General features: G+C 71.5%; 101 protein-coding genes, 1 tRNA gene and 7 pseudogenes (1 of these 109 running past the window's edge). 61 read left to right on the forward strand and 48 right to left on the reverse strand.

The features are described 5' to 3' along the window. Positions 1-221: 221 nt before the first annotated feature. The 3 genes and pseudogenes from ACWD0A_RS09980 to ACWD0A_RS09990 form a co-directional block, all read right to left on the reverse strand. Positions 222-410 (reverse strand): DUF6381 family protein, encoded by a 189-nt coding sequence (locus ACWD0A_RS09980; RefSeq protein WP_451296406.1) that lies wholly within the window; start codon positions 408-410, stop codon positions 222-224. Positions 411-673: 263 nt separating this feature from the next. Continuing rightward, on the reverse strand, positions 674-1,513 hold the full coding sequence (gene fdhD / locus ACWD0A_RS09985) for a formate dehydrogenase accessory sulfurtransferase FdhD (RefSeq protein WP_451296408.1): 840 nt from the start codon (positions 1,511-1,513) through the stop codon (positions 674-676). 4 nt (positions 1,514-1,517) lie between these two features. Then, positions 1,518-2,056 (reverse strand): annotated as a pseudogene (locus ACWD0A_RS09990) (4Fe-4S dicluster domain-containing protein); the annotation flags it as partial. 217 nt (positions 2,057-2,273) lie between these two features. Between ACWD0A_RS09990 and ACWD0A_RS09995 the strand changes: the two are divergent. The 3 genes from ACWD0A_RS09995 to ACWD0A_RS10005 all read left to right on the forward strand — a co-directional run bounded on the left by ACWD0A_RS09995 (position 2,274) and on the right by ACWD0A_RS10005 (position 4,516). Then, the gene (locus ACWD0A_RS09995) at positions 2,274-3,221 is read left to right on the forward strand and encodes a beta-ketoacyl-ACP synthase III (RefSeq protein WP_451296410.1); all 948 of its coding nucleotides are present in this window, start codon (positions 2,274-2,276) and stop codon (positions 3,219-3,221) included. A gap of 24 nt (positions 3,222-3,245) precedes the next feature. Beyond that, on the forward strand, positions 3,246-3,707 hold the full coding sequence (locus tag ACWD0A_RS10000; protein ID WP_451296412.1) for an NUDIX domain-containing protein: 462 nt from the start codon (positions 3,246-3,248) through the stop codon (positions 3,705-3,707). Positions 3,708-3,838: 131 nt separating this feature from the next. Further along, on the forward strand, positions 3,839-4,516 hold the full coding sequence (locus tag ACWD0A_RS10005; protein ID WP_451296414.1) for a GntR family transcriptional regulator: 678 nt from the start codon (positions 3,839-3,841) through the stop codon (positions 4,514-4,516). Between the two features lie 54 nt (positions 4,517-4,570). Here the strand turns inward: ACWD0A_RS10005 and ACWD0A_RS10010 are convergent, their stop codons facing one another. Then, positions 4,571-5,119: a DUF1062 domain-containing protein gene (locus tag ACWD0A_RS10010; protein WP_451296416.1), complete on the reverse strand. Its 549-nt coding sequence runs from the start codon at positions 5,117-5,119 to the stop codon at positions 4,571-4,573. Positions 5,120-5,477: 358 nt separating this feature from the next. Here ACWD0A_RS10010 and ACWD0A_RS10015 point away from each other — a divergent pair, with 358 nt between their 5' ends. Further along, the gene (locus tag ACWD0A_RS10015; RefSeq protein ID WP_451296418.1) at positions 5,478-6,329 is read left to right on the forward strand and encodes a HEAT repeat domain-containing protein; all 852 of its coding nucleotides are present in this window, start codon (positions 5,478-5,480) and stop codon (positions 6,327-6,329) included. Between the two features lie 87 nt (positions 6,330-6,416). Here the strand turns inward: ACWD0A_RS10015 and melC2 are convergent, their stop codons facing one another. Beyond that, a complete protein-coding gene (melC2, locus tag ACWD0A_RS10020) occupies positions 6,417-7,256 on the reverse strand; it encodes a tyrosinase MelC2 (RefSeq protein WP_451296420.1) in 840 nt (279 codons plus the stop codon). A gap of 24 nt (positions 7,257-7,280) precedes the next feature. Further along, positions 7,281-7,685: an apotyrosinase chaperone MelC1 gene (gene melC1 / locus ACWD0A_RS10025; protein ID WP_451296422.1), complete on the reverse strand. Its 405-nt coding sequence runs from the start codon at positions 7,683-7,685 to the stop codon at positions 7,281-7,283. A 585-nt stretch (positions 7,686-8,270) separates the two neighbouring features. On the opposite strand from melC1, the gene ACWD0A_RS10030 reads away from it, so the two are divergent. The 3 genes from ACWD0A_RS10030 (at position 8,271) to ACWD0A_RS10040 (ending at position 9,669) form a co-directional block, all read left to right on the forward strand. Next, positions 8,271-8,699, forward strand: a complete 429-nt coding sequence (locus tag ACWD0A_RS10030) for a subtilase-type protease inhibitor (protein ID WP_451296424.1) — start codon at positions 8,271-8,273, stop codon at positions 8,697-8,699. Between the two features lie 60 nt (positions 8,700-8,759). Beyond that, positions 8,760-9,068, forward strand: a complete 309-nt coding sequence (locus ACWD0A_RS10035; protein ID WP_451296426.1) for a hypothetical protein — start codon at positions 8,760-8,762, stop codon at positions 9,066-9,068. Positions 9,069-9,312: 244 nt separating this feature from the next. After that, on the forward strand, positions 9,313-9,669 hold the full coding sequence (locus tag ACWD0A_RS10040; RefSeq protein ID WP_451296791.1) for a VOC family protein: 357 nt from the start codon (positions 9,313-9,315) through the stop codon (positions 9,667-9,669). Positions 9,670-9,675: 6 nt separating this feature from the next. On the opposite strand, the pseudogene ACWD0A_RS10045 reads toward ACWD0A_RS10040, so the two are convergent. Continuing rightward, positions 9,676-10,133 (reverse strand): annotated as a pseudogene (locus ACWD0A_RS10045) (IS630 family transposase); the annotation flags it as partial. Between the two features lie 188 nt (positions 10,134-10,321). On the opposite strand from ACWD0A_RS10045, the gene ACWD0A_RS10050 reads away from it, so the two are divergent. The 16 genes from ACWD0A_RS10050 to ACWD0A_RS10125 all read left to right on the forward strand — a co-directional run bounded on the left by ACWD0A_RS10050 (position 10,322) and on the right by ACWD0A_RS10125 (position 31,723). Beyond that, positions 10,322-11,503, forward strand: coding sequence for an ROK family protein (locus tag ACWD0A_RS10050; RefSeq protein WP_451296428.1), 1,182 nt, complete (start codon positions 10,322-10,324; stop codon positions 11,501-11,503). A gap of 381 nt (positions 11,504-11,884) precedes the next feature. Then, entirely contained in the window at positions 11,885-13,408 is a 1,524-nt protein-coding gene (locus tag ACWD0A_RS10055) for a sugar ABC transporter ATP-binding protein (protein ID WP_451296430.1), read from the forward strand. Then, positions 13,405-14,436 (forward strand): ABC transporter permease, encoded by a 1,032-nt coding sequence (locus ACWD0A_RS10060; RefSeq protein WP_451296432.1) that lies wholly within the window; start codon positions 13,405-13,407, stop codon positions 14,434-14,436. Before ACWD0A_RS10055 ends, ACWD0A_RS10060 begins: the two co-directional genes overlap by 4 nt. Positions 14,437-14,505: 69 nt before the next feature. Then, positions 14,506-15,552 (forward strand): substrate-binding domain-containing protein, encoded by a 1,047-nt coding sequence (locus ACWD0A_RS10065; protein WP_451296434.1) that lies wholly within the window; start codon positions 14,506-14,508, stop codon positions 15,550-15,552. A gap of 44 nt (positions 15,553-15,596) precedes the next feature. Next, positions 15,597-16,847 carry a Gfo/Idh/MocA family protein gene (locus ACWD0A_RS10070; protein ID WP_451296436.1) on the forward strand — a complete coding sequence of 417 codons (1,251 nt, stop codon included), beginning with the start codon at positions 15,597-15,599 and terminating at the stop codon, positions 16,845-16,847. A 12-nt stretch (positions 16,848-16,859) separates the two neighbouring features. Further along, a complete protein-coding gene (locus tag ACWD0A_RS10075; RefSeq protein ID WP_451296438.1) occupies positions 16,860-17,867 on the forward strand; it encodes a sugar phosphate isomerase/epimerase family protein in 1,008 nt (335 codons plus the stop codon). Between the two features lie 345 nt (positions 17,868-18,212). Beyond that, positions 18,213-21,902 carry a ThuA domain-containing protein gene (locus ACWD0A_RS10080; RefSeq protein ID WP_451296440.1) on the forward strand — a complete coding sequence of 1,230 codons (3,690 nt, stop codon included), beginning with the start codon at positions 18,213-18,215 and terminating at the stop codon, positions 21,900-21,902. Between the two features lie 122 nt (positions 21,903-22,024). Further along, the gene (locus tag ACWD0A_RS10085; protein ID WP_451296442.1) at positions 22,025-23,176 is read left to right on the forward strand and encodes an inositol-3-phosphate synthase; all 1,152 of its coding nucleotides are present in this window, start codon (positions 22,025-22,027) and stop codon (positions 23,174-23,176) included. Then, positions 23,173-24,606, forward strand: a complete 1,434-nt coding sequence (locus ACWD0A_RS10090) for a UbiA family prenyltransferase (protein WP_451296444.1) — start codon at positions 23,173-23,175, stop codon at positions 24,604-24,606. The genes ACWD0A_RS10085 and ACWD0A_RS10090 overlap by 4 nt, the downstream gene beginning before the upstream one ends. Then, a complete protein-coding gene (locus ACWD0A_RS10095; RefSeq protein WP_451296446.1) occupies positions 24,603-25,565 on the forward strand; it encodes a sugar phosphate isomerase/epimerase family protein in 963 nt (320 codons plus the stop codon). The genes ACWD0A_RS10090 and ACWD0A_RS10095 overlap by 4 nt, the downstream gene beginning before the upstream one ends. After that, positions 25,562-26,242, forward strand: coding sequence for an EboA domain-containing protein (locus ACWD0A_RS10100; protein WP_451296448.1), 681 nt, complete (start codon positions 25,562-25,564; stop codon positions 26,240-26,242). Before ACWD0A_RS10095 ends, ACWD0A_RS10100 begins: the two co-directional genes overlap by 4 nt. Next, entirely contained in the window at positions 26,242-27,090 is an 849-nt protein-coding gene (locus tag ACWD0A_RS10105) for a TatD family hydrolase (protein ID WP_451296450.1), read from the forward strand. Before ACWD0A_RS10100 ends, ACWD0A_RS10105 begins: the two co-directional genes overlap by 1 nt. Before the next feature lie 15 nt (positions 27,091-27,105). Beyond that, positions 27,106-28,278, forward strand: a complete 1,173-nt coding sequence (gene eboE / locus ACWD0A_RS10110; RefSeq protein ID WP_451296452.1) for a metabolite traffic protein EboE — start codon at positions 27,106-27,108, stop codon at positions 28,276-28,278. Further along, positions 28,275-29,702: an alkaline phosphatase family protein gene (locus ACWD0A_RS10115; protein ID WP_451296454.1), complete on the forward strand. Its 1,428-nt coding sequence runs from the start codon at positions 28,275-28,277 to the stop codon at positions 29,700-29,702. The genes eboE and ACWD0A_RS10115 overlap by 4 nt, the downstream gene beginning before the upstream one ends. Before the next feature lie 13 nt (positions 29,703-29,715). Further along, positions 29,716-30,879 carry a sugar phosphate isomerase/epimerase family protein gene (locus ACWD0A_RS10120; protein ID WP_451296456.1) on the forward strand — a complete coding sequence of 388 codons (1,164 nt, stop codon included), beginning with the start codon at positions 29,716-29,718 and terminating at the stop codon, positions 30,877-30,879. A 199-nt stretch (positions 30,880-31,078) separates the two neighbouring features. After that, positions 31,079-31,723: an HAD family acid phosphatase gene (locus tag ACWD0A_RS10125; protein WP_451296458.1), complete on the forward strand. Its 645-nt coding sequence runs from the start codon at positions 31,079-31,081 to the stop codon at positions 31,721-31,723. A gap of 161 nt (positions 31,724-31,884) precedes the next feature. Here the strand turns inward: ACWD0A_RS10125 and ACWD0A_RS10130 are convergent, their stop codons facing one another. Then, positions 31,885-33,195 carry a DUF2254 domain-containing protein gene (locus tag ACWD0A_RS10130; protein WP_451296460.1) on the reverse strand — a complete coding sequence of 437 codons (1,311 nt, stop codon included), beginning with the start codon at positions 33,193-33,195 and terminating at the stop codon, positions 31,885-31,887. 165 nt (positions 33,196-33,360) lie between these two features. Between ACWD0A_RS10130 and ACWD0A_RS10135 the strand changes: the two genes are divergently transcribed. From ACWD0A_RS10135 to ACWD0A_RS10145, 3 genes are all read left to right on the forward strand, one after another. Next, positions 33,361-33,448 (forward strand) — tRNA-Leu (locus tag ACWD0A_RS10135). A gap of 182 nt (positions 33,449-33,630) precedes the next feature. Then, entirely contained in the window at positions 33,631-34,692 is a 1,062-nt protein-coding gene (locus ACWD0A_RS10140; protein ID WP_451296462.1) for an alpha/beta hydrolase, read from the forward strand. A 574-nt stretch (positions 34,693-35,266) separates the two neighbouring features. Further along, a complete protein-coding gene (locus tag ACWD0A_RS10145) occupies positions 35,267-35,896 on the forward strand; it encodes a hypothetical protein (protein ID WP_451296464.1) in 630 nt (209 codons plus the stop codon). A 76-nt stretch (positions 35,897-35,972) separates the two neighbouring features. On the opposite strand, the gene ACWD0A_RS10150 is transcribed toward ACWD0A_RS10145, so the two are convergent. The 5 genes from ACWD0A_RS10150 to ACWD0A_RS10170 all read right to left on the reverse strand — a co-directional run bounded on the left by ACWD0A_RS10150 (position 35,973) and on the right by ACWD0A_RS10170 (position 43,469). Next, the gene (locus ACWD0A_RS10150) at positions 35,973-38,924 is read right to left on the reverse strand and encodes a hypothetical protein (RefSeq protein ID WP_451296466.1); all 2,952 of its coding nucleotides are present in this window, start codon (positions 38,922-38,924) and stop codon (positions 35,973-35,975) included. Continuing rightward, positions 38,921-40,042: an ATP-binding protein gene (locus ACWD0A_RS10155; protein WP_451296468.1), complete on the reverse strand. Its 1,122-nt coding sequence runs from the start codon at positions 40,040-40,042 to the stop codon at positions 38,921-38,923. The genes ACWD0A_RS10150 and ACWD0A_RS10155 overlap by 4 nt, the downstream gene beginning before the upstream one ends. Positions 40,043-40,117: 75 nt before the next feature. Then, complete coding sequence (locus tag ACWD0A_RS10160; protein ID WP_451296470.1) at positions 40,118-41,551, reverse strand: VWA domain-containing protein; 1,434 nt, start codon at positions 41,549-41,551, stop codon at positions 40,118-40,120. Beyond that, entirely contained in the window at positions 41,548-42,981 is a 1,434-nt protein-coding gene (locus tag ACWD0A_RS10165; RefSeq protein ID WP_451296472.1) for a hypothetical protein, read from the reverse strand. The genes ACWD0A_RS10160 and ACWD0A_RS10165 overlap by 4 nt, the downstream gene beginning before the upstream one ends. Continuing rightward, entirely contained in the window at positions 42,951-43,469 is a 519-nt protein-coding gene (locus ACWD0A_RS10170; protein ID WP_451296474.1) for a hypothetical protein, read from the reverse strand. The genes ACWD0A_RS10165 and ACWD0A_RS10170 overlap by 31 nt, the downstream gene beginning before the upstream one ends. A 199-nt stretch (positions 43,470-43,668) precedes the next feature. On the opposite strand from ACWD0A_RS10170, the gene ACWD0A_RS10175 reads away from it, so the two are divergent. Together ACWD0A_RS10175 and ACWD0A_RS10180 are read left to right on the forward strand one after the other, a co-directional pair. Continuing rightward, complete coding sequence (locus tag ACWD0A_RS10175; protein WP_451296476.1) at positions 43,669-44,106, forward strand: ribosomal maturation YjgA family protein; 438 nt, start codon at positions 43,669-43,671, stop codon at positions 44,104-44,106. Between the two features lie 54 nt (positions 44,107-44,160). Continuing rightward, a pseudogene (locus ACWD0A_RS10180) lies at positions 44,161-44,322 on the forward strand (ribokinase); the annotation flags it as partial. 32 nt (positions 44,323-44,354) lie between these two features. Here ACWD0A_RS10180 and ACWD0A_RS10185 read toward each other — a convergent pair. The 3 genes from ACWD0A_RS10185 to ACWD0A_RS10195 all read right to left on the reverse strand — a co-directional run bounded on the left by ACWD0A_RS10185 (position 44,355) and on the right by ACWD0A_RS10195 (position 46,436). Next, the gene (locus ACWD0A_RS10185) at positions 44,355-45,077 is read right to left on the reverse strand and encodes an SMI1/KNR4 family protein (RefSeq protein WP_451296478.1); all 723 of its coding nucleotides are present in this window, start codon (positions 45,075-45,077) and stop codon (positions 44,355-44,357) included. Then, complete coding sequence (locus tag ACWD0A_RS10190; protein WP_451296480.1) at positions 45,074-45,730, reverse strand: hypothetical protein; 657 nt, start codon at positions 45,728-45,730, stop codon at positions 45,074-45,076. The genes ACWD0A_RS10185 and ACWD0A_RS10190 overlap by 4 nt, the downstream gene beginning before the upstream one ends. A 157-nt stretch (positions 45,731-45,887) precedes the next feature. Further along, positions 45,888-46,436, reverse strand: coding sequence for a nucleotide triphosphate diphosphatase NUDT15 (locus ACWD0A_RS10195; protein WP_451296482.1), 549 nt, complete (start codon positions 46,434-46,436; stop codon positions 45,888-45,890). Positions 46,437-46,620: 184 nt separating this feature from the next. Here ACWD0A_RS10195 and ACWD0A_RS10200 point away from each other — a divergent pair, with 184 nt between their 5' ends. Then, the gene (locus ACWD0A_RS10200) at positions 46,621-47,175 is read left to right on the forward strand and encodes a M23 family metallopeptidase (protein WP_451296484.1); all 555 of its coding nucleotides are present in this window, start codon (positions 46,621-46,623) and stop codon (positions 47,173-47,175) included. A gap of 33 nt (positions 47,176-47,208) precedes the next feature. Here the strand turns inward: ACWD0A_RS10200 and ACWD0A_RS10205 are convergent, their stop codons facing one another. Next, positions 47,209-48,015: an N-formylglutamate amidohydrolase gene (locus ACWD0A_RS10205; protein ID WP_451296486.1), complete on the reverse strand. Its 807-nt coding sequence runs from the start codon at positions 48,013-48,015 to the stop codon at positions 47,209-47,211. 211 nt (positions 48,016-48,226) lie between these two features. Here ACWD0A_RS10205 and ACWD0A_RS10210 point away from each other — a divergent pair, with 211 nt between their 5' ends. Next, entirely contained in the window at positions 48,227-48,676 is a 450-nt protein-coding gene (locus ACWD0A_RS10210; RefSeq protein WP_451296488.1) for a DUF6336 family protein, read from the forward strand. 159 nt (positions 48,677-48,835) lie between these two features. Here the strand turns inward: ACWD0A_RS10210 and ACWD0A_RS10215 are convergent, their stop codons facing one another. After that, positions 48,836-48,970, reverse strand: coding sequence for a hypothetical protein (locus ACWD0A_RS10215; RefSeq protein WP_451296490.1), 135 nt, complete (start codon positions 48,968-48,970; stop codon positions 48,836-48,838). A 297-nt stretch (positions 48,971-49,267) separates the two neighbouring features. On the opposite strand from ACWD0A_RS10215, the gene ACWD0A_RS10220 reads away from it, so the two are divergent. Further along, complete coding sequence (locus ACWD0A_RS10220; RefSeq protein WP_451296492.1) at positions 49,268-49,972, forward strand: DUF4190 domain-containing protein; 705 nt, start codon at positions 49,268-49,270, stop codon at positions 49,970-49,972. A 111-nt stretch (positions 49,973-50,083) separates the two neighbouring features. Here the strand turns inward: ACWD0A_RS10220 and ACWD0A_RS10225 are convergent, their stop codons facing one another. Both ACWD0A_RS10225 and ACWD0A_RS10230 read right to left on the reverse strand, forming a co-directional pair. After that, on the reverse strand, positions 50,084-50,371 hold the full coding sequence (locus ACWD0A_RS10225) for a DUF397 domain-containing protein (RefSeq protein ID WP_451296494.1): 288 nt from the start codon (positions 50,369-50,371) through the stop codon (positions 50,084-50,086). Beyond that, entirely contained in the window at positions 50,368-50,736 is a 369-nt protein-coding gene (locus tag ACWD0A_RS10230) for a helix-turn-helix domain-containing protein (protein ID WP_451296496.1), read from the reverse strand. Before ACWD0A_RS10230 ends, ACWD0A_RS10225 begins: the two co-directional genes overlap by 4 nt. A gap of 213 nt (positions 50,737-50,949) precedes the next feature. Between ACWD0A_RS10230 and ACWD0A_RS10235 the strand changes: the two genes are divergently transcribed. Continuing rightward, a complete protein-coding gene (locus tag ACWD0A_RS10235) occupies positions 50,950-51,372 on the forward strand; it encodes an ATP-binding protein (RefSeq protein ID WP_451296793.1) in 423 nt (140 codons plus the stop codon). A gap of 286 nt (positions 51,373-51,658) precedes the next feature. Continuing rightward, complete coding sequence (locus ACWD0A_RS10240; RefSeq protein ID WP_451296498.1) at positions 51,659-52,021, forward strand: hypothetical protein; 363 nt, start codon at positions 51,659-51,661, stop codon at positions 52,019-52,021. On the opposite strand, the pseudogene ACWD0A_RS10245 reads toward ACWD0A_RS10240, so the two are convergent. After that, positions 51,993-52,201: pseudogene (locus tag ACWD0A_RS10245) on the reverse strand (transposase); the annotation flags it as partial. The gene ACWD0A_RS10240 and the pseudogene ACWD0A_RS10245 sit on opposite strands and share 29 nt — an antisense overlap. 415 nt (positions 52,202-52,616) lie before the next feature. Here ACWD0A_RS10245 and ACWD0A_RS10250 point away from each other — a divergent pair. From ACWD0A_RS10250 to ACWD0A_RS10260, 3 genes are read left to right on the forward strand one after another with little or no spacing between them, the layout of a single operon-like run. Further along, positions 52,617-54,086, forward strand: coding sequence for an aldehyde dehydrogenase family protein (locus ACWD0A_RS10250; protein WP_451296500.1), 1,470 nt, complete (start codon positions 52,617-52,619; stop codon positions 54,084-54,086). Further along, entirely contained in the window at positions 54,074-55,621 is a 1,548-nt protein-coding gene (locus tag ACWD0A_RS10255; RefSeq protein ID WP_451296502.1) for an APC family permease, read from the forward strand. The genes ACWD0A_RS10250 and ACWD0A_RS10255 overlap by 13 nt, the downstream gene beginning before the upstream one ends. Positions 55,622-55,656: 35 nt before the next feature. After that, on the forward strand, positions 55,657-57,219 hold the full coding sequence (locus tag ACWD0A_RS10260; RefSeq protein WP_451296504.1) for a GMC family oxidoreductase: 1,563 nt from the start codon (positions 55,657-55,659) through the stop codon (positions 57,217-57,219). Between the two features lie 32 nt (positions 57,220-57,251). Here the strand turns inward: ACWD0A_RS10260 and ACWD0A_RS10265 are convergent, their stop codons facing one another. Continuing rightward, complete coding sequence (locus ACWD0A_RS10265; RefSeq protein ID WP_451296506.1) at positions 57,252-57,740, reverse strand: flavin reductase family protein; 489 nt, start codon at positions 57,738-57,740, stop codon at positions 57,252-57,254. 434 nt (positions 57,741-58,174) lie between these two features. On the opposite strand from ACWD0A_RS10265, the pseudogene ACWD0A_RS10270 reads away from it, so the two are divergent. Continuing rightward, positions 58,175-58,323, forward strand: a pseudogene (locus ACWD0A_RS10270) (NADP-dependent oxidoreductase); the annotation flags it as partial. A 16-nt stretch (positions 58,324-58,339) separates the two neighbouring features. Here the strand turns inward: ACWD0A_RS10270 and ACWD0A_RS10275 are convergent. From ACWD0A_RS10275 to ACWD0A_RS10285, 3 genes and pseudogenes are all read right to left on the reverse strand, one after another. Next, positions 58,340-58,511, reverse strand: a pseudogene (locus ACWD0A_RS10275) (RNA polymerase subunit sigma-24); the annotation flags it as partial. A gap of 205 nt (positions 58,512-58,716) precedes the next feature. Continuing rightward, positions 58,717-58,929, reverse strand: a complete 213-nt coding sequence (locus ACWD0A_RS10280; RefSeq protein WP_451296508.1) for a hypothetical protein — start codon at positions 58,927-58,929, stop codon at positions 58,717-58,719. A 164-nt stretch (positions 58,930-59,093) separates the two neighbouring features. After that, entirely contained in the window at positions 59,094-60,365 is a 1,272-nt protein-coding gene (locus tag ACWD0A_RS10285; RefSeq protein ID WP_451296510.1) for an SGNH/GDSL hydrolase family protein, read from the reverse strand. A gap of 207 nt (positions 60,366-60,572) precedes the next feature. Here ACWD0A_RS10285 and ACWD0A_RS10290 point away from each other — a divergent pair, with 207 nt between their 5' ends. The 3 genes from ACWD0A_RS10290 (at position 60,573) to ACWD0A_RS10300 (ending at position 63,055) form a co-directional block, all read left to right on the forward strand. After that, on the forward strand, positions 60,573-61,394 hold the full coding sequence (locus tag ACWD0A_RS10290; RefSeq protein ID WP_451296512.1) for an SAM-dependent methyltransferase: 822 nt from the start codon (positions 60,573-60,575) through the stop codon (positions 61,392-61,394). Positions 61,395-61,487: 93 nt separating this feature from the next. Beyond that, positions 61,488-62,393 (forward strand): LysR substrate-binding domain-containing protein, encoded by a 906-nt coding sequence (locus ACWD0A_RS10295; RefSeq protein ID WP_451296514.1) that lies wholly within the window; start codon positions 61,488-61,490, stop codon positions 62,391-62,393. 89 nt (positions 62,394-62,482) lie between these two features. Further along, positions 62,483-63,055, forward strand: a complete 573-nt coding sequence (locus tag ACWD0A_RS10300; protein ID WP_451296516.1) for a cysteine dioxygenase — start codon at positions 62,483-62,485, stop codon at positions 63,053-63,055. A 769-nt stretch (positions 63,056-63,824) separates the two neighbouring features. On the opposite strand, the gene ACWD0A_RS10305 is transcribed toward ACWD0A_RS10300, so the two are convergent. Further along, on the reverse strand, positions 63,825-66,695 hold the full coding sequence (locus tag ACWD0A_RS10305; protein WP_451296518.1) for a LuxR C-terminal-related transcriptional regulator: 2,871 nt from the start codon (positions 66,693-66,695) through the stop codon (positions 63,825-63,827). Between the two features lie 209 nt (positions 66,696-66,904). On the opposite strand from ACWD0A_RS10305, the gene ACWD0A_RS10310 reads away from it, so the two are divergent. Then, positions 66,905-67,540 (forward strand): ATP-binding protein, encoded by a 636-nt coding sequence (locus tag ACWD0A_RS10310; protein WP_451296520.1) that lies wholly within the window; start codon positions 66,905-66,907, stop codon positions 67,538-67,540. Between the two features lie 30 nt (positions 67,541-67,570). On the opposite strand, the gene xylB is transcribed toward ACWD0A_RS10310, so the two are convergent. After that, complete coding sequence (gene xylB, locus ACWD0A_RS10315; RefSeq protein WP_451296522.1) at positions 67,571-69,052, reverse strand: xylulokinase; 1,482 nt, start codon at positions 69,050-69,052, stop codon at positions 67,571-67,573. 167 nt (positions 69,053-69,219) lie between these two features. On the opposite strand from xylB, the gene xylA reads away from it, so the two are divergent. After that, positions 69,220-70,389 carry a xylose isomerase gene (gene xylA / locus ACWD0A_RS10320; RefSeq protein WP_451296524.1) on the forward strand — a complete coding sequence of 390 codons (1,170 nt, stop codon included), beginning with the start codon at positions 69,220-69,222 and terminating at the stop codon, positions 70,387-70,389. A 187-nt stretch (positions 70,390-70,576) separates the two neighbouring features. Further along, positions 70,577-71,560: an APC family permease gene (locus ACWD0A_RS10325; RefSeq protein WP_451296526.1), complete on the forward strand. Its 984-nt coding sequence runs from the start codon at positions 70,577-70,579 to the stop codon at positions 71,558-71,560. 34 nt (positions 71,561-71,594) lie between these two features. On the opposite strand, the gene ACWD0A_RS10330 is transcribed toward ACWD0A_RS10325, so the two are convergent. Beyond that, a complete protein-coding gene (locus tag ACWD0A_RS10330) occupies positions 71,595-73,265 on the reverse strand; it encodes a PucR family transcriptional regulator (protein ID WP_451296528.1) in 1,671 nt (556 codons plus the stop codon). A 92-nt stretch (positions 73,266-73,357) separates the two neighbouring features. Here ACWD0A_RS10330 and lysA point away from each other — a divergent pair, with 92 nt between their 5' ends. The 5 genes from lysA to ACWD0A_RS10355 all read left to right on the forward strand — a co-directional run bounded on the left by lysA (position 73,358) and on the right by ACWD0A_RS10355 (position 78,363). Next, positions 73,358-74,665, forward strand: coding sequence for a diaminopimelate decarboxylase (gene lysA / locus ACWD0A_RS10335; protein ID WP_451296530.1), 1,308 nt, complete (start codon positions 73,358-73,360; stop codon positions 74,663-74,665). Positions 74,666-74,898: 233 nt separating this feature from the next. Further along, positions 74,899-75,237 (forward strand): antibiotic biosynthesis monooxygenase family protein, encoded by a 339-nt coding sequence (locus ACWD0A_RS10340; RefSeq protein WP_307712477.1) that lies wholly within the window; start codon positions 74,899-74,901, stop codon positions 75,235-75,237. Next, the gene (locus ACWD0A_RS10345; protein WP_451296533.1) at positions 75,234-76,139 is read left to right on the forward strand and encodes an NAD(P)-dependent oxidoreductase; all 906 of its coding nucleotides are present in this window, start codon (positions 75,234-75,236) and stop codon (positions 76,137-76,139) included. The genes ACWD0A_RS10340 and ACWD0A_RS10345 overlap by 4 nt, the downstream gene beginning before the upstream one ends. Continuing rightward, positions 76,136-77,125, forward strand: a complete 990-nt coding sequence (locus ACWD0A_RS10350; RefSeq protein ID WP_451296535.1) for an amidohydrolase family protein — start codon at positions 76,136-76,138, stop codon at positions 77,123-77,125. Before ACWD0A_RS10345 ends, ACWD0A_RS10350 begins: the two co-directional genes overlap by 4 nt. Continuing rightward, positions 77,122-78,363, forward strand: a complete 1,242-nt coding sequence (locus ACWD0A_RS10355; protein ID WP_451296537.1) for a cytochrome P450 family protein — start codon at positions 77,122-77,124, stop codon at positions 78,361-78,363. Before ACWD0A_RS10350 ends, ACWD0A_RS10355 begins: the two co-directional genes overlap by 4 nt. A 144-nt stretch (positions 78,364-78,507) precedes the next feature. On the opposite strand, the gene ACWD0A_RS10360 is transcribed toward ACWD0A_RS10355, so the two are convergent. The 5 genes from ACWD0A_RS10360 to ACWD0A_RS10380 form a co-directional block, all read right to left on the reverse strand. Continuing rightward, positions 78,508-79,803, reverse strand: coding sequence for an ROK family protein (locus ACWD0A_RS10360; RefSeq protein ID WP_451296539.1), 1,296 nt, complete (start codon positions 79,801-79,803; stop codon positions 78,508-78,510). Between the two features lie 203 nt (positions 79,804-80,006). After that, on the reverse strand, positions 80,007-81,449 hold the full coding sequence (locus tag ACWD0A_RS10365) for an FAD-dependent monooxygenase (protein WP_451296541.1): 1,443 nt from the start codon (positions 81,447-81,449) through the stop codon (positions 80,007-80,009). Beyond that, the gene (locus tag ACWD0A_RS10370) at positions 81,446-82,633 is read right to left on the reverse strand and encodes an MAB_1171c family putative transporter (protein ID WP_451296543.1); all 1,188 of its coding nucleotides are present in this window, start codon (positions 82,631-82,633) and stop codon (positions 81,446-81,448) included. Before ACWD0A_RS10370 ends, ACWD0A_RS10365 begins: the two co-directional genes overlap by 4 nt. A gap of 3 nt (positions 82,634-82,636) precedes the next feature. Beyond that, positions 82,637-83,167, reverse strand: a complete 531-nt coding sequence (locus tag ACWD0A_RS10375; RefSeq protein ID WP_451296795.1) for a toxin-antitoxin system, toxin component — start codon at positions 83,165-83,167, stop codon at positions 82,637-82,639. 79 nt (positions 83,168-83,246) lie between these two features. Beyond that, positions 83,247-83,882, reverse strand: coding sequence for a helix-turn-helix domain-containing protein (locus tag ACWD0A_RS10380; RefSeq protein ID WP_451296545.1), 636 nt, complete (start codon positions 83,880-83,882; stop codon positions 83,247-83,249). A gap of 255 nt (positions 83,883-84,137) precedes the next feature. Between ACWD0A_RS10380 and ACWD0A_RS10385 the strand changes: the two genes are divergently transcribed. Next, positions 84,138-85,055: an MmyB family transcriptional regulator gene (locus ACWD0A_RS10385; RefSeq protein WP_451296547.1), complete on the forward strand. Its 918-nt coding sequence runs from the start codon at positions 84,138-84,140 to the stop codon at positions 85,053-85,055. Between the two features lie 53 nt (positions 85,056-85,108). Here the strand turns inward: ACWD0A_RS10385 and ACWD0A_RS10390 are convergent, their stop codons facing one another. Genes ACWD0A_RS10390 through ACWD0A_RS10400 form a run of 3 tightly spaced genes read right to left on the reverse strand, consistent with a single transcriptional unit; the run spans position 85,109 to position 86,389 of the window. After that, complete coding sequence (locus ACWD0A_RS10390; protein ID WP_256356307.1) at positions 85,109-85,402, reverse strand: hypothetical protein; 294 nt, start codon at positions 85,400-85,402, stop codon at positions 85,109-85,111. 43 nt (positions 85,403-85,445) lie between these two features. Then, positions 85,446-85,931: a hypothetical protein gene (locus ACWD0A_RS10395; RefSeq protein WP_451296797.1), complete on the reverse strand. Its 486-nt coding sequence runs from the start codon at positions 85,929-85,931 to the stop codon at positions 85,446-85,448. Continuing rightward, positions 85,919-86,389, reverse strand: a complete 471-nt coding sequence (locus ACWD0A_RS10400; protein ID WP_451296549.1) for an ATP-binding protein — start codon at positions 86,387-86,389, stop codon at positions 85,919-85,921. Before ACWD0A_RS10400 ends, ACWD0A_RS10395 begins: the two co-directional genes overlap by 13 nt. 126 nt (positions 86,390-86,515) lie before the next feature. Here ACWD0A_RS10400 and ACWD0A_RS10405 point away from each other — a divergent pair, with 126 nt between their 5' ends. Beyond that, positions 86,516-87,376: a helix-turn-helix domain-containing protein gene (locus tag ACWD0A_RS10405; protein ID WP_451296551.1), complete on the forward strand. Its 861-nt coding sequence runs from the start codon at positions 86,516-86,518 to the stop codon at positions 87,374-87,376. Further along, positions 87,377-87,613 (forward strand): DUF397 domain-containing protein, encoded by a 237-nt coding sequence (locus ACWD0A_RS10410; RefSeq protein WP_451296553.1) that lies wholly within the window; start codon positions 87,377-87,379, stop codon positions 87,611-87,613. Here the strand turns inward: ACWD0A_RS10410 and ACWD0A_RS10415 are convergent. The 4 genes from ACWD0A_RS10415 to ACWD0A_RS10430 all read right to left on the reverse strand — a co-directional run bounded on the left by ACWD0A_RS10415 (position 87,606) and on the right by ACWD0A_RS10430 (position 92,760). Continuing rightward, entirely contained in the window at positions 87,606-89,525 is a 1,920-nt protein-coding gene (locus ACWD0A_RS10415) for a M64 family metallopeptidase (RefSeq protein WP_451296555.1), read from the reverse strand. The genes ACWD0A_RS10410 and ACWD0A_RS10415 overlap by 8 nt on opposite strands. Positions 89,526-89,548: 23 nt before the next feature. After that, positions 89,549-90,721 (reverse strand): anhydro-N-acetylmuramic acid kinase, encoded by a 1,173-nt coding sequence (locus tag ACWD0A_RS10420; protein ID WP_451296557.1) that lies wholly within the window; start codon positions 90,719-90,721, stop codon positions 89,549-89,551. Beyond that, complete coding sequence (locus tag ACWD0A_RS10425) at positions 90,718-92,010, reverse strand: MFS transporter (RefSeq protein WP_451296559.1); 1,293 nt, start codon at positions 92,008-92,010, stop codon at positions 90,718-90,720. The genes ACWD0A_RS10420 and ACWD0A_RS10425 overlap by 4 nt, the downstream gene beginning before the upstream one ends. A 147-nt stretch (positions 92,011-92,157) precedes the next feature. Next, the gene (locus ACWD0A_RS10430; protein ID WP_451296561.1) at positions 92,158-92,760 is read right to left on the reverse strand and encodes an NADPH-dependent FMN reductase; all 603 of its coding nucleotides are present in this window, start codon (positions 92,758-92,760) and stop codon (positions 92,158-92,160) included. 145 nt (positions 92,761-92,905) lie between these two features. Between ACWD0A_RS10430 and ACWD0A_RS10435 the strand changes: the two genes are divergently transcribed. After that, positions 92,906-93,766 (forward strand): helix-turn-helix domain-containing protein, encoded by an 861-nt coding sequence (locus tag ACWD0A_RS10435; protein WP_451296563.1) that lies wholly within the window; start codon positions 92,906-92,908, stop codon positions 93,764-93,766. Between the two features lie 107 nt (positions 93,767-93,873). Beyond that, positions 93,874-94,089 (forward strand): hypothetical protein, encoded by a 216-nt coding sequence (locus ACWD0A_RS10440; RefSeq protein ID WP_451296565.1) that lies wholly within the window; start codon positions 93,874-93,876, stop codon positions 94,087-94,089. A gap of 101 nt (positions 94,090-94,190) precedes the next feature. Here the strand turns inward: ACWD0A_RS10440 and ACWD0A_RS10445 are convergent, their stop codons facing one another. Next, positions 94,191-95,546, reverse strand: a complete 1,356-nt coding sequence (locus ACWD0A_RS10445; protein WP_451296567.1) for a 6-phospho-beta-glucosidase — start codon at positions 95,544-95,546, stop codon at positions 94,191-94,193. 207 nt (positions 95,547-95,753) lie between these two features. On the opposite strand from ACWD0A_RS10445, the gene ACWD0A_RS10450 reads away from it, so the two are divergent. Further along, complete coding sequence (locus tag ACWD0A_RS10450) at positions 95,754-97,118, forward strand: MFS transporter (RefSeq protein ID WP_177151849.1); 1,365 nt, start codon at positions 95,754-95,756, stop codon at positions 97,116-97,118. A gap of 211 nt (positions 97,119-97,329) precedes the next feature. Next, a complete protein-coding gene (locus tag ACWD0A_RS10455; protein ID WP_451296799.1) occupies positions 97,330-98,280 on the forward strand; it encodes an ATP-grasp domain-containing protein in 951 nt (316 codons plus the stop codon). 3 nt (positions 98,281-98,283) lie between these two features. On the opposite strand, the gene ACWD0A_RS10460 is transcribed toward ACWD0A_RS10455, so the two are convergent. After that, positions 98,284-100,065, reverse strand: coding sequence for a hydroxysqualene dehydroxylase (locus tag ACWD0A_RS10460; RefSeq protein ID WP_451296570.1), 1,782 nt, complete (start codon positions 100,063-100,065; stop codon positions 98,284-98,286). 114 nt (positions 100,066-100,179) lie between these two features. Here ACWD0A_RS10460 and ACWD0A_RS10465 point away from each other — a divergent pair, with 114 nt between their 5' ends. Further along, entirely contained in the window at positions 100,180-100,614 is a 435-nt protein-coding gene (locus tag ACWD0A_RS10465) for a YchJ family protein (RefSeq protein ID WP_451296572.1), read from the forward strand. Between the two features lie 161 nt (positions 100,615-100,775). On the opposite strand, the gene ACWD0A_RS10470 is transcribed toward ACWD0A_RS10465, so the two are convergent. Continuing rightward, on the reverse strand, positions 100,776-101,033 hold the full coding sequence (locus ACWD0A_RS10470; protein ID WP_307712457.1) for a hypothetical protein: 258 nt from the start codon (positions 101,031-101,033) through the stop codon (positions 100,776-100,778). 235 nt (positions 101,034-101,268) lie between these two features. On the opposite strand from ACWD0A_RS10470, the gene ACWD0A_RS10475 reads away from it, so the two are divergent. Beyond that, entirely contained in the window at positions 101,269-103,185 is a 1,917-nt protein-coding gene (locus ACWD0A_RS10475) for an AMP-dependent synthetase/ligase (protein ID WP_451296574.1), read from the forward strand. Positions 103,186-103,206: 21 nt separating this feature from the next. Here ACWD0A_RS10475 and ACWD0A_RS10480 read toward each other — a convergent pair whose 3' ends face one another. After that, a complete protein-coding gene (locus tag ACWD0A_RS10480; protein WP_451296576.1) occupies positions 103,207-104,277 on the reverse strand; it encodes an ATP-dependent DNA ligase in 1,071 nt (356 codons plus the stop codon). 52 nt (positions 104,278-104,329) lie between these two features. Here ACWD0A_RS10480 and ligD point away from each other — a divergent pair, with 52 nt between their 5' ends. Next, entirely contained in the window at positions 104,330-105,343 is a 1,014-nt protein-coding gene (gene ligD, locus ACWD0A_RS10485) for a non-homologous end-joining DNA ligase (RefSeq protein WP_451296578.1), read from the forward strand. A gap of 78 nt (positions 105,344-105,421) precedes the next feature. Here the strand turns inward: ligD and ACWD0A_RS10490 are convergent, their stop codons facing one another. Continuing rightward, positions 105,422-107,575, reverse strand: a complete 2,154-nt coding sequence (locus ACWD0A_RS10490; RefSeq protein WP_451296801.1) for an OmpL47-type beta-barrel domain-containing protein — start codon at positions 107,573-107,575, stop codon at positions 105,422-105,424. A 53-nt stretch (positions 107,576-107,628) separates the two neighbouring features. After that, entirely contained in the window at positions 107,629-110,109 is a 2,481-nt protein-coding gene (locus ACWD0A_RS10495; RefSeq protein ID WP_451296580.1) for a ThuA domain-containing protein, read from the reverse strand. A 199-nt stretch (positions 110,110-110,308) separates the two neighbouring features. On the opposite strand from ACWD0A_RS10495, the gene ACWD0A_RS10500 reads away from it, so the two are divergent. Both ACWD0A_RS10500 and ACWD0A_RS10505 read left to right on the forward strand, forming a co-directional pair. Further along, positions 110,309-111,295 (forward strand): multicopper oxidase domain-containing protein, encoded by a 987-nt coding sequence (locus ACWD0A_RS10500; protein ID WP_451296582.1) that lies wholly within the window; start codon positions 110,309-110,311, stop codon positions 111,293-111,295. 435 nt (positions 111,296-111,730) lie between these two features. Further along, a complete protein-coding gene (locus ACWD0A_RS10505) occupies positions 111,731-112,165 on the forward strand; it encodes a VOC family protein (protein WP_307712451.1) in 435 nt (144 codons plus the stop codon). 79 nt (positions 112,166-112,244) lie between these two features. Here ACWD0A_RS10505 and ACWD0A_RS10510 read toward each other — a convergent pair. Both ACWD0A_RS10510 and ACWD0A_RS10515 read right to left on the reverse strand, forming a co-directional pair. After that, positions 112,245-112,677 (reverse strand): annotated as a pseudogene (locus tag ACWD0A_RS10510) (transposase family protein). Positions 112,678-112,732: 55 nt separating this feature from the next. Next, on the reverse strand, positions 112,733-112,861 hold the full coding sequence (locus ACWD0A_RS10515; RefSeq protein ID WP_259670628.1) for a hypothetical protein: 129 nt from the start codon (positions 112,859-112,861) through the stop codon (positions 112,733-112,735). 5 nt (positions 112,862-112,866) lie between these two features. Here ACWD0A_RS10515 and ACWD0A_RS10520 point away from each other — a divergent pair, with 5 nt between their 5' ends. Continuing rightward, positions 112,867-113,342 carry the 5' portion of a DinB family protein gene (locus tag ACWD0A_RS10520; RefSeq protein ID WP_451296584.1) on the forward strand. Its footprint extends 109 nt past the window's final position, so only the first 476 of its 585 coding nucleotides appear in the window; it begins with the start codon at positions 112,867-112,869; its stop codon lies beyond the right edge, outside the window.

Raw genomic sequence — 113,342 nt, forward strand, 5'->3', positions numbered from 1 at the left:
TCTTCCCCCCCCCCCCCCTTGTCCTCCGGGGGGGGGGGGGGGCGCCCGCGTTGCCCGGGCCGGCCGCCGCGGCCCCCCCCCTCCCCGGCCGGGGAGGAGGGCCGCCGTTGCCACGGTCGGTCGCGGGCGGGTGCAGCCTGCGCGGTCCGCACCGTGGTCGGACGACCGGCGGTCCCGAGAGGTGCGCGTGGACGCCAGGGACCTGCCGCCGGTTCGCGTTGTCACATGGGGTCGATGTCCTCGTCGCCCCGGAGGTTGGCCTGCTTGCTCTGCGCGCGGAGCCTGCGGGCCTGGTCCTGCAGCCGGCGGCGCTCGTCCGGGTCGGTCGCGCGCTCCGCGGCCTCTTGCAGGTCCTGCACCTTCTGGCGCATCTGCTCGGAACGGCGGCCGGGGTCACCTGAAACGCTCATGATCGCTCCTTGATCTGAGGGAGAGCGGACCACCTCAGCGAAGCAACGCCCCCGGGCCTGCGCATCCGGAGCGGTCACCCACCGCTATTCCCGCAGATCGGCAGCGGTCGTATCGTCGGTCGTTTCATTGATCGTTTCGTGGGCGGCGGCCGGAAACGCCCGGAGGTCTGTCCGTACAGCCGTCGCCGCCCGGGACGGAAGGACCCGGCCGGCGCAGGGGGCGCTCCCCGCCGGCCGGGTCGCTGTCCCGTGCCGCGGGGCGCTCAGACCTCGGTGCCCAGGGCGATGCGCTCGTCGCCCGCGTACACGTTCATGCTGGCGCCGCGCAGGAAGCCGACCAGTGTCAGGCCCGTCTCGGCCGCCAGGTCCACCGCGAGCGACGACGGCGCGGAGACGGCCGCGAGCATGGGGATGCCCGCCATCACCGCCTTCTGCGCCAGCTCGAACGACGCCCGCCCGGACACGAGGAGGATCGACCGGGACAGCGGCAGCCGGTCGTCCCGGAGGGCGCGGCCGACGAGCTTGTCGACGGCGTTGTGCCGGCCCACGTCCTCCCGTATGTCCAGCAGTTCGCCCTCGGGCGAGAACAGTGCCGCCGCGTGCAGGCCCCCCGTCCGGTCGAAGACCTGCTGCGCAGCGCGCAGCCGGTCGGGGAGGCCGGCGAGCAAGGAGGGCTCGACGCGGACCGGGGGAGTGTCGGCGATCGGGAACCGGGCGGTCGTCCGGACGGCGTCCAGGCTCGCCTTGCCGCACAGCCCGCAGGACGACGTCGTGTAGACGTTGCGCTCCAGCGTGATGTCGGGAACGGCGACGCCGGGCGCGAGTTCCACGTCCACCACGTTGTAGGTGTTCGAACCGTCGGCCTGCGCCCCCGCGCAGTACACGATCGACTGGAGCTCCTCCGCCGCCCCGAGCACCCCCTCGCTGACCAGGAACCCGGCCGCCAGCGCGAAGTCGTCGCCCGGGGTGCGCATGGTGATCGCCAGGGGCCTGCCGTTGAGCCGGATCTCCAGCGGCTCCTCCGCCACCAGCGTGTCGGGGCGCGAGGACACAACCCCGTCCCGGATGCGGATGGTGCGGCGGCGCTCGGTGACCCGTCCCATGAGATCAGACCCGATTCTGTACGTGTTGGTAGCCGAAACGGCCCTTGATGCAGAGATTGCCGTGGGTCACCGGGTTGTCGTGCGGCGAGGTGACCTTGACGATCTCATTGTCCTGCACGTGCAGCGTCAGGTTGCAGCCGACGCCGCAGTACGCGCACACCGTGGTGGTCCGCGTCTGCGCCGACTCGTCCCAGGTGCCGGCGGCCCGCATGTCGAATCGGACGTGAGGGACAGCGCCCCTGTCGGGCAAACCTCGATGCAGTTGCCGCAGTACACGCACGCCGAGTCCGTGAGGGGTGCGTCGTGCTCCGTCGAGATGCGGGCGTCGAAGCCGCGGCCCGCGACGGCGATCGCGAACGTGTTCTGCCACTGCTCGCCGCAGGCGTCGACGCACTTGTAGCACAGGATGCACTTGTCGTAGTCGCGCACGTAGAGGTCGCTGTCGATCTTCGGCTCCTCGTCGACGCGGGCCGCGTCCGGGCCGAAGCGGTCCGGCCTCGCCTCGTATTCCTTGATCCACTCGGCCGCCGGGAGCGGCGTCGACTCCGTTGGGCGGACGGTGATGAGGGTGAGTCGACAGAATATTGTCTACAGTATTCCTTTGAGGGGGTGGCAGGGTCCGTGCCCGGCAATCGCGGGGTTCCGTGGGAGAAGCTCCAAAGTCCGGCCGGTGAAGCTTGTCGGATCAGCTGCCGTCGTACCGGTGGGTAGCCGCCAACACTGGGGATGCACCTGGCATCGTCCCGAGGGGGAACCATCCATGACCGGCTCACGTGTCGTCGCCGTCGGGCACTACCAGCCCCCGAAGGTGCTCACCAACGACGACCTGGCGGCCCTCGTCGACACCAGCGACGAGTGGATCCGCAGCCGCGTGGGCATCGAGACCCGGCACGTCGCGGGCCCCGACGAGCCCGTCGACGAGCTGGCCGCGCACGCCGGCGCCAAGGCCCTGGCCTCGGCCGGTCTCACCCCGGCCGACATCGACCTCGTGCTGGTCGCCACCTCCACGGCCGTCGACCGCTCGCCCAACACGGCCGCACGCGTGGCGGCGCGGCTGGGCATGGGCTCGCCCGCGGTGATGGACCTCAACGTCGTCTGCGCGGGCTTCACCCACGCGCTCGCCACCGCGGACCACACGGTGCGCGCGGGAGCGGCCACCCGGGCCCTGGTCATCGGCGCCGACAAGATGGCCGACATCACCGACTGGACCGACCGCACCACCTGCGTGCTCGTGGGAGACGGCGCCGGCGCCGCGGTCGTCGAAGCCGTCCGTCCCGGCCAGGACGCAGGAATAGGCCCGGTCCTGTGGGGCTCGGTCCCCGAGATGGGGCATGCCGTACGCATCGAGGGCACCCCGCCGCGCTTCGCGCAGGAGGGGCAGGCCGTCTACCGGTGGGCCACCACGCAGCTCCCGCCCATCGCCCGCAAGGTCTGCGAGCGGGCCGGTGTCGCGCCCGAGGAACTGGCCGCCGTCGTCCTGCACCAGGCCAACCTGCGGATCATCGAGCCCGTCGCCCAGCGGATCGGCGCGGTCAACGCGGTCGTCGCCCGCGACGTCGTGGAGTCGGGCAACACCTCCGCGGCCTCCATCCCGATGGCCCTGTCCAAGCTCGTCGAGCGCGGCGAGATCACCTCCGGCGACCCGGTCCTCCTCTTCGGTTTCGGCGGAAACCTGTCGTACGCGGGCCAGGTCATCCGCTGCCCCTGAGCGCGTGCCGTCACACTGGGCGGCATGGCGACGAAGCGAAGTGCCGGACTCCTGCTCTACCGGCGGCGGGACGCCCGGGTCCAGGTCCTGCTCGGGCACATGGGCGGCCCGTTCTGGGCGTCCCGCGACGACGCGGCCTGGTCGATCCCCAAGGGCGAGTACACCCCGGACGAGGACCCGATGGCCGCTGCGCGACGGGAGTTCGAGGAGGAACTGGGGCTCCAGCCGCCCGTCGGCGACTGGATTCCCCTCGGCGAGACACGGCAGTCGAACGGCAAGGTCGTCACGGTGTGGGCGATGGAGGGCGACCTCGACACGTCCCTCGTCGTGCCGGGCACCTTCACCATGGAATGGCCGCGGGGATCGGGCGTCCAGCAGGAGTTCCCCGAGATCGACCGGGCCGAGTGGTTCGGCGTCGGGACCGCACGCGAGAAGCTGGTCGCATCGCAGCGGGTCTTCCTGGACCGCCTCGAACCGTTCCTGTGAGCCGGCGGCTCTGGTGACGGAGTGCGGTGGAGTGACGCGAATCTCGGTGCGGGCGTCGTTGCTCGGTAGACTGTAGACGATAACCAATCCGCGTCGCTTCGCCGTTGCTGTCGGCCTCGAGGGGGACCGTGATGTTGTCCGCAGGACTGCCCCAGGGGACCGTGCCCAAGCTGGAACGACCGGGCCCGCTGCGCGAGCGCGTGTACGAGGCACTTCTCGAACTGATCACGACCCGGGCCCTGCGCCCCGGCCAGCACCTGGTCGAGAGCGAACTCGCCGGCCACCTCGGCGTCTCCCGCCAGCCCGTGCGCGAGGCGCTCCAGCGTCTCAACACCGAGGGCTGGGTCGACCTGCGTCCGGCCCAGGGCGCGTTCGTCCACGAGCCGACCGAGGCCGAGGCCGACCAGTTGCTGTCGGTGCGCACCCTGCTGGAGGCCGAGGCCGCCCGCCTCGCCGCGGCCAACTCCGCTACCGCGGGCATCGAAGCGCTCGAAGCCCTGTGCGCCGAGGGAGAGCAGGCCGTCGCGGACGACGACGTCGACCAGGCGGTCGCCACCAACGCGGCGTTCCACGCCAAGGTGATGGAGCTCGCGGGCAACAGCGTCCTCGCCGAGCTGGCCGCCCAGGTCGACCGCCGTGTCCGCTGGTACTACACGCCCGTGGCGCGCCAGCGCGGCCGCCAGTCGTGGATCGAGCACCGCAACCTGATCGCGGCCATCTCGGCGCGAGACGAGCAGCGCGCCACGGAGATCATGCGGGAGCGCACGGAGCACACCCGCACGACCTACCACCAGCGGGAACAGTCCTAGACCAAGGCCTGTCCGGCGGATCATGCCGGACAGGCCCGTGGTCCCGAGGAGGGCTCAGCGCTTGAGCGTGAAGGTGAAGTCGCCGGAGAGCTTGCCGCTCAGCCGGACTGCCGAAACGAGTTTCCCCTTCGTGATCAGTCTCTCGACCTCGGCCCGCGAAAGACCGCAACCCTCAGCGATCAGTCGCACCGGCCCGACAGGGATCCGCGCCGCGAAGCGGACCGAGACGTCGATCACCTCGAGGTCCAGGTGATCCGATCCGCCGGTGTCGAGGCGCCAGGCGTTGTCCCAGTCGAGGGCGATGCGATTGCGGCGCTGCACGACCGGGTCCTGGAGCAACTCAGCTGCCAGGCCAGGGTCGTTGTCATGCAGCCGGTCCAGCAGCTCAGCTCGTACGGAGCGCACATTCATCCGCTCCAGGACCGTGAGCTTTAAAGTTTCCCCGCAAGCGGTACAGAGCGCGAGGAGCCAGGCGTCGATGAGCTTGTGGTTGGCGTTGACACGAAATTTACCGCTTGCCCGGAAGCGCTCGGACGCGCACGCGCGGCAACGGCGGCGAACGAGGGGCAGGCAGGTGGGCACGACCACCCAGTTTTCGAGCACAGAAGTACACCGGTTTCAGTGAGAAGTCCGCAGCAAAAAGGAGCGCGGCGCACATGCGCGACGCGCGACACATCAGCGCTCGGGAGGTCTCACAGGGTGTACAACGGCACGTCCTTGACTCGACGACTTGGCTCGGCAGCACGGTAATGGCGCACAGCGGCGCTGCTCCACTGGTTTTCGAGCGCCTCACCGCCAGGTTCCAACCGGCGGATCACGTAGGCCCGCTTGTCGTACCTCGTGGCCACGGCCCGGAAGTTCTTCAGCCTGTTGGCGCGGCGCCCGATGTCGGCGGGGTCATGAACTGACGAACTGCCAAAACGTGACGGGGGCGCACATGGGCGGGAGCACTGGTGCAGGTGTGAGCGGCGAGGTGGACTCCGAGCTCTTCCTGATATCTGCGGTACGGGCCGGGGACGCCGACGCTGTGGAAAGCCTGCTCCTGGCGGGCACCGACCCCGACGTGCGTGACGGACGCGGAACACCCGCACTGTGCCTGGCGATCGAGTTGTACGCCGGAACCGCCGCCCATCTGCTGGCCGAGCACGGCGCTGACCCCGAGCAGTGTGGACCGGACGGTGTGCCGCCGCTGCGCAAGGCGGACGCCGCTGCGGCCCTGCGCGCCCACCCGGATCCGGTCCACCGGCTGTTCGGCGCCGAGGTGTTGCGGCTGACTCATCTGTTCGACACCAGCGACGAGGAATCGTTCGCGGGCCCTGCCCTGGAACTCTTCGCCGATCGGTCGGGCCGGGAGAGGGACGCAGCCGTGCTCACCGAGGTGCTGGTCGGCCTCTCCGAGCACGTCGACCCGCGTGCCGACGCGGCCCTCCTTCCATACGCCGACCATCCCGACGTCCGGGTGCGGCGCGCGGTGGCCTCCGGCTTCAGCACGTGGCCAACGGCCTTTTCCCCCGCCGTCCAAGACGCGTTGCTGGACCTGATGACCGACCCGGACGCAGAGGTACGGCAGCGAGCCTGCCGCACGGTCGCAGACGGCGAGGACCGCGATCCCGCCCTCGCCGACGCCATGGCCACGCTGCTGGACGATGTGATCCGCCAGGTCCGGGTCGCCGCCGTGTACGCGCTCGCCCGTCACGACGACGAGCGGTGTGTGGAAGGGGCACGCCGTCTTCCCCCGCCGCCACCCGGCACCCCACATGAGTACGACCTCGACGAGGTGTGGCGGTACAGGTTGCGCCGCGACGGCCGCTGACACTCCGGCCGGGCCGTCAGGGCTGGAAGAGCACTAGGACGCGTCCTGCGGGTCCCGCCACCACGGACCGGACACGGTCGCCCCGCATCACGGCACACGGCTGGGCTCCGTGTCGAACGTGTAGAACTGGGTGTGGTCCAGCATGTCGCGCGGCGTGACGTCGTTCCAGGGGCGCATCGTGGAGTCCAGGTCCACCACGTTCACGGTCGGGGTGTCGGGCAGATAGCGTGAGGCGGGATGCCGTGTCTGCCAGTCGGCCCACAGCTTGTCTATGAAGGAGTGGTGGAGCCAGAAGACGGGATCGTTCGGGGACGCGCCCGTTGCCATGTGGCCTCCCACCCAGACGTGCACGCGGTTGTGCAGGTTCACGCCACGCCAGCCCTCGAGGAGATTGCGAAAGCTCCAGGAGGTGCTGTTCCACGGCGGTGCGTCGTAGGTCTCCACCGACAGAACCGCCTCGATGTCCGCGCGGGTGGGCAATGACCTTCCGCCGCCGCCCAGGGCACGCCGGAGGAAGGGGCGGGTGTCCACCTGGGTGTCGATGGACCAGTCCCCGGCCAGGTTCGCGAATGGTCCGCTCATCACCTGGCCGTCGCGACTGCGTCCGTTACCGCCCAGGAAGTCGGAGTCCCACAGGGAGGAATCGGGCGTACGGTCCCTGCTCCAGTCCCAGTAGGGCAGGGTCACGGACGGGACGACTCGTTGCAGTTCCCACTCGAATTCGAGCAGGAACTTCCGGTGCCAGGGAAGAAAGGACGGAGACCGGTGGCCCACCCGTTCTCCCTGGTCCGTATCACTCATGATGAATTCGTTGTGGGTACGCACGAAGTCGTCATAGCGCCCGCTGCGTTTGACCCCGAGGAGGGCGTCGACGAAATCGCGCCTCTCCGTGGACGTGAGCGTGGACTGGTCTTTTCGAACTGCCATGTCAGTTGCTCCTTTCCGCAACGCTCACGAATGCTCCGGGCTGGGCACGAGGTCGGCGCCGGCAAGATTGTCGACCGCCGACCGTGCAAGGGCACGCGGCGTCGCGAAGACCTCGTAGTGATCGATGAGACTGACCCACGTCCCGTCGCCGTTCTGCATCACGTGCAGCTCGGCGCCGTCGATCAGAACGCGGTAGCCGCCCCCGGTCCCGTGATGCCCGTGATCAGTAGGCCATCCCTGGATGTGCCTGCCCCTGTAGGTCTCGTCGAACGGCTCGCCGGCCGTGCTGCCGGTCCGGCTCGCGCCGCCCTCCCCCCTCCCGGTCGCCCGGTCGGACCCCTCCTGGTGCACGATTGCGGTTGTCCCGGCGACGGCCAGCGCCGCCAGCGCGGCAATTCCGCCTCGAAGAAATCGACGACGAGTACGCAATGACCTTCCTTCCTGCCATGGGGGCCGATCGGCCCGCGTTCGGAACCGACTGCCCCGAATCGGATCGACGTTGCCGACGGATTCCGTGAGACCCGATGAACAGGCGGAGATCCGGACAGCAGATGCATGAAGGAGCAACTTCCGAGCGAGAAGATTGTCCTGCCCGCCCCCGGCAGCAGACCGCCCGGGCAGGAATTCCTCTGCCATTCAGGGGACTTGGGCAAAGGATTTTCACCCGCCGACGACACCACCGGCCGCACGTGACGTGACAGCTTGACGCAAATCCGCGTCGGAGGAATTTTGATGCCGCTTCAACGACTCGGCCCCTGCCATCCGCTGAAAAGGTGTCATCTCGGTCGAGGAGTCACGGCTCATTGACAGGCGTAAAGCCGGCCCGCTCTTCGAGAGCCCATGCAGACGAATCGGCATCAAATCTGCATCCCCACCATTTCGATACCCTGGATTGTGCCCCTTTTCGGCCCACTTGCCCCCTCGCCGGTGTCCGAAGTGGGGGGCACCGATGTGACGCTCTCCCGGCCCCGAGCAACGCTGAAGGGGTTCTGCAGTCCACAGGAGGAGACTTCGATGCGTCATTCATCTTTCAAGATCACCTGCATGGCCGGGGTCGTCGCGGGCGTCGTCGGCCTGACGGCCGGCTCTGCCGCAGCGAGCACGCCCGACAGCACGTATGCCCCGTCCGCCCTGGTGTTGACAGCCGGTCAGGGCAGCAGCGCGTCCACCGCCACCGTCGAACGGGCCGTCACATTGGACTGCATGCCGACCGCCCAGGGAACCCATCCGAGCGCCGCGGCCGCATGCGCGGATCTCGAACGCGCCCACGGCCGGCCCGCCCTCACGCTGAAGGAGCACTCGGACCGCGTCTGCCCGAAGATCTACGCTCCTGTCACCCTCACTGCGGACGGCGTCTGGGAGGGCCGCCGGGTCTCCTACGAACGGACGTTCTCCAACAGTTGTGTGGCGCAGTCCCAGGTCACCGACCTGTTCGACTTCTGACAGCCGGCAGCGGCACCGCACCCGGACGGTGGTCCGGCCCCATGCGGCCGGACCACCGTCATGGTCTCCCAGGTGATGTCCAGGCGTTCCAGGGTATTTTCGGCGGCGGCGAGCTGCCCGGTGAGCCCGGGCGATCTGCTCCCGCAGCCGCTCGGCGGTCTCCTGTACCAGCCGCTGCCTGGTCTCGATCTTGCCCAGCAGGGCGATCCCGATCGCGTTGTCGTGCACGCTCGCGGCGGTCGCGACACGGCGATGACCAGGCCGAGCGCGTCGGGGGCCATGCCCCGCTTGCGGCCTGGGATCTTCTTGCCCGAATCCAGCCCGGTCGTGTCCTTCAGCGCATTCACCGAGGCCCGCATGGGTCTGTGAGTCGAGGACGACGGCGGTAGGGGCGTCGCGCCGCAGGCGCATCCCGCGGGCCTGCCGGCGCAGCAGGTCATGGATGGTTTCGGTGGTGCCGTCATCGCGCCACAGGGCGAATGGTGCCGCATCAGGAAACGTTCGCCCGGTCGTGTTGCGCGGGGCTGAGTCGCTCCGGCGCCAACGGGCGGCAGCGGCGTGTCCGAGGGCCTCGGATAGGCTCAAGCATGCGATCTCGAACAGGCGGCATGTGGTGGGGGACCACGATCGAAGCGCCGGACCCAGCGGCTCGGCAAAGTTCTACGCCGAACTCCTCGATTGGCACATCGGGCACGAAGAGCCGGGAACGGCCATCGTGGCCGCCTCCCCGCAAGGACCGTTCTTCGTAGTCCAGCAGGCGGAGGGCTATCGGGCTCCGGTGCAGCCACCGGCCGACGGCGACCAGCGCCCGATGATGCACTTCGACTTCCAGGTCGGCGACCTGGACTCGGCGGTCGCCGAGGCGGTCGCCCTGGGCGCCACCGTGGCGGAGTTCCAGCCGCAGGAAAACGTCCGGGTACTCTTCGACTCGGCCGGCCACCCCTTCTGTCTGTGCCGCGACGCTATCTAGATCAAGCACGTTTGCCCTGCCGGCGACTTCGTGCAGGCGTTCGTCGGCGGCGTGTTTGTTCCGCCGGACGATGTAGCGGCGGATCGTGCCGCCCTGAACCTTGTGGCCGACGGGGTCGGTGGAGCCAGGAGCTGTTGGTCGGGGTGTAGGCGTTCTCCACGTTGTTCGCCGCCGCCCACGTCGCGAAGCGCCGGCACTGCTCGGTGGTCAGGTGTGGGGAGTAGTTGTCGCAGACGATCGCTATGCGGACGTCCACCGGGTGCAGCGAGCGCAGGCAGCGGCAGGACTTGAGCGGGCCGAACTCGTCCATGCAGAAGGCGACTTCGGGTTCGTCTTCCTCGGGTGTGACGTCGCCGTCGGCGATCGCGTAGAGGTGCTCGGTGCTGGTCTTCTCGGTCGCGCAGTCGTGGGTCGCGGGAGGCCTGCCAGGTCCTCACGCGTGGAAAGGAGACGCCTTCTCCACGGTGTTGCACAACGCGTGAGCGACCTTTGTCCCGAGCGAGGAGAAAGTTGCGCCGTAACTGTGCGCAAGTTCTTCCCACTTGGGCAAAGCGCTGCTACGTTCCCCTCGAAAGCAGACGGAAGACCAGGGTTCCCCGCGCCGCAAGGGCTGAGGCCGAGGGCCAGGGGAGGGGAGGGGTACGTGAGGCGCATGACGGCTCGACCCGCGAACGCGCACCAGGCGCGACTGCTTCGGCTGCTGCGTGACGGCGGGCCCAACTCCCGGGCGCAGCTGGGCGACCAGGTGGACCTGTCCCGGTCCAAGCTCGCCGTCGAGGTGGACCGGCTGCTGGAGACCGGGCTCGTGGTCGCGGACGGACTCGCCGCATCCCGGGGTGGCCGCCGCTCCCACAACATCCGGCTCGCGCCCGCCCTGCGCTTCCTCGGCGTCGACATCGGCGCCACCTCGATCGACGTCGCCGTCACCAACGCGGAGCTGGAGGTCCTGGGGCATCTCAACCACCCCATGGACGTACGCGAAGGCCCCGTCGCCGTCTTCGAGCAGGTTCTGTCGATGGCGGACAAGCTCAAGGCCTCCGGACTCGCCGAAGGCTTCGACGGAGCGGGCATCGGGGTGCCCGGACCGGTCCGCTTCCCCGAGGGCGTCCCCGTCGCGCCGCCGATCATGCCGGGCTGGGACGGCTTCCCGGTCCGCGAGGCGCTCAGCCAGGACCTCGGCTGCCCGGTCATGGTCGACAACGACGTGAACCTGATGGCCATGGGGGAGCAGCATGCGGGCGTCGCCCGGTCGGTCGGTGACTTCCTCTGCGTCAAGATCGGCACCGGCATCGGCTGCGGCATCGTCGTCGGCGGCGAGGTCTACCGCGGTACGACCGGCAGCGCGGGGGACATCGGACACATCCAGGTCGAGCCGGACGGCAGGGCGTGCGTCTGCGGAAACAAGGGCTGCCTGGAGGCGCACTTCAGCGGTGCCGCGCTCGCCCGCGACGCCGAGGACGCCGCGCGCGCCGGACTCTCGCCCGAACTCGCCGCCCGGCTGGAGGCGGCCGGGCGGCTGACGGCCGCGGACGTCTCCGCTGCCGCGGCGGCCGGCGACGCCAAGGCCCTCGACCTGATCCGTCAGGGAGGCAACCGGGTCGGCCAGGTCATCGCCGGGCTGGTCAGCTTCTTCAACCCCGGCCTCGTGGTGATCGGAGGCGGGGTGACCGGTCTCGGGCACACGCTGCTGGCCAGTGTGCGCACCCAGGTCTACCGGCAGTCGCTGCCGCTGGCCACGGGCAACCTGCCCATCGTGCTCGGGGAGTTGGGGCCGACGGCGGGAGTGATCGGCGCGGCCCGGCTCATCAGCGACCATCTGTTCTCACCCGCCTGATCCACCTGATCCACCGGCCCGATCCCGGACCGGTCCGCACGACCAGGCACCACCGGCACCACCCGTACGACCAGGCACCACGCGTACGCCAGGCACCACCGGCACTCCCGTCCGTCACGACCGGTCCCTCCGACCCCCGGGGCCCGGCCGTCACCGGCGCCACCCGCACGGCACAACCGTCGCCCCACCACGAGCACCGGCACCACGAGCAGCACACACGCGCACCCCTACGCACCACCCGCACCGGTCGACGCACGAGCCGCACCACGACGTGCACCCACCCGCACGCCCCCGCCGCACCGACGGGGGCGCCCCGGGCCCGCCCTCGTACCCTCATCCGCCCTGCCCGCTCACCGGCCGCACCCGCCGAGGGGATTCGTCATGGCATCAGAACCACCCCTGCTCACCATGTCCGGCATCACCAAGTCGTTCCCGGGCGTCCGTGCCCTGGACGGCGTGGACCTGGAGGTCCAGGCCGGCGAAGTCCACTGCCTCCTCGGGCAGAACGGCGCAGGGAAGTCCACTCTCATCAAGGTCCTCGCCGGCGCCCACCAGCCCGACGGCGGAGAGATCACCTGGCGCGGCGAGACCGTGTCGCTCAAGTCGCCCATCGCCGCCATGCGCCTCGGCATCGCGACGATCTACCAGGAGCTCGACCTGGTCGAAGGGCTGTCCGTCGCCGAGAACGTCTTCCTGGGCCACGAGCCGACCGCGGCCGGCTTCGTCGTACGCGGCGCGGCCGCCCGGGACGCGACCGCACAGCTGCTGCGGCGGCTCGGACACACCGAGATCGACCCGGCACGTCAGGTCGGCGACCTGTCCGCGGCTCAGCAGCAGATCGTCTCCATGGCCCGCGCCCTCTCCCACGACGTGCGGCTGATCGTGATGGACGAGCCGTCCGCCGCCCTCGACCCCGACGAGGTCGACAACCTCTTCCGCATCGTCGGCGACCTCACCGCCGAAGGCGTCGCCGTCGTCTACATCTCCCACCGGCTGGAGGAGATCCGCCGTATCGGAGACCGTGTCACCGTCCTCAAGGACGGGCGCGCCGTCGCCGTCGGCCTGCCCGCCGAGTCCACACCCACCCGCGACGTCGTCGCGCTGATGACCGGCCGTAACGTCGAGTACGTCTTCCCCGAGCGGCCGGCGGGCGGGGCGGGCGCCGCCCGCGAGCCGGTCCTGCGGGTCGAAGGGCTCGCCAGGCAGGGCGAGTTCGCGCCCGTCGACCTGGAACTGCGGCCAGGGGAGATCGTCGGTCTCGTCGGCCTCGTCGGCTCGGGACGCAGCGAGCTCCTGGAGACCGTCTACGGCGCCCGCAGGCCCACCGTGGGCCGCGTCCTCGTCGACGGCATCCCGCTGCGGCCCGGCAGCGTCCGCGCCGCCGTCCGCGCCGGCATCGGCCTCGCGCCCGAGGAACGCAAGGCGCAGGGCCTGCTGATGCTGGAGTCCGTCACCCGCAACGTCACCATCTCCACCCTCTCCCGCTTCTCCCGCGCCGGCTGGCTCGACCACCGCCGGGAGCGGGCCGCCGCCCGGCAGGCCACCCGGGAACTGTCCCTGCGGCCCGACAACCCCGACGCCCGTATCCGCACCCTCTCCGGCGGCAACCAGCAGAAGGCCGTGCTCGCCCGCTGGCTGCTGCGCGGCTGCAAGGTGCTCCTCCTCGACGAGCCCACCCGCGGTGTCGACGTCGGCGCCCGCGCCGAGCTGTACGCCGTCATCCGCAGGCTGGCCGACGAAGGGCTCGCCGTACTGCTCGTATCCAGCGAAGTGCCCGAGGTCCTGGGCCTCGCCGACCGTGTGCTGGTGCTGCGCGAAGGCAGCGTCGTGCACACGGCCGACGCCCGGGAGCTCGACGAACACCGCGTACTCGACCTTGTGATGGAAGGGAGCCCGACGGCATGACGCAGCCAGCCTCTGCGGCGCAGAAGGACGCGCCGGCCGCCACCGCCACGTCCGCACCGGCAGGCGGGGGGCGCAAGCCGCTCGGACTGCGCGCGGACGTCCGCAACCTCTCGCTCCTCGGCGTCCTCGCCGTGCTGATCGCCGTCGGCGGGATCACCAAGCCCGACGAGTTCCTCGCGGCCGGCAACCTCCAGCTGGTGCTGACCCAGGCGTCCGTCATCGGTGTCGTCACCGTCGGCATGACGTTCGTCATCACCAGCGGCGGCATCGACCTGTCGGTCGGCGCGATCGTCGCGCTCGCCTCCGTATGGGCCACGACCGTGGCGACCCAGGAGTACGGCTTCGCCGGCATCCTCTTCACCGCCGTCATCGTGGGTGTGGGCTGCGGCCTGGTCAACGGTGTGCTCATCGCGTACGGCGGGATGGTGCCGTTCATCGCGACCCTCGCCATGCTCGCCTCGGCCCGCGGACTCGCCCTGCAGATCACCGACGGCAAGACCCAGATCGTCACGGTGAACGAGGTGCTCGACCTCGGCGTCAAGGACGCCTACATCCTCGGCATCCCGCCGCTGGTGCTGGTCTTCGCGGCCGTCACCGTCATCGGCTGGCTGCTGCTCAACCGCACCACCTTCGGCCGCCGCACCGTCGCCGTCGGCGGCAACGCGGAGGCGGCCCGGCTCGCCGGCATCGACGTCCGACGCCAGCGCCTGTACCTGTACCTGCTGTCCGGCCTGTGCTGCGGCATCGCCGCGTTCATGCTGATCGTGCTCGCGGGGTCCGGCCAGAACACCAACGGCAACCTCTACGAACTCGACGCCATCGCGGCCGCGATCATCGGCGGCACCCTGCTCAGCGGCGGCCGCGGCACCATCGTCGGCTCCGTCCTCGGCGTCCTGGTCTTCACGACGATCACCAACATCTTCGCGCTGAACAACCTGGAGACCGCCGTCCAGCAGATCGCCAAGGGCGCGATCATCGTCGCCGCCGTCCTCGTCCAGCGCCGCACCCTGCGCGGCGCCGACGCCTGACGGCCCGGCACCCCCGCACCTCCCCCAACCCGCACCGCTCATACCGCCCAGTCGAAGGGTCGATCCGCCATGCCCCACATCCCCTCCACCAGCCGCAGAGGACTGCTGTTCGGCACCGCAGCCGTCTCCGCCGGAGCGCTGCTGACGGCCTGCACCAGCAACGAGCCCAAGAAGCAGGAACAGGCCACGAACAACGCCCCGGTCGCCGACGACAAGCCCGGCAAGGCCGTCACCATCGGCTTCGCCGGTCCCCAGGCCGACCACGGCTGGCTCAACGCCATCAACCAGAACGCGAAGTCACGCGCCCAGAAGTACTCCGACGTCACCCTGGAGATCACCGAGGGGTCCAACGACACGGCCGCCCAGATCGGCCAGGTCCAGACCCTCATCAACAAGAAGGTCGACGTCCTCGTCATCCTGCCCGCCGACGGCAAGGCCCTCACCCAGGTCGGCCTGCAGGCCATGAAGGCGGGCATCCCCGTCGTCAACCTGGACCGCATCTTCGCCTCCCCGCAGGCCTACCGCTGCTGGATCGGCGGCGACAACTACGGCATGGGTCTCAACGCGGGCAGCTACATCGGCGAACAGCTCAAGGACAAGCCGAACGCCAAGGTCGTCGAACTCGCCGGACTCGACAACCTCGAACTGACCAAGCAGCGCACCCAGGGCTTCGACGACGCCCTGAAGAACTACCCCAACATCAAGAAGGTCGCCCGCCAGGCCGCCGACTTCACCGTCGAGTCCGGCCAGGCCAAGATGGCGCAACTGCTCCAGGCCCAGTCGCAGTTCGACGCCCTGTGGAACCACGACGACGACCAGGGCGTGGGCGCCCTGCGCGCCATCGCCCAGGCCGGGCGCGACGACTTCCTGATGGTCGGCGGAGCGGGCGCCAAGTCCGCGATGGACGCCATCAAGGCCGACAACAGCGTGCTCAAGGCCACCGTCCTGTACCCGCCGACGATGGCGGCCTCCGCCATCGACCTGGCGCGCGCGCTCGGACAGGGCAAGGGAGTCAGCGGTATGGCCGAACTGGAGATCCCGGCCTCCCTGACCCTCTACTCCGCCGTCGTCACCAAGGACAACGTCGACGAGTACCTGCCGACGGGCTTCAACTGACCGGCGCGCCGCCCCCACCGTGCACACCGACGAGGAGGATCTGTATGGAACAGAGGGACAGTGACGCAGGCGCACCGACACTCGGCGTGGGCATGGTCGGCTACGCGTTCATGGGCGCCGCGCACTCCCAGGGATGGCGCACCGCGGGCCGGGTGTTCGACCTGCCGCTGCGGCCGGTCCTCGCCGCGATCGGCGGCCGCGACGAGCAGGCCGTGCGCGCGGCGGCCGACCGGCACGGCTGGGCGGCGGCGGAGACCGACTGGCGCGCCCTCGTCGCCCGCGACGATGTGCAGATCGTCGACATCTGCACACCCGGGGACAGCCATGCGGAGATCGCCATCGCGGCACTGGAGGCGGGCAAACACGTCCTGTGCGAGAAGCCCCTGGCCAATTCGGTGGTCGAAGCCGAGGCCATGGTGAGGGCCGCCGAAGCGGCTGGCGCGCGCGGCCAGTTGGCGATGGTGGGCTTCAACTACCGGCGCGTGCCCGCCCTCACGTACGCGCGCCGGCTCATCGCCGACGGCCGGCTCGGCACGCTGCGCCACATCCGGGTCACCTACCTCCAGGACTGGCTGGTCGACCCCGATTTCCCGCTGACCTGGCGTCTGGAGCGGGAGCACGCGGGGTCGGGGGCGCTCGGCGACCTCGGCGCGCACATCGTCGACCTCGCGCAGTACCTGGCGGGGGAGGTGCTGGTCGGGGTCTCGGCGCAGCTGGAGACCTTCGTGAGGGAACGGCCGCTGCTGCGGGGGGCGTCGGCAGGTCTGACCGCGTCCGGCGGCGCGGAACGGGGGCCGGTCACCGTCGACGACGCGGCCCTGTTCACCGGGCGCCTCGCCTCCGGGGCCCTCGCATCGTTCGAGGCGACCCGGATGGCGTCGGGGCGCAAGAACGCCCTGCGCCTGGAGGTCAACGGCGAACTCGGCTCGCTCGCCTTCGACCTGGAGCGCCTCAACGAGCTCTCCTTCCACGACCACCGCGAGCCGGCCGTCACCGCGGGCTTCCGCCGCATCCTCGTCACCGAGGCGGAACACCCCTACCTCGAGGCGTGGTGGCCGCCGGGCCACGCCCTCGGCTACGAGCACACCTTCGCCCACCAGGCCCGCGACCTGGTCGTGGCCATCGCCACCGGGGCGCAGCCGGTGCCCTCGTTCGCCGACGGGCTGCAGGTGCAGCGGGTGCTCGCCGCGGTGGAGGAGAGCGCGCAGAAGAACGCCGTCTACACCCCCGTACTGGCGGCCGGTGCGGACGAGGGAGCACAACGAGCAGCCCAGGCCGTACAGGCACAGGTCTGAGAAGGAGGTCCCATGCCACGCCCGTTCACACTGTTCACCGGCCAGTGGGCCGATCTGCCGCTGGAGGAGGTCTGCCGGCTGGCCCGTGACTTCGGATACGACGGTCTGGAACTCGCCTGCTGGGGCGACCACTTCGAGGTGGACAAGGCCCTGGCCGACCCGTCGTACCTGGACGGCCGGCACGCGTTGCTGGAGAAGTACGGCCTCACCTGCTGGGCGATCTCCCACCATCTGGTCGGCCAGGCCGTCTGCGACAACCCCATCGACGAACGGCACCAGGGCATCCTGCCGGCCCGCATCTGGGGCGATGGGGAGCCGGAGGGCGTACGGCAGCGGGCCGCGGCCGAGATCAAGGACACCGCGCGCGCCGCCGCGGCCTTCGGCGTCGACACGGTCATCGGCTTCACCGGCTCCTCCATCTGGCACCTGGTGGCGATGTTCCCGCCCGTGCCGGAGCGGATGATCGAGCGCGGGTACGAGGACTTCGCCGAGCGGTGGAACCCGATCCTCGACGTCTTCGACACGGAGGGCGTCCGCTTCGCCCACGAGGTCCACCCCAGCGAGATCGCCTACGACTACTGGACCACCAAGCGGGCGCTCGAAGCGGTCGGCAACCGGCCCGCGTTCGGGCTGAACTTCGACCCGAGCCACTTCGTCTGGCAGGACCTGGACCCGGTCGGCTTCCTCTACGACTTCCGGGACCGGATCTACCACGTCGACTGCAAGGAGGCCCGCAGGCGTCTGGACGGGCGCAACGGGCGGCTGGGCTCCCATCTCCCGTGGGGCGACCCGCGCCGCGGCTGGGACTTCGTCTCCGCCGGGCACGGCGACGTGCCCTGGGAGGACGTGTTCCGGATGCTGCGCTCCATCGGCTACGACGGGCCCGTCTCGGTGGAGTGGGAGGACGCCGGGATGGACCGGCTGGCCGGCGCGCCACAAGCGCTTGCGCATCTGAGGCAGTTCGACTTCGAGCCCCCCAGCGCCTCCTTCGACGCCGCCTTCTCGGGTGGCGATCAGTAGAACATGCCTGGTCCGAGCCCGACGGCGACAGTGCCGCCGGGCCGGTCCGGCACGCCCGGGTACGTCTTTGTCCTGCTACGGGAAGAAGTTCAACTTCGTTGCTGCACAAGGGCTTTCCGTCCAGGTTGAACCCGGCTACCGTCCCATCTCGTGTACACGACATAGGTGGTGCAGGAGTGACGGCGCACTCCGGTTCCACGGCATCCAGCCCGGCGCGGAGCTCTCGCAGCTCAAGGAAGAGCACCCGCGAACAGCACCGCTCCACGAGGCGAGCGCGGTCCGGGGGACACCCCCGGCGCTCCACGGCAACCCGCTCGTTCGACCGGCCACTACCGGAGGACATCCGTGCACAGAAAAAGGCCCAGGGGCCGCAAGGCCCTCGCGCTCCTCACCGGCAGTCTCCTCGCTGCAACCTCGCTCGCCCTCACCGCGCCGACCACGGCAACCGCAGCCGACCCCGAAGCGACGTCGGCAGCCGCGGAGTTCCAGCAGGTCACGCTCGCCAAGGGCGGTGAGGAGACCGGCGAGCCCATGTCGCTCGCCGTCCTCCCCGACCGGAGCGTGCTCCACACCTCCCGCAACGGCGAGCTGCGCATGACCGACGCCGCCGGCAACACCCGGGTCGTCGGCACCGTCCCCGTCTACTCGCACGACGAGGAAGGTCTCCAAGGCATCGCCCTGGACCCGAAGTTCGCCGAGAACCGGTTCGTCTACCTCTACTACGCGCCCCCGATGGACACCCCCGCGGGCGACGCGCCCAACGAGGGGACCGCCGCGGACTTCGCGAAGTTCGACGGCGTGAACCGGCTCTCCCGCTTCGTCCTCAACGAGGACGGCACCCTGAACAACGCCAGCGAGAAGAAGATCCTCGACGTCCCGGCGACCCGCGGCATCTGCTGCCACGTCGGCGGCGACATCGACTTCGACGCGGCGGGCAACCTGTACCTGTCGACCGGCGACGACTCCAACCCCTTCGCCTCCGACGGCTACACCCCCATCGACGACCGCCCCGGCCGCAATCCCGCCTACGACGCCCGCCGCACCTCCGGCAACACCAACGACCTGCGCGGCAAGATCCTGCGCATCAAGGTGAACGACGACGGCTCGTACGCGATCCCGGAGGGCAACCTCTTCGCCCCCGGCACCGAGAAGACCCGGCCCGAGATCTACGCCATGGGCTTCCGCAACCCCTTCCGGTTCAGCGTCGACAAGAAGACCGGCATCGTCTACGTCGGCGACTACGGTCCCGACGCCGGCGCCGCCGACCCCCGGCGCGGCCCGGCCGGACAGGTCGAGTTCGCCCGCGTCACCGGCCCCGGAAACTACGGCTGGCCGTTCTGCACCGGAAACAACGACGCCTACGTCGACTACGACTTCGCCACCAAGACCTCCGGCGCCGCCTTCGACTGCGCCGCCCCCAAGAACGACTCGCCGCACAACACGGGCCTGGTCGACCTGCCGCCCGCGCAGCCGGCGTGGATCCCGTACAACGGGGGATCGGTACCCGAGTTCGGCACCGGTTCCGAGTCGCCGATGGGCGGACCCGTCTACCGCTACGACGCCGCCTCCACCTCCCCGGTGAAGTTCCCCGAGGAGTACGACGGGGACTTCTTCGCCGGTGAGTTCGGCCGGCGCTGGATCAAGCGCATCGAACACGGCGCGGACGGCGCCGTGCAGTCCATCAACCCGGTCCCGTGGACCGGCACGCAGATCATGGACATGGCCTTCGGCCCCGACGGCGCGCTGTACGTCCTCGACTACGGCACCGCCTGGTTCGGCGGCGACGAGAACTCCGGCCTCTACCGCATCGAGAACGCCACCGGCGGACGCTCCCCGGTCGCCGAGGCGAGCGCGAGCAAGACCTCCGGCACGGCGCCCCTGCGTGTGTCCTTCTCCTCCGCCGGGACCACCGACGCGGACGGCGACGCCCTCACCTACAGCTGGGACTTCGGCGACGGCGGCACCTCCACCGCGGCCGATCCCACGTACACGTACAAGAAGAACGGCACCTACACCGCCACCGTCACCGCCAAGGACCCGAGCGGCCGCACCGGCTCCGCCGGCGTCCGTGTCGTCGTCGGCAACACCGCGCCCAAGGTGACGCTCGACATGCCCGCCGACGGCGCCATGTTCGACTTCGGCGACGAGATCCCCTTCAAGGTCACGGTCACCGACCCGGAGGACGGGACCGTCGACTGCGCCAAGGTGAAGGTGACGTACATCCTCGGCCACGACAGCCACGGTCACCCCGAGACATCGGCCAACGGCTGCAGCGGCACGATCAAGACCTCGGCCGACGGCGGCCACGACCCCAACGCCAACATCTTCGGCGTCTTCGATGCCGAGTACACCGACGGCGGAGGCGGCGGCCAGGCCCCGCTGACCACGCACGACCAGGCGAAGCTGCAGCCGCGCCACCGGCAGGCCGAGCACTTCGACGACTCCGCCGGCATCAAGACCTACGACAAGGCGAGCGCCCACGGCGGCAAGACCGTCGGCGACATCCACAACGGCGACTGGATCTCCTTCACGCCGTACCACCTCGCCGGATCCACGAAGCTCACCGCACGCGTCTCCTCAGGCGGCACCGGCGGAATCCTGGAAGTGCGGGCCGGGTCCGCGAGCGGCACCCTCCTCGGCTCCACCCCGGTGCCGGTCACCGGCGGCTGGGACACCTTCCAGAACGTCGACGTGCCGCTCACGTCGGTCCCGAAGCGGACCACCGAACTGTTCCTCGTCTTCAAGGGAGGAGCCGGGGCTCTGTACGACGTCGACGACTTCCGGATCTCCGACGAGCCCGTCGACAAGGCCGCCAAGCGCGTCCTCGTCTTCTCCCGGACCGCCGGTTTCCGGCACGACTCCATCCCGGCCGGCATCACCGCGCTGAAGGAGCTCGGCGACAGCAGCGGCATCACGGTCGACTCCACGGAGGAGGCCCGCCAGTTCACCGCCGCCAACCTCGCCCGCTACGACGCGGTCGTGTTCCTGTCCACCACCGGGGACGTCCTGAACGCCGACCAGCAGAAGGCGTTCGAGGACTACGTCGCCGCAGGCGGCGGCTACATGGGCGTGCACGCCGCGGCCGACACCGAGTACGACTGGGAGTTCTACGGCGGACTCGTCGGCGCCTACTTCGCCTCGCACCCGCACATCCAGCCCGCGACCGTACGCGTCGAGGACCACGACCACCCGGCCACCGCGCACATCGACGGAACCTGGCAGCGCACCGACGAGTGGTACAACTACCGCACCAACCCGCGCGAGCAGGCCCGTGTCCTCGCCACGCTCGACGAGACCAGCTACACGGGCGGCACCATGAAGGGCGACCACCCGATCGCCTGGTGCCAGACCTACGAGGGCGGCCGCGCCTTCTACACCGGCGGCGGCCACACCAAGGAGTCCTACGCCGAGCCGGCCTTCCGGCAGCACCTGCTGGGCGGGCTGCGCTACGCCACCGGACAGGTCGACGCCGACTGCAAGCCGAGGACCGGTTACCGGCCGATCTTCAACGGCGAGACGCTGGAGGGCTGGAAGCAGGCCGGTCCGGGCAGGTTCGACGTCGTCGACGGCGAACTGCGCACCGAAGGCGGCATGGGCATGCTCTGGTACCAGGCCAAGGAGCTGCACTCCTACTCCCTCAAGCTCGACTGGAAGATGGCGGGCGACGACAACTCCGGCGTCTTCGTCGGCTTCCCCGCCTCCGACGACCCCTGGTCGGCGGTCAACAACGGCTACGAGGTCCAGATCGACGCCACCGACGCCCCGGACCGCACCACCGGTGCCGTCTACGGCTTCAAGTCGGCCGACATCCGGACCCGCGACCGGGTGCTGCGGCCGCCCGGCGAGTGGAACACCTACGAGATCCGGGTCGAGGGCGAACGCCTGCAGGTCTTCCTCAACGGAGAGAAGATCAACGACTTCACCAACACCGACCCGGTCCGCAGCCTCAAGGACGGCTACATCGGCATCCAGAACCACGGCGCCGAGGACCAGGTGTCCTTCCGTGACATCCAGCTGAAGGAGCTGCCCTCCTAGCGCCCCTCAGGGGCGCGAGCCCTGAGGGCCGTCACCGAGCCGGCGGCGGGCGGGGAGGCGCCGTACCCCCGCCCGCCGTCCTCCATCCCCATCGGAACATCGACATGGCAGGGAGGCAGCCCGTGAACAACGACGGGAACGCAACGGAGCCCCGGGTCGGCCGGGGAACCGCACGTACCGGGGTCTGGTTCGTCGGAGCACGCGGATCGGTGGCCACCACCGCGGTGGCCGGATGCGCCGCGGTGACCGCCGGACTGCATCCGCCGACCGGCATGGTCACCGAGACCGCGCCGTTCACCGGCACCGGTCTGCCCTCCCTGCCCTCACTCGTCTTCGGCGGCCACGACACCGCCAGCTGCCCGCTGCCCAAGCGGGCCGAGCACCTCACCGAAGCGGGCGTCCTCCCGCACGGCCTCGCCGGCGCCGTCCGCACCGACCTCGCCGCCGCCGACCGGGAGATACGCCCCGGCGGCCCGCTCGCCGGGGACACCCGCACCGACGAGGAACTCATCGCCGCCTTCGCCACGGACCTGGAGTCCTTCCGCGAGCGACACCGGCTCGCCAGGGTCGTCGTCGTCAACGTGTCCTCCACCGAACCCCTCCCGGGAACGGACGCCGTCCGGCTGCCACCCAGCTCCCTCTACGCGGCCGCCGCCGTCCGCACCGGCTGCCCCTACGTGAACTTCACCCCGTCCACCGGGCTGCGCACCGCCGCCCTCACCGACGCCGTCGCGGCCAGTGGACTTCCCCACGCCGGCCGCGACGGCAAGACCGGCCAGACCCTTCTCCGCTCCGTCCTCGCCCCGATGTTCGTGCAGCGCGCCCTGTCCGTACGGTCATGGTCCGGAACCAACCTTCTGGGCGGCGGAGACGGAGCGGCCCTCGCCGACCCCGCCGCCGCGGCCGCCAAGAACGCCGGCAAGGAACGCGTCCTCGCCGACACCCTCGGCCACAGTCCCGAGGGAGAGGTCCACATCGACGACGTCCCCGCGCTCGGCGACTGGAAGACGGCGTGGGACCACATCGCCTTCGACGGCTTCCTCGGCTCCCGCATGGTCCTGCAGACCATCTGGCAGGGCTGCGACTCGGCACTCGCCGCACCCCTGGTCCTCGACCTGGCCCGCCTCGTCGCCCGCGCCCACGAGGCAGGCATCTCGGGGCCCCTGCCCGAACTGGGCTTCTACTTCAAGGACCCGGACGGCGGCCCGGCGGGCCTGTCCGAGCAGTTCACCGCGCTCCTCTCCTTCGCCGACCGCCTGCGGGAGACCCGGTGATCCGCTCCCTGCTGTCCCGCCTCGCGCCCCCGGCCGCGCGACCCCGGTCCCGCGGCCTCGCCGCGGCCTCCTCGTCGCCCGAGGCCGTGGGCCCGCCAGCGCGGCCGCCGGGCCGTGCCACGCTGCGGGACTGGGCCGAACTGCTGCGGATCTCCGCCCTGTTCACCGTCCCCGGCGACGCCCTCGCGGGCGCGGCCGCGGCCGGGCTGCGCCCCAACCGGGGCACGGCACTGGCCGTGGGCGCCTCCCTGTGCCTGTACGAGGCGGGCATGGCGCTCAACGACTGGGCCGACCGCGACGAGGACGCCGTCGACCGTCCGCACCGCCCGATCCCCTCGGGCCGCATCGCACCGGGCGCGGCCCTCGCGGCGGCCGGTGCCCTCACCGCGGCGGGCCTCGCCCTCGCCTCCCGCGCGGGCCGTCCCGCCCTGGCCGTGGCCACGGCCCTGTCGGCCGCGGTCTGGGCGTACGACCTCCGCCTCAAGCACACGGCAGCGGGCCCCGCCGCGATGGCGGCGGCCCGCGGACTCGACCTGCTCCTGGGGGCAACCGCCACGTTGTCCGCAACCCGACGGCCCACCCCGGCGGCGCGACGCGGCCGGGGGCCGCACGCAGCCGGCGTCCTGCCGTCCGTGCCGCGGCGCGGAGCCGGGGTCCGGGGGAGCGGCGACGCGGTTGCTCCGTGCGCGCGGCGGGACCGGGTCATGCCGGCCGCGCAGGCACGGCGCGGAGCTGCCGTTCGGGGGCCGGGGGCGGGGCCCCTGGTGTCCCGTCAGGGTTTCGGGGAGGGGTGGGGCGGGGGATCTCCCACCGCACCCCGATTCACCCTGCGCGCCTCTGCGCCCTCCGTGGCGTCCGCCCGCCGGCCGTCGCACGGAACCGGCGTCGTGCCGTCTGCGGCGCTCGTCCCCGTGGCACGGCGCGGAGCTGCCGTTCGGGGGCCGGGGGCGCGGCCCCTGGTGTCCCGTCAGGGTTTCGGGGAGGGGTGGGGCGGGGGATCCTCCACCCCACCCCGATCCACCCTGCGCGCCGCCGCGCCCGCCGCCGCGATGCTGGCCGCCCACACGTACGCCGTCACCTCCGTGTCCCGGCACGAGGCACAGGGCGGCTCGACCCTGGCGCCCGTCTCGGCCCTGGCGGGCACCGCCGTGCTCGGCGCCCTCGCAGCGCGTCCACGTGGCAGGGCGCCGGCCACGGTCCAGGCCCTGCTCGCCGCCGCGTACCTGCGTACCGCCGCCACCGGTTACCTGCACGCCGCCCTCAACCCCTCGCCGTCCCTCACCCAGCGCGCCGTCGGTGGGGGGATACGCGCCATGATCCCGCTCCAGGCCGCCCTCGCCGCCCGGTCCGGCGCCGCCCTCACCGGCCTCGCCGTGATGGGGCTCGTGCCCGTCGCCCGCAAGCTCGCACGGAAGGTCAGCCCCACATGACCACCCACCCCTCCGCCCTCCGCCTCGGCTACGGCACCAACGGCCTCACCGACCTGCGCCTCGACGACGCCCTCGCCCTGCTCGCCGACCTCGGATACGACGGCGTCGGGCTGACCCTCGACCACATGCACCTCGACCCGCTCGCTCCCGACCTCGCCGCCCGCACCACCCGCGTCGCCCGCCGGCTCGGCGAACTCGGCCTGACCTGTGCCGTCGAGACCGGCGCCCGCTATGTCCTCGACCCCCGCCGCAAGCACGGACCCTCGCTCCTCGACCCCGACCCCGACGCCCGCGCCGCCCGCACCGGGCTGCTCCTGACCGCCGTGGACGTCGCCGCAGAGCTCGGCGCCCACGCCGTGCACTGCTTCAGCGGCATCACTCCTCCCGGCACCGGCGCCGACACGGCCTGGAAGCACCTGGAGGAAGGGCTCTGGCCCGTACTCGACGCCGCCGCGGCGGCCGGCGTACCCGTCGCGATCGAGCCCGAACCCGGGCACCTCCTCGCCACCCTCGACGACTTCCACCGGTTGCGCACCGTGCTCGGCAACCCGGCGCCCCTCGGCCTCACCCTCGACATCGGTCACTGCCAGTGCCTGGAACCCGCGCCCCCGGCCGACTGCATCCGGGACGCCGCCCCCTGGCTGCGGCACGTCCAGATCGAGGACATGCGCCGCGGCGTCCACGAGCACCTCCCCTTCGGCGACGGCGAGATCGACTTCCCTCCCGTCCTCGACGCCCTCGCCGCCGGCGGATACCAGGGCCTCACCGTCGTCGAACTGCCCCGCCACTCCCACGCGGGCCCCGAACTCGCCCGCACCTCGATCGAGTTCCTCCGCGCGGCGGGCACGGCAGGCACAGCACGCGCGGCAGACACAGCACGCGCGGCAGACACGCCACGCACGGCAGACCCGGACCGCACCGCTCGCACAGCCCGCACGAAGGGAGCACCGGCATCGTGACGCCTCCACCGGCACCGTCCCGCAAGGAACTCGAGGAGCAGCTCGACGACACCGCCCGTGCCTGGCTCGGCGACGCCCTCACCGAAGCCGCCGAGGCCGCCGCCTCGCCGCCGGACGCCCCCTCCCCGTACGCCGCACACACCTGGGAGCTGCGCTTCGCCGCCGCCGGCCGGCACTGCGGCCAGAAGCACGCCGACGCCGCCCGCATCCTGATCCTCGGCGAGGCCCGCGCCGGGCTGGACACCCTCACGCGCCTCTACCAGCAGGGCAGCGCCGCCGAGCGCCGCGCCGTGCTCCTCGCCCTGCCCGTGCTCGTCCACGGCCCCCACGCCCTGCCGCTGGTCGACGACGCGCTGCGCACCAACGACACCCGGCTCGTCGCCGCCGCGGTCGGTCCCTATGCCGCGAGCCACCTCGATCCGCACGCCTGGCGGCACGCGGTCCTCAAGTGCCTCTTCACCGGCGTCCCCGTCGACGCCGTGGCGGGTCTGGAGCGGCGCGCCGCCGGCGACGGCGAACTCGCCCGCATGCTGGCCGACTTCGCCGCCGAACGCGGCGCCACTGGCCGCGACGTCCCTGCGGACCTCTCCCGTGTGCTGACCCTGACCGGTGACCGGCCGGGACCCGCGGTCACGCCCCCCGCCCCGTCCACCGAGCAGCCCGAGGAGGAGTTCTGATGCGCATCTTCGATCCCCACATCCACATGACCTCCCGCACCACCGACGACTACCAGGCCATGTACGCCTCGGGCGTCCGGGCCCTCGTGGAACCGTCGTTCTGGCTCGGCCAGCCCCGCACCTCCCCGGCCGGCTTCTTCGACTACTTCGATTCGCTCCTCGGCTGGGAACCCTTCCGCGCCGCCCAGTACGGCATCGCGCACCACTGCACCATCGCCCTCAACCCCAAGGAGGCCAACGACCCCCGCTGCACACCCGTCCTCGACGCCCTGCCCCGCTATCTCGTCAAGGACGGCGTCGTCGCCGTCGGCGAGATCGGCTACGACTCCATGACACCGGCGGAGGACACCGCGCTGGCCGCCCAGCTCCAACTGGCCGCCGACCACGGCCTGCCCGCCCTCGTCCACACCCCGCACCGGGACAAGCTCGCCGGACTCCACCGCACCGTCGACGTCGTCCGCGAGTCGAACCTCCCCACCGAGCGCGTCCTGCTCGACCACCTCAACGAGACGACCGTCAAGCACGCCGTCGACAGCGGCTGCTGGCTCGGCTTCTCCATCTATCCCGACACCAAGATGGACGAGGACCGCATGGTCACGATCCTGAAGACGTACGGAACGGAGAACGTCCTCGTCAACTCGGCCGCCGACTGGGGGAAGAGCGACCCGCTCAAGACCCGCAAGGTCGCGGACGCGATGCTCGCCGCGGGCTTCACCGAGGACGACGTCGACAAGGTCCTGTGGCGCAACCCGGTCGCCTTCTACGGCCTCAGCGGCCGTCTCCAGCTCGACGTCCCCGCCCCGGAAGCACTCCACGAGGGCAACTCCATCCTCCGCGGCGGGGAATGACGGGAGGAGCCCCGGATGCGCTTCCGCCACCCCGACGGGTCCACCGTCCACCTCTCCTACTGCACCAACGTCCACCCCGCCGAGACCCTCGACGGTGTCCTCGCCCAGCTGCGCGACCACAGCGAACCCGTCCGCAAACGCCTCGGCAGGGACCGGCTCGGCATCGGGCTGTGGCTCGCCAGGGACGCGGCCCACGCCCTGATCGACGACCCCGCCGCCCTGCGCGGCCTGCGCTGCGAACTCGACCGGCGCGGACTGGAGGTCGTCACCCTCAACGGCTTCCCCTATGAGGGCTTCGGCGCCGACGAGGTCAAGTACCGCGTCTACAAGCCGGACTGGGCCGACCCCGAACGCCTCTCCCACACCACCGACCTCGCCCGCCTCCTCGCCGCTCTGCTGCCCGACGACGTCACCGAAGGCACGATCTCCACGCTGCCGCTCGCCTGGCGCACGGCCTTCGACGAGCGGTCGGCCCGCATCGCCCGCACCGCCCTGACGACGCTCGCCGAGCGGCTGGACGTCCTCGAGGAACTGACCGGACGATCCATCCGGATCGCCCTCGAACCCGAGCCCGGCTGCACCGTGGAGACCACCGCCGACGCCATCGGCCCCCTCACCGATATCGGCGCCGGCCACCGCATCGGCATCTGCGTCGACACCTGCCATCTCGCCACCTCCTTCGAGGAACCGGAGACCGCCCTGGCCGCGCTCACCGCCGCCGGCGTCACCATCCCCAAGGCCCAGCTGTCCGCCGCCCTGCACGCCGAACACCCCCACCTGCCCGACGTGCGCGAGGCCCTCGCCCCCTTCGCCGAGCCCCGCTTCCTGCACCAGACCCGCACCCGGACCGCCGCCGGGCTCCGCGGCACCGACGACCTCGCCGAGGCCGTCGCCGGTGACGCCCTCCCCGACGGCGCCCCCTGGCGCGCCCACTTCCACGTCCCCCTGCACGCGCCGCCCGCACCGCCGCTCACCTCCACCCTGCCCGTGCTCCAAGACACCCTGACCCGGCTCGTCGGCGGCCCCGTACCCCGCACCCGTCATTTGGAGGTCGAGACCTACACCTGGCAGGCCCTCCCGCCCGAGCTGCGGCCCCGCAACCGCACCCAGCTCGCCGACGGCATCGCCGCCGAACTCACCCTGGCCCGCGACCTGCTGACCGACCTCGGCCTCAAGGAACTGCCATGAACGACACCCGACGCCCCACCCCCCTTCTCGTCCTGGACGTCGTCGGTCTCACCCCCAAGCTCCTCGACCACATGCCCCAGCTGAAGGCGCTGGCCGCCGCGGGCTCCCAGGCCGCCCTGAGCACCGTGCTGCCCGCCGTCACCTGCGCCGCCCAGTCCACCTTCCTCACCGGGACCCTCCCCGCCGAACACGGCATCGTCGCCAACGGCTGGTACTTCCGCGAGCTCGGCGACGTCCTGCTGTGGCGCCAGCACAACGGCCTCGTCTCCGGCGACAAGATCTGGGACGCCGCCCGCCGCGCCCATCCCGGCTACACCGTCGCCAACATCTGCTGGTGGTACGCCATGGGCGCCGACACCGACATCACCGTCACGCCCCGTCCGGTCTACTACGCCGACGGCCGCAAGGAGCCCGACTGCTACACCCGGCCGCCGGCCCTCCACGACGAACTCACCGAGAAATTCGGCACCTTCCCCCTCTTCCACTTCTGGGGGCCGGGCGCGGACATCGTCTCCAGCCAGTGGATCGCCGACGCCACCCGCCACATCATGCGCACCCGCCACCCCGACCTGACCCTGTGCTACCTGCCGCACCTCGACTACGACCTCCAGCGCTACGGTCCCGACGACCCCCGCTCGCACCGGGCTGCCGCCGAACTCGACACCGTCATCGGCCCCCTGCTCAAGGACGCGCGGCAGGAGGGCCGCACCGTCGTGGCCCTGTCCGAGTACGGCATCACCCGCGTCAGCCGCCCCGTCCACATCAACCGCGCCCTGCGTCGCGCCGGGCTCCTCGAGGTCCACACCCAGGACGGCATGGAGTACCTCGACCCGATGGCGTCACGGGCCTTCGCCGTCGCCGACCACCAGCTCGCCCACGTCTACGTCCGGCGCCCCGAGGACCTCGAGATCACCCGCGAAGTCCTCCGGGACCTGCCCGGCGTCGACGAGATCCTCGGCGACGAGGGCAAGAAGGCCAACGGCCTCGACCACCCCCGCTCGGGGGAGCTCGTCGCCGTCGCCGACCCCGACGCCTGGTTCACGTACTACTACTGGCTCGACGACGCCCGCGCCCCCGACTTCGCGCAGCTCGTCGAGATCCACCGCAAACCCGGCTACGACCCCGTCGAGCTGTTCATGGACCCCCACGACCCCTACGTCCGGCTCAGGGCCGCCACCGCCGTGGCCCGCAAGAAGCTGGGCATGCGCTACCGGCTCGCGGTCGTGCCCCTCGATCCCGCACCCATCCGCGGCAGCCATGGCCGCCTCCCCGCGAGCGACGAAGAAGGTCCGCTCATCCTGTGCTCCACCCCCCGCGCCGTGTCCGGCCGCACCGCGGCCACCGATGTGAAGTCCCTGCTGCTCCGTCTGGCCGGCCTCGAGAGAGACGGCAGCGCAGCCGGTATCCGTGTTCCCATGAAGTGAGAGAGAGAATGCCGTGACCGCCTTCAACGAAGAGACCGCCACCGACGAGAGCCTGCGCCGCGCCCTCGGCGTCAGCCGCCGCCGCTTCCTCAGCACCTGCACCGCCGCCGCTGCCGCGGCGATCGCGGCCCCCGTCCTCGGGGCCTCACCCGCCCTGGCACAGGCCGCCGGGGACGACAGAGAAGGCGACGACGGCCGGTCCGCCCTGATCCCGCCGCACAAGCGCGGTCTCATCCTCTACACCGTCCGCGACGCGACGGGCCGCGACCCGATGTCCACCGCTCTGCCGTCCGGTTTCCGCGAGGTCTTCGAGCAGCTGGCCCGCTACGGGTACCGCCAGGTGGAGTTCGCCGGCTACCGCCAGCACGCGAACGCGCCGGGCGGCGCGAACCTGGAGACGGTGGAGGGCGCCAAGCTGCTGCGCTCCTGGCTGGACGAGTACGGGCTCCGGGCGCAGGGCAACCACGGCTTCATCCCGAGCTCATGGCCCCTGACCACCGCCGATCTCGACACCTTCAAGCGCCATCTGGAGATCGCCAACATCCTGGGCATGCCCCACATGGGCACCGGCGGCGACCCCACCGGCAGCTCCTACCGGGCGGACTGGGACGTGGCCGCGGACAAGTGGAACGCTCTCGGCGAGATCGCCCGCCGCGAGGGCGTCAAGCTCTACACCCACAACCACGACTCGGCGTACGGATTCCTGCTCGACGGCGGCCCCCTCGACGCCCAGGGCCGCCCGACCCGCAGCTCCGGCATCCGCAAGCTGGAGTACTTCCTGGAGGTGACCGACCCGAGCGTGGTCTGGCTGGAGATGGACGTCTACTGGGCGCACGTGGCCCAGTACAAGTTCCACACCTACACCGCCTACGACGGATCCACGCGGGAGCAGGTCTTCGACCCGGCGGGCCTGGTGGTGCGTCACAACCCCCGTTACCCGCTGTTCCACGCCAAGGACGGCACGGTCAACACCCAGAACGGCCAGGGCTACGACATGGTGACGTTCGGCGAGGGCGACATCGACTACCGCACGTTCTTCAGGCGGGTGGGGGCGAAGAACTACCACAACCCGATGATCGAGCACGACGGTGCGCCCAGCGCCACGAATCCGGCGCAGTCGCTCGAGGTCGCCCGGAAGAGCTACGACAACCTGGCGGCTCTGCGCGCCCGCCGCTGACCCGGCAGCGGCCCGCCCGGTGGCCTGGGGCCCACCGGGCGGGCCGCCTGTCCGCCGCACCCGGAGAACAAAAGAGGCTACCGGCCGGTAGTAAGAACGTCGCCTTCCGTCCATCATTAAGCGCGAGCATGTCAACCCGTTCGGCCGATCACGGCCGAACGGGCTTCCTGAGCCGCCTCCACACCCAGGAGAACCCCCCATGCATGCACGCATTCGGACGGTCGGTACCACTGCGACCGCCGCCGCCCTGACCTTCGGCGCCGTCCTTCCTGCCGCCACCGCCCACGCGGACACCGCGGCCACGACGACCACCGCGGCCACGACGACCACCGCCGTACGGACGCAGAGCGTCGACTACGACACCTGGCTGCGCGACGTCGCCGCCGTCGTCGCCGAGGCCCGCCCGTACATCGAGCAGCGCACGGCCGACGCGTCCGGCGAGAAGCGGGCGATCGTCCTCGACATCGACAACACCTCGCTCGAGACGCACTTCCACCCGTTCTGGGAGCTGCCCACCCCGGCCATCGCCCAGATGCGCGACCTCGCCCGCTACGCCGACTCCCGCGGCGTCGCCGTCTTCTTCGTCACCGCGCGCCCCGGCATCATCCACTCCCTCACCGACTGGAACCTGAAGAGGACCGGCTACCCGGTCGACGGCCTGTACGTGCGCGACCTGCCCGACCTCTTCGACGAGGTCAGCGCCTACAAGACGGAGAAGCGCGCCGAGATCGAGGCCAAGGGCTACACGATCATCGCCAACATCGGCAACAACACCACCGACCTCGTCGGCGGCCACGCCGAGCGCACGTTCAAGCTGCCCGACTACGACGGACAGCTCTCGTAACGGCCCCGCGCACAGGGCCGGGTGGCCGCGGTGACCGGTCTCCCGGCCGGCCGCGGCCACCCGTGGCCGTGCAACCGAAGGGTCCGGCGGGGGAGCGGCTGCCCGGCAACTTCCCGGAGTACCAGCTCAACGCCTGAGTCCTGTCGCGGCCCTTGCGGCTCCTAGCCGATGCCCTGGCGGTCGGGCTCCAGCGCGAACGCGCGCTCGGCCGCCTCGGGCAGGGCGGCCCGCACGGCCAGCACGAGCAGCGCGCGATGCCGCTCCAGCGGCTCGCGCCGCGCCTCGGGTACGAGCACCAGCAGGTCGTCGAGCCCGGCCATCAGCCGCCGGGACACCTGCGGAGCGCCGACGGCGCTCGCCCGGATCTCGGTGAGGCCGAGATCGACGAGATCGGCCCACTCGGGCACGTCCTGCACCAGCCGCACCACGCCCGCGCGGTCGCGGTGGTGCACGGCTCCGAGGGGCCGGTGGGCGAGCGCCGCCAGGAACTGCACGATCCGGTCCACACACTGCACGGCCGTGGTCGGGTCGTTCACCGACGACGACAGCGCCCGCAGCGCGATGTCGGACAACTGGCGCAGCCCGAACCCGAGATCCTGGTGGAACGTCCGCTCCACGCCCACCGACACGGCGGACCGCAGGATGCGCCCCGACGGCAGACTGCCCCGGCCGCCGTGCACGGCGAGCACGGGTGTCCCCGGCACGACGAAGTCCCCGATGCGGGGAATCAGCCGCAGGACCACCCCCTTGCGCCGCGCGGCCCGCACGAGCCGGGCGACATGGACGTCCCGCAGGGTCCCGGCCCGCCCCTGGTGACCGACCCGCGCCTCCTCCGCCGGCAGCGGCGCGGCGTCCGCGCCCGGCACGGGCATCCTGTCGAGCACCGCGAACGACTCCCTGGTCACCCGCTCCACGACGGGTCCGACCTTCATCAACTGGAGCGTCTGCGTCACGTACGCGATGAACAGCAGCAGGCTGAGCCCGACCGCCAGCAGTGTCAGCGCACTCTGCACCAGGGGCACCGAGACCACCTTCCGCGGATCGGTCTCGCTGTCGTACGAGGTGAGCACGAGCAGCGACAGCAGGAACGTCCCCAGGAAGACGGAGAAGGTGAGCTTGCTGATCCGGCTCCGGATGAAGATCCGGACGATACGCGGGCTGAAGTTGCCCGCGGCCATCTGGACGGCGACGAGCGAGATGCTGAAGACGACACCGATGAAGGTCATCATCGCGGAGCTGATCGTGGTCACGATCGTCTTGGCGTCCTCGGCCCACGAGGTCAGCGTGCGGACGGCTTCGTCGTCGCCGTTCTCCTGGAGCGCCTCCAGCAGCGCCCTGTCGAGAGTGTCCGCAGCGCCCCAGACGACGCACACGAGAAGAAGCGTCACGGTGGGGGCGAACCAGAACGTGTCGCGCAGATGCTCGCGCAGCGGAGAGAGCGCGCGGGGCCGCCGGTGGTTGCGTGGACTCACGCTGCCGAAGGTAGCCGTACGCTGCGCGTCTGGGCGGACACACGCCGTCATGTCGCGGCTTCGGGTCCTTTGGACACCCCTGACCACGGGATATGTGGGTGAAGGGCACCTCGAACCCCTGGTATTGTTGTCCCTGTCGCCGCGGGAAACCGGGGCCGACCACCGGTCCGGGTGGCGGAATGGCAGACGCGCTAGCTTGAGGTGCTAGTGCCCTTTATCGGGCGTGGGGGTTCAAGTCCCCCCTCGGACACCAACAGGATCCCAGTTCATCTGGGGTCCTTCTTTTTTGCGCCGCGGGCTGCTGCGACACGGGTACGATCACTCCGGGGCGAAACTCGTTATTATTGTCATGCGCGACTCATCGCCGAGGTGGAGTGCCGGTGCAGCTCTGTCGAACCGTTCAGGCAGCAACGATCCGCATCGCAGGGAGCCGCCGTGATCGCGACCGTGACCGCCGTCCCGACTCTGAGAACCCGTCTCCTGCTCGTCCTCGCCGTACTGCTCGCCACCCTCACGCCGACCGCTCCGGCGCTCGCCGCCCCGCCCACGGCGCCTTGGGCGACCACCGTCGCCGGGGAGCATGAAGCCGACGCCTTCCGTTCCCCGTCGCCGCGCGGCGCCGAGGTCGTCGCGGTCACCCCGGTCGCGGACCGGCAGGTGGACCTGTCGGTACGGTCGCAGGCCCTGGGCGGCCGGACGGTCAAGGTCCGCCTGCTCACCCCCGACGGCTGGGACCCGAGCGACCGACACCGGCACTGGCCGACCCTCTGGCTGCTGCACGGCTGCTGCGGCGACTACACCTCATGGACGAGCCGGACCGATGTCGCCGAGACCGGCAGGCTGCGCAACGTCCTTGTGGTGATGCCGGAAGCCGGCTGGAACGGCTGGTACAGCGACTGGTGGAACCACGGCCGAGGTGGCGACCCCGCATGGGAGACCTTCCACACCGTGGAACTGCGACAGCTCCTGGAGCGTCACTGGGGCGCCGGCAGCAACCGCGTCGTGGCCGGACTGTCGATGGGGGGCCAGGGCGCCCTGCAGTACGCGGCCCGGCACCCCGGAATGTTCAAGGCGACCGCCGCGTACTCCGGCTCGGCGCATCCGCTCCTGAACGACGAGTCGGTCGACCGCATCATGGGATTCTTCGCCGGCCAGGGCAACGACCCGCTGCGGGTCTGGGGCGACCCGGTCGCCCAGCGCCGCATCTGGCAGGCCCACGACCCCTTTTACCTGGCCGAGCGGCTCAAGTCGGTTCCCGTGTACCTGTCGTGCGGTGACGGCACGACCGGCCCTCTGGACCCACCGGGCGGCACGAGCGACCTCGAGGCCGACTTCAACCGGCAGAACCACGCCCTCGCCGCCGAGCTGGAACGCGTGGGCGCGAAGCACGTGACCACCAACTTCTACGGGCCGGGCACCCACGGCTGGGCGTACTGGGAGCGCGAGCTGCACGCCTCACTGCCGATGCTGCTCGACGCCCTTCGCACCGACGACTGAACCCGGCTCCGCTGACGGCCTGCGACTGGGCGGCGTGGGGAAAGTGGTGCCAAGTGGCAGGACGGGTACGGCCCGTGTCCCTATCGTGGGCCGTGAGGGACGGTCGGCGCCGTGCACGGCCGGGTCATGTACGGGCGCCGTGTCCGGTTGTCGAGCGGGTCGTGGTCTTCGTCGTCCTGGCCGTCCTGTGCGCCCAGGCATGCAGCTCGCAGCCGGAGGAGGAGAAGCCGGCCCTGGGACCCTCGGCGCCCTACCGGGGCAACCGCGGATATGTCCTCCCGGACAGCCCGTTCACCCGCGAGGCACCGTCGTCACCGCGAGTTGCAGCATGGGCGCACGGTACGCCGCCGTCTCGGTGCAGGCGTGGGATCCCGAGCGGTGGGAACTGCGCGAGGAGCGGAACTTCCCCACTCCGACCGACGCCGCGTTCAGCAACTACCCGGGTCGAGGCGGTCAACAGCCCACTCGTGGACCTCTGAAGGCAGACCACGGACAACACCTCCCCCTACGGCGTGGACGACCTGGAGTACATGGCTCCCGGATCCGTGCCCTGTTCGACCTGGCGTTCACGCGCATGGCGGTGGTGCTCCGGGATCCCGGAGGCAAGGCCACCCACGCCGGCCTCGTGGAGAACGGTGCCGACCAGGACGACTTCGTGCGCCTGAGCGACGCGACGGGCGACGACGAGCAGAACGCCGTGATGTCGCCCGGCGGGCGCAGCGTGTGGTTCACGCACACGACCGCCGCCGGCGAGCACAGGATCGGCTCCCGGTCCGCCGAGGGGGACCACCGCCTGTCGGACGAGGGCCGGGCGACCGGCCACGACCTCCCCCTCACTGTCTCGGGGAAGCCCCCGCACGCCGTCCAGGCGAACATGGTCCGCCTCGCACCGGGCGGTCACCGCCTCACGGCGACCGCGCCGAAGGTCTTCGGGAACGTCTTCAACACCCTGAACTCCTCGGGACCGCTCACCGCCAGATCGGCCCGTGCCGCCGCTCTGCTCAGCGGGTGTGTCGGCATCGTCGGCTGGGTCGGCGACGACCGGGTGCTGTGCCGCACCTCGTCCGGCTCCTTCCGGAGCATGGACGCCCGTACCGGCTGCGCCGAGGGGGCCCGATCGACGTCCCCTACACCTGAGCCGTGGTCAGGATCCACGACGTCGCGGGGCCGGCCGTGGACACGGCTCCTTCGCCTCGCGCGGTGAGGGCGCGCACCCGTGCGCGAGGCGCTGCCCGGTCGGCGGCCGGGGCCCGGGCGGACCGGATCCCGGCCGTCGGCCCTCACGTGCCGGCGAGCAGCGACTCCAGCGCCCCGGCCGTCGCAGGATGCCGAGTCGTCAGCGCGGTGCCCGACGGGGACGGACCGGCCGCCGTCCACTCGCCGTCGCAGCCGAGCAGGTCCGCCACCGCGTCGCACGTCCGCGGATGTGCGGAGAGCAACGCCGCACCCGGCGCGGTCAGGGCCTCGGGCTGCGCCCAGCCCTGCGTGCAGCCCAGCAGATCGGCCACCGCGTCGCATGTCGCCGGATGCGCCGTGAGCAGCGCGGCACCCTGGGGGCCGTGCTCCCCGGATTGCGTCCGGCGGGCGGAGAGCGGGGCCGGCTGCTGCGCCCGCCACGGCGGCACCCATGCGTCCAGCGCCGCGAGCCGGCCCGGGAAGATCCGCCCGGCCTCGCGGACCAGCAGCGGGGCAAGCTCCGCCGCGTCGGACCGCAGTGTGGTGATCAGAAGCGGCAGCCACGGCAGCAGCACCGCGTCCGGCAACCGCCCGAACGCGTTCGACACCGCCTCCACGACCACGTCCGCCAGCCCCGGCACGGGCCCCAGCGCGTGCACGAAGCCGCTGAGGTAGCGCGGGTAGGAGGGCACCACCAGCGGGTTGTCCAGCAACTCGTCGCAGCGGGCCCGCAACTCGGCCCGGGACAGGGTGCCCAGTTGCACCTGCGCCGCCCACAGCAGCGCCGTCTTCGACGGGTCGTCGGGGTGCGACTGGGCGACCGCCAGCTCCAACTGCGCCCGGTCGCAGCCCAGCGACAGCGCGAGGCTCTCCATGCTGAACAGGAAGCCGAGCATCGCCGCGACCTGTCCCACCGTCGCGTCCTCGTCCCGGAACGCCGTCGGCAGCAGCGTGCAGTAGTGGGCGTAACCGGTCTTGACGAAGGACTCGATCCACGCGGGCAGCACCGGCTCGCTGGTGCGGTAGTACGCCAGCAGCGCACGCACCCGGCGCAGCACCTCCGGCGCGCCGTCCACGCTGCGCTCGGCGGCGAGGACCTTCAGCGCGTGGGTGCCGAGCTCGTCGGAGAGGCGGCGGCTGCCCAGGTAGAGGGTCGCGTCCTCCACCGCCGCCAGCACCGTCGCCGTGGTCGCCTGCGGCCCGTACGCGTCGCGCCGCAGCCGCTGCTCCATGACCTGCTCGAGGCTGACGCCCTCGTAGCCCAGCTCGATGAGCGCCCGCTGATGGGTGCCGAGCGCCAGGTCCCACGACTCCTGGATCGATCGCTCGCCGAGCCGCCGCTCGCCCATGATCGGCCGTGCCGCACCGTGCGGCATCAGGCGCCGTAGCATCCACAGAACGTCGGAGCACGCCCGCAGTTCCGGTCGGGAGGCCATGTCCAGCAGTGCCCGTCGCACGCCCCGCTGCTCGAGCTTCAGTTCCAGCGGCGCGAGCCGGTCGTACACATCGCGTGCGAGCGGCGGCAGCGACTCGTAGCCCACCTGGCCGATCCGGTCGCCGCCCATCATGATCTCGACCAGGCGCCGCACGTCCCGCCGCCCCGGGACGCGGTCCTTCTCGATGCAGGTGACCGCGGCGTCCTGGAAGTCGTACGGCGTCGGCTTGGCACGGTCCCGCATGCCGGCCAGCAGGATCGAGGTCTCGAAGACCGCGATGGCGTCGGCGGTGGAGGCGAGATAGCCGTTGCGCCGGGCCGCGCGCACGATGTCCACGGACCAGCCGAGCAGCTCGGCCTCGTCCAGGCCGTCGAGCACGGGCGGTCGGCGCAGGAAGCCGGTCAGCCGGTCCTCGGACGCGGATTCGGGCGCCGGGACGACGACCGCCGGGGCCGCGGTCTTCCGCCCGGTGGTCTTCTTCGCCGAGGACTTCTTGGCGCCGGCCTGGCCTGCCAGCCGGTACGGCTGCACACGGGTGCGCTTCAGCCCCTTCGTCCACTCCGTCGCGGCGATCGACACCGAGCCCGCGGCGAGGCCGAACTGCGCCTCGATCGCCGCGTGGCTGGACGGGATCAGCCCGTACTGCCACGTGGTGGCGGTACGCGGGGAGATCGTGAACGTACCGGTGCTGCCCTGCACGCCGAACTCCTCCACGCGGCTGGCCGCGTGGAACGCGCCGCACACGTACAGGCAGTCCGCCGGATCGGTGCCCGTCGCCGCCAGGTGCTCGCGCATCCGTGTCCACATGTACCGCTCGCGGTCCTCGTCGACCCGGACCCGGGCCTCGTCGCCGGGGGCGAGCCGTCGGAACAGGCTGCCGATGAGGAGCATGACCTGGCGGTAGGTGTCGTGATCGCTGCTCCCGAGCGGCACCTCGACGTACTGGTGCCACCACTCCGACCAGTGCCGCACCTTGCCGTGGCGCAGCAGATGCTCCTCCAGTTCGGCGAACCGCGGCCGCAGGTCGCCGATCTCGACGCCGACCGCCTCGCCGTGCAGCGCGGCCTCCGCCTCCGCTGAAGGGGCGTCGGTGCTCTGCCCGCCCTCGGCCGCGGGCTCGGGCGTGCGCTCGCCGCGGGTGTCCCACTGGAAGACGTGGTCCGAGGACCGGTCGACCAGGACCAGTTCGACGCCCGGGGTGTCGAGGGCGTACGAGATGGCCTGGTACTCGGCGGACGCCTCGGTGATCGGCGCGACGACCGACAGCGGGGCCCATTCGGCGGGGAAGCCGTCGACGTCGCCGGCGAACGCCTGCAGCGCCACCGGCAGCCGGCAGTTGCGCAGCTCGGTCAGGAGCGGCGCCAGGTCCTCGCACAGCTCCAGATAGACGACCTTGGGCTGCTTCTCCCGCAGGCGGCGGGCCATGGCGAGCGCCGAAGCGGGGGAGTGGTGGCAGACGGGGAAGATCTCCAGCGGCTCGCCCACCGCGCGGTCGACGTCGTCGACCATGCCGAGGAGGATGCTCTCCAGGGCGTCGGGCCCGCCCGCGAACGTAGCTGCGGCGTCCTGCAGTTGTCCGCGCAGCGCGGCGAACGTGCTGTTCTCTTCGGGACCGCTCATGACAGCGTGGCGATCGCGTCGCGGCCGCCCTCCAGGAACTCCGGCCAGGAGCCGCCCTCCTCCTTGCTGCGCGGCTCGACGACGCCGTGCAGGTACTTGTTGAGGATGGCCAGGTCCTCCGGCTCGCGGCGGGTGAGGGAGCCGACGAGCGAGGAGGCGAGGGCACGGGCGGTGAGGGTGCGCTCGCCGAAGAAGTTGCTGTGCAGGACGGCGTCCTCCAGCACGCCGATCTGCTCGGCCGTCGACAGCGCGGACTCCAGCTTCTCGTCGTCGCTGCCGGCCGCGGCGGCGGACGCCCGCAGGTCGGCGAAGCTCTGCAGCAGGACGTCGAGCAGGGTCGGCGGCACGTCCAGGTCGATCGCGTGGCGGCGCAGCAGTTCCTCGGTGCGGAAGCGGACGATCTCCGCCTCGCTCTTCCTGTTCGTCACGACCGGGATGCGGACGAAGTTGAAGCGGCGCTTGAGCGCGGAGGACAGGTCGTTGACGCCCCGGTCGCGGCTGTTGGCCGTGGCGATGATCGAGAAACCGGGCTTGGCGAAGACGATGTTGTCGCTGCCGCCGCTCTCCAGTTCGGGAACGGAGATGTACTTCTCGGAGAGGATGGAGATCAACGCGTCCTGGACGTCGCTGGTGGAGCGGGTCAGCTCCTCGAACCGGCCGATGGCACCGGCCTCCATCGCGGTCATGATCGGCGAGGGGATCATCGACTCCCGCGACTGGCCCTTGGCGATGACCATGGACACGTTCCACGAGTACTTGATGTGGTCCTCGGTGGTGCCGGCCGTACCCTGCACCACCAGCGTGGAGTTGCGGCAGATCGCGGCGGACAGCAGCTCGGCCAGCCAGCTCTTGCCGGTGCCGGGGTCGCCGATGAGCAGCAGCCCGCGGTCCGAGGCGAGGGTGACGATCGAGCGCTCGACGAAACTGCGGTCGCCGAACCACTTCTGCGAGATCTCCCGGTCCAGGCCGTCGGAGCGCTCTGAGCCGAGAATGAACAGGCGGACCATCTTGGGGGACAGACGCCACGAGAACGGCTTCGGGTTGTCGTCGATCGACTCCAGCCAGTCGAGTTCCTCGGCGTACTTGATCTCGGCAGGGGCGCGCAGCAGGTCGGACATGAAGGGAAAGCCTTTCCGTACGGTGATCACGAAGAGACGTGTGTGAGGACGTGCAGGGAGACGTACGTCCGCTGATCAGGTGAGAAACGTCTTGAGCTCGTGCACGAGCTTCTTGATGTGGCCGGAGATCACCGGCGTGCCGAGGTCCTTGAACCGCTCCCGGAACCACGGGTTGACGCTGCCGCGGCCGGAGCTGGTCACCGAGCCCACCGGGATGAACTTCGCCCCCGAGCGGTGGACGGCGGCCATGGACTCGAACAGCTCGGCGTGGCGCCACTCGTAGAAGTCGGAGATCCACACCACGACGGTGTTGCGCGGTTCGGCGATCTTCGGCTGGGCGAGCGCCATGGCGACGGTGCCGTCCGTGCCGCCGCCCAGCTTGGTGCGCAGCAGCGTCTCGAACGGGTCGTGTGCCCAGGGCGTGAGGTCCAGCGCCTGTGTGTCGTAGGCGATCAGGTGGACGTCCACCTTCGGCAGACCGGCGAATATGGACGCCAGGATGGTGCAGTTGACCATCGAGTCGACCATGGAGCCCGACTGGTCCACGACGACGATCAGCCGCTGGGGCGTCGTCTTGCGGCTGGTGTGCCGGTAGTAGAGGCGGTCCACGTAGAGCCGCTCCTCCTCCGGGTCCCAGTTGGTGAGGTTCTTCCAGATGGTGCGGTCCAGGTCGAGGTTGCGGAAGACGCGCTTGGGCGGGACGGATCGGTCGATCTCACCGACCGTGGCCTTCTCCACCTGGGTGCGCAGCACTTCGGTGACCTCGTCGACGTAACGGCGGATCAGCGCCTTGGCGTTGGCCAGGGCCACCCCGGAGAGATTGTTCTTGTCGCGGAGCAACTGCTCGATCAGGGACATGCTCGGGGTCAGCCGGGCGGCCAGCTGAGGGTCGGCCAGCACCTCGCGCAGGTGCATGCGCTTGACGAGACCGGCCTCGATGGAGCCGAGTTCCGGGCCGATCGCGGGGATCAGACGGCTGAGGTCAGGCGTATGGCCGCCACCGCCGGTACCGGTCGGACCGACGCCCCCGCCGGCCCCCGCGGGGCTCGTACGGCCCACGCCGCCGCGACCGCCCCGCAGTTCGCCGGGCCGGCAGCCCAGCGCCCGCTCCAGCCAGCCGGCGTCGGACTGCCAGCGGGCCAGTTGCTCGGCGGTGACGGTACCGGGGGCGGAGGCGAAGACGTTCAGCAGCACCTTCGACGCGAGCGCCGCGCGGCGCACCTCTGCGGCCCGGTCGCGTGCATCGTCCTCCTCCGGCTCGGGAGCCATCAGCCCGTCGAACTCGGCAGCCAGCTCCGGGTGCCGCTGCACGACGGAGTCGACGGACGCGCCCGGGTCGAGCAGCGCGGACGGCAGGCCGATGTCCTCGACCACGGCGAGACTCGCCGACTCGAGGGCCGCCTGCTCCTCGTGGTCGAAGAGACGGGCCAGCAGACGCCAGTACAGCACCTGGCGCCGGTTGTCGTACGGATCGGGTGCGGGGGCCTGCCCTGCGCTCTGCCCGGTCATTTCCGCAGCAGCTTTCCGGCACGCTCGCGCAGCACCTTGACGGCGTCGGTGGCGGCCTTCTCGGCCCGCACACCGGCTTTGTCGGTCGTACCGCCGGCCCAGGCCCCGGCGTGCACGGCGACGGCCTTCTTCCGCACCGTCCGCTCCACGGCGAGCGGCTGGAGAAGGAACTCCCCCGCGTCCCACCGCAGCAGCCCGATGCACGCGGCGGACGCGGCGACGGCCTCCGGGGTGAGCGGACCGGCGGCCGGGACGCGGTCGGTGTCGACGGGGATACGCTGCCCGGCGACCTGGAAGGAGACCGTGCCGTCGCCCTCCTCCACCGCGTACCCCTCCAGCAGGACGGGCACGGCGATCCGGGCCGGGTGCCGGTCGAGCGGCGAGATCGGGAACGCGGTCGCGGCGGGCAGCGCCACCCGGGCGGTCGTGAACATCTCCGCGGGCTCGCCCATGCGGGCGTGGGCGTCGTCCCATATCAGGTCGCCCTCGGCGGTGACGGGCATCGCCTCGACGTCCATGGCGCGGCCCTCACCGACGGCGGTCAGCAGGGACATGCGCGGCCGCAGCAACTGCCACAGGCCCGCACCGACGACCGTGTCGGGCTTCGGCGCGGACACCGAGGCCCGCACGAGCCGGGGCGCAGAGCCGTCCGCCGGCTCGAACACCGCGTGAACCTGGGCCTGTACGGCGGTGGCGTGCTCCTGCACGTCGATGCCGAGCGGCAGCAGCCGACCCGTCGCCTCGCCCATGGCGGGGACCAAGGCGGCCCCGGACAGCGTCAGCAGCATGGCACGCGACCACAGGTCCGCCCAGCGACGCTCCGGCACACGCTCCAGGGCCGCTCCCGGGCAGGAGGCAGCCAGTTCGGCGGCGAAGCCGTCGAGCAGTGCGGCGAGGCGGCGCAGCGCCGGGTCGGGCAGCATCGCGGAGACCACGGGCGCGGCCCCGGCGACCAGTTCGTGGTCGATGCCCCGCCAGCCGGCCCGCGCCAGGTCACACAGCCAACTACGGGCGGCAGCACGCAGATTGACCGCGTGCTCCTCACCGTCGCCCGAGGCTCCGGCCCCCTCCGCGCTCTCCTCGGCCCGGGGCCGCCCGGTGGCCTCCTCGGCGCGGTCGGCAAGCGCGTCGTGCACGGAGCCGAGCAGGGCGGTGCGGGCGGCGGCGAGCGCGACGAAGTGATCCTCGCCCGCGGCCCCCGCAGCCGCCTTCTCGGCCGCCTCGGCGACCCGCGAGGCCAGCGGCGTTCCGGCGACGGCATCGGCCAGCGCGAACAGCCCACCCGCCTGCGCGGGCTGCGGACGCAGCAGACCGGCGACCAGCACCTCGTCGAATGCGTCCACGGCCGCGAGGGCCTCGTCGAGCCCGTCGACGGCGTCGGTCAGCAGATCGGCACGCATCAGGCCACCGCCCTCGTCGTCGGGAACCACTGCATCTCTGGCAGCGGAGCGGTGGTCGGCGCCAGTTCGAGATACGCCAGGTGCCGCAAGAACCGGCTGAACACCTGCGCCGCCGCCGAACTGCCGTCCTGCGCGGGGCGGGTGGCGGTCATGGCGTCGGTGACGGAGTCCGCATCGGCCGCCTCGCCGGAGACCTCGACCTTCAGGTACCGGGCGACGCGCTCGACGCCGTACTGGAGCACGGCCTCAGCGATGAGCGCGCGTATGTGGTTGCAGAACCAGCCGCGCGCCCCGCCGCAGGGGCGGTTGTTGTTGGTGCTGCATGCGAACGCGTACGTCGTCGACTCGACCGACGACACGTACACCCGCCCGATGTCGGACCCGCTGGACACCACCCCCTGCAACCGCCCGTCGGCCAGCTCCACGAACGGCACCTTGGAGAGCTTCCGCGGCCGCGCGGCCGGCACCGTCCGCGCCGTACTCGACTTCTCCCAGACCGACAACGCACCATCTCCCATGCATGCGAAAGGGGGCGTTCACGCCACCTCGGCGGAACGAGATCGAATGTATCGGGGGCCACTGACAGTGGGATTCGACGTCGGCCCCTCGGCGTCTTCCGGGCGTGCGCAGGGTGCGTCGGGTCCGCTTCTTCCGTCACGAACCGCGCTCGGGGCAGCAGCCGTGAAGGATGTTCAGGACGCCCGTAGGGTGATCGGCATGAGCTTTCAGGGACTCGGTGGGCCGGGGCGCATCCGACTGGTCGCGGTCGCGGCGGCGGCCCTCACGGTCGCGGCGGGACTCGGAGTCAGGGCCTTCGCACACGGCGGCGTCGCCAAGTACGCGGGGGACGCGCTGTACACCGTCCTGATCCTCACCCTCGTCCTGTTCGTGGCGCCCCTTTCGCGGCCGGTCCTCGCCGCCGGCGCGGCGCTGGTGTTCAGCTGTGCGGTCGAGGGCCTGCAGCTCACCGGCGTTCCCGCGGAGCTGTCCCGGCACAGCGTCGTCGCCCGCCTCGTCCTCGGCTCCACCTTCAACGCGCCCGACCTCGTCTGGTACGCCGTGGGTGCGGCCCTGGGCTGGTGCGTCCACAGCTCGCTCCTCCGCCGGTCGGGACGGCCGGGCCGGGCCGCCGCTCCGTCCGCCGCCCGGGCGTAGCGGCCTGGGCGAGCCCCCGGGGCGCCGCGCTCACCTGAGCGCCCTCGTCACGATGTCTCGCTCCAGCTGGAGATCCCGCTGGAGACCGTCGCCGAGGTGTGGCCCGTTCACTGCCGCCGCCACCGACTCGTCCTGAACCCGTCCTGCGACCCCTTGGTGGTCAACGAGCACGAGGCCGCCTTCATCCTGGGCCCGGCTGGGCGCAGGGGGAGTGGCGGAACGTCTGAACGTCTGCCGGCCGACGACGCTCAGCAGACCCAGGGCCCGGGCAACTGCGCACGGATGAGGTCGAGGTGCGCGGCGGTCTGCCCGCCGGCGTGGACCCAGGAGTGGTTCGCGAGCCCGTCGCGCCGGAGCACGCGGCCCGGGGCGGCGTACCAGCGCAGGGGTGACTCGTCGGCGCCCGTCCACAGCGGGTGGTCGGGCAGGTCGACGCGCCGGTACTCCGCCTCCAGCACGGGCAGCAGGTCGTCCGGCAGCTCGCACGCGTCGTACCGGTGAGCCGACGCCAGGAGCGTCTCGGTGAGGACCAGCTCCACCGCGGTGGACATCCGGTCCAGGTAGGGAATCCACCCGTCGGCCGACTCCACGACCACCGGAGGGTCGTCGTCCGCGATCCGGTCCATCGGGATGCCCCACGACGCGCAGTCCTGGTTCTCGCGGCGGAAGACGAGCACGCCGCCGTCGTAGCCGTCGTCCACGTACAGCCCGCTCGGGGACATGAGCGGATCCTGCCCGGTCGTCAGGTCGGACCGCCGCCCGAGCAGCGCGTATCCCTCGCGCAGGGCTCGCGGCAACACAAGCTCCAAGCCACCCTCGGCGGCGGCCAGTTCGTCCTCGGGGCTGCCGTCGCCGTCACGCATCGGCTGACCGGTCCACGCGGCGGCGAAGTCCCGCACGAACCGCCAGGCATGTTCGCGCCCCGCCACACCGCCGCGCAGCGCGGCGGCGACGTCGAACGCGGAAGTCACCGGCCGGGGTAGCCCGTCGCGGCGACCTCCGCCGCGACGCCGGTGAACGACGCCTGCGGGTTGAGCCGCGCCACGATGTCCTCGGTCAACGGGCGCCCCTCGTATATGTGGCGCACCGCCTTGATGTCGACGGGCTGCTCGTCATAGTCCTCGGCGAACGACTGGAAGGCCTCCGGCGTGGGATCCACCAGGAGTTCGAACAGCCAGCCGGAACCGTCCGGATCAGCCTCACCCTCGGGATACTCGACCGGGCCCGTGTGCCACCGGTCGTCGCCCGTCTCGCGCCACAGGCACGCGGTCACCAGGGGCATGTCCCCGTCGGAGAACGCCGGCTCCTCGACACAGGACCGGAAGACCTCGGGCACGTCGTCGACGACACCCGGCCACGGCAGGTCACCGTCATAGGGACTCATCGGCGACTCGTGGTCGAAGCCGCGTATGTACGCCCCCGCCGGGGAGAAGACGACGTCGAACTCGTCGCCGCCGCCGTTGCGCATCGAGAAGACCTCCTCCGTCTCCGACCAGTCCGCGTCGAAGGAGTAGGTGCGGTAGTCACCGGGATTGAGCACGGCCTCGGCCACGGCGACGGCCCGGCACAGCCTGCGCAGGGCGGCAATGTCGGGGAGGGCGGCGGCAACGTCGTGAACGGTCATACGGCCATCAAAGCGCACGCCACTGACAGTGCCCCTCTCGCCGTGCGCGGTGCCGCGCGCAGGGGCCAAGGGCTCAAGGGGGCCTGCACGCTCCCGGCCCGGCCGTCGCGCGTCACCCTGCGTCCAGGCCACGCCAGGAGGGTGGTGCCGAGGGCGATCAGTCGCCGGGCCGGTCTCTGTCGACGGAATAGCCGTGAAACGCCTCATCCCGCAGGCCCGGGGACGGCCGCCAGCTGTCGAGCACGGCGGCCGACGGAGCGAACAGCGGCTCCGGCAGGGCGTCCAGCGGCCACCACTCCCAGCCTGCGATCTTCTCCGGTTCACGCACCTCGGCCGTGCCCGAGGCCGCTGCGACCAGCGCCGCGGCGGTGACCCGGGTGACCCCGCGCGTGCCGTCCACGAGAACGGCGCCGATCCGGACGCCGTCGGCGTCCGCCCGCAGCCCGGTCTCCTCTGCCAGCTCGCGGACCGCGGCGTCCTCGAACCTCTCCCCGGGATCGACCTTGCCGCCCGGCAGTTCCCATACGCCGTTGTGCCCGAGCCCGAGCAGCACCCTCCCGTGAAGGGCCGGAGCGGCAACGCCGTCGTGGTGCTCCCACAGGTCCGCGCGCCGAGCGTCGAGCACGACGACACCGACGCCGACGAGCCCGTTGGGAGTGGGAAAGGCACGCTCGGGCCGTTCCACGGACTGCGCGCCACCGTTCATCCGGCTGCTCCTTCGTTCTCCGCCGATACGTAGCGGAATGCTGCCAGACCGGACCTCCGGCCGGGGAAGGGTGGGTCGCAGGACGCCGAGACGGACTCGTGTTTTCCTCAACTGCCTTGTTTTACTGGCTAGTTGACAGGGAAACCAAGCCTGGTCAGGTCGTTCACGACAACGGGGGTACACGATGCGCCATGTCAACACGGTCCTGCGCAGGATCGCCGCCACGGCGAGTTGGGTGGCAGCGGTCGCGGGCATCGGCCTGGTGGGAGCCCCTCCCGCCGCAGCCGTCGACTACTACTACGAACTGCCCTACCCGTCGGGCGAGTCCTACAGGGTGACCCAAGGGCCGGAGGGCACGTACTCGCACACCGGCCCGTACAACGAATACGCCTGGGACTTCGGGCTCCCGGCGAACTACGAGGTCTCCGCCGCGCAGGGCGGCACGGTCCTCGTCTCCAACTGGTCGCAGTACTGGCAGAACGGCATCGAGGTCATCATCCGCCACTCGAACGGTCAGTGCACGCACTACGCGCACCTCAACCGGGCCATCTACAACACGGGCGACTGGGTCCCGCAGGGCCGGATCATCGGCTGGTCCGGCGCCACGGGAGCGGCCAACGGAGCGCACCTGCACTTCCAGGTCATCAACTGCAACACACGCGTCGGCATCCCGGCCACCCTCCAGGGCTGGACGCCGCCCACGGGTTCGTGGCCGGTCAGCGTGAACACACGCGCCTGAGAACCGGGGCGCGGCAGAGAGGGAAGAGGCCGGTCAGCCCAACGAGCCGACGGCCTCCACAAGGCCGGCCAGGGCATGACCGAGCGCCTCCAGACCGGGCCCTGCCGCGCCGCCGGGTTCCTCCATGTACACGTCCCGCCGGATCTCGATCATCAGCGCGCTGACACGCTCGTCCCGCCCGTAGTGCTTCAGCGGCACGTACGTCCCGGCGAACGGACTGTCCGTCCCGGTCCCGCCGAATCCGGCGAACGCCGTGCGACGCGCCGCGTCCAGGAGCCCGGTCGGCGTGTGGACCGGGTCCGTCCCGAGGCAGATCGGCGGCCGGGGCCCGTCGCCGTGCAGCTCGTACGGCAGAGGCTCGGTCGGGTACGAGTGCACATCGATGACCACGGCGCGCCCGGCGGCGGCGAGCCGTGCGTCGACGGCCGCGGTCATGGCGGCGGCGTACGGCTCGAAGTACTGCCGGACCAAATCGCTGCCGTCGTACTCCTCGGGCCGCAGCGCCTCGCGGTGCGTGGTCCGCGTGTACACCGCGCCCATCCCGACGGCGAGCATCTCCTCCCGCTCGTCGGGGAAGCGCTCGGGGTCGATCACCAGCCGGGACAGCTGGTTGACAAACCGCCAGGGAGCGACACCGGCAGCTGCGACCGCCGCGGCGGCGATCTCCGCGGTGTGCGAGTCGGTGATGTGGTCCAGCTCCAGCTCCAGCGCCGCATCGTCCAGCACGATGCCGGCGCGGACGTCGGCGGGTATGGCGCGGGAGGAGTGCGGGACGTGCAGGATGACGGGCGAGTCGGGGGCGCCGGGGAGGAGTTGGAAGGACGTCGAGGAGTCGTTCACGCGGAGTTCCTTGCAAGTGGTGTGGATCGAACTCGGGGAGGCAAGCGCGCCTCCCCACCAGAGGTGGGTCTGCCCGCGAGGTAGCGGGCGGCCTGGGAACGACTCTAACGGGAGGGTCCGACACAGGGCCCCGGCCTGGGGACGACGGTGAAGACGTGCGCGACCAGGGCCCCCGCATCGCCCTGCGAACAGCGCCGGGTAGCGTGCCCGCATGACGCGCACCCTGCGACCCGGACCGGAGCCCGCCCCCGCGCCGACGACCGACGAGGACGGCGTACGACTGCCGCGACTGCGCTTCAAGGACGTGGTCGTACGCGGAGCCGTGCAAGGGATCGCCGCCGTGGTCCTGCTGGCCGTCGTGTCACTGTTCGTCGCCGACCACCACGATCGCGAGACGTTCCTGGCCGTCGTGGCGGGATTCTCGATGGTCGGCTCCGGGGTGTGCATCGTGTTCGGGGGCTTCTTCTGGGCCGTCTGCGGGGGCGATGTCAGACGGTGGCGCGACTGGCGAACCATCACCGGCCAGACGGAGGCCGTCACCGTCATAGGACCGGCGCTCTTCCGGCTCGGCGTGCTCGCGCTTGTGCTCTTCCCCGGCGCGTTCGGCCTCTACGAGGTGGTCGACAACGCGCCGTACGACAGCTGGATGTACGGGGCCTGAGCCGGGCCGGCCTGGCGTTGCTCGCGACCCCGGCGCCCCTGAGCGCGTCAGTTCAACCGACACGCCCGCCTCCACGAGGAACGGACTCGGCTGCCCCGTCCACGAGACGTGCAAGCTGTCCCGCGCTTGCGCCGTCCCTGTCGCCGCGGCGGCCTTCCCTCAGCGACTCTCCTCCTCGTTGTACATCAGCGGCCGTCGGGCCACCGCACCCGGCGGCTCGGTCACGACACGGCCGGCGAAGGCGTCCACCGTCGTGATGCCCCCGCGGTCCAGCAGACGCGGGTCGTCCACCATGGAGTTGAGACCGCATCAGAGCGAGATCACGAGGCGTCCGTGTTGCCCAGCGCCTGCCGATACCAACCGTAACGATAGGCTGTGCGCCGAACATGTCAGATAATTGACGATGTTTTCATGTCATGCTTTGCTTTCTGGGCTTGCGATGGGGTGGGGTTCCTCGTCGTCTGGTCAGAGGGTGGGGGCTCGTGCATTCGCGGCTGGTCAAACGGCCAGGTCGTGCGCACGTCAACTACCTGTTGATCGACCCGGCTGTGCGCCGGGGTTCATACATCACATCCCGTGGGGGGATCTTCCATGTCTTACGTTCAGCCGACCGGACCAGTTGTCGACGGCGGTCAGCCGGCCAGGAGCAACGGCCTGGCCACGGCCGGCCTGGTGCTCGGCATCATCGCGGTGATCTTCAGCTTCATCCCTCTGGTCAACGTGATCGTGTGGCCGCTCGCGATCCTCGGCCTCATCTTCGGTGCCATCGGTCTGGCCAAGTCCGGGAAGGTCGGAAAGGGCAAGGGAGCGTCGATCACCGCCCTGGTCACCTCGCTCGTCTCGGTGGTGATGTTCTTCGTCATGAACGCCGTGTTCGTGTCCGCGGTCGACGAGGCCGTCAAGGAGACGCAGAACGAGCTCGACAAGTCGTACGACTCGGCGAAGGTTGACGACGACGGCAACGCCAAGACCGGCGAGGGCACGGATGAGAACCCGGTCCTGAAGGACTTCCGCCTCTCCAAGTGCGATGTCACCAACTCGGAATGGGGCAGCAAGGAGCTCGCGCTGCACATCGACTACACCAACAACGGTGACCGCCGGTACTCGTACGTCCTCGAGGGCGAGGTCCTCGCCGACGGCAAGAAGATCAGCGACTTCCTGTCGACCGCGGAGAACCTGGCCCCCGGCCAGACCTTCAAGGACGAGGATGCGGGCGTCCTGGTGTCCTCCGACAAGCTCGAGGGTGCGAAGAAGCTCGAATGCAAGGTCATCGAGGCCAACCGCCACGACTTCTGAGCTGCTCCACCGCCGGGCGGAAGATACCGGCGAACGAGTAGTTCGGCGTCACCGCAGCCATCGTGCGGGGCGGCTGCGGTGACGCCCTTCGTGCGGATTCAGGCAGGGTGCTCAGCCTTCGATGGCGTACCGCACGAAATCCGCCCAGCCGGTGTGGCTCACGCTGAGGTGGGGGAGCGTGACGTCCTTCGAGTCGCGTACAAGCATGGCGCGCTCGGTGACGGCGACCTCGATGCATGCACGTCTTCTCCACCGATAGGCCGCCGGAGGACGGACTCTTCGACGGTGAAGGTCGTCAGCGGCGGAGGTCCACTGAGTGAGGAGGAAGCTGTAGTCGTGCTGCTCGACGGCTTCGGCCTCCAACTTGGCGTAGCTCCTGAACCACGCCGGATGCTTCACCCGCGCCCGAGCCTTCGCTCGCGCCCGTCCTCCTTCGCCGCCCGCAGCAGCCCGCCGGCACCCAGCAACTCGTCCGCCGCGTCCAGGAACTCTGCCTGCGGTGTCCTGCGGCCGCGCTCCAGCGAGCGGATCAGCTCCTCGCTGTAACCGAGCCGTTCGCCCAGCTCCCGTTGCGTCACCCCGCCCGTTCCCGCAGCAGCCGCACCTGGCGGCCGACGACGCGGAAGAGGTCTGCCGCGTCTTCTGTCTCGTCGTTGTCGTCGGCCGGTCCCGTGAGCTCCATGCCGTACCGCCCCGTCTCCCGACCGAACCCCGCAGCCACCACCACACCGAGCCGGTACGCCACTCACCTTGTACCGGCCCACATCCGCAGGTTACGACCCTGCAGCCCACGAGCAGGCGGAATCGCGGATGCGGCACCCCAACGTGTGCAGTCCACGGCCCGGCCGACCGTGCACGCCGGTAGGGGCGGCAGCCGGGACCTCTACGCACCAGGTGCGTACCCCCGTCGTTGCTGGTCAGCGCGGTGGCGTGTCTTCACGCTGAATGGTGTGAAGAGCGAATCCGTACAGACCAACATGCCCCAGCAACCAGGCACGTCCGCACGGCAGTTCACCCAACTGCTCAGCGCTACACGGCGCGGCGCCCGCCTCGCCCGGCTGCTCACCATTGAGCAGATCGTGCAGTGGGGATGGCCACGCGACGGCGAGCGTGCGGAAGCCGCAGAGGTCGTCGTCGCCGAACTCGCCACGAACGCGGTCGTGCACGGGCGTCTGGCCGGCCGGGGCTTCCGCCTGGGCCTGATGCTGCTATCCGACTCCCGCTTGCGCATCGAGGTCTCCGACCCGAGGGGTGACCGGCTCCCTGCCGCATCCCTCGTCGCCGACGAGGGCGGCCGTGGGTTGGTGATCGTGGATGCGCTGACCGACGGCTGGGGTGTACTGCCGTATCCGCCGTCCGGAAAGACGGTTTGGGCGGAAATCGCCCCGAAGCGGCGGTGAGATCGTCCAGCATGCCCTGCAACTGTGTATCCACCTGCTGGCGAGCGCCTGACGTGGACGGGCGAACTCTCTCCTTCGCCGCGAGCTCGAAGAGGTAGGTTCGCTGGTCCTCGTTCAGGCGGAGCACCTGGGGGATCTCCTTCAGGAGGGGACCAGACGCCTGGAGACGGCCCTGCTCGATCCGCGCGTAGTGCTCGGTGCTGATCGCGGCGAGAAGGGCCACCGCCTCGCCCCGCCCGGGAACCCTGCACGGCATGGTCGACCGGCTCCGCGTCCACGGCCCCACATGCGCACCATCGGCTACCACCGCTGGATCGCCGCGATGCTCGCCCACCTCGCCGACCACCCCTCGCACCCTTTCACCGCGTTCACCCCACTGTTCACCACCCACGTGCCGGGCCGCGGCATCACCGTCGAAGAACTCTCCGCCGCTCCCCACCGTCTCGCCGGCGTGCACGTGATTCCTTCCGGCCGTGGAGAGGAGGGCGGATCAGTCCTGCCGCTTCGTCCTGAGATCTTCCGAGATGGGAATCAAGAGCAGGTCCCCGTTCCAGTTCACCGGTGTCATCGTCATACGGATCGCGTAGGCCGGACCGTCGTCGGAGTCGTACTACGTCTCTTCACGATCCAGGGTGTAGCCGCGGCCTGAAGCCGCCGGCTTCGAGTAGTGATCGGGCGATGTAGTTGGTGAGGTTCCGGAAGCCGAGCGCGGAGCCGCGCAGGTACTCGCGCCTGCAGTTGATCGCCTCGGTGGGCCGTTGCTGGTGCCGGGGCGGTCGAAGTAGGCCAGGACGTCGGCGGCCCGCTTGGCCAGGGTCCGTCCGAGCCGAGGCGATCGACGACCGTCTTCTTGAGCTCACGCCCGCGGGCACGTTCAGGGTGCGGTAGGCGGCGATCGTGCGCCCATCCTGCAGACCAGGCCGAGGAACCTGCAGCCTTCGAGCTCGTGGTGAGGGAAGGGGGCTGCCATTCCGACTGACAGTTGTCTCCGCCGAGCCCGTACGCGACCCGGTCGAATGCGCGGTACAGCATGTCGAGCGATTGGCGGCGGGCCAGAGAACGACCTGGGAGGATTGACGGTCGTCAGCCGGCACGCCCCGGATGCCGGCATCCGAGCCGTGGCGGCGAAAGAACCACCCGTAGCCTCAGGTGGCAGGCACACATGTCCGCCGAGCTGCGCCATCAGACCAATCCCGCTACCGTCAGTAATTGACTTACCGGACGTCCGACCCCTGGAGGTCGCCATGCCGGAGCTCTTCATCGGTGGTGTCTGGACGGCCGCTGCGGAGGGAGGAACGCGGGAGATCCGCTGCCCGGCCGACGGGTCGCTCGTTGCGACGGTCGACGAGGCGGGGCCGAAGGACGCTGCCGCGGCGATCGCTGCGGCACGCGAGGCCTTCGACGCCGGCCCTTGGCCCCGCATCCCGGCCGCCGAGCGCGGGGCCCTGCTCCTGCGCACGGCCGAGCTGCTGGAGCGCGACAAGGACGCCTTCGCCCGGGCGGAGTCTCTCGACACGGGCAAGCGGCTCGTCGAGAGCGCCTACGACATGGACGACATCGCCAACTGCTTCCGCTACTTCGGCAACCTGGTCGCGGCGGGCGGCGGCGACCGTGTCGTCGACACGGGGGATCCGGGTGTCGACAGCAGAGTTGTGCACGAGCCGGTGGGTGTGTGCGCGCTGATCACGCCGTGGAACTACCCACTGCTGCAGACCGCGTGGAAGGTGGCCCCCGCCCTGGGCGCCGGGAACACGTTCGTGCTGAAACCCAGCGAACTGACTCCGCACACCGCTGTCATGCTGATGCGGCTGCTCACCGAGGCCGGTCTGCCCGAGGGGACCGCCAACCTGCTGCTCGGCGCCGGTCCCGCCGCGGGAGCTCCGCTCACCGAGGACCCGCGGGTCGATCTCGTCTCCTTCACCGGCGGCCTGGTGACCGGTCGGCGCATCATGGCGGCGGCCGCCCCGACGGTGAAGAAGGTGGCCCTGGAACTCGGTGGCAAGAACCCCAACATCGTCTTCGCCGACGCGGACTTCGCAGCCGCGGTGGACCACGCCCTGATGGCAGTCTTCCTGCACTCCGGCCAGGTCTGCTCGGCCGGCGCCCGGCTGCTCGTCCAGGACGAACTGCACGACCCGTTCGTCGACGCGATCGTCGAACAGGCCCAGCGCATCCCGCTCGGTGGCCCCTTCGACGAGAACGCCCGCACCGGGCCGCTGATCTCCGCCGCCCACCGCGACAAGATCGAGGCTTACGTGGCCGCGGGGCTGGCCGAGGGAGCCGTGCTGCGCTGTGGTGGGAAGCGACCTGAGCAGGCCGAGCTGAAGGACGGCTTCTACTACCTGCCGACCGTCCTGGACGAATGCGACGCCGGGATGTCCGTCGTCCGCGACGAGTCCTTCGGTCCGGTACTGACCGTCGAGCGGTTCCACGACGAGGACGAGGCCGTGGTGCTGGCCAACAGCACCGTCTACGGGCTGGCGGGCGCGGTGTGGACCGACGACACCGGCCGCGGGCACCGGGTCGCTTCGCGCGTCCGGGCCGGCACCGTGTGGATCAACGACTTCCACCCTTACGTCCCGCAGGCCGAGTGGGGCGGCATGAAGCAGTCCGGCTTCGGCCGCGAACTGGCGCCTGCCGGGCTGGCGGAGTACCAGGAGGCCAAACACGTCTGGCGCCGGCTGTCGCCCGCTCCGCAGAGGTGGTTCGCGTGACGACCAGGGCGGAGGGCCCCGACGGACGCGAAACGGTGCACGGCGACGACTCGCTCGCCGAACTGGGATACCGGCCGGAACTGAAGCGCACACTCGGCAACTTTCACACGTTCGCCGCCGGCATCAGCTACATCTCGATCCTCACCGGCACGTTCCAGCTGTTCTACTTCGGTGTCAGCTTCGGCGGGCCGGCCTACTGGTGGTCCTGGCCCATGGTGTTCGCCGGCCAGCTGATGGTGGCGCTCTGTTTCTGCGAGCTGGCGGCCCGCTACCCGGTCGCCGGCTCGGTCTACAACTGGGCGAAGAAGATGGGCGGCCCGCACGTGGGCTGGCTCGGCGGCTGGATGATGATGACGGCCACCATGGTGACCCTGTCGGCCGTCGCGCTCGCCTACCAGATCACGCTGCCGCAGATCGACGACTGGTTCCAGTTCGTCGGCGACGGCAGCAAGCCGGGTGACGCCGCTGCCAACGCGGTCCTGCTGGGGACGGTGCTGATCCTGTTCTCGACGCTGGTCAACGCGTTCGGCGTACAGCTGATGGCCCGGATCAACTCGGCGGGTGTGTTCATCGAGTTGATCGCGGCCGTCGCCCTGGTCGTCTTCCTCGCGGCCCACATCACCCGCGGCCCGAGCAGCGTGCTCACCGAGACGTACGGCCTGGGCAGCGGCGGGAGCCTCGGCTACTTCGGTGCGTTCCTCACCGCGTCCCTGGCGTCGGCGTACGTGATGTACGGCTTCGACACCGCCTCCTCGCTCGGCGAGGAGTCCCACGATCCTGGGCACAACGCCCCGCGGGCGATCCTGCGGGCGCTGATCGCGTCTTTCCTGATCGGCGGGTTCATCCTGCTGTTCGCCCTGATGGCCGTGCCCGATCTGCACGCCAAGGAGCTGTCCACCGGCGGACTGCAGTACGTGGTGCTCGAGACGCTCGGCTCGACGCTCGGCGAGATCTTCCTGTGGTGCGTCGTCGTCGCCATCACGGTGTGCGTACTGGCCGTCCACGCCGCCGGTATCCGGCTGATGTTCGCGATGGCCAGGGACAACAACCTGCCGGCCGGTTCGGTGCTCGCGAAGGTCAGCCCGCGGTTCCAGACCCCGGTGATTCCCGCGGTGCTGATCGGCACGGTGGGCGTGATCATCCTGGTCATCAACATCAACCAGCCGCAGATCTTCTCGGTGATCACCAGTATCGCGATCACCATGATCTACGTGGCGTACCTGATGGTGACCGTGCCGATGCTCGTCCAGCGGCTTCGTGGCACGTGGCGGCCGCAGGAGGGCCGCTTCTCGCTCGGCCGGCTGGGCCTGCCGGTCAACATCCTGGCCGTGCTGTGGGGGGCCGCGATGTCGCTGAACCTGGCCTGGCCGAGGGCCGAGGTCTACAACGCGACGGGCCCGCAGCACTGGTACCTGCGCTGGGGGGCGTTCGTGTTCATCGGCATCGTGGCCGTCGGGGGCTTCGCCTACTACTGGTTCGTGCAGCGGCACCGTACGGGCGTACTGGCGGAGCACCGGGCCGACGCCGCCCCCTGACCCCGGCACCGCCGGCCCGCGCGATGGGAGAGACCATGCCCGCACAGACACCGACGCCCGTCTTCGACTACGTCGTCGTCGGCGGCGGCACCGCCGGGGCCGTCGTCGCGGCGCGGCTCACGGAGGACCCTGACGTCACCGTCTGCGTGGTGGAGGCGGGTCCCTCGGACGTCGGCGACGACAACATCCTCAGGCTCGACCGCTGGATGGCACTCCTGGAGTCCGGCTACGACTGGGACTACCTCGTCGAGCCCCAGGAGAACGGCAACAGCTTCATGCGCCACGCCCGCGCGAAAGTGCTGGGAGGCTGCTCGTCCCACAACTCCTGCATCGCCTTCTGGGCGCCTGCGGAGGACCTCGACGAGTGGGCCGCGCTGGGCTGCACCGGCTGGAGCGCGTCCGACTGCTACCCGCTCTACCGACGGCTGGAGGCCAACGACGCCCCGGGAGACCACCACGGCCGCTCCGGACCGGTGCGGCTGCGAACGGTGCCCCCGAAGGACCCCTGCGGCAGGGCGCTGCTGGAGGCGTGCGCAGCGGCCGGGATCCCGACCACACCGTTCAACACCGGCACCACGGTCGTCCGGGGCGCCCACTGGTTCCAGATCAACGCCCGTGAGGACGGCACCCGTTCCTCGGCCTCCGTGTCGTACCTGCACCCGATCATGGGCAAGCGGCCCAATCTGGAGGTCATGACCGGGCTGCAGGCCAGGCGGCTGCTGTTCGCCGAGGACGGCCGCTGCTCCGGTGTCGAGTTCCTGCTGCCCGACACTGTGCACACCGGGGCGGTCGCCGTCCGGCGCGAGGCGATCCTCTGCTGCGGGGCCATCGACTCGCCGAAGCTGCTGATGCTGTCGGGCATCGGGCCCGCCGGACATCTGAGCGAGGTGGGCGTCGACGTCAGGGTCGATGCCCCCGGTGTCGGGTCCCACCTCCAGGACCACCCCGAGGGCGTGATCATGTGGGAGGCGAAGCAGCCCATGGTCACCACCTCCACCCAGTGGTGGGAGATCGGGATCTTCGCCGACACCGAGCCGGGCCTGGACCGGCCGGACCTGATGTTCCACTACGGCTCGGTGCCCTTCGACCTGAACACCTACCGGCGCGGCTACCCGACGTCCGACAACGCCTTCTGCCTGACGCCGAACGTCACCCGCGCCCGCTCCCTCGGCACCGTGCGGCTGCGCACCCGCGACTTCCGGGACAAGCCGAAGGTCGACCCGCGGTACTTCACGGACGAGCACGACATCCGGGTGATGACCCACGGCCTGCGGCTCGCCCGCGAGATCGTCGCGCAGGCGCCCATGGCCGAATGGGCCGGTACGGAACTCGCCCCCGGCGCCGCCGCCGTCAGCGGCGAGGAGCTCTTCGCCTACATCCGCGAGACGCACAACACGGTCTACCACCCGGCGGGAACGGTGCGTATGGGGGCCGACAGCGACCCCGACTCCCCGCTCGACGCCCGACTGCGAGTCAAGGGCGTCCGCGGTCTGCGGGTCGCCGACGCGTCGGTGATGCCGTTCCTCACCACCGTCAATCCCTGCATCACCACGATGGTGATCGGCGAGAAGTGCGCCGACATGATCAAAGAGGGATGACGGGCCCGGCGGTCCCACCAGGGCACTGGCGGTCAGGGCGCCGGGTGGCCGGGGCGCAGATCGGTGACATCGCCCAAGGTGAGAAGCGAGCCGCGCGGCAGGGGCTCGGCCGCCGTGTCCACCGGTGTCAGGCAGAACCCCACATGGTCCCCCCAGTCGGCGTGCTCCTCCACCCGGCCGATGAACCAGGCACAGGCGTCGCCGAGCACCGGAACGCCCTCACCCCACGGATCCCAGCGTGCCCGAGCGAACTTGTCGACCCGGTCACCGGTCTCACCGCCGAACAACCTCGCGAGCTCGTACTGGTCGCTGCGGAGAAGATGCACGCCCAGGAACGGGGCCCGGCGCGCCACGCGGTAGGTGTGGTTCACCTTGGAGAGCCACACCACGAACCGCACCGGACTCAGTGACGACTGTGAGGCGAACCCGACCAGACAGCCGGCACGTCGCCCGTCTGCGGTCGCCGTCACGACGTAGACCGGGGGGTCCAGCAGTTCGGTGAAGTTGTCCATGGGCAACATGACGCAGCCCTTCCGCTGACAGACGGACGGCGTTGCCGGGTGCCTTTCGCGGCTTCCGGCGGGGGCAGCCGGAACTCAACCGCGGTGTTTGGCGAGGCTGTGGAGGAGGACTAGCACGGCCACCGCTATCACGGTCACGTGCAGCCAGGCGGGGGCGGCGGAGGCATCCGCGGCGCCGGTCATGGGCAAGTTCATGTTTTCCTCCTGATCGGTTCGCCGAGCAGGGCTCGGCACTTCGGGAGCGGGCCGTCAACCCTCGTTCGGCCGTCCCGGCTCCTACGGCTCGTGTGCCCCCGTAACCCGTCTCCAGACCCGCGGTGGGCACTGCCGTGGTGGGGGCCCGCGGTGCTGAAGAGCACGCTCAGCCAGTGAGGAGGCGTCGTCCGGGACGCGCGGCGGGGGCCAGGACCAGGTCAGGCCCGAGCGGCAGAGGCGTGGAAGGTGCGGCGGTGGGCGCCCGGAGGTCCTCACGGGGGCCCGGCTTCCGCGGCCGGTACCGGGCCCGACGGAGATCCTCGTCAGGGTGCACGCGGCCGGGGTGAACCCGATCGACTGGAAGCCCCGGGCGACGGGCGGCTTCGGGATCCAGCGGCCGGGCCGAGCAGGCGTTGCAGGTCGCCCGTTTCGACCGTCAGCTGGAACGCCTCGACGGTGCGGCGAGTCTCGGCAGCGGAAGCGACCCCGCGCGGCGACGTGGGCCCGTGCCCGGTGGGCGATCTGGCGGACCGCGGCCGGGCTCTTGTCGACGGCCTCGGCGATCTCGCCGTACCCGAAGGAAATGGGGCGGGGGCCGGGCGCCTGATCGAGTGCGACATGCGCGGCGCCTCATCCGCTCTACCGGCAGGCATGGTTCAGCCTCGATCGAGCGGGCCCAGCCCTCGACGTCCGCCGCCCGCATTTCCTCCGCCGCGTAAACCCCTTTGCCGTCGCCCGCAACCAAGCATCGGCACACCCGGAAGGCGGGCGTGCCGATGCGTTACGTGCGGGAGGGCAAAGATGACAGCTCGTCGCGGGACGCCACGCGGAAGTACGGTCCGACAATCACCGGCACACCCGTCGATGCGAGCTCGGCCCGTGCGTCCTCGTCGGGGAGGACGACACCGGCCAGAGCAGCGGTCGAGTAGCGGCGCAGTCCGTCGACACCGAAGTGCTCGACGACCGGGTTCGCGGGATCAATCGGTTCATTCACGGACTCGTACGCTCCAGGACTCCAGAGGTGCGGCAGTGCGTCCAGAGCCTATCGGCACTGCCGCACACCTCTCGGGCCCGATCGCAGCCGGCACCGAACACACGGGGTGACGGTGGCGAACCGGACCCGGCCAGCCGCCCCCGACGATTCGCCGGAGGCGGCTCTCACCTGCGCGTGCAGCGCAGTTGGGTCGTGTCCACCGTCTCGGCCGTCACGCGCATCCCCGCGTCGTTCGGGTGCAGATGGTCACCGCCGTCGTACGCGGACAGCATCCGGGACGGACGGGCCGGGTCCCTGATCGCCGCGTCGAAGTCGACCACCTCGTCGAACAGGCCGCCGTCCCTGATGAACGCGTTCACCTCCTGCCGTACGGCCTCGCCGCCCGCCGTCCACTCGCGCCAGCCCTCGTACGGCATGACCGTCGCCCCGACCACGCAGACACCCGCCGCGTGCGCCCGCTCGACGATCCGCCGGTAGCCGGCGATCAGATCCCCGGCGGTGGGGGCCGGAGTCGCCTTGATGTCGTTGACCCCTTCGAACAGGACCATCGTCCGCACGCCGCGCTGGGACAGCACATCGCGCTCCAGCCGCTTCAGGGCGCTCTCGCCCGAGCCGTCGCTCAGCACCTTGTTGCCGGAGATGCCCTCGTTGGCCACGCCCTTGATCCGCGTCGTGGGGTCGTCCCGGAGGCGGGCGGCGAGGAAGTCCGGCCAGCGGCGGTTGGTGTCGGGGGTGGACGAGGCGCCGTCCGTGATGGAGTCGCCGAGCGCCGCGACCGCGCCGGCGCCCCGCCGGGCGTCGACGACCACGGCGTCCAGGTAGAACCAGGAGCGCACCGTCCGGGTGTACGGCGTCGCCGATTCGTCCGCCGTGTGGTCGCCGGCCGGGGCGACGGAGGAGGTCTGGAGTGCCATGTGGTGTCCCGTCGCGGTCCCGGCCGCCTGCCGCACGTACAGACTGACGGCGAGGTCGGACCCCGGACGTACGGTGCCGGGCAGCGGATCGCTGTAGACCGTGCCTCCTGGCGGCACCGTCACGGAACGGCCGCCGCCGAACGTCAGCGCGCGGTTGGTGCCGGGGACGACGGCGGCGCCCGACGCCCGCAGACCGGCCCACGCGCTGCCGAAGGCCACCGGCTGCTCGCCGAAGGCGTTGGAGAGACGGATGCGCAGGGCACTGCCACCCGCGCTGGTGCGGACGACGAGGCGGTACGTGAGGTCCTGCGCCGCCCTGCCGAGCCGGTCGGCGCTCGCGGCCCAGCTGACCACCTGCGTCGTGCCGCGCGCGGAGGCGGAGGCGGGCGGTGCCGAAGGAGAGGAGGGAACGGCGTGCGCAGCGGTGAACACCGTCGCCGTCAGGACCGTCGCGGTCGCCAGCGAGGTGACGACCGTCGTGCGCAGAAGGGGCCGGGGCGAACGTGACCATGATCTGTTCATGTTCCGTGTGACCTCCGATGCGTTCGTGGCGCATGCGACCGTTGGCATTGACCCGCGCCGGACGCCTCCTGTCCATACCGCCTGTGGCCATCGGTCTCCCAGAACTGCCGCCCGCCAGAGGGTAGTTGCCGCTCCCCGCACCGGCTGGGAGGATCGCTGGTCGACCTGCCCGCGGGAGCCGGGCCTCGACCGACCGGGGGAGCATCGTTGTCCGGAACCGACAGCACCGACGCACGGACCGACAGGATCGACACCAGCAGGCCGCACCCGGCCCGGGTGTACGACTGGTTCCTCGGCGGCAAGGACAACTACCCGGTCGACGAGGAACTCGGCCGGCAGATCATGGGCGTCGACGGCACCGCCCGGCACATCGCCCGGACCAACCGCTGGTTCATGCAGCGCGTCACGCGCTGGATGGCGCGCGAGGCCGGCGTCCGCCAGTACCTCGACATCGGCACCGGCATCCCGACCGAGCCCAACCTGCACCAGATCGCCCAGGCCGCGGCCCCCGAGTCCCGCGTCGTCTACGCCGACAACGACCCCATCGTCCTCACCCATGCCGAGGCCCTGCTGCGCAGCACTCCCGAAGGCGTCACCGACTACATCCAGGCCGATGTGCGCGAACCGGAGCGCATCCTGGAACAGGCGCGCAAGACCCTCGACTTCACGCGGCCCGTGTCCCTCTCGCTGGTCGCGCTGACGCACTTCCTCGGAGACGAGGACCGCCCGTACGACCTGGTGGAGCAGCTCGTGGCGGCGCTGCCCCCGGGAAGCCACCTCGTCCTGTCCCAGCTGACGGCCGACCTCGACCCGGCCGCCGTGCTGCTCGGCGTGCAGATGTACTCCGCGGGCGGCGTCACCCTCGTCCCGCGGACGCACGCCGAGGTGTCACGCTTCTTCGACGGGCTGGAGCTCGTCGAGCCCGGTGTCGTCCAGCTGACGCGGTGGCATCCCGAGCTGGCCGTGGACGAGACCGTCGACGAGGACGCGGTGATCTCCCTCTACGGCGCGGTGGCCCGCAAACCCTGAGAAGACGCGGCCACAGGGGGCGGTCCGGCGCCGCCCCTGGTTTCCGCGCACCCCAAAAATCTCTTATGACGCGCTCTCGCCTATGATGCGCCGGTGTTCGATTCCCGGCACATCAGGACGTTCCACGAAGTCGTCAGGACCGGCTCGTACTCGGCCGCGGCCCGTGCCCTCGGCTACACCCAGCCCGCCGTCACCCAGCAGATGAAGGCCCTCGAACGGGACGTCGGCTCCGCGCTGTTCGTGCGGGTCGGGCGCGGCATGCGGCTCACCGAGGCCGGACAGACGCTGTCCCGGCACGCGAGCAGCATCCTGGACTCCATGTCGGCCGCGCAGGAGCAGGTGAACGCCCTGACCCGGCTGCGTTCCGGCAGGGTCCGCCTCTGCGCCTTCCCCAGCGCGAACTCCACCCTCGTGCCCGAGACCCTGGCCCGGCTGACCGCCTCCCACCCGGGCATCCGCGTCGACCTGCTGGAGGACGAGCCGCCCGAGTCGCTGCGGCGGCTGGCGCGCGGCGAGTGCGACGTCTCCCTCGCCTTCACCTATCCCGGACTGCGTCAGCACGTGCCCGGCGAACTGGTCGAGATCCCGCTGCTGGAGGACCAGTTGACCGTTCTGCTGCCGCGCGCCCACGCCCTGGCACGGCGGCGCATGGTGCGCCTCGCCGATCTCGCGGGGGAGCGGTGGATCGCCGGGTGCCCGCGCTGCCGTGCCAACCTGCTGCACGAGTGCGCCGAAGTGGGCTTCGTGCCCGACATCGCCTTCATGACCGACGACAACCTCGCGGTGCAGAGCCTGGTCGCGGAAGGGCTCGGCGTGGCGATGATCCCCTCGCTCGTCCTGAACTTCATGCGCCATGAAAAGGTCGCGGGCCGGCCCCTGCAGCCCTTCTCGCGCCGCAAGATCTTCGCGTACGTGCTGCGGGAGCACCTGAGGGTTCCGGCCACCTCGCTCGTCCTGGAGGAACTGCGGACGGTGGCGGCCAACAAGGTCGGCTGCTGAGCGCTAACGCGCCGCTCATAAGCGCCGCTTGGGAGAACCCAGGAAATCGTCGTTGGACGTGAAGCTGGGCGCGGCCGGACGCTGCCCGCATGACGACATCACCCACCGCCTTCACCGCGGCCCGGACCACCGCCCGTCTCGACGCGCTGATCGACGGCGTGCGCGAGGCGGTCGGGCGCGGGCTGCCGCCGGACCTGACGGCACATCTCGTCTGCGAGCGCCTCGCGCCGCACCTGGGAGCGGACGACCTGCTGACCCCCGAGCAGTGTGAGAGCGATCCGGAGCGCTACCGGCAGCACCTGCTGCACGCCGAACACGACGGCAGCTTCTCGCTCGTCGCCCTCGTCTGGCTGCCGGGGCAGGGCACGGTGGTGCACGACCACGTGGCCTGGTGCACCACCGGTGTGCATCGGGGCGAGGAACACGAGCGGCGTTACCGGCTGGTCCCCGCCGACGGCCACGGCTCCACGGCGCGGCTCGTCGCCACCGCCGACGCGGTGGCCCGGCAGGGCGAGGTCTGCGGTTTCGCGCCGCCCGGGGACATCCACCGCGTACGGAACGCGGGTTCGGCGACGGCGATGTCCCTCCACGTCTACGGTGCCGACATCTCCCGCCTCGGCACCAGTGTCCGCCGGGTCTACGACCTGCCGACCGACCGCTGACCACCCGGCGCACGGCGACGCCGCGCGAACCGCGCGGCGCCGCCCCCATGAACGGCCTGGCGGCCGACCGTCGTTCGCGCGCGGCGCCGCGCGGAATGGCTGCCGCCCCCCGATCCGTCCGGCGCGTGCCTCGGCGAACGGCCTGCCGGCCGACGGTTGTTCGCGCGCGGGGCCGTCGCGTCGGGGGTCCACCGGTTGTGACCGTGTGGGGCGCGGTCATGCCTGCGTCACGTGCCCGCCGCACGCTGCCGCGACCCGCGAGCTCGACGACCTTGCGGCCTCGAGGCCGAGCCCCGCGGCGTTCGCCCGCACGTGACGGTCGCGGCCGACCGGTCCGGCGCAGGGCTGCCCAGGAACGGCCTGCCGGCCGACCGTTGTTCGCGCGCGGGGCCCGTCGCGTCGGGCGGTCCGCCGACCGTACGGGAGGCGGCCACGCCTCACGTCAGACGGTCCGCCGCACCGCTGCCGCGTGCCCGGCGCACCTCCACCGCCGACGCCCGGGCGCGCGGCCGCCCGGAACGTCCCGCCGCGTCGGGGCCCGGTCCCCCGGTCACCACCGCGCGCAGCGCGGATGCGCGGCTGTCGTGCCCGGGAGCCGGGCTCCCATGGCCGTACGTCCGCGCCGCCGTCGGTGTGGGGGGCCGGCACGGCCGTTCGACACCCGGCCGCCCCGGGCACCGGCAGGACGCTATGGGGCGGCCCGGGCCTTTCCTGTCCGTACCGCCGATGCACGGATACGCAAAGAAACGCCGGCGCACCGGCTCCCGCGTCATTCCGGGCGCTGGGACCGCGCCCGTGACAGCGTCTGCCGGGACTGCGACTCCAGCTTGCGGCGTGCGCGGGCCACATGCTGCTCGACCGTGCGCGGCGACAGGTGCAGTGTCGCCGCGATCTCCCGGTTCGTCAGCCCGGTCGCCGCCAGGTCGGCGACCTCCTGCTCGCGCGGGGACAACTGGTCGCCGTAGCTGGGGCGCCCCCGCGGACGCTGCCCGTCGGCGGGCTGGTGCGCGCGCAGCGTCGCCCGGATGCGGGCGGCGTCCCACACCGCCCCGAGCTCGGTCAACCGCTCGACACAGGACGCAAGTTCGGCGACCGCCGTCTCCGTGTCCCGGCCCGAGGCCAGCAGGCAGCGGGCGGCGCCCTCGGTGGCGAGGACCGCGGAGTAGGGACGGGGCAGCCCCGCGTACACGAGCGCCGCCTGATGGAACAGCTCCGCCGCAGCGCCCTGTTCGCCCTCCGCCTCGGCGAGCAGCGCACGGCACCAGTGCAACGCCGCGTCGGACGCGGGCGCCTGGCGTCCTTCGAGCCCCTCGGCGTACTCGGCGACCATGCTCCCGGCCGTCGCCCGCCGGCCCGCGCGCAGGGTCGCCTCCACGGCCCACGGAGCCAGCTCCGCGCCCCACACCCACACACCCTTGTCCCGCAGCCGGTCCCACGCCATCGACGCCTGCTCCACCGCGGTGTCGACGTCGTCGCGTACCAGCGCCATACGGATCAGGGCACCGGAGGCGGTCGCCACATGCGGCACCGCCGTCGCGTCGCCCGCCCGCGGCCCCTCGTCGGCCAGCCACGCCGTCGCCTGCTGCCACTCGCCCTTGGACAGCGCGAGCAGCCCCAGCACCGTGCGCCCGTCCACGGCCATGCCCGGCATGGTGTCGGCCTCGGCCACGCACGCGCGGGCTCGGGCGGTGAGATCGGACCAGTCGCCCGCCGCCCAGTCGATCAGCAGCGACGTGCCGCGCGCGCCCTGTTCGACGTACGCCGCACCGCTGCGTGCGGCGAGTTCGACGCCGTCGGCGAGCAGTGCGCGGGCGGGGGAGAGCTGGCCGAGCCACAGGGCGCCGTCGGCCGCGTTGCACAGGCCGCGGGCCACATGCTGCTGGTACGCCGCGTCGTCGGTGTCCCTCGGGAGCAGCTCCAGCGCCTGCCATGCCGACGGGTCGCCCACGTACATCAACGTGCCCACGCGGTTGGCGGCCACCGCCGTACGCGCCTCCTCGTCGCCGCTCTCCGCGCCCGCCTTCTCCGCCCGCTCCAGCCAGTACATGTTCTGCTCCAGCGGGACCGTCGACAGCAGGGGCATGGCCAGCGCGGCCATCGCCCTGGCCGCGAGCACCGGCCGCTCCTGCAACTCCTCCACCGCCTTCTGGAGTTCCAGCCAGCCCTGGGTCCCGGCCACCGCCTGGTTGCACAGCAGCAGCCCGAGGTCGAGGCGGATCTGGCCGCGGACCGCGGGCGGCAGCGTCTGCTCGTCGAGGATCTGCCGCAGCACGGTCACCGTCTGCTCGGAACGCAGCCCGAGCACGGCACTGTGCGCGAGCAGCGGCGCGAGCCGCGCACGGGCCTGTGGCGGAACCGTCGGCAGCGACAGCGCTTCCTCCAGCAGGTCGACCGCCGCCTGGTGGTCGCCCGCGGCCGCCCGCTCCTGCGCCGCCCGTTCCACCGCGCGCAGCCAGCCGCCCGCCTCGCCGGCGTGGCGCCGGTGCCGGGCCAGCGGGACCCAGGGAACCGGCTGGCGGCGGGCGAGAACCGCGGCCGCCCGGCGGTGCATCCGGCACCGGACCGGGCCCGGCACCTCGGCGTACACGGCCGTCCCGGCCAGCGGAACGAAGAAGCCGTACCGGCCGAGCTCGTCCTCGGTCAGTACGGCCGCACGCAGGGCACCCACCAGCGCCTCGGTGCCCTGGTCGCCCCCGAGCCCGGCCACCGCCGTGAGCTCATCGGCCCCGGCGGGCTCGCCGAGCACGGCGGCGGCCCAGGCGACGGGGCGCAGCCGGGGTTTCAGCGCCGCGGTCCGGCTGAGGGCGAGCGCCGCGAGGCGGGGCGGGACCCCGGCGGCGTCCAGGTCCCGGGGTGAGTAGCGTTCGCGCGGCTCGCCGGTCTCGCGCAGCAGACGCACCAGATCCGCGACGACCTGGGGGACGCCGCCGGAACGCTGCCGGATCCGTGCGAACAGCTCCGCCGGCCCGCAGTCCGCCCCGAGCCCCTCCTCCACGAGGCGGCGCACCTGCTCGCCGCCGAGCGGCGTGAGACGTATGTGCTGCACGGCGAGTTCGGCGGCGTAGGAGGCGCCGCGCCCCAGGGGGAGACCGGCGTCGCGCAGTTCCTCGGGCCGGTAGGTCACGGCGAGTGCCAGACCGCGGGGAGGGCGCGCGACGAGACGGCGCAGCAGGTCGAGGGAGGAGCGGTCGGCGAGGTGGACGTCCTCGGCGACGACGAGGGCGGGGGCGGGCCGCCGGCCCGGTGCGGCCGCGTTGCCGGGGCGGCCGTCCGGTGTGCGGTCGGCCGCGTCGAGCAGCGGAGCCAGGGCGGCCGCCAGGTCTGCGGTGCGGCCCGGTGCGGGGGGACGGCCGGGCGGGGCCGCGGCGGCGGGTGTGCGAGGTGCGGAGCAAACGGGGCCGGCGGGACGCTCGGTCACGGACATCTCCGTCACCAGGACGCCGAAGGGGGAGAACGCCATGGTGACCGTCTGCGCCTGCGCGGCTTCGGTGAGCCGCCGCGCCAGCCGTGACTTGCCGGTGCCGGCCGCGCCCTCGATCAGCAGCAGGGCCGGCTCACCGGGGTCGTCGGTCTCGCCGGCGCCGTGCGCGAGCACACGCGTCAGCCAGCGGTCCGCCGCGGCGTCACTGGGCGTGTCCACCGCATCACTCTCCTGGGAGGTTCCGGGGCAATTCGATTCTTTACGTATACGGGTTTCAGTGTCCCTGATTGTGCCGTCCGCGCACGGCCAGGAGTGTTGAGCTGCCGCAGAAGATCTGCATGGCTGTCGACGGCCGGTGAGGCGCGATCCGACCTCCCGGCCGCTGGACCTTGGTCAGGGCAGTGCTGCCCGACCGAACAGGAGCCCAAGTGATCGCCATAGAACGTGCATCGGACCCGGCCCCGCAACGGGCCGGACCCACCTCTGCTCTGCGAAGCCTCGCCCACTGCGCGATGCCGTCCTCGCCACAGGCGGCGCGGGCACTGCGGCGCTTCGTCCGGGCGGTCGCACGCCGATGGCGGCTGGCCGAGCACTTCGACGAGGCGCTGTCGGTGATCGTCACCGAACTCGTCACGAATGTGGTGATGCACAGCGGCAGTCCGTGGGTGTCCACGGCGATCAGCCTCCGCGGTGAGCTGCTGCTGGTCGAGGTGATGGACGCCGGCTGCTGGAAACACCGCCCCAACCCGCGCCAGGAGCCGCTGGACGCCGATGTGCCCTGCGGGCGCGGTCTGCGCCTCGTCGACGCGTACGCGACCCGCACAGTCGCGCACCGCACCGAGACGGGCAGCATGGTCCGGGCCGAGATCGCCCTGAGCGGCGGCCCCCGCCCCCCGGCCGGCGCCGAGCCCGCCCTGGATCTCGACGCGGTCGACGAGCTCGACCTGGACGAGGGCCTGGGGCTGGACCAGGACCTCGGGCTGGGGGACGAGGACCTCGACCTGGACGTGGACGCGGAGCTGGAACTGGAGGACCTGGACATGGACCTCGATCTGCGGCCGTGACCGTGGCGTCGGGCCGGGCGGCCCGCGGGGTCAGGTCAGCAGCGAGGGAGTCGCACGGTCCAGGACCGAGGAGACCCGCTCCCATGCCTCCATGTCGCGTTCCAGCGGCGGCAGTTCCCTGCCGCCCGTCTCCCAGCCCGTCGCGACCGACACCGCGTCCTCGCCGGTCGCCGCCGACGCCGCCAGCGCCGCAGCCCCCAGAGCCACCAGTTCGGTGCTGTCCGGGATCAGCAGGGGGCGGCCCGACAGGCGGCGGACCGTCTCGACCCAGTGGCGGCCCTGCGCGCCGCCGCCTACCAGACGCAGGGGGCGGGACGCCGCCTCCGGCGTGGCCGGGTCCTCGCCACAGGCGCGCAGCACTTCGTCGAGTGCGCGCAGCACCGTGACCACAGCGCCCTCGTAGGCCGCGCCGAGGATCTGCTGACGGGTGGTGGTGTGCCGCAGGCCGGTGAGCAGGCCGGCGGCGGCGGGCAGGTCCGGGGTGCGTTCCCCGTCCAGATAGGGCAGGACCACCAGTTCGCCGCCGGCCTCGGCCGCGTCGCGGTCCAGGCCGAGCAGGGCCGCGACCTTGTCCACCGCCAGTGTGCAGTTGAGCGTGCAGGCGAGCGGGAGGTACGTGCCGTCGGCCGCGGCGAACCCCGCCAGCAGGGGCGACGCGGGGCGGGTGCGGCTCGCGGCGAACACCGTGCCCGACGTCCCCAGACTCAGCACCGGGTGGTTCAACAGCCCCTCCCCGCCGAGTCCGAGACCGACCGCCGCGGCCATGTTGTCGCCGGTGCCGGCGGCCACGGCGGTACCGGCCGGGAGGCCGAGCGCGGACGCGGACGCGGTGGTGAGCGCGCCGACGCGGGTGCCGCCCGTCGCCGCCACCTGCGGCAGCAGGGCGGCGTCGAGGCCGACGAGGCCGAGCAGTTCGGGGTCGTAGGCGCCCGTGGCCGTGGAGTACCAGCAGGTGCCCGACGCGTCGCCCGGGTCGGTGGCCGCGACGCCCGCCAGGCGCTCGGTCAGGAAGTCGTGGGGGAGCCGTACGGCCGCCGCGGCCTTTGCGTCGGCGGGCTCGTTCTCCCGCAGCCACTGCCACTTCGCCGCGGTCATGGACGCGACCGGCACCGATCCGGTGCGCGCCGTCCAGGCGTCCGGGCCGCCGAGGGCCTCGGTCAGGGCAGCCGCCTGGGGTGCCGAACGGGTGTCGTTCCACAGCAGCGCGGGGCGCAGCGGGGCGCCGGTCCGGTCGAGGACGACGAGGCCGTGCTGCTGGCCGGCGACCGCGATGCCGGTGACGGCCGAGGCGTCGACGCCCGCGGCCCTCAGCTCCTTGAGGCCGGTCGCGACCGCCTCGCGCAGCGCCTGCCACCAGACCTCCGGGTCGGTCTCGCGTGCGCCGCCCTCTCCGTCGACGCGATGGGGCGCGCGCCCGATGGCGAGTGGCCGGCCCGTGGCGGCGTCGGTGAACAGCGCCTTGGTGGACTGGGTCGAGCTGTCCACCCCGATGACGACCGCGTTCGCCGGCATGGCTCCACCTCTCGTTCCCTCGCGGCCGCATATTTGGCCGAGCTCCGAACAAATTACGCCACGGCCGGTCTGGTGCACTAGATGTCGCGGGTATTCATTGATGGGGGCCAGGTGTGCATTATTAGTAAGGTAAGAAAACAAACTCGGACGCGAAGGCGGGCACGGCCATGACGGAACGCTTCACCCCCACCCCCGGCGACAGGTTCAGCTTCGGTCTGTGGACCGTCGGCTGGCAGGGCCGGGACCCCTTCGGCGACGCGACGCGGCCCCCGCTCGACCCCGTCGAGTCGGTCCGCAGGCTCGCCGGACTCGGCGCCTACGGTGTGACCTTCCACGACGACGACCTGATCCCCTTCGGCGCGAGTGACAGCGAGCGCGCCGAGCACGTCAAGCGCTTCCGGCAGGCCCTGGACGAGACGGGCATGGTCGTGCCGATGGCCACGACGAACCTGTTCACGCACCCCGTCTTCAAGGACGGCGGCTTCACGGCGAACGACCGCGACGTGCGCCGGTACGCCCTGCGCAAGACCCTCCGCAACATCGACCTAGCGGCCGAGCTCGGCGCGCGGACGTACGTGGCGTGGGGCGGTCGCGAGGGTGCGGAGTCGGGTGCGGCCAAGGACGTGCGCGTCGCTCTGGACCGGATGAAGGAAGCCTTCGACCTGCTCGGCCAGTACGTCACCGAGCAGGGCTACGACCTGCGCTTCGCCATCGAGCCCAAGCCCAACGAGCCCCGCGGCGACATCCTGCTGCCGACGGTCGGTCACGCCCTCGCGTTCATCGAACGCCTGGAGCGGCCCGAGCTGTACGGCGTGAACCCGGAGGTCGGCCACGAGCAGATGGCGGGGCTGAACTTCCCGCACTCCATCGCGCAGGCCCTGTGGGCGGGCAAGCTCTTCCACATCGACCTGAACGGCCAGAACGGCATCAAGTACGACCAGGACCTGCGTTTTGGCGCCGGTGACCTGCGGTCGGCGTTCTGGCTGGTCGACCTGCTGGAGACGGCCGGGTACGAGGGCCCGCGCCACTTCGACTTCAAGCCGCCGAGGACCGAGGACAACAACGGAGTGTGGGCGTCGGCGGCCGGCTGCATGCGCAACTACCTGATCCTCAAGGAGCGTGCCGCTGCCTTCCGCGCCGATCCGGAGGTCATGGAGGCGCTGCGCGCGGCGCGCCTGGACGAGCTGGCCCGTCCCACGGCGGACGACGGCCTCGCGGGACTGCTGGCGGACCGGGGCGCCTACGAGGAGTTCGACGTCGACGCGGCCGCCGGGCGCGGGATGGCGTTCGAGCACCTGGACCAGTTGGCGATGGACCACCTGCTGGGGGCCCGTTGACATCCGAGGACGAACACGCCAAGGACCCCTAGGGGTTGAGGTACGGAGAGTCCACGTGCGAACTGGACAACAGGCGAAAGGTTTTTGTACAGACGCACGCCTTGCGAAGATTTTTTGCGGCGGCGCACGATCACCGGCAGCCCCCGCGGCAACGCCGCAGTTGGGCCACGGATCTCCAGGAGGAGCCATGAGCCTGCTCCTCGCCCGCGGCACCCGCGAGTCCGCCGCCGTCAACGCGGTCATGGTCGCCGTCAAGATCGGCGTCCTCGTCGTCTTCGTCGCCGTCGCCCTCACCGCCTTCCGCGCCGAGAATTTCAGCGACTTCGCACCGCACGGCATCGCGGGCATCGGCGTCGCCGCCTCCGGCGTGTTCTTCTCGTACGTCGGATTCGACACCGTCGCCACCGCGGGCGAGGAGGTCCGCAACCCGCGCCGCACGATCCCGCTGGCTCTGCTGCTCACCCTGGGCGCGGTCACGCTGCTGTACATCCTGGTCTCCGTCGCGGCCGTCGGCGCCCAGCCCACCGGCCGGTTCGGCGAGCAGGCCGACGCCGGCGAGGCCGTCCTCGCGCAGATCCTGCGGGACGTCACCGGGGCCGGCTGGCCCGCCGTGCTGCTGTCCGCCGGCGCGGTCGTGTCCATCTTCAGCGTCGTGCTGGTCACCCTCTTCGGACAGACCCGCATCCTGTTCTCGATGGCCCGCGACGGTCTGGTGCCGCAGATCTTCCGCCGCGTCGACCGCAAGCGGCACACGCCCGTGCACAACACCTGGATCGTCGGCGTGCTCGTCGGCGGGCTCGCCGCGCTCGTGCCGCTGCAGTACCTGGCGGACCTCACGTCCATGGGCACCCTCGTCGCGTTCGTCGCCGTCGCGGCCGCGGTCGTCGTCCTGCGGCGCATCGCCCCCGACGCCCCGCGCTCCTACCGGGTGCCGCTGTACCCCGTCGTCCCCGTACTCGCGGCGGGGTCCTGCCTGTACCTGGCGTACCTCCTGCCCGGCATCACCTGGAGCCTGTTCGGCGCCTGGCTGCTCCTCGCCGCCGCGCTCTACCTCGGCTTCGGACGGCGGCACTCGGCCCTGCGGGCCGACGAAGGACGCGAGGGCGCCGCTTCGACGCCGCACGCCGAGACCGGCCTGGAGACGGCGGCCGCCGACCGGCCGCGCGTCTGAACCGTCCCACCCCGCGCCGCGGGCGCACTGCCGGTCACTCCCGGCGGGGCGCCCGCGGCGTCTGTCCGACCCGGCCGGGCGGGCCCGGTTCGCCGGCTGCCAGCGCCAGTTCCAGCCAGGCGGCCAGCACCACGTCCGGGTCGTCGAGGTCGAGACCGAACAGCTCGCGGGCCCGGCGCAGCCGGTAGCGCAGGGTGTTGGGATGCACCGTCAGGGCGGCCGCCGCCTTCGCGATGTCGCCGACCGCCGCCAGCCAGGCCCTGAGGGAGGCCGCGTAGTCCGTCCCGTGCTCGGCGTCGTGCGCCAGCAGCAGCGCCACCGCGGGCAGCCGTAGCCAGGGCTCACGCCGCAGCTCACCGCCCAGCCGGGCGAGCAGGACCAGATGGCGTACGTCCTCGGCCGTCGCGGCGCCATCGGCGTCCCCGCGGCGGGACACGGCCCGCAGGACGTCGTCCGTCTCCGCGCGCAGCGCCGCCGGCCGCAGCAGATCCGCGTACGGGCGGGTGACAGCCGCCCGCAGGGGACCGCCGACCGACCACCGCAGCGCGGTCAGGGCCCCGTCCGCGAACCGCCGCACGGCGGCGGTGCCGCCCGGGACGAGGGCGTATACGGCCCCGGAGGTCGCGGCGACCGTCGCCTCCGGCCGGTGTGCCGCGCAATGGCGCACCAGGGCCGACTCGAGGTGCGCGACGAGCGCGTGAGCGGCCGCCCCCGTGTCCGGCCCGGGCGTGAACCCGGCGAGACACACCACCGCCCCGGGCTCCAGCCCCAGCACGGAACCGGCCTCGTCGGCGGGGGGACCGTACCCCTCCAGCAGCGACCGCAACGTGTCCTGGCGCAGGCGCTGTTCCGCCTCCTGGACGTTCAGGGCGCGCAGCAGGTGAGGGGCGGCGAGCCGGGCACCGTCGGCCAGTGAGGCGACGGCCCGCGGCGACAGCCCGTCCTCCGGCTCGATCGCCCACAAGGTGCCGAGCGGCAGGGTCCCCGCCCGCACCGCCACGGCGGCGCGGGCCAACTCCTCGCCCTGGGCGGGGAACCGCACCACACCCGAGGCGGCCAGCACCTCGCGGTACTGCTGCCGCTGCTCGGGCTGGTCGGGCACCCGCCGCTGCAGAATGCCCTGTTCGCGCAGGGTGTCGATGCGCTGGCCGGGGACGTTCGAGTACGCGACGACATGCTGGTCGAGGTCCTCGACCGCGACCGAACCGCCCAGCACGGCGGCCAGGTTGTCCGCCAGCGCGAACAACTGCTCGCCGCCGACCGGGGCCGACACCGCCGTCCCGCCCACGCCGTACGCGGCGAGCGCGCAGCTGAGCGCCGCGTCGACCTGCTGCCAGGGCACGCCGTCGTCCGCCCGGAGCACGGCGATCCCGCAGCGGTCGGCCTCCCCGACGAGCCGGGCCGGGTCCTGGCCCCGGCACTTGACGACCACCGCGGCGAACCGCCGCCCGGCCGCCCTGCGCACCGCCTCCCGCGCCCGGGGGTCGGCCACCTCGCCGCCCACGAGGAGCAGCAGCGCGGCGGGCGTGGCGGGCAGCGGCTCGTTCGGGTCGTGGACCACGGTTCCGCGCACCGGGACGTCAAGCCCGGCCGGCGCCGTGAGAACGCGCACCGGCACGTGGTCCGGCGCGTCCAGCAGCACCCGCAGCGTGCCCGCGACCCGCTCGTCGGGGAAGGGGGCCGACGGCCTTGTCGTATCGGACAACGGAGGGCTCATTTCCTGAGGGGATCGGCAGGGGCGGCGACCGGGGCCGCCCGCCAGGATAGGCCCGCCCCACCGAGAACAGGAGTCGCCCCATGACCGTGGCCCCCGCCGACATCCCCACCGCAGCTGACCTGGTCGGACTGTTCCCGCCCGGCTCCCACCTGGCAGAAGACGGCGAACTCGTCGTCGGCGGCTGCCGCGTTGGTGAACTGGCCGAGCGGCACGGCACCCCGGCCGTCGTCGTCGACGAGAACGCCCTGCGGGCGACGGCCCGGCGCTATGTGCGGGCCCTCGCCGAGCATTGGCCGAACGGACAAGTGGTCTTCGCCTCGAAGTCCTTCCCCTGCACGGCCGTCGTCCGCACGATGGCCGAGGAGGGCCTCGGCGTCGACGTCGCGGGAGGCGGCGAGCTGGCGGTGGCGCTGGCCGCCGGCACCGATCCTCGGCGCATCGTCGTGCACGGCAACGCCAAGACCGACGAGGAGCTCGCGATGGCCCTGCGCGCGGGCGCGGGGACCGTCGTCGTGGACAACTTCGACGACATCGACCGCCTCGAACACCTCCTGGAGCACGACCGCGAGGCTCGCGCGCGGGCCCCGCAGCGCGTGCTGATACGGGTCATCCCCGACGTCGACGCCGACACCCACGAGGCGATGGCGACCGGGCACCGCCACTCCAAGTTCGGCCTCGCGGTGCCCGACGCCGTCCGCGCGGCCGCCCGGCTGCGGGGCGACGAGCGGCTGCTGCTGGAGGGACTGCACGTGCACGTGGGCTCCCAGCTGCTGGACACGGCGCCGTTCGCCCGCGCCGTCGAGGCGATCGCGGCGATCGGTGAACTCGGCGAGCACGCGGTGTACGACCTCGGGGGCGGCCTCGGCGTCCGCTACACGTACGCCGACCGCCCGCCGACGATCGAGGAGTACGTCCGCACCCTCACCGACGCCGCACGCAAGCACCTCCCGGCGACGGCCCGCCTGCTCATCGAGCCCGGCCGCTCCCTGGTCGCCGGGGCGGCCACCACGCTCTACCGCGCGGTGACCGTCAAACACGGGCCCCGCACGCTCGTGGCCGTGGACGGGGGCATGGGCGACAACCTGGAACCGATGCTCTACGGACAGCGGTTCGAGGCGACGGTCGGCACGCGGGTCGGCGGGGGCGTCGGCTGCGAACTGGTGGGGCGGCACTGCGAGTCCGGGGACACCCTGATCCGCGACGTGCCGCTGCGGGACCCGCGCGTGGGCGACGTCATCGCGGTGCCGGTCACGGGCGCGTACTGCCTCTCGCTCGCGAACAACTACAACGGCGCGCGTCGCCCGCCGGTGGTCTTCTGCGCGGACGGCATGTCGCGGGAGGTGGTCCGCCGCGAGACGTACGAGGACCTGCTGCGCCGCGACGTCTGAGGCGGGGCGCGCGACGCGCCTTGTCGGGACCCTTCAGGAGTCACCTGTTCGCGGCCGTCCGGCGGGGCGATGGGACCGCCTCGGCGAGGTCTTCGGGGATCACCCGGACGGGCTAGCCGAGACGGGAAAGCCCTTGTCCCGCCTGGGGAGTCCCCCATTTGGAGTTGCGTCGCCACGGGGCCCATGAGTCCTTGGGAAGCGTGTCCTGGCGGATCTCACCATCAGGAGGAGACATGGGCACTGTGCAGAACGGCCAAACGGCCGAACGGCTTTCCGTGGTCTTCGCGGTCCGTGTGATCGAGGGCGGCGAACAGGGATTCCTGGAGATGTACGAGCAGATGCGTCGCTCCGTCGCTCGTACCCCCGGCCACATCGTCGAAAGACTCGGACGACCGGTGGACGACTCCCGTCAGTGGGTGATCACCAGCGAGTGGGAGACTCCCGAACACTTCTTCGCCTGGCAGCAGAGCGAGGAGCACCGCGCTCTCGTGGCTCCGCTGCGCCAGTGGGTCGACTCGACGCAGTCGCTGCGGTTCCGGGTCGTCAAGGAGACCGTGGAGGAGAAGTCATGACGCGCAACGTCAGCACCCCCGACGCCGGCGCCGGTCCTGTCGCCGTCCTCGGTCTCGGCACGATGGGCACGGGCCTGGCCACGCGCCTGCTCGCGCAAGGAGTAGAGGTGCGGGTGTGGAACCGCACCCCGGAGCGGACCCAGCCGCTCGCCCGGGCCGGCGCCTTCGCCGCCGGCCGCCCCAGCGAAGCGGTCGAGGGGACGACCGCCGCCATCTGCACGGTCGCCGACGGCGACGCCCTCGGCGCCGTGCTGCACGGCACGGACGGCGTCCTGGCCAGGGGGACCTACCCCGGCTCCCTGATATGCGCCAGCACCGTCGCACCCGAGGAGGTCGTCCGGCTCGCCGGTGACGTGCCGTCCGTCATGGACGTCGGCATGCTCGGCAATCGCGACCACGCCCGCGACGGCGAACTGCGCCTGTTCGTCGGCGGCGAGGAGCGGGTCTTCACCGCCGGCCGGCCCCTGCTGGACATGCTGGGCAAGGAGGTCGTCCATCTGGGCGCACTCGGTTCCGGCATGCGGATGAAGCTGCTCCTCAATCTCCTCATGGGAATAGAGGTGCAGGCGATGGCCGAGGCCGCCGAACTGGCGGCCGCCACCGGCCTCGACAAGCAGCTGGTTCTCAGGACGATCGCGGGCAGCGGCTTCGCCTCGCCGGTCATGGCGTTCAAGTCGCGGCGCCTCGCAACCGGGCGCTTCGACGAACCGGACTTCCGGCTGCGCCTCATGGCGAAGGACCTCATGCTCGCTGTGGAGCAGGCGGCCGCGGAGGGCCTGAGCCTTCCGCTCACCGCCGCAGCCGCGAAGACCCACGTCCGCGCCACCGAGCAAGGGCTCGGCGACGAGGACTGTGCCGCGGTCACCCGCGCAGTCACACCGGAACCGGGAACCCACACATGATCATCGACATCCACGGACATCTGTCCCCACCGGAGGCGGCCAGACGCTTCCCGATGCCCCCCAGCCTGACCGACGTCGACGGAATGCTCGCGGCGCGCGCCGAGGCCGGGATCGACCTCACCATCATCGGCAGCCCGGTGGGCGCCGGCGCGATGGCTCGGGTCCCGGGCGTGGACAACTACAAGCAGCCGCGCGACCGGCTGCGTGGCTTCCACGCCTGGATGTCGGGTCTGGTCTCCTCCTTCCCGGACCAGCTGCGCGGGTACGTCTACGCCAACCCGTTCGGTGACGACGATCACCTGGAAGGGGTGAGGGAGACGCTGGCGGATCCCGCCTTCGTCGGCCTGATCACCACGTCCAGCGTCCGCGGCGAGCTGCTCGGCTCGCCGCGGGCGGACTCCTTCTTCGCGCTGGCCGCGGAGGCGGGAGTGCCGGTCCTGGTGCACGCCCCGGCCGAACCCATCGGCACGGAGCACGTGGACAACATGGGCTTCGTCGAGCAGATCGGCCGGTTCGGCGATGTCACGGCGGGCATGGCCATGATCGCGTTCGCGGGATGGCTGGACAAGTACCCCGGTCTGCGGCTGATCGGCGCGACCGGCGGCGGCGCGATGGCGCTGCTGCCGGAGCGCCTGCAGACGGCGGCGCGCCCCCGGCACTGGGGCGGGGGTGCGGCGTCCTCCGCCCCGGCGTCCGACCAGCAGGCATCGGGCCGGCCGGCACCCGAGCCGGTGTCGGCCGACCCGGCCGCGGCCCTGCGGCGCATGTACGTCGACACCAGTCCGTTCAGCCCGGCGCACCTGAGCCTCAACGCGGAGGTGCTCGGCCCCGAACGGATGCTGTTCGGCAGCGACTCGCCGCCGTTGTCCGCGCCGCTGGAGGACCTCATCCGCATGATCGAGAAGCTGCCCGTGGACAAGGCGTCCCAGCAGCTCATCCTCGGCGGCAACGCCGAGGCCCTCTTCGACCTCAGGAGCCGTCCGTGACCACTACGCGCGACCCCGTCACCAGTGCCGAACAGTGCACCGCCGACTTCCGGCGCAACCCGCACCCGGTGTACGCCTCCCTCCGGGACACGGCGCCCGTCTGCCCGATGACTCCCCCGCACGGCGTCGAAACGTACCTGATCACACGGTACGAGGACGCCCGGGCCGCCCTGTCCGACCCTCGGCTGAGCAAGGACATGTACGGGGCCATGGACGCGTACCGGAGGATCTTCGGTGACTCGTCGGTCTCGCTGGACGACAACATGCTCAACGCCGACGCGCCCAAGCACACCCGGCTGCGCAGACTCGTCAGCTCCGAGTTCACCCCGCGCCGCGTCGAGGCGATGCGGCCGAAGATCCAGGGCATCGTCGACGAGCTGCTCGACGCGTGTCCCACCCGTGAGCCGGTGGATCTGCTGCCCGCGTTCGCGTTCCCGCTGCCGATCACCGTGATCTGCGAACTGCTCGGCGTGCCGCTCGAGGAGCGGGCCGACATGCACCGGCTGTCCACCACGGTGGCGCAGACGGGATTCAGCAAGGAGTCCAAGCAGGCCCAGCAGAAGGCGGAGGAGGACCTCCACGCCTACTTCACCGAGCTCATCGCGCGCAAGCGCGAGCACCCCGGTGAGGACCTGCTCAGCGCGCTCACCGCGGCACAGGACAACGACGGCGGCCTCACGGAGAACGAGCTGGTCTCGACGGCGTTCCTGCTGATGTTCGCGGGCCACAAGACGACCGCGTACCTCATCGGAAACGCCGTGTACCACCTCCTGGCCAACCCCGCACAGCTGCGTGCCCTGCAGAAGGACCCGGAACTGGTCGGCCCCGCCGTGGAAGAGCTGCTGCGCTACGACGGCTCGGTGGAGAGCGCGACGTTCCGGTTCGCGACCGAGGACGTGGAGATCGGCCGAACGCGCCTCCCCAAGGGCGCCCTGGTGCAGATCTCGCTCCTGTCGGCGAATCGCGATCCGCTGAAGTTCGACTCCCCGGACGAGCTCGACCTGAGGCGGCCGAGAAACGAGCAGAGCGGCCATCTGGGGTTCGGCCACGGCAGCCACTACTGCCTGGGCGCACCGCTGGCGCGGCTGGAGACGCAGCTGGCCCTCACCAGCCTGTTCAGCCGGTTCCCGCAGGTCGCTCTGGCCGACCCCGCTGCCGAGGCGAAGTGGATGGAGGTTCCCTTCCCCGCCTTCCGCGGCCTCGCGGAACTGCCGGTCGTGCTCGACCCGGAGCCCTGACCGGCAACCCGGCGGGCGCCCCGGCGCGGCGCGTCTCAAGCACCCCCTACGGCCCGGCCGCAGGGGGTGCTTGATGGATGACACCGTGGAGCGCCGTGCGGGGCCGGGTCCTTCCACGGTTCCGGAGAGGCAGGGTTGGCGGCATCAGCGCCCCCGCGTCCCGTATCCCATCGGATCCGCCAGCGCGTCGTCGACCGTCAGTGCCGCCGCACCCCGCGCCGCGTCCGCCGCCGGGGAGGAGGCGCGCAGGCGTGTGCTGCCCGGGGGCCAGAGGCCCGACACCACCCGCGTCGACAGCTCCGTGCCCGCCGGCGGCCCGAGCCACCGCAGCAGCGGGCGGTAGATCCCGCCCAGGACCACCGCGTCCGGGTCGAAGAGGTTCACCGCTGCGGACACCACGCGCCCCAGCATCACGCCCGCCTGCGTCAGCGCCGCCACCGCACGCGGCTCCTCCGCGCGGGCGCGCCGTTCCAGTTCGGCCACGCCCGCCGCGCCGGCGCGTTCGTCGATGCCCGCCGCCCTCAGCAGCGCGGACTGACCCGCGTACTGCTCCAGGCAGCCACGTGAGCCGCAGCGGCACAAGGGTCCGTCGTCCGCGACCGACACATGCCCGATCTCGCCCGCGAAACCGTGCGCGCCCCGCAGCAGTTCGCCGTTCAGGACCAGTGCGCCGCCCACCCCGATCTCGCCCGTGAGGTAGAGGAAGCTGCGCACGTCACCGAGGCCGCCGAACCACAGCTCGGCCAGCGCCGCGAGGTTCGCCTCGTTCTCCGAACGCACGGGCAGCGCGGCCGGACCGGGCCGCAGCGCGGCGAGAGCCTCGGCGAACGGCGTCTCGGCCGCGACCGACGTCCAGCCCAGGTTGGGGGCCTGGCGGACGGACCCGGCCGCGACGAGGCCCGGCAGCGCCAGCGCCGCGCCCACGGGCCTGAGGTCCTGCTCGGCGGCGGAGGCCAGCGCCCGCGCCGCGATGCCCGCCGCGCGTCCGAAGACGCGGTCGGGCGGGGTGCCCCGGTTGTCGAGGTGCTCCACGAGCCGTACGCGGTCGGTGCCCGCGAGGTCGACCACGCAGACGGACACGTAGTCGACGTTGATCTCGACGCCGAGTCCCGCGACCCCCGTGCGGGCGAGCTTCAGCACGGTGCCCGGCCGGCCCGCCTGTCCGCTGAACGTCTTGCCGGACTCGGACAGGAAGCCGCTCTCCAGCAGCTGTTCGACCAGGGACGACACCGCGGCGCGCGTGAGCCCGACCCGTGCCGCGACACCGGCGCGGGTCGTCTCGCCCTCGTCGCGCACGGCACGCAGGACGAGGCTCAGGTTGTGCCGCCTGACCGTCTCCCTGTCGGCCTTCGGCTCCAGCGGCGTCGGGGCGTGACGCCCCGACCGGCCACGCGTGCCTCCGCCCGGGGCCGGTGCCGCGTCTGTGTGATTGGCGTTCATCGTGCGGCCGAGCCTAGGCGATGCCGCGCTGCCGCAGTGCGGCGAGGACCCGGCCGTGACCCGCCCTCACCCCGAGCGCGTACCCGGAGCCGGAGCCCGAGCCGGGGGCGCGCGTGGCACCGTCACCGTCGGGTGGGCCTTGCGGCGACCGGCGCCCGCGTCCCGCGTGCCCGCTGGGCCTCCTGAACGCCCGCCCGCGGGCGTCACGCGTCCGCCGCGTCCGGCTCCCGTTGGCCCCGGGGTTCCTTCGCGATCCGCAGTTCCTCGGACGTCAGCGGCGGGCCCGGCAGCCGGGGCAGCCGGGGACCGCGGAGCACGGCCAGCGCGATCTCCGGTCGCAGCAGCGAGGTGATCGGCGCGGACAGGGTCATGACGTCGAACAGGGCCTTGGCGACGAGGGGCCGCCCGGTCGCGGTCAGCATCAGGCGGTCGACGTAGTGCCGCAGCACCCTCGAGCTCGCGCCCGGCTCCCTTCCGATCGCGCCCGGATAGAGGATGTCCTGCCCGGTGGCCAGGTCCCAGGCCATGGAGACCGGGCCGGCCACCGCACGCTGCACGGCGCGGGCGAGCCCCGGAGCGGCCACGCCCCGGCCCGCGACCGCCTCGCGCAGGGCCAGCACGCCCTGCGCGGCCACCGACATGCCGTGCCCGTAGACCGGGTTGTACGTGGCGACCGCGTCGCCGATCGCGACGAAGCCCTCCGGCAGGTCGGCGACCTTCTCGTAGTACCGGCGCCGGTTGACGGTGCTGCGGTTGACGAAGACGTCGGTGAGCGGCTCGGCGTCGGCGATCAGCTCGCCGACGACGGGGTGGCGAACCGAGCGGGCGAAGTCCTCGAACTCGTCGGCCGCGCTGGTGGGTTGCCCCCCGCGGGTACCGGACAGGGTCACCATCCAGCGCCCGCCCTCGATGGGCACGATGGTCGCGGTCTGGCCCGGCCGCGCCTCCCGCGCGTCCGCCTGCACGTTGACGACGGGGAAGTCGCCGGAGCCCGCGGGCGCGCGGAAGAGGCGGCTGGCGTAGGCGAGGCCCGAGTCGACCTTCTCCTCCCGCACCTCGCCGGCGCCGAGCGCCCTCAGCCAGTCGGGCGCCCGCGAGCCGCGGCCGCTCGCGTCCACGACCAGGTCGGCCCGGAGCACCCGCTCGTTCCCGGCGGCTCCGCGCACCCGTACGCCCGTGACGCGCGTCGCACCGCCCTCCAGGCCCAGCAGTTCGGTGCGTTGCAGCACGGTGACCCCCGGCCAGGCGGTGACCTGTTCACGGACCACCCAGTCGAGCAGGTCACGGCTGCAGGCGATGAGGAACTGCATCTCCGGCCAGCGGCGGAACCAGCCCAGCGCCGACATGGACACCAGTCCCGTCGGCAGCGGGATGCGCCGGGCCCCCGCCGCGAGCCAGCGCTCGGTGGTCCCCGGCATCAGGGTCTCGACGGCCCGGGCGCCGCCCGACCACAGCAGATGGGCGTGGTGCGCCTGCGGCAGGCTCCTGCGGGCGTGCGGCCCGTCGGGCAGGGCGTCCCGGTCGACGACGGTGACCTCGTCGACGTGGGGACGCAGGACGCAGGCCGCCAGCATGCCGGCCAGGCCGCCGCCGATCACGACCGCTGTACGCGGCGTGCTCCGGACGGTTCTCAAGGGATCGCTCATCGGGTGCCGCTCTCTGACCGGGCCGCGCGCACGCGCACTGCCGCGACGACGGGTGAATGACGCAGCGCCAGGGACATGCGCACCAGATCGCGCGGTCCCTGCGCGGCCTCGGACGTGTAGGCCTGGGCCGAGCTGATGATCTCGCCCTCCGGGTCGGCTGCCCGGGAGCGCAGCGCGGCGGCGACCATCGCGGCGTCGGCGACGGCCTGCGCCTCGCGCGGGTCGGCGCCGTCCGCGACCGCCTCCTCGTACGCGCTCGCCCGCAGCCCGCGGTCGAAGTACGGGTCGAGCTGCAGCAGGCCGTCGTGGATGTCGGACTCGCGCTGGGTGACCCGCAGTTCGACGGGCGAGAAGAAGGAGATGCGTACCGTGGGCGTGCCGGGCGCCGACGCGGCGCGCAGCTCCCGCCACAGCGTCCCGAGCTGCCGGTAGGCCGCCCAGTCCTGCCAGGTGTCGGACAGCCGCTGCCCGACGAGCGGCAGGACGAAGCCGATCGCGCTGAGCAGGGCCCCGACGGAGGCGAGAGGCGGCGCGGCCAGGGTGCTCAGCGCGTCCCAGTCGTGACCGGCCCAGCGCGCGAAGACGGCGGCGAACTTGCTCACCCCGTACGCCAGGTTGAACAACGACCCGAACACGATGATCACCAGGCCGCCGCGCAGCCAGCCGCGCACCTGGAGCGACCACCGCCAGCACAGCGCCGTCATACCGACGGCTGCCACGCTGTGCGCGATCAGGTACAGGACGATCATCTCGCGGATGTACGGAGTCGTGGCGTAGTGCGTGTCGAGGTCCCGCAGCCGCTCCTCGGGCGCCTCCCCGAGCAGGAACAGGACGACCAGGAGCACGACGACGACGCCGTAGCCGACCACCCAGCGGACGGAGACGCGCCGTGTCTCCTCCGGCGGGCCGCCGCGCCAGTTGACCAGCAGGACCAGGCAGGAGGCGCTGAACGCGGTCAGGATGCAGTAGACCAGCGGGGCCGAGAAGTTGGCGACGCCGGTGAGGCGGTTGACCGCGGCGATGGTGGGCGGCGCGGCGAAGAAGAAGGTGCAGGCCGCGAGGACCAGCAGCGCGCACACCGAGCGGAGCAGCGGATCACGCCAGTCGCGCAGCGTCCCGGGCAGCTTGAACGCCAGTGCGGCGCCCAGGGCGGCGGCGGGTATGTAGTAGTCGGGTCCGTCCACGCATCAGCCCTGTGGCCCGCGGTATCCCAGCGAGGCTTCGATACGTCCGGCGACACATTCCCGGTGCACCGGGCCGCGCCCGGTCGAACCGGTGAGCCATGCACGGCACTTGCTGCCGAGCAGCAGGCCGAAGCTCTCCGCCTCGCGCTCCTCGGCCTGGTCGGACCGGGACCGTGCGGCGACCTTCAGCACGGTCTCCTGCAGATCGGCCTCGTCGGTGAGCAGGCGCGCCGCTACGGCGGCGCCCTCGACGTGGTGGCTGCAGTGCCCGGCCTTCATGTGCCACAGCTCATGGCCGAGGATGACCAGTTGATGGTCGGGTGCGGTGCGTTCCTCGATGACGATCAGGTCCTGGTCCGCCATGTCGAGCCACAGGCCGCTCGCGGTGCCGGGCGGGAACGAGGCCATGCGGTAACGGACCGGCCTGCCGCGGTGTCTGCTCATTCCGTCGCACAGCGCACGGTAGAGATCGGCAGGGGCCGCGGGCGCCGGCAGGTCGATTCCGGCGATCAGCTCGCCGCACAGCCGGCGCATGTCCTTGCCTATGCTCACCGCTCTCCTCTCCCCGTGCGCACCCGTCGGGACACGTCCTGACTTCCAGCCTGTCCGGAAATCAGGGGTGGTCCGTCGGCTTGACGCTCTCGAGGAGCATGTCGAGCCACTCCGTGACCTTGTCCCGGTGCTTGTCGGTGGGCAGCTGGGCAGCCCGCCAGGCGATGCCCCGCACACCATGGTCCTGCAACAGCCGCTCGAGCGGGTCGCTTTCGCCCACGAAGTCCTGAAGCAGACTCTGCTCGGTGCGGTGCAGGGCGCCGACGAGAGCGTCGGCGTCGTCAGCGGTCAGGAAGCCCGCGTGGACCTTGAAGAACCGCTGGATCGCGTCACAGTGTTCCATGGTGGGCCGCCGGTCGCCGTTGATCAGAGCCCCGGCCTGCTGGCGCGACATCCCCGCGCCGTCGGCGATCTCCTGCTGCGTGTACCGGCGGCCGTTGGGCTTGAGCCGGGTCCTGCGCAGCAGGTCGAAGCGCTGCAGGAAGCGCGCCTGGAGGTCCGTCTCGCCGGCCGGGCGCCCGTCGAGCAGGGCGCCGACCACATCCGCCGGCACGCCCGAGGCTTCGGAGAGCGTGTCGACGTCGAAGACCTCGTCGTGGCTGATTCCGAGTTTGTCCGCGAGGTCGGCCACCCGGGCGACGGATGCCGCCAGAGGGTCGTCCGCGGCCGGACCCGGAACCGAGAAGCCGTCCGTCACCAGTAGGTCTCCTAGATCACGCGAGGCAGCCCCGCACTCAAGGGGCTGCCGGGAGATTAACCGCTTCGAGTGAATGCAACCAGGTCTTGCCACAGCTGTGGCGGATTTCGTGCGTTCAACGGCGCTGAATGCCACGATAGTTGACATAGTCGCCTCGGCGGTAAGAGGATCGCCAGGCAGGATAAAGATCCAAAGGGGGCTGCCACAGCGGGACTTGGCAGGACTTCGAGAAGCTTCGGAAGGGCGGCGTTCTCGATGACGTACGAGGCGGGCGTCGGGCGCCCCGGAGCTCAGGGGCGACCAGGCCGCGTCAAGGCCGCCCGCGGCAGCGCCCGTACGAAGCGCATCGATGACGCCCTGGACATGGACACCACGCAGCGCGGCCGGCTGCGCCGGATCGGCGGCGACCGCGACAGCTTCCGCGAGTCGGGCGCCCCGCTGCGGCCGTCCGGTCCCGTTCCGCCCTCCGGACCGGTCCGCAGGCCCGCCCCCGCACGCCCCTCCGGACCGCTCCACCCGCCCGTTCCCGTACACGCTCCGGTGTCCTCGTCGCCCACACGGCCCGCGGAGCAGGCCGACCCGTCCACCCAGGCGTACCTGCGCGACTACGCGTCCCTGATGGACGCGGTGCCGCTGCCCTCCCTGCTTTTCGACCGGCGCTGGGACGTGGTCCACACGAACCCCGCCTTCGACGCCCTGTTCCGCAACATGGGCCCGCACCCCACGGCCATGCCCCACCAGAACTTCCTGCGCTTCGCGCTCTTCCACCCCGACGCGCCCACGGTGCTCGCCGAGCACGAGACCAGCTGGTGCCTGCCGCTGATGGCCCAGCTCGCCGATGCCCTGGAGGGCGACGTTGAGGACGACTGCCTTTCGGCCATTCGTGACGACATCGCGCTCGACCCGATCATGGACGCGGCCTATCGGTGCGGACTGCCGCACTGGATGAGGGCGGTGGGCGCGGCGGCGGTCCACCACGACGGAGCCGTGCGGCCGGTGAACCACCCCGACCCCCGGTGGGGGCGCACCGACTGCCGGGTCGTGGACGAGACCCCCGTGTCCCTGCAGGACAAGGGGTACACCCGCCTCACGCTCGTGCTCCGCGAGAGCCGCTCGGCGGCACCGGGAGTGCCCCGCGGCAGGGCGCACCTGCGCGCGGTCTCCGGGGGCTGAGTGCGAACGGCCTCTTGCGTCCGGGGCCCTGCCGCCGCTCTCCGGCCGGGGCCTCAGCGCATCGCGGCCACGGCCCACTCCGCGACGACCGCCACCGCCACGCCGATGCCCAGCACCAGCGTGGCCCAGCGGGTGCGGCCCGCGCGGCTGAGGACGAGCGCGCTGCCGGAGAGGATCAGCGCCATGCCGTAGAAGCCGAGGGTCAGCACCGAGTGCGTACTGCCGAGCCGCAGGACCAGGACGGCGCCGACAGCGATCATGATGCCCGCGGAGAGGGCTATGCGGACATGGCGGGCCTGGCGCGGTGTGAGCCCCTGCCGTTCCGGGCTCGTATTGGCTTCTGACATGCCGGAAAGCCTATCCGCAGTGACACGGGCGCCGTCCGCCGGATCACGCACCTCGTGCGCTGCCCACCGCGACCGGCCACTTCGGTGCGGCGCCCGTCAGCTGGCAGGCCGTCAGGTACAAGGGGATGGGCGGTGTGTAGGGACTTGGGCCGTCCGGACCGCGGATCAGCCGGGGTCTGTCGCCCGGCACCCGGGCGCCCCTGGCGTAGTGCGCGGGCAGCGGCCACAGCAGGTCGAGATCCGATCCGGCCGGAACGATCCACCACCACCATCGGCTGTCGGCGAAGACGCACCCGCTGCGGGGCATGCGGCCGAGGAGGCGGAACCCGAAGCGGGCGGGAACGCCCACGGCGTCGCAGCCGAGCTCGGCCGGCAGGGAATCGGGCAGGACGAGGCGAGTGAGTCCGGCCTCCTGGTGACGGCAGCGGTCCACGAGCCGCGGTGGCAGGACCCGCTGCGGCGTCGGCGGGACCGGTTCGTGGCGTACGCCCTGGGCGAGGAGCGTCGCCAGGCTCTTCAGCACTGCCAGCCGGACGCAAACGGCTGTGCCGTGCAGGGCAGTTCGGCCCATACGACACGACCCGTGCCGCGCTCGCAGTCGTGCGTCCCCCACGCGGTGCTGACCGCTTCGACGAGCAGCAGGCCGCGGCCGCGTTCCTCCTCGAGGCCGTGGCAGACCCGGGGGCCGGTCGCCGTGGAGCCCTGGTCCTGGACGGTGACGCGCAACCGCCCCTCGGTGCGTTGCAGTTGACAGGAGACGAGGTGGCCGCCGGTGTGCACCACCGCGTTGGTGACCAGTTCGGAGACGATCAGCAGGACTGTGTCGCGGGTGTCGCCGCCGATGCCCCACAGGCCGAGCCGCTCGCTCACCAGCCGTCTTGTGCGGGAGACGGATTCGACGCGCGCCGGCACCTCGAAGCCGTAGCGGGAGGTGGCGGTGTCCGGACTCGCGTCCAGAAAGGGGGTGGTGAGCGCGTCACGGTTCACACGGCCAGTCTCCCGCTGCAAGCGTCACGTTGGCAAGGGTCACTGTGAAAAATGCAGAGTGGGCATATTCATTGCTGAACCGCCATGGCACACTGCTCGCAACACAGCACGTGGGGAGGTCTCGAAGTGAGTGAACCGCGGTCCGCCCCCACCGTGGGCCAGGTCGTCCTCGGCAAGCGCCTGCAGGACCTGCGGGAGCGCGCCGGTCTCAAACGCGAGGAAGCGGCGAAGATCCTCCGCGTCGCCGCGGGCACCATCCGCAGGATGGAGACCGCCGAGGTTGCGCTGAAGATTCCTTATGTGCAGCTACTCCTCGGCGCGTACGGAATCGGCGACGAGGAGGCCCGGGGATTCGTGGAGTTGGCCGAGGAGGCCAACAAACCGGGCTGGTGGCAGCGTTTCCACGACGTCCTGCCGGGCTGGTTCAGCATGTACGTCAGCCTGGAGGGCGCCGCGAGCCTCATCCGTGCGTATGAACCGCAGTTCGTGCCCGGACTGCTGCAAACGGAGGACTACGCACGGGCGATCATGCGCGGCGGGGCCATCGGTCACACCGATCCGGAGGACATCGAGAGGCACGTGGCGCTGCGGATGGAGCGGCAGGCGCTGCTCACCCGGTCCGACGCGCCCCGACTGTGGGTGATCATGGACGAGACGGTGCTGCGCAGGCCCGTCGGCGGTCCCGGCGTGATGAAGGCGCAGATCGACAAGCTGCTCGACAGCATCCGGCTGCCCCATGTGACGCTGCAGATCGCGGAGTTCGCGAGCGGCCATCACCCGGGCGCCTACGGGCCCTTCGTCCTCTTCCGGTTCGCCATGCCCGAGCTCCCGGACATGGTCTACAGCGAATACCTGACCGGTGCCGTCTATCTCGACGCGCGCCCCGAGGTCGCCACGCATCTGGAGGTCATGGACCGCATGGCGGCGCAGGCCGCGACGGCACAACGCACGAAGGAGATTCTGAATGCTCTGCGCAAGGAGCTGTGAATGAAGCGCATATACAACGGCATGCCCGCCGCCGAGCTGGGCGAGGACGGCTGGCACAAACCCTGGAGCGGGGGGAACGGCGGCAACTGCGTCGAGACCATGAAACTGGCCGACGGCCGGGTCGCGATCCGCCAGTCCGCCGATCCCGACGGTCCCGCACTCATCTACACCACCAACGAGATCGCCGCCTTCATCCAGGGCGCGAAGTCCGGCAAGGCCGACTTCCTGGTCAGCTGACCTGCTGCCGCGGGGGCAGCAGCGTCACCAGGAACCGCTGCGCGGACGAGATGTTCCCCGCCGCGTCGACCGTGCGGTACTCGATGGTGTGGGTGCCGTAGTCGGGTGTGGCGTCGTCCCAGGGCACCACGCGGGGCGTGCCCAGCTTTCCGTACACGAGATCGTCGATCACGGTGCCCTGCGGGGTGAACCGGTAAGGGGCGCCGGCGTCGGTGGGCCAGCCGTAGTACGTCTGCCAGCCGTCGCCGTCGACCCTGAACTGCCGCACCACATAACCGTCCTGGTCGTCCCGGGCGGTCAGCCCCATCGTGAAGGGGCCGTCGTAGACGTACTCCACCGGCCTGCCGGGCCGGTGGACCGTCCGCAGCGGCTCGGACAGTTCGTAGGCGGCCGTGGCCGGCGACGCGTCCACGGTCCAGGTCAGTTCCTCGTCGGTGCCCGCGATGCGGGCCGTCAGCTCGTGGGTGCCCGGCCGCAGCCGCAGGGCGCCCAGGTCCAGGTCGCGGTCGTTGCCGGGGTTGGCCACGGGACGGCCGTCGAGCGTCCAGCGGACCGCGAGCGGGCGGCCGGCCGGGTGCGTGGTCTCGGCGTACACCACCGAAGCGGCACCGACGGGCGCCCCGGTCGCGGTGTGGTCGGTGAACGCCGCCGCCGCCTCGTCCGGCGCGGTGTCCACCGACGTGTCCACCGTCCAGGTCACCGTGCGCGTCAGCGCCGTCGACGCGCGCACGGCCGGGTCACGTACGAACGGTGTGGGATCCGTGACGGTCGCCGTGAGCGTATGCGTGCCGGGCGTGAGGCGCAGACGGCGCAGATCAACCGTGCGTGCGTCACCCACCGCCCGCAGCCGGTCGCCGTCCAGCCGCCATACGACGTCGAGTTCACCGCCGACCGGGTGCAGGGTGTCCACCCACACCGTCCGGTCGTCGCCGATCGGGGCCGTGTCGGGCGTGTGGCCCTGCACGAGGTTCACCTTGGCCGAGATCTTCTGCACCATCACCTCGCGCTCGACCTGGTCGAAGGCGTACCCGAGGGTCTTCATGATCGAGTGCTTGCTGGGCCGCCACACGCCCTTCGTGCTGTACATCCCGCCTTCGTGGCGTCCGATGACCCCGCCCGACTCGCTCTCCTCGCCGAGCCAGCGCCACCACTTCGCGCGCTCCTCGCGCATCTGGTCCTCGGTCAGCACGGTGTGGTGCGCCGACGCCGGTTCGCCGCCGCTGTAGGCGCCGCCCGGCACCCCGCGCGCGTAGTAGTCGTACTCGTCCTGGAGCTTGCCGAGCGAGTGGCCGATCTCATGCGGGGTGATCAGCGAGGACAGGGCGTTGCCGCCGGACGCGGTGGCGTAGGCGCCGCCCGCGCCGCCGTAGGTGTCGCTGTTGGCCAGGGCCACGATCTGCCGGTTGGTGCCCGACGTGCCCGGTACGAGATCGGCCAGCGCCGTCGCCGCGCCGGTGTCCACGGTGAGCAGCCGCTGCACGCTGTCCGGGTTGCAGCCGCCCCAGAAGCCCATGCCGAGCGCGGTGTCCCGGTGAGGGGCGTCGAGGCCGGGGTCGCAGTCGACGCCGGACTCGGCGGACGCGGTCTCCACGGCCCACACGTTGATGTACGAACGGTAGGAGGCGAACGGCTCCGTCGACCACAGCACGTTGAGGTGGGTCTCGACGTGCGCGCGGAACTCCGGCAGCTGCGCCGCCGTGTAGCCGTCGCCGAGCACCACGAGATTGAAGCGCTTGTCGGCGGGGCCCGTCGTCTGCACCGGCACGACCTTCGCCGCGTCCGTCACCTCATCCGTCACCGCGGTGTCCGCCGCGGCCGAGGGAGCACCCGTACCGAACAACAACGCGGCGAGGACGGCGCCCGCGGTCGCGAACAGTGCCGCCCCGCGCACCCGTGTGACGGATGTGGTCATGGTGATGCAGCGTACGCGTGGGATCAACGGACGGTAAAGACGAGGGAGTTGACGAATTCCTTCGCGGGCGGCGGGAGGCGCAGCGGCCCGCTCCCCGGTGTGATCGAGCCGAGCACCCGGGCCGCCCGCGCTCCGGTGCACGAGGGCAGGCTTCCGGGCAGCCCGTGCGCGGTCAGGAACCCCAGTACGGCGAAGGCGTACGCCTCCTTCGCCGCCGACGGCAGCCCGAGGTCGTCGGAGGTGCACAGGCGGATCCCCGCCAGTTCGGCGCGGAGCATCCCCATCAGCGCCGGATTGCGGGTGCCGCCGCCCGAGGCGATCACCTCGGTCGCGCCCAGCGGGCGGACCGCGTCCGCGACCGTGCGCGCGGTGAGGAGGGTGAGCGTCGCGAGGACGTCCTCGGGCGCGAGCGTGCCCAGCCCGGCCAGCGCGGCCCGCAGATGACCGGGGTGGAACAGCTCCTTGCCGGTGGTCTTCGGCGCCGGCAGCCGGTAGTACGGCTCCGCCAGCAGCCGCTCCAGCAGCGGGCGGTGGACCCGGCCCGCCGCCGCGAGCGCACCGTCCGCGTCGTACGCCTCCCGGCCGCCGGTCAGTTCGGCGACGGCCGCGTCCAGGAGGGCGTTCGCCGGACCGGTGTCGAAGGCGACCGGCTCGCCCGAGCGCGGAACCACGGTCGCGTTGGCGATCCCGCCCAGGTTGAGCGCGACCGGGACCCCCGGCCGTCCCCGCAGCCACAGCACGTCCACCAGGCTCACCAGTGGGGCGCCCTGCCCCCCGGCCGCGATGTCCCGGGGCCGGAAGTCGGAGACGACCGGACGGCCCGTCGCCTCCGCGATCCAGGCGGGCTGTCCCAGCTGCAGCGTGCCCAGGGCCCTGCCGTCGTCCACCCAGTGGTGCACGGTCTGGCCGTGCGAGGCGAACAGCTCGGCGCCCCCGCCGCACAGTTCGCGGTCCGCCCGCTCGGCGACCTCCGCGAAGACCTGCCCGATGCGGGTGTCGAGGCGGCAGACGTCCCCGAGCGTCGTCGTCGCCGGAGGCAGCGCACCCGCGAGCGACGCCCGCAGGCCGTCGTCGTAGCCGCCGCTCACCATGCCCAGCGGTGTCACGGTCAGGGCGTCCCCGTCGAAGCCGATGTCGGCCGCGGCGGCGTCGACGGCGTCGTGGGACGTGCCCGACATCAGGCCGACGACCCTCACCGCAGCGGTCCGCGGTGGTCGTCGCCGCGCAGGCTCAGCAGCGCGAACACACTGACCGCACACGCGGCGGCCGCGTAGTAGGCGGGGATGTCCACGTTGCCCGTCCTCTTGATCAATTCGGTGATGACGAGCCCCGCACAGCCCGAGAACACGGCGTTGGACAGCGCGTACGCGAGACCGAGGCCCGTGTAGCGGACCCGGGTCGGGAACATCTCGGCGAGCATCGCGGGCCCCGGACCCGCCAGCAGCCCGACCACCGCGCCCGCCGCGAACACCGCGAGGCCCTTCAGCGGCGTCGCCGTGTCCGGGTCCTGCAGCAGGTTGATCAGCGGCAGTGCCAGCACCACGACGAGTACGGCGCCGGTCAGCATCACCGCCCTGCGCCCGGCACGGTCGCTGAGCGCGCCCGCCGGGACGATGGAGGCGGCGAACCCGAGGTTGGCGAGCACGGTCGCGACCAGCGCCTCCTGGAACGAGGCGTTCAGCGCGGACTGCAGGTACGCGGGCAGCACCACCAGGAACGTGTAACCGGCGGCGGCCCACCCCATGATCCGCCCCGCGCCGAGCAGGATCGCGCGCACCACCTCGGCGGCGGGAGGTGCGGCCACCGGTTCCGCGTCCACACGCCGGAAACTCGGCGTCTCCTCCAGTCGCAGCCGCAGCCACAGCGCGACCGCCCCGAGCGGCAGCGTCAGCAGGAACGGAAGCCGCCAGCCCCAGTCGTTCAGCGCCCCCTCGGACAGCACCGTCGCCAGCAGTGCCGCGGCGCCGGCGCCGCCCAGCAGCCCCAGCGCCACCGTGAACGACTGCCACGACCCGTACAGGCCGCGCCTGCCCGCGGGCGCGAACTCGGTCATCAGCGACACCGCGCCGCCGAACTCGCCGCCCGCGGACAGCCCTTGCAGGATCCGCAGCAGCGTCAGCAGCCACGGCGCGGCCGCCCCGGCCGTCGCGTACGTCGGCAGCAGTCCGATCGCCGTCGTCGCCAGCGTCATGAGCGTGATGACGAGGATCAGCGTCGGGCGACGGCCGATCCGGTCGCCGATCCGCCCGAACAGCGCGGCGCCCACCGGCCGGAAGAAGAAGGCCAGGGCGAACGACGCGTAGGTCTTCACGAGGGCCTGGATGTCGCTGCCGCCCTCGGGCGTGAAGAAGTTCGCGGCGATGATCGTCGCGAAGTAACCGTAGACCCCGAACTCGTACCACTCGACGAAGTTGCCGACCGAACCGGCCAGCAGCGCGCGGCGGGAACGGACGGGCGGGACGGTCTGTTCGGCGGAGGTTGTCATTCCCTTTCTCTGCCCCCCGCGACACGCCCGAACGCGTCGCCGCCCCGGCCCGATCCGGCGAGCCGGGACCACACGCGCGCCGGACCGCCGGCGCACGCGCTGGACCGCGGACGGGCGCGCCGGACCGCCGACGGGCGACCGCCCGTCTCAGGCGGTGACCAGCGGCCGCGCCCGCCGCGCCTCGTTGAGAGCCGTCGCCCACCACTCCAGCTGGTCCAGCAGCACCTTCGCCGCACCACCCGGGCCCTCGGGCTCGCGCAGCGTGCCGTCGGGGGCGAAGAGCTCGTAGTAGCGCGGGAAGCTGACGTAGTCGCGGACCGTGTGCGCGTGCAGCTCGTTGAACACCTGCCGCAGCTGCTCGATGGCCAGCAGCCCACCGCTCGCGCCGCTGTACCCGACGAAGCCGATCGCCTTGGCCTGCCACTCCGTGTAGTGCCAGTCGATGGCCGCCTTCAGCGACGCGGGGAAACTACGGTTGTAGTCAGGCGTCACGACGACGACCGCGTCAGCCGCCTCCAGCCGCCCCGTCAGCTCCGCCATCCCGGCCGGCCGGTCCATCCCGGGATCCAGGGCGGGCGGCACGGGCGGCAGCTCCAACGGCAGCGGGGTGTCCGCCAGGTCCACGACGTCGACGGTGAACCGGCCGTGCTGTTGGGCCTGTTCGGCGAACCACTTGGCGACCACCGGGCCGAAGCGGCCCTCCCGGACGCTGCCGACGAGCACGGCGAGACGCAGGGTGTTCTCGGACATGGTGATGCTCCTCACGGGATCGGAATCGGCGCCGGAAGCGGCGCGGACACCACGCTGCCGGGCCGGCGGGGAAGCAGGAAGACCGGGCCGAGACTGGTAGTGGCAGGGCCACGCTCCGCGGCCGCCCGGCTGTTACGTTCGAGGGGTGAGCGACAACGAGCTGGGACTGTTCCTGCGCAACCGCCGCGAGGCCCTCGCACCGGCCGACGCCGGGCTCCCGGCGGGCCCCCGCCGCCGCACCCCGGGCCTGCGCCGCTCGGAGCTGGCGACCCTCGCCGGGGTCAGCGTCGAGTACGTGACCCGCCTGGAGCAGGGGCGTGACCGCAGGCCGTCCCCGGCGGTGCTGTCCGCACTGGCCGACGCGCTGCGCCTCGCCCCCGTCGAGCGGATCCATTTGCACCGGCTCTCCAAGGGCGCGGACGGGAACTTCACCTGCATGGGCGACGCCCTGCCCGACCGGGAAGTGCGCCCACCGGTCCGGGCGCTGCTCGACCGCCTCGAACCGGCCCCGGCCGTCGTGCTCAACCGCCTGAGCGAACTGCTCGCCTGGACCGAGGGCTACGAGCGGCTCGTCCGCCCGCTCGGCCTGCTGGACGGCGCCCCGCCGAACCTGGCGCAGTGGGTGTTCACCGATCCGCGGGCGAAGGAGGCGTACCCGGACTGGGACCGGGTGGCCGACGAGCAGGTGGCGGCGCTGAAGCAGGGGCCGTTCCGGGCGGACCGCCATGTGGCAGCGCTGGTGGACGAGTTGACGGTGACGGCGGGTCCCGGGTTCGCGGACCGCCTCGGGACGGTGCCGGGTCTGCCGCGCGCCAACGGCATCACACGCCTGACGCATCCCGGAGCAGGACCGCTCCGGCTGTCCTACGAGACGCTGGAACTGCCCGCGGACGACGACCAGCGCCTGCTGGTCCACCTGCCGGCGGACGAGGCGACGGCGCGCGCCCTCGACACCCTGACGGGCCGCCACCCGGGCGCCCTGCGGGCACTCCCCACCGGCGCGTAAGGCCGCGGCGCGGGGGCACCTGTGGGGCGCTGGCCCGGGCAGGGTCCGGTGGGTGCCGGGACCGGTGCCGCCGCGGGCACCCCCTGGTCCACCCGGTCCTGCTCGCGGTGATCGGCGACGTCGCCCATCCCACCTGGCGTGCCCGCGACGTCGGCGTCTACCGCCTGTGGCGCGACGGCGGCTTCGCCGTCGGGGCCCTCCTCGCCGGAGCCCTTGCCGACGGCTACGGCCTCACCACCGCCATCTGGGCCGTCGCCGCCCTCACCGCAGCCACCGGACTCGTCGTCGCGGTCGGGATGTACGAAACCCACCCGCGGGCCTGAACCACCCGTCGGCTCCGGCGGCACGGGCCCTGTGCGCGGGCGCACGTATCGGGTGTCCCGCCCCCTGCCCGCGCCTCAACTCCCCTGCTCGACCGGGGGCGTCACGGGAGGCGCAGATACGCGAGCCCGGCGTGTTCGGCGCGGTAGCCGTCGACGAGGCGGCGCGCGACGTTCACCGAGTCGACGAGCGGATGCAGGGCGAACGCCGTGACCGCATGCGACCGCGATCCGCTGCCGGCCGCGGCCAGCACCTCGCGCTCGACCGCTTTCACGGCGGTCACCAGACCGGTCGCGTGGTGGGGCAGCGGGTCGACGGCGACCGGATGCGCCCCGTTCGCGTCCACCAAGCAGGGGACCTCGACGACGGCGTCCGCGTCGAGGACGGAGAGGGTGCCCCGGTTGCGGACGTTGAGGATCAGCGTGGTCCGCTCGTCGCGCGCGACGGCCCGCATCAGCGCGAGGGCCACCTGCTCGTAGCCGCCGGGCTCCGCGTCCTCAGCGTCCTTTGCGTCCCGCTCGCCCGCCCCGGCCGCCTCCCGGTTGGCCGCCATGTAGGTGGCCTCGCGCTCGGCGAGGGTGCGCCGCCAGGTGGCGAGCGCCGGCATGCCGGGCCGCTTCATCTCCTCGTAGAAACCGGCCTGCTGGGCCCGCAGGAACGCGCCCCGTGTCTGCTTCGCCTCCTGGTAGGCGCGCACGGTCTCCCGGTTGAAGTAGTAGTAGTGCAGGTACTCGTTCGGGATCGCGCCGAGCGAGCGGAGCCAGTCGGGGCCGAAGAGCCTGCCCTCCTCGAAGGAGCCCAAGGCCTCGCTGTCGGCGAGCAGTTCCGGCAGCCGGTCGCGCCCGCCGACGCGCAGCCCGCGCAGCCAGCCGAGGTGGTTGAGCCCGACGTAGTCGGTCCACGCGGTCGCGGGGTCGGCGCCGAGGACCTTCGCCACCCGGCGGCCGAGTCCGACCGGTGAGTCGCAGATGCCGATGACCCGGTCGCCGAGGATCCGGCTCATCGCCTCCGTGACCAGACCGGCCGGGTTGGTGAAGTTGATGACCCAGGCGTCGGGGGCCAGCTCCGCGATCCGCCGGGCGATGCCGGTCGCCACCGGTACCGTGCGCAGCCCGTACGCGATCCCGCCCGCGCCCACCGTCTCCTGCCCGAGCACCCCTTCGGCCAGCGCGATCCGCTCGTCGGCCGCGCGCCCTTCGAGGCCGCCGACGCGGATCGCGGAGAAGACGAAGTCCGCGCCGCGCACGGCCTCGTCGAGGTCGCGGGTCACCGAGACGCGCGGGGCGTCCGGCTGCCCGGCCCCCTGCTCCGCGAGCACCCGCGCGACGGCGTCCAGCCGGTCGCCGTCCACGTCGTACAACGTGACGGCGGTGACCCGGCCCTCGGCGTGATCACCGAGGAGCGCCCCGTACACGAGAGGCACCCGGAATCCGCCGCCGCCGAGAATCGTGAGCTTCATGCCCGTACGGTACGTCGCGCGCCGCCCGCCGCGGCGAAGCACCCGCAGGGGCGCGGGCCCGACGCGGTGCGGGCGCGCGCGACCTGACGGATCCGCGCGGGGGAACTGATGAAGTCCCGCGCCGCCCGTTCTCCGGCCCGCCGGGCGCTGCTTACGGTCGTGCGCGTCCCCGGCCCCGTCACGAGGCCCCCATCAAGGAGCGCCCCTATGCGCGTCTACCTCGACCGCAACTTCCTGCTGACGTACGCGGCGTCGTTCATCTCGCTGTTCGGCTCGAAGCTGCTGATGATCTCCTACGTGGCCTTCGTCTACGGCGAGACCGGCAGTGCCACCCTGGCCTCCGCCGTGTTCGCAGCGGACTGGGTCGCCAATCTCTTCGTGGGACTGTTCACCACGCACTACATCGACCGCGCGGACGCCAGGAGGCTGCTGCTGCGGCTCAACCTGGCGGCCGCCGCCGTCACGCTGCTGTTCCTGGCCTGCCTGTCACCGGACCAGTTCCCCGTGGCCGTGGCGGTGATCTTCGTCCGCGCCCTGCTCAACAGCGCTGTGAACGCGGCCCGGGTCAAGGCGCTGGTGCAGTTCTTCGACAAGCGGCAGACCGACCTGTACTCCGCCGTGCTCAACTCCAGCCTCTTCATCGCGATAGCCGTCGCCGGTGCGGCCGGCACGGTCATCCTCCGGTTCGTCGGCATGAGCACGGTCGTGCTCATCGACGTCGCGACCTTCCTGGTGTCCGCCGCGCTGTTCGCGCTCGTGCGGCCCAACAGGGCCCGGATCGAGGAGGCGCGCCGCGCGGCGGGAGACGTGCGGGAGGGCGTCGCGGCGCACGTCCGTTCGGCGGCCCGGATCATCGTCCGCACCCCGGTGGTCTCCACCGCCGTGTTCTACATCGTGCTGACGGTGACGGCCTTCCAGGCGACGTACCTGGTGCTGATCACGGCCGTTCCCGACCTCTGGTTCTCTCTCGGCGAGCCGGGCACCGCGATGTTCTTCACCGCCGAATCCCTGGCCGTGATCGCCGGTCTGTTCCTGTACCAGTACCTCAGCCGCCGGGAGCTGGTTCCCGAGACGCGCCAGCGGCGCCTGAACGCCGCCGTGACCGGCTTCGCCGTCTGCATGTACGCGGCGCTGCCCGCGGCGCGCTCCAGCCTGGTCCTGGCGCTGGCCGCGTTCGTCGCGATGGTCCTCGCGGTGGAGATGGTCTGGGCCCATCAGTACAAGCGGCTGATCGCCCACACCCCCGAGGCGAAGGTCTCGGCCGTGGTGGGCCTGCTGTCGGCCCTGGGCTACAGCCTGATGGCCGTCTTCGGGTTCGTCTTCTCCTGGGTGATGGACACCCTCGGCGCCGAGTGGGCCGTCACCCTCGATCTCGTCCTCATCGCCCTGCTGGTCACCGGCTGGGAAGCGCGCGCACACCGACTTGGGAGTCGTCATGCGAAAAGCATTCGTCCTGCTCGAACTCGTCAACCACGTGGCACTGGTGGCCAAGGCGGCGAAGGCCCGCGGCCTGACGGTCGTGGTCGTGGGGCAGAACCCGCTGCCGCGGCAGGGCCCGTTCGCCGTTCCTGACGGCGTGGTCGACGAGCTGATCCCCCTCGCCTCCTGGTCGGACGCGGACACCGTACGGGCCGTGCTCGACGACCTGTACGAGCGGTACGAGATAGCCGGCACCTACGCGGCGTTCGAGGCGGCCCTGCCGTACGACGCGGAGCTGCGCGCTCGCGCGGGCCTGCCCACCAGCGGCGCGGACACCCTGCGCGCGGCGCTCGACAAGGGCGAGGTGCGCGACCGGCTGCGGTCCGAGGGCCTGTCCCGTCTGCGTTCGACGACCCTGGCCGGCGCGCTGCGCTGGGACACCTGGGGCTTCGACGGCCCGGCGATCCTCAAGCCGGCGCACGGCACGGGCAGCGCCATGTGCTTCACCGTCGGCTCCCTGGACGAACTCCGCGCGGCGGCCGCCGAGATCGAGCGCACACCGCTGGCCGCGGGGATGACCCGCGACTACGTCCTGAGCGGCGACTTCGTGCTGGAGCAGAAGGCCCAGGGCGAGCTGCTGTCGGTCGAGTCGCTCGTGCACGACGGCGAGGTGAAGGTCGTCGGGCTGCTGGGCCGGTACCTGCTGGCCGACGACCCGGTGGTCGAGCAGGCCGCCGTCTTCCCGTACCAGCACCCCCGCTACGCCGAGATCGCCGAAGCGGCGGTGGCCTTCCACCGGTGCCTCGGCATCACGCACGGGCCCACGCACCTGGAGGTGATGGTCCCGGACGACGGTCCGGTGGAGCTGATCGACTTCAACCTGCGTGTGGCGGGCGCGGGCGCCGTACTGCTCTTCGGGCTGGTCCTCGGGACGCCGTACGAGGAGCTGCTGACGGACCTCGGCTGCGGAGCGGCCCCCGACCTCGACGCCCTGAGCCCCACCCGGGGATGGGCCGCGGAGTGCCTGACGCTGCCGCGACCCGGCACCACCGAACTGCGCGACCTGTCCGTCCCCGAGACGGCGCGCTTCGTGCGCCCGACCAAGGAACCGGGGCAGCGGCTCACCGGACGCTCGGACCAGCTGGACACCGTCGTCATGTTCGTCGTGACGGCCGCGTCCCCGGAGGAGCTGCACGAGGTGCTGCTGGACGCCCGCCGACGGACTGTCGTCAACGGCAAGCCGCTCGGCGACAACCCGAACAACCGGCTCATCGCGCCCCAGCACCTGCGCACCTTGGCAGGCGTGGCCGTTTGACGTCTACCCGAGGTCGAAGGCGTTCGGCAGGCCCCACCGTAAGCGGGCACGGTCGTGCCGTTTGAGCGCCTCGAACTCGGGGGCCCGGAACAGCGGTGTCACCGTGCACCGGGGCGCGGCCGAACCGGTCCGGTCCAGCAGGGCGTTGACGGCCTGGCGGGCCGAGGCGTTGGCGCCCTCCATCGTCGCCAGGTCGATGTCGACGCTGACGTAGTCGCCGGCGAGGTAGAAGTTGGGGATCGCGGTGGCGGCCGTGGGGCGGAGGTGGAAGGTGCCGACGGGGTGGATGAGGAGCTCGTCCTCGTTGGTGGGGTTCGGGGTGCCGAGGCCGTCGACGCCCGGGTCGAGGAACCAGGAGTGCAGGGCGCTGTCCTTGAGGACCGTCCTCCCCGTGTCGTTGAGCGCGGCCTTCAGCTGCGCCCACACCTCCTTCGCCACCTCGGCCCGGGTGCACTGCTTGGCGGTCCTGCCGTACAGGATTCCGGGCCGGTCCCACTCGGAGACGTCGACGGACAGGCAGTCGACCACCGTTCCGTCGCCGTAGTCGGCGGGGAAGTCGCGGTCCGGCCAGTGCCCCGCTTGCTGAATGGCCGTCAGCGCCCAGGGGGAGTCGACGCAGTTGAGATGCCCGTGCAGCAGGGGCGCCCGCTCGGTCAGATAGAACTGGATGCCCGTCATCCAGTCGGTGTGCAGCCTGTCGCAGCGGGCGAGCTGCGGGTCGGCGGCCCGCAGGGCCGGTCCCCAGGTGCGCCGCGCGTGTTCGACGGGCATCGCCGAGACGTAGTGGTCGGCGGTCACCGGCCGGCGCGTCCCCTGCGGGTCCTCGACGACGGCGGCCGTGATCCTTCCGCCGCCGTACGCCATCTCCCGTACGCTCCAGCCGACGCGGAACCGGACGCCGAGCGACGTCAGGTGCGCCACCCAGGGGTCGATCCACGCCTCGTTGGTGGGCGCGTCGAGGATGCGGTCGAGGGGGCCGTCGGCGCCGCGGCCCAGCGCGTTGAAGACGAACGCCTCCAGCAGTGTGGCGACCGTGCGGGTGCTCGCCTCCTCGGCCTTGGTGGCCACGATGTTGCGGGTGAGCCCGATCGCGAGGATGCGCTGGTAGTCGTAGCTCATCCGCTCCGCCCGAATGAAGTCCCACCAGGGCGTGCGCTCCCAGACCTCGTCGCGCCTCTCGTCGCAGCTGGTGAGGAAGACGAGCACGCGGTTCTGGAAGTAGGCCGTCTCGTGGGCGGGGATGCCGAGCGCGGTGTCCAGCACGGCCGTGAGCGCGCGGCGGATCTCGTCGAGCGTGAGCTCGGCGGGCCGGTGGCCCGGCCAGGGGAGAGGGATGCGCAGGTCCTCGCGGCCGGTGCGGGCGAAGGACATCTCGGGCGGTGCGACCAGGTTGTCCCACACCCCGTTCGCGTTCCCGGGGAAGGGGATGCGCCGCATGGTGTCGGGGAGGTTGTGGTAGATGCCGGGGATGAAGCGGAAGCCGTGCTCCGCCGGTAACGGTCTGCGCCCGCCCCGGCCACTGCCGGGCACGTCCATGCTGCGGGCCTTGCCGCCGAGGGCCCGGCGCTCATAGACGGTGACCGCGAAGCCGCGCTCGGCGAGTTCGTGCGCGGCGGTCAGCCCCGCGACCCCGCCGCCGAGCACGGCGACCGATCCGGGCGCCGGGGCCGCGGCGGCGGTGGTGATGCCGGCGGCCGAGGCGAGTGCCGCGGTGCCGCCGACCGCGGCGGCCCCCGCCATGAACGTGCGCCGTGAGGTGCCTCGTGAGGTGCCCGACCGGTCCATCCGATCCCCTTTACCGACGGTAACTACCGCGTCCGGCGCAGGAGCATACGGAGAACGCATGTGACCCGGAAGCCACCCGTGGGCCCATTCCCGCAATGGCTGGAAAATGGAGCCATGGCACGACGCATGAAACGCCCCGGGCGCACCGCGCAGCCCGCGCTCACCGCCGCATCGCCCTGCCCCTGCGGCCTGCCGGCCACGTACGCGGAGTGCTGTGGCCGCTTCCACAGCGGTGAGGAGACGGCGCCCACCGCCGAGCTGCTGATGCGCTCCCGCTACAGCGCCTTCGCCGCACACGACGCGAAGTACCTACTGCGCACCTGGCACTCCTCGACCAGGCCCCGGCACCTGGAGATCGATCCCGGCATGCAGTGGTCCAGTCTGGAGATCACGAACGTCACCGAAGGGAGCGCCTTCCACACCGAGGGCACGGTCACCTTCCGGGCCCGCTACCGCCACCACGGCAAGCGCGGCGAACTGCACGAGCGCAGCAACTTCGCCCGGCAGAACGGCGCGTGGGTGTACGTGGACGGCACCTTCATCGAGTGAGCCGCCCCTCGCCCGTCCGGGGACGTGACCGAGGCCGAGGACGAACAGGTCCGAGACGGCCCGTGCGGCCGCCGTTTCTCCTGCCGAGTGGCGTGCTCCCGGGTGGGAAGCAGAGGCCGTCCCCCGGGAAGGGGGACGGCCTCTGCTCGGAGCGGGGAGCGTCAGTGGGCGCGGGCGGGCCTGACGGTGAGCCGCGGGTCGTACGCGGCCAGTACCTTGTTCGCCCGTGCCAGCGCGGACAGCGCGTGCTCGCGGTCGGCCCGGTCGTCGGCGCACAGCGGGCCGCGGAAGCGGTACACCTCGCGGGCGGCGCACTCGGCCTCGATCTCGGCGTGCAGGACATGGGCCGGCATGCAGGAGCCGATCATCACTGCCACGCGGTCGGGGATCGGTACCGGGACGATGTTGGAGGCGGTCACGTCAAGTCCTTGTCTGCTTTTCCGTCGGGAAGCCGTCGGTCGGTCGGCCTCCCACCCCTCCATGACTACCGGAGCGGTTTCCGGGTTCCGCGGCGGGGGTGTCTTTGTGCGGCAACGGTTGTCGATCGCCCCGTTGCTTTCTGGATACGCGGGAGTAAGTTGACCCCCGAGTCAGTGCCGAGGTCCCGTCAACTCCCCGCCCGCGTAATGCGCGAACCGCGAACAGGAGCCGACCATGGGCGTACACAAGGATCTGAAGAGGGCGAAAAAGCGAAGCGATCTCGCCGGTCGCGTCCCGGTCGAACTGGTCAGGGAGGACGGCGTCGTACGAGAGGCGCGCACCGCACCGCTCGCCCGGCCGTCCGTCTCCGGCAGCACCGCCGACATACCTTACGCGAACGCGGCGGAAGCACCCGCATCGGTGGTCCTGCGACGCAAGGACGACGACGGCCGGTGGCGTCCCGTGACCGCCGCCGACTTCGCCCGCCAAGTCACCGAAGCGGCCAGGGGGTTGATCGCCGCCGGGCTCGAGCCGGGCGGACGGGTGGCCGTGATGTCCCGCACCCGCTACGAGTGGACCGTGATCGACTTCGCGATCTGGGCCGCCGGTGGCCAGAGCGTCCCTGTCTACGCCACCTCCTCGGCCGAACAGGTCGCCTGGATCCTCCGCGACAGCGGCGCGCGGCACGTGGTCACCGAGACCGCCGAGCACGCCGGGACGGTGGCCGACGCGGCGCGCGGGCTCGGCGTCGAACCCCGGGTGTGGACGATCGACGACGGCGCGATGGAGACACTCGTCACACTCGGGCGGGACGTCCCCGACGAGGAGATCACCAAGAGGCGGGCCGCCCTGACGCCGGACAGCATCGCCACCCTCTGCTACACCTCCGGCACCACCGGTAAGCCCAAGGGCTGCGTCCTGACCCACGAGAACCTGCACGCCGAGGCCGCCAACACCGTGGAACTGCTGCACCCGGTCTTCCGGGCGGTGACCGGGCAGACGGCCTCCACACTCCTGTTCCTGCCGCTCGCCCACATCCTGGGCCGCACTCTCCAGATCGCCTGCCTGATGGCCCGTATCGAACTCGGCCACTGCCCGAGCATCAAGCCCGACGAGCTCCGGCCGGAGCTGCGGAGTTTCCGGCCCACCTTCCTCGTCGGCGTCCCCTACCTCTTCGAGAAGATCCACGGCACCGGCCGGGCCACGGCCGAGAGGATCGGCCGCGGCGCCTCCTTCGACCGCGCGCACCGCATCGGCGTGCGGTTCGCCGAGGCGTATCTCGCCGCGTTCCTCGGCACCGGCAAGGGACCGGGAGCCGGCCTCACCCTGGCCTGGGCGCTGTACGACCTGCTGGTCTACCGGCGCGTCCGCAAGGAGCTCGGCGGCAGGCTGCGGTACGCGATCAGCGGCGGCTCCCCGCTCGACCGCGAGCTGAACCTCTTCTTCTGCGCGGCCGGCATCGTGATCTACGAGGGATACGGCCTCACCGAGACCACGGCCGCCGCGACGATCACCCCGCCGCTGGCACCGCGCCCGGGGACCGTGGGCCGGCCCGTGCCCGGCACGGCGATCCGCATCGCCGAGGACGGCGAGGTGCTGATCAAGGGCGGCATCGTCTTCGGCGCGTACTGGAACAACGAGGCGGCGACCGACGAGGCCCTCGACGACGGTTGGTTCGCCGGCGGAGACCTCGGATCGCTCGACGAGGACGGCTATCTGACGATCACCGGCCGCAAGAAGGACATCCTCGTCACCTCCGGCGGCAAGAACGTCTCGCCCGCCGTCCTCGAGGACCGGTTGCGCAGCCGCCCGCCCGTCGGCCAGTGCATCGTGGTCGGCGACAACCGGCCCTACGTCGCGGCCCTGATCACCCTGGAGCAGGAGGCGGTGGAGCACTGGCTCGCCGTACGCGGACGCCCGAAGGACACGCCGCTCGCGCGGCTGTGCGAGGACCCCGAGCTGATCGCGGACGCCCAGCGGGCCGTCGACCACGCCAACGCGGCGGTCTCCCGCGCCGAGTCGATCCGCCGCTTCCGCCTCGTGCCGGGCGACTTCACGGAGGAGAACGGCCTGCTGACCCCGTCCCTGAAGATCAAGCGCCACGCGGTCGCGGCGGCGTACGCGGCCGAGATCGAGTCGCTCTACGCCTGACGGCACGGGGGTCCGCGCTGCTCACCGCCCGGGCGCCGACAGCACCTCGTCCAGGTCGTACCGCACCGGTTCCTCCAGCTGCTCGTACGTGCAACCGGAGGGCTCCCGGTCGGGCCGCCACCGCCGGAACTGCGCCGTGTGGCGGAAACGGTCGCCCTCCATGTGGTCGTACGCCACCTCCACCACCCGCTCGGGCCGCAGCGCGACCCAGGACAGGTCCTTCTTGCCCGACCAGCGGCTCGGCGCGCCGGGCAGCCGCGCGCTCTCATGCGCCGCCTCCTCCGCCCAGCGTGCCCACGGATGCTCCGAGACGTCCTCCATCCGCAGCGGCTCCAGCTCCTCGACCAGCTCCTCGCGCTTCTTCATGGAGAGCGCGGCGCACACGCCGACGTGCTGGAGTGCCCCCGAGTCGTCGTACAGCCCGAGCAGGAGCGAGCCGACGACCGGGCCGCTCTTGTGGAAGCGGTAGCCGGCCACCACCACGTCCGCGGTCCGCTCGTGCTTGATCTTGTACATCAGCCGTGTGTCCGGCCGGTACGGCAGATCCAGCGGCTTGGCGACGATCCCGTCGAGCCCGGCGCCCTCGTACTGCTCGAACCACTCCTGCGCCAGCGCCACGTCCGTCGTGGACGGCGCCAGGTGCACGGGCGGCCGAACCCCCGCGAGGGCCTCCTCCAGCTTCTCGCGGCGCGCCTTGAGCGGTGCGTCCAGCAGCGACTCGTCGCCGAGGGCGAGCACGTCGAAGGCGACGAAGCTCGCGGGGGTGCGCTCGGCGAGCATGCGGACCCGGGAGTCGGCCGGATGGATGCGCTCGGTGAGACGGTCGAAGTCGAGGCGGCCCTCGTGGGCGATGACGATCTCGCCGTCGACGACGCAGCGCTCCGGCAGCAGGTCGAGGAAGCGGGCGGCCAGCTCGGGGAAGTACCGCGTCAGCGGTTTGCCGGTGCGCGAGCCGATGACGATCTCGTCGCCGTCACGGTGGACGATCGCCCGGAAGCCGTCCCACTTCGCCTCGTAGTGCATCCCGGGCGGGATCTTCTTCACGGACTTGGCCAGCATCGGCTTCACGGGCGGCATCACGGGCAGGTCCATGGCTCGATTCTCCGGCATGCAGCCCCACTCGGCACGGCCTACGCTGGCGGGCATGGCTGGAGCGGTGGAACTCGAAGTGGGGGAGCGCACCGTCCGGGTGTCCAATCCCGACAAGGTGTACTTCCCCGAGCGCGGCTGGACCAAGCTCGACATGGTCACCTACTACCTGGCCGTCGGCGAGGGCATCACCCGGGCCCTGCGCAGCCGTCCCACGACGCTGGAGCGCTATCCCGACGGGGTGACGGGCGAATCGTTCTTCCAGAAGCGTGTCCCCAAGTACCTGCCCGACTGGATCCCCACCGCCCACATCACGTTCCCGTCCGGACGCTCCGCGGACGAGATGTGCCCGGACGAACCGGCCGCCGTCATCTGGGCCGCCAACCTGGGCGCCGTCACCTTCCACCCGTGGCCCGTGCGCCGCGACGACACCGACCACCCCGACGAGCTGCGCATCGACCTCGACCCGCAGCCCGGCACCGACTACGACGACGCCGTACGCGCCGCCCACGAGCTGCGCGCCGTCCTCGAGGAGGCCGGTCTGCGCGGCTGGCCCAAGACCTCGGGCGGCCGCGGCGTGCACGTCTTCGTGCCGATCGAGCCCCGCTGGACCTTCACCCAGGTGCGGCGCGCCGCGATCGCCTGCGGCAGGGAGCTGGAGCGCCGCATGCCGGACCGGGTGACGATCAAGTGGTGGAAGGAGGAACGCGGCCGGCGCATCTTCCTCGACTACAACCAGACGGCCCGGGACCGCACCATCGCCTCCGCCTACTCGGTGCGTCCCCGCCCCCACGCCCCGGTCTCCGCCCCGCTGCGCTGGGAGGAGCTCGACGTCGCGCGCCCCGAGGACTTCGACATCAAGACGATGCCCGGCCGCTACGCCGAGCTCGGCGACGTCCACGCGGACATGGACGACCACCGGTTCAGCCTGGAGACCCTGCTGGAACTCGCCCGCAAGGACGAGGCCGACCACGGGCTCGGCGATCTGCCCTACCCGCCGGAGTACCCGAAGATGCCGGGGGAGCCGAAGCGCGTCCAGCCCAGCCGGGCGAAGAAGCCGGCCGACTGACCCGCCCCGCCGCACCGGCGACCGCGGCCCTCCTCCCGGTGTCCGGAAGGAGGGCCGCGGCTCACCGCTCGAGGAGGACTACAGCTCCTTGATCCTGATGTCGCGGTAGGAGATCACGTCCGTCGTGCCGTGGACCTGGAGCCCGACGTACCCGGAGGCGTAGCGCCGGCCGTCGGTGCCCGGGTCGTCGGAGCGCGGCGGCTCGAAGACCTGGCCCCCGGTGTTGTCGAACTCGTTGATCAGCTTGCCGTTGCGGAACACCGAGTAGTGCTGGCCCTCCACCCTGATCTCGTAGTCGTTCCAGGTGCCCTTCGGGGTGACCCCGGCGCCGCCGAGGCCCACGCGGTCGAATCCGTAGATCGAACCCGACTTGTACATGTCGCCGTCCGGCCGGTCCAGGATCTGCACCTCATGGCCGTACTTGATGGCGACCCACTCCGGACGCGACTCCTCCGGGTTGTCGTGGACGTACGGGAAACGGACGAAGACACCGCCGTTGGCGTTGCCCGAGCCCGGGGCGTCGTCCCGCCACTGGAGCTTCAGCGAGAAGTCGCCGTACTGCCGCTGCGGGAACCACAGCATGCCCATGCCCGGCACGTTGGTGCTGCTGGTCATGGCGCCGTCGTCGCTCAGCCCGAACCTGCCGCCGCCGACGTGCTCCCACTTCGAGAACGTCTCCTCGGTGCCGTCGAAGAGGTCGCGGTAGCCGGCCGTCCGGCCCGGCCTGCCGATGCCCGACTCCTTGGCCGCGCGGTAGATCGTCCGGTGTTCGCGCTCGTCGATGACGCCGTCGGCGAGCAGCCGGTCGATCACTGTGTCCACGTGCTTGAGGAACAGGGCGTGCGAGGACCAGTCCTTCTCGTCCTCGATCAGCTCGTTGATCGTGCAGCGACTGCCCGTCATCCGGTTGGGGATGCCGGTGTCCACCGTGCCGACGATCACCGTCGGCCGCTCGTCGTGCTCGGGGCAGGTGGGCGCCGGGACACCGCCGCCCTCGGCCACCGAGAACGCGACGCTCTTCGCCTCCGAGGTGTTGCCCGCCTTGTCCGTCGCCCGGTACAGCACCGTGTGGTAGCCGACCCGGTCGACGACGAGGGGAGTGGTGTACGCGAGGTAGGGGCCGCTGTCGAGCGAGTACTCGATCCGCTCCACACCCGAGCCGGCGTCCGTCGCCGACAGCCTCACCTCGGCCCGCGCGATGTACGCGCCGTCCGAGTTCTTGTCGCCGCTGACGGTGGCCGAGGTCTCCGGCGGGGCGGTGTCGTCGGTCGGCGGGGCGACGACGGTGAAGTCGACCGCCTTCTCGGCGGCCGCGTTGCCCGCCTTGTCGGTCGCCCGGTAGCGGACCTTGTGGGTGCCCGCCTCATGGACCATCACCGGCGCCGTGTACGGCTGCCAGGCGCCGTCGGCACCGAGCGCGTACTCGATCGTGTTGACGCCGGAACCGGCGTCGGACGCGGTCACGGTGACCGTGGCCATGTCCACGTACCGGCCCTGGTCGTCCTTCTCGCCGCTGACGGTGGCCGAGGTCTCCGGCGGGGCGGTGTCGTCGGTCGGCGGGGCGACGACGGTGAAGTCGACCGCCTTCTCGGCGGCCGCGTTGCCCGCCTTGTCGGTCGCCCGGTAGCGGACCTTGTGGGCGCCCACCTCGTCGACGACGACCGGGACCGTGTACGGCTGCCACGGGCCGTCGGCGCCGAGCGCGTACTCGATCCGCTCCACGCCCGACCCCGCGTCGGTCGCGCCCACCGTCACGGTGGCCTGGCCGATGTACGCGCCGTCGGCGTTCCTGTCGCCGTCGACCTTCGCCGTGGTCTCGGGAGCGGTGGTGTCCTCCCCGCCGCCCTCGGTCACGGTCAGGATGCCCTGCATCATGCCGTGGCCGGGGATCGTGCACTTGAAGAGGTAGCGGCCCGGCGTCAGCGTCACCTCGGCCGTGTGCCTGCCGCCCATGTCGTCGTTCGGGTTCGCCAGGATGTTCAGCGGCACGTCGTGGTTGTACTCGGGATCGGAGACGTCGAACGTCAGCGTGTGCGGCATGCCGCTCGTGTTGCCGGTGGCCGTGCTGTTCTCGAAGACGATCGTCGCCGGTCCCGCCACCGCCGTGGTGGGGAAGGAGAGGTAGCGGTCGATGGGGTCGCCGGCCGTCCAGGTCAGCACCTGGGCAGCCTCGGTCACCCGGTCGTCGTCGGTCTGGCCGTAGGCCACCGCCGACGTCAGGCCCAGCACCATGGCCACCGCGGCCAGCAGGGCCGTCCAGAGGCTCACCGATGAGCGCCGTGTTCTCACTGGGCCGTCCTCCTCGCCAGCTGGTCCGCGGCGGGGGTCTCCCCGCCGCCCTTGTAGGTCACGCGCCACAGGGCGGAGTTGGAGTCGGAGGTGAAGAAGCCGCGCCCGTAGTCGAGCACGTACAGGGACCCGTCCGGGGCGAACTTCCAGTCCATGAGGTTGCGGATGCCGCCCGGACCGACCGGCACGATCTTCTTCAGCGACTCGGCGTGCACCGGAAGGCCGCCCTGGCCCACGGTTCTCGGGTCGGTCAGCACCGCGTGCCGCGGCTGGTCGCCGTCGTAGAAGTCGCCGACGAACCACTTGCCGTCCCAGTACGAGGGCCACTTGACCGTCGAGTCGCTCGCCGCGTCGAAGCGGTGGACCGGGCCGTTCATCGTGGCCTGGCCGCCGCCCCTGAGCCACGGAAGCAGCAGCTTCTGCTCCTCCTGCTTGTAGCTCGGGACACCGTTCGCGTCGCGCGGGTAGTCCACGCCACCGCCCTGCGGCGAGTACCAGATCGTGTTGGACGTGACGGGCGGCAGGTTCACCAGACCGTCGTTGTTGGGCGACTCGTTCTTCGGGGCGTCGCAGTCGTACCAGCCGAGCGGCACGCTCGGGTCCGGCAGGTTCCTGTCGCGGTAGGGCTGCTTGTTGCCCATGCAGTACGGCCAGCCGTGGTTGCCCGCCTTGGTGACGGCGGCGAACGTGTCGTACTTGGCCGGGCCCCACGTCGTCGACGGCGCGCCCGCGTCCGGGCCGACCCAGCCCGCGTAGAGGATGTCCGTCTTCTTGTCGACGAAGATCCGCGCCGGGTTGCGCACGCCCATGACATAGATCTCGCCGCGCGTCTTGCCGCCGCCCTCGGCCGTCTCCCTGCCCGTGAACAGGTTGCCCTCGGGGAGGGTGTAGGTGCCGTCGTCCTCGGGGTGGATCCGCAGGATCTTGCCGTTGAGGTTGTTGGTGTTGCCGGCGGTGCGGCGCGCGTCGGCGAACGAGACGCCCTTGAAGTTCGGCTCAGGGTTGTTGCCCGAGTAACCACCGCTGAATCCCGAGGAGTTGGTGTCACCGGTGGCGATGTAGAGGTTGCCCTGGGAGTCCCAGGACATCCCGCCGCCCGCGTGGCAGCAGCTGTGGATCTGCACCGGCCAGTCGAGCAGCACCTTCTCGCTCGCCAGGTCCAGTTGGTTGGTCGCGAGGTCGAGCGTGAAGCGGGAGACGCGCCGCTCGCCCATGTGCGTGTCGCGGTTGATCCGCGAGTGCGGCGTGTAGTGCAGGTACACCCAGCCGTTGGTCATGAAGTCGGGGTCGAGCTCGATGCCGAGCAGCCCTTCCTCGTTCTTGACCAGCTCGTCGCCGCCGCCCTTGTTGCCGAAGACGGTCAGCGCGCCCGCCTTGGTGACCTTGCCGGTCGCGGGGTCGTAGACGTGGATCTCGCCGTTGCCCTTGCCGATGTCGGGGTTGTTCCAGTCCCGGACGACGGGCACGCTCGAGTCGGCGCCGCCGCGGCCGATGTACAGCACCCGGCCGTCGGGGGCGACGACCAGACCGTGCGGCTCGCCGATCTGGTCGTTCTGCCCGGGCTGGTTGGGCTTGGTGACGCGCTCGGCCGTGTAGTTGGCGTTGATCGTGGCCTTGCAGTCGGCCTGCGAGAGCCGCGTCGTCCACGCCAGCGCGCCGCGCAGGTGGTCGCGGAAGTCGGTCTCGGAGAAGCTGTCGACCGTACCACCCATGCCGGTGTAGAAGGACCGGCCGCCGTCGTAGTCACGGCACCAGGAGATCGGGTGGTCCCAGCCGTTGGGATTCGCCGCGGGGGTGTACGAACTCTCCTTGAGCCGGGCCACGGTGTGGACCGTTCCCGAGGGGTTCTGCGCCCAGTTGAACCAGCGGTCCGGCCGCTTCCAGTTCAGCGGAAGCGACCGGGTGGCCGGATGCCGGCGGTCGCCGACCTCGACGACCGCCCGCTGGGTGCTGCTCGCCGCCCCCGCCGGCCGGGCGCCGATCAGCCCGGTGAACCAGTCCGAGTACGGCTCGGTGCGCGCGGCGTCGTGGATGCCGACGAACCCGCCGCCCGCCTCCAGGTACGACTCGAGCCCGGCCTCCTGCTCCGGGTCGAGCACATCGCCGCCCCCGGTCAGGAACACGACCGCGTTGAACCGGCCGAGCCGCCTGGCGTCGGTGAACACGGAGGCGTCGTCCGTCGCCTCCGTCCTGAACCGGCCCTCCGTGGGGCCGGTCAGCCCGATCGTCTCGATCGCGGAGATGCCCGCGTTCACGGTCGGCGACTCCTGGGTCGCCGAGGCGTGGAAGACGAGCACCCTCACGTTCGCGCCCCCCGGCGGCGAGGGGAGGGACAACGTTGTCGGCGGCGGTTCCGGGTACGGCCTGGCCGAAGCGGCATTGCCGCCCAGGAGCGAAACGGTCAGGGCTCCGACGCCAAGTGCCGCCGTCAGAAGCCCCCTTCGCGATCTCGACCGGTGATGTGGTGCGCGCTGCATGGGTCACCCACCCCTCTTTGGTCACAACAACAGCCGTTGAAGCTAGACCTCTTTTCGCGGATCGCCAATAGGTATGACCGCCAAAGAACGAACTTTGTCCTGACCGTGGATAAACGGAGGCGCTCGGGCTACCGTATGGCCGTCCCCGGGGGCGCCGGCCGCGCCCCGTCAATCTCCGCCAACGACTGGAGAGTTCGGCATGGACAGACGCAGCTTCAACCGGCGCCTGATCGCGGGCGGGGCGGTCGCGGCCACGGGTGTGACATCGTTGTCCCTCGCCTCCGCCTCCAATGCGGCCCCCGCCGCGTCGACGTCACCGAAGACTGCCCCGGCAGGCGGCCTGGTACGCCATCTCAAGCTGTACGCCGAGAAACTGGCGGACGGTCGGATGGGGTACGGCCTGGAGAAGGGCAAGGCGACCGTCCCCGGTCCGCTGATCGAGCTCAACGAGGGCGACACGCTCCACATCGAGTTCGAGAACCTGATGGACGTGCCCGTCAGCCTGCACCCGCACGGTGTCGACTACGACATCAACAACGACGGCACGAAGACGAGCAGGAGTCACGTCGAACCGGGCGCCACCCGCACCTACACCTGGCGCACCCACGCCCCCGGCCGGCGCGCCGACGGAACCTGGCGGCCCGGCAGCGCGGGTTACTGGCACTACCACGACCACGTCGTGGGCACCGACCACGGCACCGGCGGCATCCGCAAGGGTCTCTACGGGCCGCTGGTGGTGCGCAGGAAGGGCGACATCCTGCCGGACAAGCAGTTCACGATCGTCTTCAACGACATGACGATCAACAACCGGCCGGCCTCCGACCCGCCCAACTTCCTTGCCTCGCTGGGCGACCGCGTCGAGATCATCATGATCACGCACGGCGAGTTCTACCACACCTTCCACCTGCACGGTCACCGCTGGGCGGACAACAGGACGGGCCTGCTGTCCGGCCCCGAGGACGTCAGCCAGGTGATCGACAACAAGATCACCGGCCCGGCGGACTCGTTCGGCTTCCAGGTGATCGCGGGCGAAGGCGTCGGCGCGGGCGCCTGGATGTACCACTGCCACGTCCAGAGCCATTCGGACATGGGCATGGCGGGGCTGCTCCTCGTCGCGAAGGAGGACGGCACGATCCCCGGACACGAGCCGCACCATCCCGTGTCCGGCAGCGTTCACGCCCACTAAGGGTCGTCCCGTAACCGATCTTTGGCATGACGGGTGGTTGGTCGGGATTGGATCTCGGGACCCACCGGTGGGCTACGCCGCCGAGGATGCGTCGTTCTCTCGGAGTGTCCGGTTTGATCACCTGATGCCCAAGGTGGCCAAGAGCCTGGCGGGGTTGCGGGCATGCACGCCTCGGGGTGGTTGCGGTTCCGGTCCTCACCCGGGAGGAGTTGTCTCCGTAGGTGCGGCCCCGGGGCGGCAGACTGCCGTCGGGAACGCGGCGAGGGTTGCGGCCTCGGTCTGGTCCGGAACAGCGGGCAACCCCTTGAGGCATCGAAACATCGGTTCCTCCCTGCGACCTCACGACACGGCAGCGGCCACAGGGGCTGCCCTCCCAGCAACATGCGTATCCACGCCGGGAGATGAGTGACAGAGCCCCACTGCTATGGTGCGCCGATGTCATCGATCAAGCAGTTCCAAGTCACCTTCGACTGCGCAGAACCTGCGCGCCTCGCCGGTTTTTGGTGCGAGGTGTTGGGGTACGTCGTACCGCCGATCCCGAAGGGGTTTGCCACTTGGGAGGACTACCATCGCTCGCTGCCGCCTGATGATCAGGTCACCTACTTCGCATGCAGTGACCCCTCGGGTGCGGGCCCGCGCCTGCTCTTCCAGCGCGTCCCCGAAGGAAAGATCGTCAAGAATCGGGTACATCTCGACGTGCGGGCCGGCACCGGACTCGTGGGTGAAGAGCGCCTCGCCACACTGGAGGCCGAATGCGCACGACTGGTCGCGCTCGGTGCGGTACACGTACGAACGCTGCTTGCCGATGACGACAACGAGTCGTGCATCGTGATGCAGGACATCGAGGGCAACGAGTTCTGTCTCGACTGAGCATCCTCCGCGACGGCGAGATCGGGAGGAACCGTCTCCCTCGGGCTTCTCTTCAAGGTGGTCTCGTGTGGGGCGGACGTCATCCTGTGAGGGCGAGGTTGTGCAGTCGGGTGATGCCCAGCATCGCGGTGTGAATGCCGTCGCCCTTCAGGTGGCAGTCACGAAGGATCTTCCAGGTCTTCATCCGCGCGAAGACGTGCTCGACCCGGGACCGGACCTTGCGGTCGGACGTGTTGTGCTCCTTCTTCCTTCCTGTGGCCGATGATGCGGTCAGCGGCCGACTTCGACACCCCGAACGGCGAGGCGAGTTGCCGCAGCGTCAAGTTCGTACGCCAGTAGGCCGCTACTGGCAGGATCCGGTCCTCCAGTGTCCGGCTCCATGGCCAGCCCTTGCGCCCCGGGTTCGCACCCTCGCGCCGCATCGCAGCGACCAGCTTGCCGAACTTCCGTGGGCTTTGCCTGGTGAACGGGGCTGTCCAGCACGGCTCCGACGCCGTGATCACACCAGCCACCTCAAGATCATCTCACCTGTGACCGGCAATTGCGGGACAACCCTCAGAGGGTGTCTCACGTGGCACGTTTCGCGAGCTTCTTGTAGCAGGTCAAGGCGGCGGCCATGGCCAGGCCTCGGCTCTGCCAGTCGTTGCGGACCACGTACGGGATCTTGAGACCACGAGCAGCCCATGGCAGGCTCATGCCGCATGATCGATGAATTCGCGAAAGACAACCTGCACGGGAGACTGCGGCGGGACCGGAAGGCGCTGCTCTGGAAACTCGACGGCTTGTCCGAATACGACGCCCGCCGACCTTTGACTGCGACCGGGACCAACCTCCTCGGCCTGGTCAAACACGTGGCCACCGTCGAGGCCAGGTACTTCGGCGAGGTCTTCGACCGCCCTTCCCCCGAACCGCTGCCCCGGTGGCAGGACTCCAACGGCAGCGATCTGTGGGCGACCGAGGACGAGCCCCGCGATCAGATCATCGGGTTCTACCGGCGCACGTGGGAACACTCGGACGCGACGATCAACGAGCTTCCCCTCGACGCCCCCGGCCACGTGCCGTGGTGGCCGGAGCCTTATGCCGACACGAACCTGTTCGCCATCATGGTCCATGTCCTCGGCGAGTCCATCCGGCATGCCGGGCACGCCGATATCCTGCGCGAGGGCCTCGACGGCCG

The sequence above is a fragment of the Streptomyces sp. NPDC002867 genome, from assembly GCF_053591895.1.

Bases quoted from the DNA above. Each gene is read 5' to 3' on its own strand.
- ACWD0A_RS09980 (WP_451296406.1), bottom strand. From the start codon at position 410: ATGAGCGTTTCAGGTGACCCCGGCCGCCGTTCCGAGCAGATGCGCCAG.
- fdhD (WP_451296408.1), bottom strand. From the start codon at position 1,513: ATGGGACGGGTCACCGAGCGCCGCCGCACCATCCGCATCCGGGACGGG.
- ACWD0A_RS09995 (WP_451296410.1), top strand. From the start codon at position 2,274: ATGACCGGCTCACGTGTCGTCGCCGTCGGGCACTACCAGCCCCCGAAG.
- ACWD0A_RS10000 (WP_451296412.1), top strand. From the start codon at position 3,246: ATGGCGACGAAGCGAAGTGCCGGACTCCTGCTCTACCGGCGGCGGGAC.
- ACWD0A_RS10005 (WP_451296414.1), top strand. From the start codon at position 3,839: ATGTTGTCCGCAGGACTGCCCCAGGGGACCGTGCCCAAGCTGGAACGA.
- melC2 (WP_451296420.1), bottom strand. From the start codon at position 7,256: ATGGCAGTTCGAAAAGACCAGTCCACGCTCACGTCCACGGAGAGGCGC.
- ACWD0A_RS10030 (WP_451296424.1), top strand. From the start codon at position 8,271: ATGCGTCATTCATCTTTCAAGATCACCTGCATGGCCGGGGTCGTCGCG.
- ACWD0A_RS10035 (WP_451296426.1), top strand. From the start codon at position 8,760: ATGGTCTCCCAGGTGATGTCCAGGCGTTCCAGGGTATTTTCGGCGGCG.
- ACWD0A_RS10050 (WP_451296428.1), top strand. From the start codon at position 10,322: ATGACGGCTCGACCCGCGAACGCGCACCAGGCGCGACTGCTTCGGCTG.
- ACWD0A_RS10055 (WP_451296430.1), top strand. From the start codon at position 11,885: ATGGCATCAGAACCACCCCTGCTCACCATGTCCGGCATCACCAAGTCG.
- ACWD0A_RS10060 (WP_451296432.1), top strand. From the start codon at position 13,405: ATGACGCAGCCAGCCTCTGCGGCGCAGAAGGACGCGCCGGCCGCCACC.
- ACWD0A_RS10065 (WP_451296434.1), top strand. From the start codon at position 14,506: ATGCCCCACATCCCCTCCACCAGCCGCAGAGGACTGCTGTTCGGCACC.
- ACWD0A_RS10070 (WP_451296436.1), top strand. From the start codon at position 15,597: ATGGAACAGAGGGACAGTGACGCAGGCGCACCGACACTCGGCGTGGGC.
- ACWD0A_RS10075 (WP_451296438.1), top strand. From the start codon at position 16,860: ATGCCACGCCCGTTCACACTGTTCACCGGCCAGTGGGCCGATCTGCCG.
- ACWD0A_RS10095 (WP_451296446.1), top strand. From the start codon at position 24,603: ATGACCACCCACCCCTCCGCCCTCCGCCTCGGCTACGGCACCAACGGC.
- ACWD0A_RS10105 (WP_451296450.1), top strand. From the start codon at position 26,242: ATGCGCATCTTCGATCCCCACATCCACATGACCTCCCGCACCACCGAC.
- eboE (WP_451296452.1), top strand. From the start codon at position 27,106: ATGCGCTTCCGCCACCCCGACGGGTCCACCGTCCACCTCTCCTACTGC.
- ACWD0A_RS10115 (WP_451296454.1), top strand. From the start codon at position 28,275: ATGAACGACACCCGACGCCCCACCCCCCTTCTCGTCCTGGACGTCGTC.
- ACWD0A_RS10125 (WP_451296458.1), top strand. From the start codon at position 31,079: ATGCATGCACGCATTCGGACGGTCGGTACCACTGCGACCGCCGCCGCC.
- ACWD0A_RS10145 (WP_451296464.1), top strand. From the start codon at position 35,267: ATGGCGGTGGTGCTCCGGGATCCCGGAGGCAAGGCCACCCACGCCGGC.
- ACWD0A_RS10150 (WP_451296466.1), bottom strand. From the start codon at position 38,924: ATGAGCGGTCCCGAAGAGAACAGCACGTTCGCCGCGCTGCGCGGACAA.
- ACWD0A_RS10155 (WP_451296468.1), bottom strand. From the start codon at position 40,042: ATGTCCGACCTGCTGCGCGCCCCTGCCGAGATCAAGTACGCCGAGGAA.
- ACWD0A_RS10160 (WP_451296470.1), bottom strand. From the start codon at position 41,551: ATGACCGGGCAGAGCGCAGGGCAGGCCCCCGCACCCGATCCGTACGAC.
- ACWD0A_RS10170 (WP_451296474.1), bottom strand. From the start codon at position 43,469: ATGGGAGATGGTGCGTTGTCGGTCTGGGAGAAGTCGAGTACGGCGCGG.
- ACWD0A_RS10175 (WP_451296476.1), top strand. From the start codon at position 43,669: ATGAGCTTTCAGGGACTCGGTGGGCCGGGGCGCATCCGACTGGTCGCG.
- ACWD0A_RS10190 (WP_451296480.1), bottom strand. From the start codon at position 45,730: ATGACCGTTCACGACGTTGCCGCCGCCCTCCCCGACATTGCCGCCCTG.
- ACWD0A_RS10195 (WP_451296482.1), bottom strand. From the start codon at position 46,436: ATGAACGGTGGCGCGCAGTCCGTGGAACGGCCCGAGCGTGCCTTTCCC.
- ACWD0A_RS10200 (WP_451296484.1), top strand. From the start codon at position 46,621: ATGCGCCATGTCAACACGGTCCTGCGCAGGATCGCCGCCACGGCGAGT.
- ACWD0A_RS10210 (WP_451296488.1), top strand. From the start codon at position 48,227: ATGACGCGCACCCTGCGACCCGGACCGGAGCCCGCCCCCGCGCCGACG.
- ACWD0A_RS10215 (WP_451296490.1), bottom strand. From the start codon at position 48,970: ATGGTGGACGACCCGCGTCTGCTGGACCGCGGGGGCATCACGACGGTG.
- ACWD0A_RS10220 (WP_451296492.1), top strand. From the start codon at position 49,268: ATGTCTTACGTTCAGCCGACCGGACCAGTTGTCGACGGCGGTCAGCCG.
- ACWD0A_RS10235 (WP_451296793.1), top strand. From the start codon at position 50,950: ATGCCCCAGCAACCAGGCACGTCCGCACGGCAGTTCACCCAACTGCTC.
- ACWD0A_RS10240 (WP_451296498.1), top strand. From the start codon at position 51,659: ATGCGCACCATCGGCTACCACCGCTGGATCGCCGCGATGCTCGCCCAC.
- ACWD0A_RS10250 (WP_451296500.1), top strand. From the start codon at position 52,617: ATGCCGGAGCTCTTCATCGGTGGTGTCTGGACGGCCGCTGCGGAGGGA.
- ACWD0A_RS10260 (WP_451296504.1), top strand. From the start codon at position 55,657: ATGCCCGCACAGACACCGACGCCCGTCTTCGACTACGTCGTCGTCGGC.
- ACWD0A_RS10265 (WP_451296506.1), bottom strand. From the start codon at position 57,740: ATGTTGCCCATGGACAACTTCACCGAACTGCTGGACCCCCCGGTCTAC.
- ACWD0A_RS10285 (WP_451296510.1), bottom strand. From the start codon at position 60,365: ATGAACAGATCATGGTCACGTTCGCCCCGGCCCCTTCTGCGCACGACG.
- ACWD0A_RS10300 (WP_451296516.1), top strand. From the start codon at position 62,483: ATGACGACATCACCCACCGCCTTCACCGCGGCCCGGACCACCGCCCGT.
- xylB (WP_451296522.1), bottom strand. From the start codon at position 69,052: ATGCCGGCGAACGCGGTCGTCATCGGGGTGGACAGCTCGACCCAGTCC.
- xylA (WP_451296524.1), top strand. From the start codon at position 69,220: ATGACGGAACGCTTCACCCCCACCCCCGGCGACAGGTTCAGCTTCGGT.
- ACWD0A_RS10325 (WP_451296526.1), top strand. From the start codon at position 70,577: ATGAGCCTGCTCCTCGCCCGCGGCACCCGCGAGTCCGCCGCCGTCAAC.
- lysA (WP_451296530.1), top strand. From the start codon at position 73,358: ATGACCGTGGCCCCCGCCGACATCCCCACCGCAGCTGACCTGGTCGGA.
- ACWD0A_RS10340 (WP_307712477.1), top strand. From the start codon at position 74,899: ATGGGCACTGTGCAGAACGGCCAAACGGCCGAACGGCTTTCCGTGGTC.
- ACWD0A_RS10345 (WP_451296533.1), top strand. From the start codon at position 75,234: ATGACGCGCAACGTCAGCACCCCCGACGCCGGCGCCGGTCCTGTCGCC.
- ACWD0A_RS10350 (WP_451296535.1), top strand. From the start codon at position 76,136: ATGATCATCGACATCCACGGACATCTGTCCCCACCGGAGGCGGCCAGA.
- ACWD0A_RS10360 (WP_451296539.1), bottom strand. From the start codon at position 79,803: ATGAACGCCAATCACACAGACGCGGCACCGGCCCCGGGCGGAGGCACG.
- ACWD0A_RS10365 (WP_451296541.1), bottom strand. From the start codon at position 81,449: ATGAGCGATCCCTTGAGAACCGTCCGGAGCACGCCGCGTACAGCGGTC.
- ACWD0A_RS10375 (WP_451296795.1), bottom strand. From the start codon at position 83,167: ATGCGCCGGCTGTGCGGCGAGCTGATCGCCGGAATCGACCTGCCGGCG.
- ACWD0A_RS10385 (WP_451296547.1), top strand. From the start codon at position 84,138: ATGACGTACGAGGCGGGCGTCGGGCGCCCCGGAGCTCAGGGGCGACCA.
- ACWD0A_RS10390 (WP_256356307.1), bottom strand. From the start codon at position 85,402: ATGTCAGAAGCCAATACGAGCCCGGAACGGCAGGGGCTCACACCGCGC.
- ACWD0A_RS10410 (WP_451296553.1), top strand. From the start codon at position 87,377: ATGAAGCGCATATACAACGGCATGCCCGCCGCCGAGCTGGGCGAGGAC.
- ACWD0A_RS10415 (WP_451296555.1), bottom strand. From the start codon at position 89,525: ATGACCACATCCGTCACACGGGTGCGCGGGGCGGCACTGTTCGCGACC.
- ACWD0A_RS10425 (WP_451296559.1), bottom strand. From the start codon at position 92,010: ATGACAACCTCCGCCGAACAGACCGTCCCGCCCGTCCGTTCCCGCCGC.
- ACWD0A_RS10430 (WP_451296561.1), bottom strand. From the start codon at position 92,760: ATGTCCGAGAACACCCTGCGTCTCGCCGTGCTCGTCGGCAGCGTCCGG.
- ACWD0A_RS10445 (WP_451296567.1), bottom strand. From the start codon at position 95,546: ATGAAGCTCACGATTCTCGGCGGCGGCGGATTCCGGGTGCCTCTCGTG.
- ACWD0A_RS10450 (WP_177151849.1), top strand. From the start codon at position 95,754: ATGCGCGTCTACCTCGACCGCAACTTCCTGCTGACGTACGCGGCGTCG.
- ACWD0A_RS10460 (WP_451296570.1), bottom strand. From the start codon at position 100,065: ATGGACCGGTCGGGCACCTCACGAGGCACCTCACGGCGCACGTTCATG.
- ACWD0A_RS10465 (WP_451296572.1), top strand. From the start codon at position 100,180: ATGGCACGACGCATGAAACGCCCCGGGCGCACCGCGCAGCCCGCGCTC.
- ACWD0A_RS10475 (WP_451296574.1), top strand. From the start codon at position 101,269: ATGGGCGTACACAAGGATCTGAAGAGGGCGAAAAAGCGAAGCGATCTC.
- ACWD0A_RS10480 (WP_451296576.1), bottom strand. From the start codon at position 104,277: ATGGACCTGCCCGTGATGCCGCCCGTGAAGCCGATGCTGGCCAAGTCC.
- ligD (WP_451296578.1), top strand. From the start codon at position 104,330: ATGGCTGGAGCGGTGGAACTCGAAGTGGGGGAGCGCACCGTCCGGGTG.
- ACWD0A_RS10490 (WP_451296801.1), bottom strand. From the start codon at position 107,575: ATGGTGCTGGGCCTGACGTCGGCGGTGGCCTACGGCCAGACCGACGAC.
- ACWD0A_RS10495 (WP_451296580.1), bottom strand. From the start codon at position 110,109: ATGCAGCGCGCACCACATCACCGGTCGAGATCGCGAAGGGGGCTTCTG.
- ACWD0A_RS10500 (WP_451296582.1), top strand. From the start codon at position 110,309: ATGGACAGACGCAGCTTCAACCGGCGCCTGATCGCGGGCGGGGCGGTC.
- ACWD0A_RS10505 (WP_307712451.1), top strand. From the start codon at position 111,731: ATGTCATCGATCAAGCAGTTCCAAGTCACCTTCGACTGCGCAGAACCT.
- ACWD0A_RS10515 (WP_259670628.1), bottom strand. From the start codon at position 112,861: ATGAGCCTGCCATGGGCTGCTCGTGGTCTCAAGATCCCGTACGTGGTC.